At 69.0% G+C, this 112,606-nt stretch carries 101 protein-coding genes; 57 read left to right on the top strand and 44 right to left on the bottom strand.

Features of this window, described 5'->3' with window-relative positions; all coding sequences use genetic code 11:
• Window positions 1-74: 74 nt before the first annotated feature.
• The 4 genes from ttcA (at window position 75) to SYV04_RS36820 (ending at window position 4,276) form a co-directional block, all read left to right on the top strand.
• Complete coding sequence (gene ttcA, locus SYV04_RS36835) at window positions 75-917, top strand: tRNA 2-thiocytidine(32) synthetase TtcA (protein ID WP_321550725.1); 843 nt, start codon at window positions 75-77, stop codon at window positions 915-917.
• A complete protein-coding gene (locus SYV04_RS36830) occupies window positions 896-1,726 on the top strand; it encodes a tellurite resistance TerB family protein (RefSeq protein ID WP_321550724.1) in 831 nt (276 codons plus the stop codon). Before ttcA ends, SYV04_RS36830 begins: the two co-directional genes overlap by 22 nt.
• A 9-nt stretch (window positions 1,727-1,735) precedes the next feature.
• Window positions 1,736-2,560: a phosphate/phosphite/phosphonate ABC transporter substrate-binding protein gene (locus SYV04_RS36825; protein ID WP_321550723.1), complete on the top strand. Its 825-nt coding sequence runs from the start codon at window positions 1,736-1,738 to the stop codon at window positions 2,558-2,560.
• Between the two features lie 132 nt (window positions 2,561-2,692).
• Window positions 2,693-4,276, top strand: coding sequence for a methyl-accepting chemotaxis protein (locus SYV04_RS36820; RefSeq protein ID WP_321550722.1), 1,584 nt, complete (start codon window positions 2,693-2,695; stop codon window positions 4,274-4,276).
• Window positions 4,277-4,295: 19 nt separating this feature from the next.
• Here SYV04_RS36820 and SYV04_RS36815 read toward each other — a convergent pair whose 3' ends face one another.
• From SYV04_RS36815 to SYV04_RS36785, 7 genes are all read right to left on the bottom strand, one after another.
• Window positions 4,296-5,432, bottom strand: a complete 1,137-nt coding sequence (locus tag SYV04_RS36815; RefSeq protein ID WP_422724011.1) for a serine/threonine protein kinase — start codon at window positions 5,430-5,432, stop codon at window positions 4,296-4,298.
• A 129-nt stretch (window positions 5,433-5,561) separates the two neighbouring features.
• Window positions 5,562-8,564 (bottom strand): choice-of-anchor D domain-containing protein, encoded by a 3,003-nt coding sequence (locus SYV04_RS36810; RefSeq protein WP_321550822.1) that lies wholly within the window; start codon window positions 8,562-8,564, stop codon window positions 5,562-5,564.
• A gap of 222 nt (window positions 8,565-8,786) precedes the next feature.
• The gene (locus SYV04_RS36805; protein ID WP_321550720.1) at window positions 8,787-9,635 is read right to left on the bottom strand and encodes an alpha/beta fold hydrolase; all 849 of its coding nucleotides are present in this window, start codon (window positions 9,633-9,635) and stop codon (window positions 8,787-8,789) included.
• 42 nt (window positions 9,636-9,677) lie between these two features.
• On the bottom strand, window positions 9,678-11,591 hold the full coding sequence (locus tag SYV04_RS36800) for an AAA domain-containing protein (RefSeq protein ID WP_321550719.1): 1,914 nt from the start codon (window positions 11,589-11,591) through the stop codon (window positions 9,678-9,680).
• A gap of 62 nt (window positions 11,592-11,653) precedes the next feature.
• On the bottom strand, window positions 11,654-12,814 hold the full coding sequence (locus tag SYV04_RS36795; RefSeq protein ID WP_321550718.1) for a hypothetical protein: 1,161 nt from the start codon (window positions 12,812-12,814) through the stop codon (window positions 11,654-11,656).
• A 128-nt stretch (window positions 12,815-12,942) separates the two neighbouring features.
• Entirely contained in the window at window positions 12,943-14,223 is a 1,281-nt protein-coding gene (locus tag SYV04_RS36790) for a hypothetical protein (protein WP_321550717.1), read from the bottom strand.
• 10 nt (window positions 14,224-14,233) lie between these two features.
• Entirely contained in the window at window positions 14,234-16,876 is a 2,643-nt protein-coding gene (locus SYV04_RS36785) for a TonB family protein (RefSeq protein WP_321550716.1), read from the bottom strand.
• A 111-nt stretch (window positions 16,877-16,987) separates the two neighbouring features.
• Between SYV04_RS36785 and SYV04_RS36780 the strand changes: the two genes are divergently transcribed.
• Window positions 16,988-17,446, top strand: coding sequence for an ATP-binding protein (locus SYV04_RS36780; protein ID WP_321550715.1), 459 nt, complete (start codon window positions 16,988-16,990; stop codon window positions 17,444-17,446).
• Window positions 17,447-17,472: 26 nt separating this feature from the next.
• Here SYV04_RS36780 and SYV04_RS36775 read toward each other — a convergent pair whose 3' ends face one another.
• Window positions 17,473-18,831, bottom strand: a complete 1,359-nt coding sequence (locus SYV04_RS36775) for an ArnT family glycosyltransferase (RefSeq protein ID WP_321550714.1) — start codon at window positions 18,829-18,831, stop codon at window positions 17,473-17,475.
• 69 nt (window positions 18,832-18,900) lie between these two features.
• Entirely contained in the window at window positions 18,901-19,935 is a 1,035-nt protein-coding gene (locus SYV04_RS36770) for an alpha/beta hydrolase (RefSeq protein ID WP_321550713.1), read from the bottom strand.
• 180 nt (window positions 19,936-20,115) lie between these two features.
• Here SYV04_RS36770 and SYV04_RS36765 point away from each other — a divergent pair, with 180 nt between their 5' ends.
• Window positions 20,116-22,206, top strand: a complete 2,091-nt coding sequence (locus tag SYV04_RS36765; RefSeq protein WP_321550712.1) for a thioredoxin domain-containing protein — start codon at window positions 20,116-20,118, stop codon at window positions 22,204-22,206.
• A 2-nt stretch (window positions 22,207-22,208) separates the two neighbouring features.
• Here the strand turns inward: SYV04_RS36765 and SYV04_RS36760 are convergent, their stop codons facing one another.
• Window positions 22,209-23,123 (bottom strand): LysR substrate-binding domain-containing protein, encoded by a 915-nt coding sequence (locus SYV04_RS36760; protein WP_321550711.1) that lies wholly within the window; start codon window positions 23,121-23,123, stop codon window positions 22,209-22,211.
• A 513-nt stretch (window positions 23,124-23,636) separates the two neighbouring features.
• Here SYV04_RS36760 and SYV04_RS36755 point away from each other — a divergent pair.
• A complete protein-coding gene (locus tag SYV04_RS36755) occupies window positions 23,637-24,464 on the top strand; it encodes a metal-dependent hydrolase (protein WP_321550710.1) in 828 nt (275 codons plus the stop codon).
• A gap of 35 nt (window positions 24,465-24,499) precedes the next feature.
• Complete coding sequence (locus SYV04_RS36750) at window positions 24,500-25,972, top strand: DUF4241 domain-containing protein (RefSeq protein WP_321550709.1); 1,473 nt, start codon at window positions 24,500-24,502, stop codon at window positions 25,970-25,972.
• 33 nt (window positions 25,973-26,005) lie between these two features.
• Here the strand turns inward: SYV04_RS36750 and SYV04_RS36745 are convergent, their stop codons facing one another.
• Genes SYV04_RS36745 through SYV04_RS36735 form a run of 3 tightly spaced genes read right to left on the bottom strand, consistent with a single transcriptional unit; the run spans window position 26,006 to window position 29,032 of the window.
• Window positions 26,006-27,529 carry a transglutaminase-like domain-containing protein gene (locus SYV04_RS36745; protein WP_321550708.1) on the bottom strand — a complete coding sequence of 508 codons (1,524 nt, stop codon included), beginning with the start codon at window positions 27,527-27,529 and terminating at the stop codon, window positions 26,006-26,008.
• Between the two features lie 41 nt (window positions 27,530-27,570).
• Entirely contained in the window at window positions 27,571-27,933 is a 363-nt protein-coding gene (locus SYV04_RS36740; RefSeq protein WP_321550707.1) for a GNAT family N-acetyltransferase, read from the bottom strand.
• Window positions 27,908-29,032, bottom strand: a complete 1,125-nt coding sequence (locus tag SYV04_RS36735) for a D-alanine--D-alanine ligase family protein (RefSeq protein WP_321550706.1) — start codon at window positions 29,030-29,032, stop codon at window positions 27,908-27,910. Before SYV04_RS36735 ends, SYV04_RS36740 begins: the two co-directional genes overlap by 26 nt.
• Window positions 29,033-29,137: 105 nt before the next feature.
• Between SYV04_RS36735 and SYV04_RS36730 the strand changes: the two genes are divergently transcribed.
• Complete coding sequence (locus SYV04_RS36730; protein ID WP_321550705.1) at window positions 29,138-30,430, top strand: HD domain-containing protein; 1,293 nt, start codon at window positions 29,138-29,140, stop codon at window positions 30,428-30,430.
• The gene (locus SYV04_RS36725; protein WP_321550704.1) at window positions 30,427-31,941 is read left to right on the top strand and encodes an MBL fold metallo-hydrolase; all 1,515 of its coding nucleotides are present in this window, start codon (window positions 30,427-30,429) and stop codon (window positions 31,939-31,941) included. The genes SYV04_RS36730 and SYV04_RS36725 overlap by 4 nt, the downstream gene beginning before the upstream one ends.
• 15 nt (window positions 31,942-31,956) lie before the next feature.
• On the opposite strand, the gene SYV04_RS36720 is transcribed toward SYV04_RS36725, so the two are convergent.
• The 3 genes from SYV04_RS36720 to SYV04_RS36710 are packed head-to-tail and all read right to left on the bottom strand — an operon-like array spanning window position 31,957 to window position 32,745.
• The gene (locus SYV04_RS36720; RefSeq protein ID WP_321550703.1) at window positions 31,957-32,148 is read right to left on the bottom strand and encodes a hypothetical protein; all 192 of its coding nucleotides are present in this window, start codon (window positions 32,146-32,148) and stop codon (window positions 31,957-31,959) included.
• Window positions 32,149-32,154: 6 nt separating this feature from the next.
• Window positions 32,155-32,337, bottom strand: a complete 183-nt coding sequence (locus SYV04_RS36715; protein WP_321550702.1) for a hypothetical protein — start codon at window positions 32,335-32,337, stop codon at window positions 32,155-32,157.
• Window positions 32,338-32,388: 51 nt separating this feature from the next.
• The gene (locus tag SYV04_RS36710; protein ID WP_321550701.1) at window positions 32,389-32,745 is read right to left on the bottom strand and encodes a plasmid stabilization protein; all 357 of its coding nucleotides are present in this window, start codon (window positions 32,743-32,745) and stop codon (window positions 32,389-32,391) included.
• A 196-nt stretch (window positions 32,746-32,941) separates the two neighbouring features.
• Here SYV04_RS36710 and SYV04_RS36705 point away from each other — a divergent pair, with 196 nt between their 5' ends.
• Window positions 32,942-34,171 carry a cyclic nucleotide-binding domain-containing protein gene (locus SYV04_RS36705; protein WP_321550700.1) on the top strand — a complete coding sequence of 410 codons (1,230 nt, stop codon included), beginning with the start codon at window positions 32,942-32,944 and terminating at the stop codon, window positions 34,169-34,171.
• A 36-nt stretch (window positions 34,172-34,207) separates the two neighbouring features.
• On the opposite strand, the gene SYV04_RS36700 is transcribed toward SYV04_RS36705, so the two are convergent.
• A complete protein-coding gene (locus SYV04_RS36700; RefSeq protein WP_321550699.1) occupies window positions 34,208-34,888 on the bottom strand; it encodes a Crp/Fnr family transcriptional regulator in 681 nt (226 codons plus the stop codon).
• Window positions 34,889-35,027: 139 nt separating this feature from the next.
• Window positions 35,028-35,912: a LysR family transcriptional regulator gene (locus tag SYV04_RS36695; RefSeq protein WP_321550698.1), complete on the bottom strand. Its 885-nt coding sequence runs from the start codon at window positions 35,910-35,912 to the stop codon at window positions 35,028-35,030.
• A gap of 82 nt (window positions 35,913-35,994) precedes the next feature.
• Here SYV04_RS36695 and hppD point away from each other — a divergent pair, with 82 nt between their 5' ends.
• Window positions 35,995-37,050 (top strand): 4-hydroxyphenylpyruvate dioxygenase, encoded by a 1,056-nt coding sequence (gene hppD / locus SYV04_RS36690; RefSeq protein ID WP_321550697.1) that lies wholly within the window; start codon window positions 35,995-35,997, stop codon window positions 37,048-37,050.
• Window positions 37,051-37,069: 19 nt separating this feature from the next.
• Here hppD and SYV04_RS36685 read toward each other — a convergent pair whose 3' ends face one another.
• Entirely contained in the window at window positions 37,070-38,056 is a 987-nt protein-coding gene (locus SYV04_RS36685; protein ID WP_321550696.1) for a YeiH family protein, read from the bottom strand.
• Window positions 38,057-38,318: 262 nt separating this feature from the next.
• On the opposite strand from SYV04_RS36685, the gene SYV04_RS36680 reads away from it, so the two are divergent.
• A complete protein-coding gene (locus SYV04_RS36680; protein WP_321550695.1) occupies window positions 38,319-38,852 on the top strand; it encodes a cysteine dioxygenase family protein in 534 nt (177 codons plus the stop codon).
• A gap of 4 nt (window positions 38,853-38,856) precedes the next feature.
• Here SYV04_RS36680 and SYV04_RS36675 read toward each other — a convergent pair whose 3' ends face one another.
• From SYV04_RS36675 to SYV04_RS36635, 9 genes are all read right to left on the bottom strand, one after another.
• Entirely contained in the window at window positions 38,857-39,333 is a 477-nt protein-coding gene (locus SYV04_RS36675) for a hypothetical protein (RefSeq protein WP_321550694.1), read from the bottom strand.
• Window positions 39,334-39,338: 5 nt separating this feature from the next.
• Window positions 39,339-40,625: a PilW family protein gene (locus SYV04_RS36670; RefSeq protein ID WP_321550693.1), complete on the bottom strand. Its 1,287-nt coding sequence runs from the start codon at window positions 40,623-40,625 to the stop codon at window positions 39,339-39,341.
• 3 nt (window positions 40,626-40,628) lie between these two features.
• Window positions 40,629-41,186 carry a prepilin-type N-terminal cleavage/methylation domain-containing protein gene (locus SYV04_RS36665; protein ID WP_321550692.1) on the bottom strand — a complete coding sequence of 186 codons (558 nt, stop codon included), beginning with the start codon at window positions 41,184-41,186 and terminating at the stop codon, window positions 40,629-40,631.
• Window positions 41,187-41,200: 14 nt separating this feature from the next.
• Window positions 41,201-41,956 carry a pilus assembly FimT family protein gene (locus tag SYV04_RS36660; RefSeq protein ID WP_321550691.1) on the bottom strand — a complete coding sequence of 252 codons (756 nt, stop codon included), beginning with the start codon at window positions 41,954-41,956 and terminating at the stop codon, window positions 41,201-41,203.
• Between the two features lie 157 nt (window positions 41,957-42,113).
• Window positions 42,114-42,932, bottom strand: a complete 819-nt coding sequence (locus SYV04_RS36655) for a hypothetical protein (RefSeq protein WP_321550690.1) — start codon at window positions 42,930-42,932, stop codon at window positions 42,114-42,116.
• 44 nt (window positions 42,933-42,976) lie between these two features.
• A complete protein-coding gene (locus SYV04_RS36650; protein ID WP_321550689.1) occupies window positions 42,977-43,666 on the bottom strand; it encodes a hypothetical protein in 690 nt (229 codons plus the stop codon).
• An 85-nt stretch (window positions 43,667-43,751) separates the two neighbouring features.
• A complete protein-coding gene (locus SYV04_RS36645) occupies window positions 43,752-45,605 on the bottom strand; it encodes a cytochrome c/FTR1 family iron permease (RefSeq protein ID WP_321550688.1) in 1,854 nt (617 codons plus the stop codon).
• A 71-nt stretch (window positions 45,606-45,676) separates the two neighbouring features.
• The gene (locus SYV04_RS36640; RefSeq protein ID WP_321550687.1) at window positions 45,677-46,159 is read right to left on the bottom strand and encodes a dihydrofolate reductase; all 483 of its coding nucleotides are present in this window, start codon (window positions 46,157-46,159) and stop codon (window positions 45,677-45,679) included.
• Window positions 46,156-46,950: a thymidylate synthase gene (locus tag SYV04_RS36635; RefSeq protein WP_321550686.1), complete on the bottom strand. Its 795-nt coding sequence runs from the start codon at window positions 46,948-46,950 to the stop codon at window positions 46,156-46,158. Before SYV04_RS36635 ends, SYV04_RS36640 begins: the two co-directional genes overlap by 4 nt.
• A gap of 9 nt (window positions 46,951-46,959) precedes the next feature.
• Here SYV04_RS36635 and SYV04_RS36630 point away from each other — a divergent pair, with 9 nt between their 5' ends.
• From SYV04_RS36630 to SYV04_RS36620, 3 genes are read left to right on the top strand one after another with little or no spacing between them, the layout of a single operon-like run.
• The gene (locus tag SYV04_RS36630; protein WP_321550685.1) at window positions 46,960-47,520 is read left to right on the top strand and encodes a cob(I)yrinic acid a,c-diamide adenosyltransferase; all 561 of its coding nucleotides are present in this window, start codon (window positions 46,960-46,962) and stop codon (window positions 47,518-47,520) included.
• 37 nt (window positions 47,521-47,557) lie between these two features.
• The gene (queG, locus tag SYV04_RS36625) at window positions 47,558-48,577 is read left to right on the top strand and encodes a tRNA epoxyqueuosine(34) reductase QueG (protein WP_321550684.1); all 1,020 of its coding nucleotides are present in this window, start codon (window positions 47,558-47,560) and stop codon (window positions 48,575-48,577) included.
• 14 nt (window positions 48,578-48,591) lie between these two features.
• Complete coding sequence (locus SYV04_RS36620; protein WP_321550683.1) at window positions 48,592-49,653, top strand: alpha/beta hydrolase; 1,062 nt, start codon at window positions 48,592-48,594, stop codon at window positions 49,651-49,653.
• Window positions 49,654-49,656: 3 nt separating this feature from the next.
• Here the strand turns inward: SYV04_RS36620 and SYV04_RS36615 are convergent, their stop codons facing one another.
• Window positions 49,657-50,508: a sugar phosphate isomerase/epimerase family protein gene (locus SYV04_RS36615; RefSeq protein WP_321550682.1), complete on the bottom strand. Its 852-nt coding sequence runs from the start codon at window positions 50,506-50,508 to the stop codon at window positions 49,657-49,659.
• Between the two features lie 184 nt (window positions 50,509-50,692).
• Here SYV04_RS36615 and SYV04_RS36610 point away from each other — a divergent pair, with 184 nt between their 5' ends.
• From SYV04_RS36610 to SYV04_RS36600, 3 genes are all read left to right on the top strand, one after another.
• Window positions 50,693-50,890, top strand: a complete 198-nt coding sequence (locus tag SYV04_RS36610; protein ID WP_321550681.1) for a hypothetical protein — start codon at window positions 50,693-50,695, stop codon at window positions 50,888-50,890.
• A 94-nt stretch (window positions 50,891-50,984) separates the two neighbouring features.
• Window positions 50,985-52,037, top strand: coding sequence for an aldo/keto reductase (locus SYV04_RS36605; protein ID WP_321550680.1), 1,053 nt, complete (start codon window positions 50,985-50,987; stop codon window positions 52,035-52,037).
• 159 nt (window positions 52,038-52,196) lie between these two features.
• The gene (locus tag SYV04_RS36600; RefSeq protein WP_321550679.1) at window positions 52,197-53,312 is read left to right on the top strand and encodes a hypothetical protein; all 1,116 of its coding nucleotides are present in this window, start codon (window positions 52,197-52,199) and stop codon (window positions 53,310-53,312) included.
• A 23-nt stretch (window positions 53,313-53,335) separates the two neighbouring features.
• Here the strand turns inward: SYV04_RS36600 and SYV04_RS36595 are convergent, their stop codons facing one another.
• Entirely contained in the window at window positions 53,336-54,130 is a 795-nt protein-coding gene (locus SYV04_RS36595) for a hypothetical protein (RefSeq protein ID WP_321550678.1), read from the bottom strand.
• 85 nt (window positions 54,131-54,215) lie between these two features.
• On the opposite strand from SYV04_RS36595, the gene SYV04_RS36590 reads away from it, so the two are divergent.
• The 3 genes from SYV04_RS36590 (at window position 54,216) to rd (ending at window position 56,479) form a co-directional block, all read left to right on the top strand.
• Window positions 54,216-55,103: an MTAP family purine nucleoside phosphorylase gene (locus tag SYV04_RS36590; RefSeq protein ID WP_321550677.1), complete on the top strand. Its 888-nt coding sequence runs from the start codon at window positions 54,216-54,218 to the stop codon at window positions 55,101-55,103.
• Window positions 55,104-55,204: 101 nt separating this feature from the next.
• Complete coding sequence (locus tag SYV04_RS36585; protein ID WP_321550676.1) at window positions 55,205-56,248, top strand: YihY/virulence factor BrkB family protein; 1,044 nt, start codon at window positions 55,205-55,207, stop codon at window positions 56,246-56,248.
• A gap of 60 nt (window positions 56,249-56,308) precedes the next feature.
• Entirely contained in the window at window positions 56,309-56,479 is a 171-nt protein-coding gene (gene rd / locus SYV04_RS36580) for a rubredoxin (RefSeq protein WP_321550675.1), read from the top strand.
• Here rd and SYV04_RS36575 read toward each other — a convergent pair.
• The 3 genes from SYV04_RS36575 to SYV04_RS36565 all read right to left on the bottom strand — a co-directional run bounded on the left by SYV04_RS36575 (window position 56,476) and on the right by SYV04_RS36565 (window position 60,580).
• Window positions 56,476-58,125 carry a hypothetical protein gene (locus tag SYV04_RS36575; protein WP_321550674.1) on the bottom strand — a complete coding sequence of 550 codons (1,650 nt, stop codon included), beginning with the start codon at window positions 58,123-58,125 and terminating at the stop codon, window positions 56,476-56,478. The genes rd and SYV04_RS36575 overlap by 4 nt on opposite strands.
• An 86-nt stretch (window positions 58,126-58,211) precedes the next feature.
• Complete coding sequence (locus tag SYV04_RS36570; protein ID WP_321550673.1) at window positions 58,212-59,636, bottom strand: serine/threonine-protein kinase; 1,425 nt, start codon at window positions 59,634-59,636, stop codon at window positions 58,212-58,214.
• A 119-nt stretch (window positions 59,637-59,755) separates the two neighbouring features.
• The gene (locus SYV04_RS36565; protein WP_321550672.1) at window positions 59,756-60,580 is read right to left on the bottom strand and encodes a M48 family metallopeptidase; all 825 of its coding nucleotides are present in this window, start codon (window positions 60,578-60,580) and stop codon (window positions 59,756-59,758) included.
• A 252-nt stretch (window positions 60,581-60,832) separates the two neighbouring features.
• Here SYV04_RS36565 and ku point away from each other — a divergent pair, with 252 nt between their 5' ends.
• Window positions 60,833-61,789, top strand: coding sequence for a non-homologous end joining protein Ku (gene ku / locus SYV04_RS36560; RefSeq protein ID WP_321550671.1), 957 nt, complete (start codon window positions 60,833-60,835; stop codon window positions 61,787-61,789).
• Between the two features lie 105 nt (window positions 61,790-61,894).
• Window positions 61,895-63,319 (top strand): adenylate/guanylate cyclase domain-containing protein, encoded by a 1,425-nt coding sequence (locus SYV04_RS36555; RefSeq protein ID WP_321550670.1) that lies wholly within the window; start codon window positions 61,895-61,897, stop codon window positions 63,317-63,319.
• 86 nt (window positions 63,320-63,405) lie between these two features.
• Here the strand turns inward: SYV04_RS36555 and SYV04_RS36550 are convergent, their stop codons facing one another.
• Window positions 63,406-64,008 (bottom strand): superoxide dismutase, encoded by a 603-nt coding sequence (locus SYV04_RS36550; RefSeq protein ID WP_321550669.1) that lies wholly within the window; start codon window positions 64,006-64,008, stop codon window positions 63,406-63,408.
• A gap of 149 nt (window positions 64,009-64,157) precedes the next feature.
• Here SYV04_RS36550 and mutM point away from each other — a divergent pair, with 149 nt between their 5' ends.
• From mutM to SYV04_RS36505, 9 genes are all read left to right on the top strand, one after another.
• Window positions 64,158-65,006: a bifunctional DNA-formamidopyrimidine glycosylase/DNA-(apurinic or apyrimidinic site) lyase gene (gene mutM / locus SYV04_RS36545; protein WP_321550668.1), complete on the top strand. Its 849-nt coding sequence runs from the start codon at window positions 64,158-64,160 to the stop codon at window positions 65,004-65,006.
• A 108-nt stretch (window positions 65,007-65,114) separates the two neighbouring features.
• On the top strand, window positions 65,115-66,908 hold the full coding sequence (locus tag SYV04_RS36540) for a TIGR04551 family protein (RefSeq protein ID WP_321550667.1): 1,794 nt from the start codon (window positions 65,115-65,117) through the stop codon (window positions 66,906-66,908).
• 9 nt (window positions 66,909-66,917) lie between these two features.
• On the top strand, window positions 66,918-67,142 hold the full coding sequence (locus tag SYV04_RS36535; protein WP_321550666.1) for a hypothetical protein: 225 nt from the start codon (window positions 66,918-66,920) through the stop codon (window positions 67,140-67,142).
• Complete coding sequence (gene lysA / locus SYV04_RS36530; RefSeq protein ID WP_321550665.1) at window positions 67,139-68,386, top strand: diaminopimelate decarboxylase; 1,248 nt, start codon at window positions 67,139-67,141, stop codon at window positions 68,384-68,386. Before SYV04_RS36535 ends, lysA begins: the two co-directional genes overlap by 4 nt.
• A 16-nt stretch (window positions 68,387-68,402) precedes the next feature.
• Window positions 68,403-69,284, top strand: a complete 882-nt coding sequence (gene dapA, locus SYV04_RS36525; protein WP_321550664.1) for a 4-hydroxy-tetrahydrodipicolinate synthase — start codon at window positions 68,403-68,405, stop codon at window positions 69,282-69,284.
• 29 nt (window positions 69,285-69,313) lie between these two features.
• The gene (gene dapB, locus SYV04_RS36520) at window positions 69,314-70,126 is read left to right on the top strand and encodes a 4-hydroxy-tetrahydrodipicolinate reductase (protein WP_321550663.1); all 813 of its coding nucleotides are present in this window, start codon (window positions 69,314-69,316) and stop codon (window positions 70,124-70,126) included.
• Between the two features lies 1 nt (window position 70,127).
• Complete coding sequence (locus tag SYV04_RS36515) at window positions 70,128-70,898, top strand: fumarylacetoacetate hydrolase family protein (RefSeq protein ID WP_321550662.1); 771 nt, start codon at window positions 70,128-70,130, stop codon at window positions 70,896-70,898.
• Entirely contained in the window at window positions 70,895-71,422 is a 528-nt protein-coding gene (gene folK / locus SYV04_RS36510) for a 2-amino-4-hydroxy-6-hydroxymethyldihydropteridine diphosphokinase (protein WP_321550661.1), read from the top strand. The genes SYV04_RS36515 and folK overlap by 4 nt, the downstream gene beginning before the upstream one ends.
• Window positions 71,419-72,888, top strand: a complete 1,470-nt coding sequence (locus tag SYV04_RS36505) for a hypothetical protein (RefSeq protein ID WP_321550660.1) — start codon at window positions 71,419-71,421, stop codon at window positions 72,886-72,888. Before folK ends, SYV04_RS36505 begins: the two co-directional genes overlap by 4 nt.
• Window positions 72,889-72,901: 13 nt before the next feature.
• Here SYV04_RS36505 and SYV04_RS36500 read toward each other — a convergent pair whose 3' ends face one another.
• Complete coding sequence (locus SYV04_RS36500) at window positions 72,902-73,135, bottom strand: hypothetical protein (RefSeq protein WP_321550659.1); 234 nt, start codon at window positions 73,133-73,135, stop codon at window positions 72,902-72,904.
• 54 nt (window positions 73,136-73,189) lie between these two features.
• Here SYV04_RS36500 and SYV04_RS36495 point away from each other — a divergent pair, with 54 nt between their 5' ends.
• Window positions 73,190-73,747: a hypothetical protein gene (locus tag SYV04_RS36495; protein ID WP_321550658.1), complete on the top strand. Its 558-nt coding sequence runs from the start codon at window positions 73,190-73,192 to the stop codon at window positions 73,745-73,747.
• On the top strand, window positions 73,744-74,484 hold the full coding sequence (locus tag SYV04_RS36490; protein ID WP_321550657.1) for a hypothetical protein: 741 nt from the start codon (window positions 73,744-73,746) through the stop codon (window positions 74,482-74,484). Before SYV04_RS36495 ends, SYV04_RS36490 begins: the two co-directional genes overlap by 4 nt.
• Window positions 74,485-74,486: 2 nt before the next feature.
• Here the strand turns inward: SYV04_RS36490 and SYV04_RS36485 are convergent, their stop codons facing one another.
• A complete protein-coding gene (locus tag SYV04_RS36485; protein WP_321550656.1) occupies window positions 74,487-75,545 on the bottom strand; it encodes a KpsF/GutQ family sugar-phosphate isomerase in 1,059 nt (352 codons plus the stop codon).
• Window positions 75,546-75,689: 144 nt separating this feature from the next.
• Here SYV04_RS36485 and fsa point away from each other — a divergent pair, with 144 nt between their 5' ends.
• Entirely contained in the window at window positions 75,690-76,337 is a 648-nt protein-coding gene (fsa, locus tag SYV04_RS36480; protein ID WP_321550655.1) for a fructose-6-phosphate aldolase, read from the top strand.
• Window positions 76,338-76,426: 89 nt separating this feature from the next.
• Here the strand turns inward: fsa and SYV04_RS36475 are convergent, their stop codons facing one another.
• Window positions 76,427-78,634: an Ig-like domain-containing protein gene (locus SYV04_RS36475; protein ID WP_321550654.1), complete on the bottom strand. Its 2,208-nt coding sequence runs from the start codon at window positions 78,632-78,634 to the stop codon at window positions 76,427-76,429.
• Between the two features lie 108 nt (window positions 78,635-78,742).
• On the opposite strand from SYV04_RS36475, the gene SYV04_RS36470 reads away from it, so the two are divergent.
• The 3 genes from SYV04_RS36470 to SYV04_RS36460 all read left to right on the top strand — a co-directional run bounded on the left by SYV04_RS36470 (window position 78,743) and on the right by SYV04_RS36460 (window position 81,830).
• Complete coding sequence (locus SYV04_RS36470) at window positions 78,743-79,879, top strand: acyl-CoA dehydrogenase family protein (RefSeq protein WP_321550653.1); 1,137 nt, start codon at window positions 78,743-78,745, stop codon at window positions 79,877-79,879.
• A 151-nt stretch (window positions 79,880-80,030) separates the two neighbouring features.
• Entirely contained in the window at window positions 80,031-80,828 is a 798-nt protein-coding gene (locus SYV04_RS36465) for an electron transfer flavoprotein subunit beta/FixA family protein (protein WP_321550652.1), read from the top strand.
• Between the two features lie 36 nt (window positions 80,829-80,864).
• Window positions 80,865-81,830 carry an electron transfer flavoprotein subunit alpha/FixB family protein gene (locus SYV04_RS36460; RefSeq protein WP_321550651.1) on the top strand — a complete coding sequence of 322 codons (966 nt, stop codon included), beginning with the start codon at window positions 80,865-80,867 and terminating at the stop codon, window positions 81,828-81,830.
• Between the two features lie 69 nt (window positions 81,831-81,899).
• Here the strand turns inward: SYV04_RS36460 and SYV04_RS36455 are convergent, their stop codons facing one another.
• Window positions 81,900-82,454 carry a cytochrome c oxidase assembly factor Coa1 family protein gene (locus SYV04_RS36455; protein WP_321550650.1) on the bottom strand — a complete coding sequence of 185 codons (555 nt, stop codon included), beginning with the start codon at window positions 82,452-82,454 and terminating at the stop codon, window positions 81,900-81,902.
• A 213-nt stretch (window positions 82,455-82,667) separates the two neighbouring features.
• Here SYV04_RS36455 and SYV04_RS36450 point away from each other — a divergent pair, with 213 nt between their 5' ends.
• The 8 genes from SYV04_RS36450 (at window position 82,668) to SYV04_RS36415 (ending at window position 93,534) form a co-directional block, all read left to right on the top strand.
• Window positions 82,668-83,015, top strand: a complete 348-nt coding sequence (locus SYV04_RS36450; protein ID WP_321550649.1) for a PqqD family protein — start codon at window positions 82,668-82,670, stop codon at window positions 83,013-83,015.
• Between the two features lie 62 nt (window positions 83,016-83,077).
• Entirely contained in the window at window positions 83,078-88,903 is a 5,826-nt protein-coding gene (locus tag SYV04_RS36445; RefSeq protein WP_321550648.1) for an FG-GAP repeat domain-containing protein, read from the top strand.
• A 10-nt stretch (window positions 88,904-88,913) separates the two neighbouring features.
• Window positions 88,914-89,057: a hypothetical protein gene (locus tag SYV04_RS36440; protein ID WP_321550647.1), complete on the top strand. Its 144-nt coding sequence runs from the start codon at window positions 88,914-88,916 to the stop codon at window positions 89,055-89,057.
• 21 nt (window positions 89,058-89,078) lie between these two features.
• Window positions 89,079-89,849: a potassium transporter TrkH gene (locus SYV04_RS36435; protein ID WP_321550646.1), complete on the top strand. Its 771-nt coding sequence runs from the start codon at window positions 89,079-89,081 to the stop codon at window positions 89,847-89,849.
• Window positions 89,827-90,789 (top strand): GNAT family N-acetyltransferase, encoded by a 963-nt coding sequence (locus tag SYV04_RS36430; RefSeq protein ID WP_321550645.1) that lies wholly within the window; start codon window positions 89,827-89,829, stop codon window positions 90,787-90,789. The genes SYV04_RS36435 and SYV04_RS36430 overlap by 23 nt, the downstream gene beginning before the upstream one ends.
• Window positions 90,790-90,979: 190 nt before the next feature.
• Window positions 90,980-91,837: a DMT family transporter gene (locus SYV04_RS36425; RefSeq protein WP_321550644.1), complete on the top strand. Its 858-nt coding sequence runs from the start codon at window positions 90,980-90,982 to the stop codon at window positions 91,835-91,837.
• Between the two features lie 106 nt (window positions 91,838-91,943).
• On the top strand, window positions 91,944-92,921 hold the full coding sequence (locus tag SYV04_RS36420; RefSeq protein ID WP_321550643.1) for an MBL fold metallo-hydrolase: 978 nt from the start codon (window positions 91,944-91,946) through the stop codon (window positions 92,919-92,921).
• 1 nt (window position 92,922) lies between these two features.
• The gene (locus SYV04_RS36415; RefSeq protein WP_422724010.1) at window positions 92,923-93,534 is read left to right on the top strand and encodes an MOSC domain-containing protein; all 612 of its coding nucleotides are present in this window, start codon (window positions 92,923-92,925) and stop codon (window positions 93,532-93,534) included.
• 22 nt (window positions 93,535-93,556) lie between these two features.
• Here SYV04_RS36415 and SYV04_RS36410 read toward each other — a convergent pair whose 3' ends face one another.
• The 4 genes from SYV04_RS36410 to SYV04_RS36395 all read right to left on the bottom strand — a co-directional run bounded on the left by SYV04_RS36410 (window position 93,557) and on the right by SYV04_RS36395 (window position 97,223).
• On the bottom strand, window positions 93,557-94,948 hold the full coding sequence (locus SYV04_RS36410) for a serine/threonine protein kinase (RefSeq protein WP_321550641.1): 1,392 nt from the start codon (window positions 94,946-94,948) through the stop codon (window positions 93,557-93,559).
• A 113-nt stretch (window positions 94,949-95,061) separates the two neighbouring features.
• Complete coding sequence (locus SYV04_RS36405) at window positions 95,062-95,442, bottom strand: DUSAM domain-containing protein (RefSeq protein ID WP_321550640.1); 381 nt, start codon at window positions 95,440-95,442, stop codon at window positions 95,062-95,064.
• Between the two features lie 56 nt (window positions 95,443-95,498).
• Window positions 95,499-95,729 (bottom strand): hypothetical protein, encoded by a 231-nt coding sequence (locus SYV04_RS36400; RefSeq protein ID WP_321550639.1) that lies wholly within the window; start codon window positions 95,727-95,729, stop codon window positions 95,499-95,501.
• A 36-nt stretch (window positions 95,730-95,765) separates the two neighbouring features.
• Window positions 95,766-97,223: a pentapeptide repeat-containing protein gene (locus tag SYV04_RS36395; RefSeq protein ID WP_321550638.1), complete on the bottom strand. Its 1,458-nt coding sequence runs from the start codon at window positions 97,221-97,223 to the stop codon at window positions 95,766-95,768.
• Between the two features lie 44 nt (window positions 97,224-97,267).
• Here SYV04_RS36395 and SYV04_RS36390 point away from each other — a divergent pair, with 44 nt between their 5' ends.
• Both SYV04_RS36390 and SYV04_RS36385 read left to right on the top strand, forming a co-directional pair.
• Window positions 97,268-98,233, top strand: coding sequence for an RluA family pseudouridine synthase (locus tag SYV04_RS36390; protein WP_321550637.1), 966 nt, complete (start codon window positions 97,268-97,270; stop codon window positions 98,231-98,233).
• Entirely contained in the window at window positions 98,230-100,890 is a 2,661-nt protein-coding gene (locus SYV04_RS36385) for a penicillin-binding protein 1A (protein ID WP_321550636.1), read from the top strand. The genes SYV04_RS36390 and SYV04_RS36385 overlap by 4 nt, the downstream gene beginning before the upstream one ends.
• A 114-nt stretch (window positions 100,891-101,004) precedes the next feature.
• On the opposite strand, the gene SYV04_RS36380 is transcribed toward SYV04_RS36385, so the two are convergent.
• Window positions 101,005-102,888, bottom strand: a complete 1,884-nt coding sequence (locus SYV04_RS36380) for a sensor histidine kinase (protein ID WP_321550635.1) — start codon at window positions 102,886-102,888, stop codon at window positions 101,005-101,007.
• A 257-nt stretch (window positions 102,889-103,145) separates the two neighbouring features.
• On the opposite strand from SYV04_RS36380, the gene SYV04_RS36375 reads away from it, so the two are divergent.
• Window positions 103,146-103,553 carry a response regulator gene (locus tag SYV04_RS36375; protein WP_321550634.1) on the top strand — a complete coding sequence of 136 codons (408 nt, stop codon included), beginning with the start codon at window positions 103,146-103,148 and terminating at the stop codon, window positions 103,551-103,553.
• On the opposite strand, the gene SYV04_RS36370 is transcribed toward SYV04_RS36375, so the two are convergent.
• Entirely contained in the window at window positions 103,554-104,582 is a 1,029-nt protein-coding gene (locus SYV04_RS36370) for a histone deacetylase family protein (protein ID WP_321550633.1), read from the bottom strand.
• A 150-nt stretch (window positions 104,583-104,732) separates the two neighbouring features.
• On the opposite strand from SYV04_RS36370, the gene SYV04_RS36365 reads away from it, so the two are divergent.
• The 7 genes from SYV04_RS36365 to SYV04_RS43830 all read left to right on the top strand — a co-directional run.
• On the top strand, window positions 104,733-106,799 hold the full coding sequence (locus tag SYV04_RS36365) for a methyl-accepting chemotaxis protein (protein ID WP_321550632.1): 2,067 nt from the start codon (window positions 104,733-104,735) through the stop codon (window positions 106,797-106,799).
• Window positions 106,800-106,812: 13 nt separating this feature from the next.
• Window positions 106,813-108,141 (top strand): MFS transporter, encoded by a 1,329-nt coding sequence (locus SYV04_RS36360; RefSeq protein WP_321550631.1) that lies wholly within the window; start codon window positions 106,813-106,815, stop codon window positions 108,139-108,141.
• Between the two features lie 121 nt (window positions 108,142-108,262).
• Window positions 108,263-108,799, top strand: coding sequence for a twin-arginine translocase TatA/TatE family subunit (locus tag SYV04_RS36355; RefSeq protein WP_321550630.1), 537 nt, complete (start codon window positions 108,263-108,265; stop codon window positions 108,797-108,799).
• Window positions 108,800-108,834: 35 nt separating this feature from the next.
• Window positions 108,835-110,040 carry a twin-arginine translocase subunit TatC gene (gene tatC / locus SYV04_RS36350; RefSeq protein ID WP_321550821.1) on the top strand — a complete coding sequence of 402 codons (1,206 nt, stop codon included), beginning with the start codon at window positions 108,835-108,837 and terminating at the stop codon, window positions 110,038-110,040.
• A complete protein-coding gene (locus tag SYV04_RS36345) occupies window positions 110,037-111,167 on the top strand; it encodes a potassium channel family protein (protein WP_321550629.1) in 1,131 nt (376 codons plus the stop codon). Before tatC ends, SYV04_RS36345 begins: the two co-directional genes overlap by 4 nt.
• 60 nt (window positions 111,168-111,227) lie before the next feature.
• A complete protein-coding gene (locus tag SYV04_RS36340; RefSeq protein ID WP_321550628.1) occupies window positions 111,228-112,145 on the top strand; it encodes an MBL fold metallo-hydrolase in 918 nt (305 codons plus the stop codon).
• A 328-nt stretch (window positions 112,146-112,473) separates the two neighbouring features.
• Window positions 112,474-112,606: helix-turn-helix domain-containing protein (locus tag SYV04_RS43830; RefSeq protein WP_422724009.1), on the top strand; the 133-nt coding region annotated here is incomplete at its 3' end.

The following is a 112,606-nucleotide window of genomic DNA, read 5'->3' as shown; positions in this document are numbered from 1 at the left end:
TCAGGCAAGCTAGCGGACCAGGGAGGTTACGTGTGACGTGTTTTTTCCCCGGCCGTCGGTAGGATGGGCACGCCATGAGCGACATCCAACGGCTGGAAAAAAACCTGCTTGGTCATATGGGGAGGGCCATCGCGGACTACGGGCTCATCCAGGAGGGCGACCGCATCATGGTCGGGGTGTCAGGTGGCAAGGACTCCTACACCATGCTGCACCTGCTGCGGGAGCTGCAGCGGCGTGCCCCGGTGCGCTTCGAGCTGCTGGCGGTGAACCTGGACCAGGGTCACCCCGGCTTCCCCGCCGACAAGCTGGAGGGCTACTTCCAGAAGGAGGGCTACGCCTACAAGATGCTGAAGGAGGACACCTACAGCATCGTCCTGGAGAAGACGCCGCCGGGGAAGACGCAGTGCGCGGTCTGCTCGCGCATGCGCCGGGGCATCCTCTATACGGCCGCGGTGGAGCTGGGCTGCACCAAGATTGCCCTGGGCCACCACCGCGACGACCTCATCCACACCCTGCTGCTCAACCTCTTCTTCGCCGGCTCCATCAAGGCGATGCCGCCGCTGTTGCGCAGCGACGATGGGCGCAACACCGTCATCCGGCCGCTGTGCTACGCGCCGGAGAAGGACATCGCCCAGTTCGCCGAGCTCAAGCAGTTCCCCATCATCCCCTGCGACTTGTGCGGCTCGCAGGAGAACCTGCAGCGCAAGCGCATGCAGAAGCTGGTGGAGGACCTGGGCAAGGAAATTCCGAACGTGCGCCAGAGCCTGCTGTCGGCCATGGGCAACGTGAGGCCCAGCCACCTGCTGGATCGAAATCTCTTCGACTTCTTGTCTCCGGATGCGAAGGAAGAGGCCGCAACCCCCACCCCTCAACCCCCTGAAGGGAGCGCACGCGCATGGCTCGAGAGCAGGCAGTAAACGCCCGCAAGCAGCGCAACGCCGCACTGGTGGAGACGATGCTCCTGGCCGCCATGGCCGACGGCTCCGTGTCCGAGCTGGAGATGCAGACGCTCTTGCGCCGTGTCATCGAGCGCCCGGAGTTCGAGGGCACCAAGCCCGACGAGCTCAACGCCCTGGTGGAGTCCTGCGCCCGGCACCTGTCCGAGGCGAAGAACCTCCAGGAGATCCTCTCCTCGCTGCGCACGCGGCTGCCCAACCACAAGAACCGCATGTTGGCCTTCGGGCTGGCGGCGGCGGTGGCCTTCGCGGACCAGCGCGCCACGCGCGCGGAGCTGGGGCTGCTCAAGACGATCCAGGCCGCGCTCGGCATCTCCGAGGACGAGGTGGCGCAGATCATCGACATCATCGAGATGGGCGGCAGCCTGTCCGAGGCGCTGGGCGAGCCGCTGGAGCGCCTGTACGCCGAGGTGATGGTGCTGGTGAGCGCGGCGGACGGCAAGCTGAAGGAGGCCGAGGCGCGGGCGCTGGTGGAGAGCTTCGCGGCCGACCCGCTCTTCGAGAACGTGAGCCCGGAGCGGGCCCAGAGCTTCGTGAGCGAGTCGGTGGCGGCGCTGGCGACCGAGGGGCTGCCGCAGCGGCTCCAGGTGCTGGCGCACGGGCTGACCACGCACGCGCACCGGGTGAAGGCCTACCGGCTGGCCACCAAGATTGCCCATGCCTCTGGCCAGGCGAGCGTCGCCGAGCAGCGCATCCTGGACCTGTTGCAGGCGACTTTCGGCCTGGCGGACGACGAGGTGTCGCGCCTCGATCGGGGCGCGGGAGCCTAGGCGGGCGCTATGTCCGTGAACTCCCCCAACCCGACGCGCGCGGTCTTCCGCTTCGCCCTGCCGCCCTCGCTGGGCAGTGAGCGTGCGCGGGAGCGCGCCGAGCAGCTCGGCGCCTTCCTGCAGAACGCGCTGGGCAAGCCCGTGGAGGTGTCCGTGGCCTCCAGCTACGAGGTGCTCGCCAAGGAGCTGCTGTCCGGCAAGGCGGACGCGGCCTGGGCGCCTCCCTTCGTGTGCGCGCGCACCGAGGCCATGGGCGTGCGGGTGCTGGTACGCGGCGTGCGCCTGGGCATGTCCTCCTACCGGGCCGCGCTGGTGTGCCGCTCCGGCAAGGGGCTGACGCTGGAGCGCCTCAAGGGCGTCACCGCCGCCTGGGTGGACCGGGACGCCGTGGCGGGCTACCTGCTGCCCGTGGCGTACCTGAAGGCCCAGGGCGTGGAGCCCCCGCGCGCCTTCACCGCCCAGCACTTCACCGGCTCGTACCGGGGCGCGCTGGAGGCGGTGCTCGATGGCACGGCGGACGTGGCGGGCGTGTTCTGCCCTCCGGCCTCCACGGGCCTCACCTACACCGCGGGCGTGGAGAAGGTGTTGGGCAAGGGAGCGGGCGACAAGTTCGATCTCATCGCCTACACCGAGGAGGCCCCCAACGACGGCGTGCCGGTGTCGATGAACGTGGCGCCGCCAGTGGCCAAGGTGCTGGAGTCCACGTTCCTCGAGCTGGAGTCCTCGCCCGAGGGGCAGGCGCTGCTCAAGGACGTGTTCAGCGCCGATCGCTTCGAGCCCGCGCCGCGCATGGGCTACCGCGCCCTCTACCGCGTGGCGCTGGCCAGCCTCTAAGCCCTCCCGGGAGCCCGCCGCTCACGGGAAGGGCGGGCCGTTTGCTCCCAGCCCGCGCGCCGTTGCCGTAGAGTCGATGCGTACGCGGCTGGGCGCCAGCTCGGCGCTGCAAGCGCGGACGGTGGCTCGCGCATGAACACGGTCTCTCCCTCTCCCCCAGCGTTCCTGTCCCACCGTCCCATCGGCGCCAGGCTGGGCCTGGCGTTCGCGATGCTCGTCGCCATGCTGGCGGGCCTCGGGCTCTACTCGCTCGATGGGCTCGCCCGGCTCAACACCGCGCTGGGAGCGCTCGTCGCCGAGCGCTACCGGACCATCGAGCTCGTCAACGAGGCCATCCACGTCCACGATGAGAACGCGCGGCTCCTGCTCCAGCTGGCCATGATGGGGCCGCTCGGCAGCGGCGCGGAGGACATGCGCGCCCTGCGCGAGCGCATGAGCGAGAACAGCAAGCGGTTCGCCGAGATGCTGACGGAGCTCGAGGCGCGGATGGTCTCCGAGCAGGAGCGTGCCCTGTTCGCCATCGTCGCGGCGCGGCGCACGCCGTACCTGGAGAGCCGGCAGCAGGTGGGGGCCCTCCTGGCCCAGGGCAACGTCGCCGAGGCCATGGCCCTGCTGACCCGGGAGACGCTGCCGCGCCTTTCGGAGTACCGGCTTGCCTGGAAGGAGCTCATCGCCTTCGAGCACGACAGGATGAAGGCCACCGCCGCGGAGAGCGAGGCGCTGCACGCCGAGGCACGGGGCACCATCCTCGGCGTCATAGGCTTCGCCGTGCTGGTGGCGGTCCTGGTGGCGCTGGTCACCACCCGAGGCGTGACGGTCCCCATCGCGCGCGTGGTGGGACACGCCCGGCAGATCGCCGCCGGCAACCTGCGCGAGCGCATCCTCGTCACCCATGGCGATGAGACCGGCCAGTTGCAGCGCGCCATGCGGGAGATGTCCGAGCGCCTGTCGGGTGTGCTCGCCGAGGTGCGCGCGGGAGCCAATACCCTCTCGACGGGCAGCGAGCAGGTCTCCTTCGCCTCGCAGGCGCTCTCGCAAGGCACCAGCGAGCAGGCCGCCTCGGTGGAGGAGACGAGCGCCTACCTCCAGGAGATGAGCGCCACCTTGCTGCGCAACGCGGACCTCAGCCAGCAGACCGAGGAGGTCGCGCTGAGGACCGCGCGCGAGGTGGAGGAGGGCGGCCGGGCGGTGCAGGAGACGGTCTCGGCCATGCAGCGCATCGTCGAGCGCATCGCCATCATCGAGGAGCTGGCCTACCAGACGAACCTGCTCTCCCTGAACGCCTCCATCGAGGCGGCCCGGGCGGGGGAGCAGGGCCGGGGGTTCGCGGTCGTGGCCGGGGAGGTGCGCAAGCTCTCCGAGCGTGCCCGGGGCGCGGCCCGGGAGATCGTCTCGGAGGCCGGAGTGAGCATGCGGGTGGCGGAGCGGTCCGGGAAGGCCCTCACGGCGCTGCTGCCCTCCATCCGGCGGACCGTCGAGCTGGTCCAGCAGGTGAGCACCTCCTCGCGGGAGCAGAAGGGGAGCGTGGAGTACATCACCCGGGCGATGACGAGCGTGGACACGGTCACCCAGCGCAACTCCGCGGGCGCCGAGGAGCTGGCGGCCACGGCCGAGGAGCTGGCCCAGCAGGCGGAGTCGCTCCGGCAGGCCATCGCCTTCTTCGCGCTCGCGGAGGAGGAAGCCTCGACGCAGGCGCCCCGGTTGCTGGCGGCCTGAGTCGCGCTCGCGGGTGGGGCTACTTTTCGCCCTTGCCGCTCCGGGAGCTCTTCCGAGACCCGCTGGTGTCCTTGGAGGAGTCCGAGGAGGGGGCGACCTTGGGCGCCTTGGGAATCACCCCGGCCACCTTCGGGGCGGCGGGCGGGAGCGTCTGCTGCTTTTGCGCGGGCACCAGCGCCGTCGGCGGCAGGTCGTCCAGCAGCGGAGGCGGCTCCTTCGTCTTGCCGGGGCGGCTCATGTGGCGCGGGTCGTACGCGATGACCGTGGGCTCGTTGGAGAACTCCTCCTCCAGCTCCTCGGCGTACAGCTCGCGCATGAAGGCCGCCAGGTGCGCCGTGGTGCCGGGCAGCTGCTGCTTGAAGAGGAAGTCCTCGATGGCCAGCTGCAGGTCGCCCGCGGTGGCGAAGCGCTCGTCCCGGTTCTTCGCCAGCGCCTTGAGAATCACCGCGTCCATCGCCTTGGGGATGCTCTGCACCACCTCGGAGGGCGGAGTCACCTTGGCGGCCACCACCGCCTTGAGCGTGGCCAGCTCCGTCTCGCGCTTGAAGAGGCGCGTGTTGGTCAGCAGCTCGTAGAACACCGTGCCCAGGCCGAACACGTCCGAGCGGTGGTCCAGGGGCTCGCCCTTGGCCTGCTCCGGGGACATGTACGCGTGCTTGCCCTTGATCTGGCCCACCGTCGTCTGGCTGAACTTGTTGGCGGCCTTGGCCACGCCGAAGTCGATAATTTTCACGCTGCCGTTGAAGCCCACCAGCACGTTCTGCGGAGACACGTCCCGGTGGATCAGCGCCAGCTTGCGCCCGGAGGGGCTGCGCGCGTGGTGCGCGGCGTCCAGCCCGGCGGCGGCGTCGGCGATGACGCGGCACTTGAACGCCAGCGGCATCGCCCCCTTGCGTTGGATGGCCCGCTTGTTCACGTCGGCGATCGCCTCGCCGTGTACGTACTCCATGGCGATGTAGTAGGTGCCGTCCACCTCTCCCAGGTCGTAGATCTGGGCGATGTTCGGGTGGTTGAGGAGCGCGGCGATGCGCGCCTCGTCCAGGAACATCTGGATGAACTCATCATCCTCGGACAGGTGGGGCAGCAGCCGCTTGACGACCAGCAGCTTCTGGAAGCCCACGGGCCCCTTCTGCCGGGCGAGATAGACCTGGCCCATCCCGCCTGCAGCGAGCTTCTTCAGCAGCTCATAACGCCCGAAGGTCTCCACGTCCCCCGGACGATAGCCGCGTGAGGCCCAGGGGCGGAAGCCCGTCTGACGGGATTTCCAGCCCTGGGCCTCCGCCCCTCAGGGGGCAGGCGGGTTGCCACAGACGCTGCGGTAGCGGATCTGGATGTTCTGGCCCGTGGCGGGCACCGCGTTGGCCTGGAAGAGGATGGCGTTACGCGAAGCGTCGTACCGCCAGAGGGAAGGATCCACCGTGCGTCCCTGGACACGCACCGACATCTCCGAGCTGGTGGAGGGCGTGGCGGTGAGGGGGAAGTCGGCCTGCGGCTCCCCCGCGCGGCGGATCAGCTGGTCCAGGAAGGGCCGGTAGTCGCCGCGGCACACCGAGTCCACCGCGCCGCCCGTGGCCCGGGCCACCTCCGAGAAGCGCGTCCCCGTGCCGGCCGTGGCGCACCGGTTGTCGGTAGGCACCAGGGCGTAGAGCTGGGTGCGGTGGGACATGCCGGGCCCCTTCATGGCCTGGAGGAACTGGGTGTAGCTGTCGGCGGGGAAGCCCGAGTTGTCGTCCTCGTCGGCCACCACCACCACCGCCAGGCGCGCCGGAGTGCGGACCAGGCCCAGGTTGCCGTCGTTGGGCTGCGGGGTGCGCGGGTCGTCCTGGCTGTCCACCAGGGGCGAGGAGAGCGCCTGCCGGGTCGTCTCCAGGCCCTGCACCAGGTTGTGGCACAGGCCCACCTCCACATTGGACTGGAGCGTCTGGGCCGCGTCGGCCGTGGTGCCGCTCACCACGCGCTGGCGGCTGCCATCCAAGGGCAGCAGGCGCCCGGCATCCCCGTTCTGCGCGTCACACCCCTCCACCGCGCGCGGACTGAGGGCCGTGCTGGTGACACCCACGCGGACGTCCACGCCCTCGGTCCGGGCGTGCTCCAGCCAGCCGGGAATCGCCGAGCGCAGCCGCTGCTGGTAGGTGTTCATGGTGGTGGTGTTGGAGATGACGAAGAGCACGTCGAGCTGGCTGTCGGTGCCCTGGGTGAAGTTGTCGAGCTGGATGCCCTCGTGGTTGGTCTCCGCCAGCAGGGGCACCAGCAGCGGCGTGGGCTCGGTGTCGGCCTTCACGAACAGCGGGCTGAAGTGCTGGCCGAGCACGTCACGCGCGTAGGTCAGCTCCAGCTCGAAGCCCTCGCCGGGCGCCAGCGTGCGCGGCTGGTCCAGCGGTCGGGTCAGCGTGAACTGGTTGCTCGTGCCCGCGCCGATGCTCGCCTGGGTCACGGTGACCGGGTGCGGGCACTGGTTGGAGATGAGCGTGCGGCGCGGCGTGGCGGCGCAGTCGTACCGGATGGCGCCGAAGTCCACGAAGGAGGGCGCGGCGACGAGGCAGCTCGCCTGGGACACGCCCGTGAGCGGCAGCGTCACCGTGGGGTTGTCCGGGTTGTTCACCGTGAGCTTCAGCTCGCCCGCGTAGGTACCCGCGGTCGGCGGGCGGAAGGCCACCATGGCGCTGAAGGCCGTGTCGTAGGGCAGCACGCCGCCGGTGATGCGGCCACCGGGCATGAAGAAGGCCCCGCCCGCGTCATTGGAGATGTGGATGTCCTTCACGGCGCACTCGGCGCGCCCCGGGTTGCGCATGTAGAAGCCCAGCACCGCGCCCCGGCCCGGCGCCACGTTGCCGAAGTCCAGCGCCGGCTGCGGCCGCAGCTCGTAGACGCAGGGACCGCTGGCGCGCGCCCGGCCGGTGAGGAGGATGGTGCGCTCCGCGGAGAACGGCGCATCCGAGCGCAGCCGGAGCTGGACCTGGTGGCTGCCCTCCGCCTTGGGCTCGAAGTAGATCGTCAGCTCGAGCGAGTCCCCGCCCGGAGCGATGGCGATGCTGCCCGCTTCGAGCTGGGGCCAGGTGCCGCTCGTCCACGGATAGGTCTGCGTGCCTCGGGTGGGCACGTTCACGGCGAACTGGTCCTGGGCTCCGTCGGCGCGCAAGCCCAGCAGGTGCAGCTGCCCGGTGGTGCCGGCGTTGGAGATGCGGATGACCTTGGCCAGCTTGCCGCCCACGGGCACCTCGCCGAAGTCCAGCGACAGGGGCGTCACCGCGAGCGTGGGCTGACCGCCCCGCGCGTCCAGCATGACCTCCGACTGGCGCGTCCGGTCCGAGGCGTAGTTCAGCGTCAGCTGCGCGGTGGTGCGGTCCGCCTGGCGCGCTGCGAACTCCAGGTCCAGCTCCACCGCCTCGCCCGGCCCCACGGTCCGCCCGTCCACGCTGTTGAGGCTGTAGAACGACTGGGGATCCGAGGTGATGAGGTTGGCGATGGTCACCGGCCGCCAGGTGATGTTGCGCGCCCACGCCTGCGTGGCGCTCTTCTCGTGGACGGGGATGGGCTCGAAGGGCACCGGCGTCGGCTCGAACACGAAGGCGCTCGCCACCGAGTTACCCGCCAGCTCCGCCGTGGACGGGGTGCAGTCCTGGCAGGAGCGCACCTCCACGCGCGCCCCCATGCGCCCCAGGTCCTTCGGCAGGTACTTCGTATTCACCTGCTGGGTGCTGAAGGGCGGAACGGTGACGACGTCCGTGGTGAAGGGCTCGGCCTGATCGCCGCCCACCGCCACCGTGAGGGGCAGGTCCACCGGGTTGGTGATGGTGAGCGTCAGCGTGCGATCGCTCTCCACCTCCAGCGTCTCGAAGTCCAGCACCGGCGGGTAGATGCCCACCGGCGTCGGCGCGCCTGTGCCCCGCACCACCACCTGCTGCACGGCGCCGGAGTTGGCGTCCGTGCGCATGCGCACCTGCTCTTCGATGAGCCCCTCGCGCAGCGGGTGGAAGCGCACCTTCACCTGCTTGGACTCGCCCGGCATCACCCGGCTCTCACCCTCCACCAGCTCCACCTGGTACGAGGGGTTGTCACCCAGGCTCAGCGCATCCAGCGCGAAGAAGGGCACATAGCCGACGTTGCGGATGTGTACCTCCCGCTCACGCCACTCACCCACGGGTACCTCGCCGAAGTCGAGCTCCCCGGTGTCGACCATCGCGGCCGCGGCCACCGCACGGGTGTTTCCTGGCTCATGACAGGCCGCCACCATGGCGGCCAGCACTGCCAGACCGAGCACACGCCCCCAGACCCGCCCCTGACTCATCGTCATTCCCGCCCTTGTTCGTACCCGCGTCAGGCGACGCGGGCTCTCCCGGCCCGTTCCCTATCAAAGGGCGTACCAACGCCTGGCCCTGGGGGGGATCGCAGGGAATCAGAGGACGAAGATGTGGGTAACTGTCACCCACGGTAGCCCGAGACGGAACGATCTTGCCCAGCGGGGAGGAAGTCTTTTCCCCACCCGTGGGGGTGATCCGAACGTTTCGGCTCAGCGGATGAAGTGCTCCAGGGCACGCGCCACGGCCTCGGGCTGCTCCATGTGGACATGGTGACCACCGGACAGAGTGAGGGTCTTCGCGGGGCGCATGGCGGCCAGCCGGGCGCGGACCCGCGCGTCGTCCGCGGTCAGGCCGTTGCTGCCGGAGAGCAGCTGCACCGGGCTGGTGATGGCGGAGAGGATGGCCAGCCACTGGGCCTCATCGAAGCCGTGGCCGAAGCGGCGGCGGTGCAGCGGATCAAACCGGAAGACGTAGCCGCCCTCGGCGGGCTCGGTGCCGTAGCGGGCCAGGTGGAGCGAGGCGGCCTCTGTGAGGGAGGAGTTGTTCTCTCGAAGACGTGCCGCGGCCTCCTCCACGCTGGGGTAGGACTTGCGGCGGGGCGGACGCTGCGCATCGTCGAGGAAGCCGCGCAGGCGATCCAGCGCGCCGTCCGGGGAGCCGCCGGTGGGCCCCAAGCTCTCGATGAGGGTGACGCTCTTGATCCGCGCGGGGCGTGCGGCGGCGTAGGCGGTGGCGACATTGCCGCCCAGCGAGTGGCCGACCAGGTGCGCCTCGCTCAGGCCGAGCGTGTCCAGCGTGGACTCCACGTCCAGCAGGTAGTCGGCGAAGGTGTAGTTGCCGCCGAAGGGCACATGGGCGCTGCGGCCCATGCCGCGAAAGTCGATGAGCACGATGCGCCAGGTGTCCGGCAGGTGCTCCAGCACCCAGTCGAAGGTGTGCGAGTTGTCCAGCCAACCGTGCAGGAACAGGACGGCGGGAGTGCCGGACGGGTGGCGCTGGCGAACGTGCAGCTCGATACCTTGGGAGAGGACGATGAGGGGCTCGAAAGATGGGGGCACAAGGTCTCCTGGGCCCCCGCTTACCCTGTTCGGCACGCCGTGTCAGGTGGCGTCGGGCCACTCCCAGGCGGAGCGGTAGCCGCCGTCGGCCTGCGAGCCCTCGATGAAGCGCGAGTAGAAGGGGTTTCCGCTCAAGGTGGCCGAGTCGCCGACGACGAAGAGGTGCCGCCGGGCACGGGTGAGGGCCACGTTCATGCGGCGCAGGTCGGTGAGGAAGCCGAGCTGTCCCTCGCTGTTGGAGCGGGTGAGGGTGACGAGGATGGCGTCCTTCTCGCGGCCCTGGAAGGCGTCCACGGTGTCCACCTCCACCTCGGGAGAGAGCGCCTCCACGCGCTCGCGCAGGTGGAAGGCCTGCGCACTATAAGGAGTGATGACGGCCAGCTCGCGCGGAGAGAGGCCCGCGGCGAGCAGCGCCTTCACCCGGGCGAGGATCAGGTCCGCCTCGCCGGTGTTGAAGAGACTCCGGGAGTGCTCCTCCACCTGCTCCTCGAAGCCCTTGCCCGCGGTGTCCAGGAAGAGCACGGGCGGGGCATCCACCTCCGCGCCGGGGGTGAGCACCTCGGCCAGGGTGCGGTCGGCCACGCTGGGGTGGGCGCGCAGCTCGCCGCCGTACATCTCCCGCGAGGGGAACTCCATGATGCGGGTGTTCATCCGGTACTGCTCGCGCAGCATCCGTTTCACGCCCTCGCCGTGGTCCTGGAGCAGCCGCTCGAAGAGGCTCACCGCCAGGCCCGCCTTGGCCGCCTCCTGGGAGAGGATGGTGGGCGGCAGCTGCTTGGGGTCTCCGGCGAGCACCACCTTGGGCGCGCGCAGGAAGCCCAGCAGCGTGAGGGGCTCGGTGGCCTGGGTGGCCTCGTCGAGGAGGGCCAGGTCGAACGTCTCTCCGTGGAGCACGCCGGACTCGAGGCTCGCCAGGGTGACGCAGACCACCTGGGCGCGCTCGAGCACGGCGCGCACGGCCTTGCGCTCCAGCTTGCGCGCCTCGTCCATGAGCCCCTTGGCCTCGGTGGTGGAGGCGCGGGCATTGGAGAAGCGCTCGCGGCTGCGGCCCTGGGTGCGCTGGCGCCGCGCGTAGCCGAACAGGTCGAAGGCCTCGTCGAAGAGGTCGCGCGAGAGGATGCGGTCGGGGTGCTCCTCCACCACGATGTCCAGCGTGTGCTGTTGCAGCCGAGCGGCCACGCGCGCCGGGTGGCCCACGCGGATGGCGCGCAGGCCCTGGTTCAGACACAGCTCCAGCAGGTGGTCCACGGCGGCGTTGCTGGCGGCGGTACACAGCAGGCGCTCCCCGCGTGCCACGGCCTGGGCGGCGATCTCCGCAAGCACGGTGCTCTTGCCGGTGCCAGGGGGGCCGTGGACGAGGAAGAAGTCCTCGGCGGCCAGCGCGCGGGCCACCGCGTCGGCCTGCTCGGGGTTGAGCGGGCGGGTGGGCTCGAGCTCCTTGGGCTTGTCGAAGCGGGGCGGCTCGTTGCCGAGCAGCACCTCGCGCTTGCGGCGCTCGGCGCCCTTGTCGAGGGCCTTCACGCGCTCGAGCCCGGCGCGCACGCGCTCGTACGTCACGTCGTTGGGGACGACATCCAGGCGCAGCAGGCCCTCATTGAGGAACGGCGGCGGGGAGCGATCGAAGGCGAGCTGGAGCCGGGTCCGGGTGGCGCGGGAGATGAGGGCGCGGGAGGGCTCCTTCACCTCGGCGCGGCGAGGCATCACCGCCACCTGGTCGCCGTTGTGGAGGGGTACGGGGAAGGGGGCCCGGTCGGCGCGGGCGAGGGTGACGAGGATGCGCCCGCCCAGGCCGACCTCCTCCTCGACGCTCTCCAGGTCGAGGACGGAGAGCCCCTGCTCGGCGCGCTCTTTCAGGGTGAGGCTCTGGGCCAGCGCGGAGGAGCGGGCGCGCTCGGCGTCGCGCTCCAGGGACATGAGCCGGCCCAGCTGGTCGAAGAAGGAGACGTCACGAGGCATGGTGGCAGGTTATGCCAGACATGCCCGTGGCACGCTTGAACCGCGTGGCCCCGCGCACACGCTCAGTGCGCGGTGTCCGTCTTCCACTCGAGGATGACCCAACCCGAGGGGCTCATGTTCTCGCTCATGAAGGTGAACTGCTGGGGCCCGGAGGTGAGGTTCACCTCGCCCGCCGAGGTGCCCACGTAGTCATCGCCGCCCTCGATGAGGCTCCGGGCCGCGATGAAGGCGTTGTAGACCTTCACGATGATCTGCCCGTTCTCGTACTCCTTGCTCTGGATGAGCTTGAAGGCGCCATAGGCGTTGGTGAAGGCGTCCACGGTCAGCTTCACGTAGTCCTTGTCCGCCCGGATGCTGCAGCGGCCGTCATCGTCCTCCCAGAGGGAGACGACGTGGCCGGCGCCCACGGGCAACTGCGCCTGCTCCGCGGCCAGGAACGGCGCGGAGTAATTGTCGCCGTCCATGTTCCAGCGGTAGGGCTCGATGGCGCGGTCCTCGTCGGCGCAGACGATGGAGACACGGGGGTTGCTGTTCGCCCGCTCGACGTGGAGCTCGAACTCCGGGCTGCCCTTGGTCCAGGGCTCGTACTGGCCCGCGTTCGTGTGCAGGGAGTTGATCCACATGCCGGTCCAGGAGCCCGAAGTGGTGACCTCCGAGCGCGACCCATAGGCCAGGCCGTTCTCGTCGAAGCTCTCCGCGGGGACGATGACGAGCGTGGGCACCTCGGGAGGCGCCTTCAGGGACAAGGCCACGGGGCGGCCTTCCAGATCGACCCCGAGGGGAGTCTCGTGCTCCTCCCGCTGTGTGGCGATGATCAGCCCCGGTCCGCCATCCCAGCGCTCCCGGTGCGCGGCCACGGGCATGTAGAGCTCCGCCGGGCCGAGCTGGTGGAGCAGGCGCGAGAGGTCTTGTTCACTCCCGCGCGTGGCGAGCGCCATGCCTCTCATCAAGGAGGCTCCCGCGCCCCGCAGGAAGTTCTGGAGGTGCAACTTGCCCTCCTTCACGTCCGAGCGCGCCATCTCCTGGTGGATCAACGCCCGGAGCGAGGGGTCTCGCAGGGATTGGGCGAGGGTGCGCCCCAGCTCCCGGTAGGCGTTGGAGGCCGCGTCAGCGTTCAGCGCTTCACGGGAGGACGCAGCGGCAGGAGGCGCCGTGGACTCCTCTCGACCGCAAGACACCGCCAGGACTCCTGCCGCGAGACTTCCCAGCCATCGCTGCTTCATATGTGCCTCCTTGCGCTCCGCACGCGTGAGGCAACATGGAATCCAGTAGGTGTTGGGGCACCTGTGCCGGGCGTCCAGCACGTCGTTCCTCGGAGTGACGCTTGCTCCGCCCCGAGGGTGAAGCGCGCTCACTCGAACAGGGAGAGCTCCGCGAGGGAGTGCAGCGGCTTGCGCCTGCCCTCCGCGTCCAGGACATACAGGCGCACCTGGCGTACCGGCGCGGTGGGTGACAGGGGGACGTCGAGGAAGAGCGGCGCTCCGTTCAGGACGAGCGGACCATCCACAGGACTGTCCGCGGCCCACAGCAGGCCCTGGAAGGCGAAGGGGGCCAGGGGCTGCAGAATCCCCGAGCGAGGGACGGGGACGCTGGCCAGCCTGCTCCAGGCGCTTCCATTCGTGCTGCCCTCGATGATGAGTGTTTGCTGAGGAGAGGACGCCCCGTCGGTCTGAAGTCCCCGGATGACGGCGCGTGAGAGCCGGGTCGGCGTGGAGAGCAGAAGACCGAGCTCGGTGGACGCCTGCTCCGCTTCGTTCAGGCGGGTGGGAGTGAGCTGGCCATCGGTCCAGGGACAGGGGCCGGTCTTCCACCATTGTTGGCAGGTGGCGCCACGGCTGCGGGCGGAGCGCGTGCCGCCCGGGAGGGGGAGTCGTGCGCTGCGCCACTCCAGCCGGAAGTTGACCTGGCTGGTTCCACCCCACAGGGGCTCGAATCTCCACTCCCCCAGGGAGACGGCGCGCAGCTGCACCTCGGGGGCGGTGAAGTCTTCGAGCAGCCACGGGGAGGGTGTCCAGGAGTCGCGCACTCCCAGCTCCTGCCAGAGCACGGCCCCGCTACTGAGGAGCTGTAGGACAGGCTCGGGCGCGGTGGGCTCTGTCAGTTGGGAGTTCCCCGTCGAATCGAACAAGACAGGGAGCTTCGCGCTGGGCGGCTTGGGAGTCGCGGGAGGTGGAGGGGCGAAGGTGACCACCGGGCCCTTGCTGCCGCTGGCCACGGCGAGCTTCGCATCCCAGTGCCTCAGGACGGGCAGTTCCACGTCCTGGGCGCTGAAGGTGAAGGAGGCCAGGGCCAGCTGACCATCATTCGAGGAGGAGCAGACCCGAAACCGGTAGGTGCGGAAGTCCGTCGACACCTGCTCCTCGACGTCGCGCGCCAGCAGCTCCAGCGTGAACGTGCCATCGGCCGTCGTGGAGACGGTCCGGTACGGCATGAAGGGAGAGGGGGCCTCCTCGGCGGCGCTGGGGCCCTCCAGGTTTGGCCGGCGATCGAAGTGCAGGGACGCATCGGACAGCGGTGAGCCATCCACGTGCAGCGCCTGCCCGTACACGAAGACGGGCTGCTCGGGGTACTGCTCGCATCCGGCGACCAGAAGGGCAGGCAGCAAGGGCCAGCAACGCGTGAGCGGTGTCATGGCGTTCTCCTTAGTAAGAGGCCTTTACGCCGAGCATGGGAAGGATGACCGGCAGCCGCAGCGGCTTGCGCTCCAGCTGCGTGGTGCCATCCGCCAGTACGTTCCGCTGATAGTCGTAGGCGAGGACTTCCTGTTGGAGCGAGACGTTGAGGACGTCCAGGTAGGCGTCGAGCGTGAAGTCTTCCAAGGTCCAGCTCTTGGCGGCGCGCAGGTCGACGCGGACGAAGGGGGCCAGACGGGTGACGCGGTCGCGGTCCTCTCGAACCCAGATGGGCTGTCCTTGCGCGTCCCGGCCCTGACGGTGGGAGCGCGAGGTGATCTCCCCTGACTCCGGACGGCCCGTGTTGAAATGCACCACCGTGCCCAGCGTGTAGTTGTTGGCGAAGCGGAAGCTGAGCGCGGTGTTGAGGACGTGGGCCTGCTCGAAGGCGAAGGGGACACTGGCCTCTATCTGGTCCACCACCCGGTTCATGTCGTCGTGGCGGTTGATTCGCACCCAGCGCCGGCTTCGCAGGAAGCTATAGGAGACCCAGCCGAACCACTGGCGACCCAGCGTGCGGCGCGCCATCAGCTCGAAGCCATAGGCCAGGCCTCGGGCGCTCGGGTCGGGGAGCCCCACGCCTCGGCGGCGGTAGTTCTCCGCCACCTGACCCAGGTCGAGCTCCACCGTGCGCCACAGAGGGTTGAAGAACGCCTCCGTGCTCAGCTCCAGCACGTCCGACACCTTCCACTCGACGCCCCCAGCCACCTGCGCTCCCGCTTGCAGTCCGTAGCGCAGCGCGAGGGTGTCCATCACCGGCACATGCAGCAGCACGGTGGGCGGCTGATGGAACAGCCCGGCGCCCGCCTTGAGGGTGAGCGCCTCTGTGAGCGCGTGGCGCACCGCCAGCCGTGGCTCTACGGCCCAGTGGGTGAGGCCGGGCACCAGGTGGTAGGCGTCCGCGCGAAGGCCTGGCACCACCGACCAGCGGGGGCTCGGGCGCCAGTGGAACTCGACATGGGCGCCGCTCATCAGCGCGATCGTCGAGGGACGCTGGAGCGGATTGCTCGGGTCCATCTCCCGGGCGCCCGGCGGCAGCGCGGTGCCGAGGATGCTCAGCGCCGCCCGGCGGTGTTCCGCATCGGCTCCGAGGGTGAGGCCCAGCTCGGGGGTAAGCTGGCGTGTCCACCGGGCCCGGGCCGAGACACTCGCCTGTCGCAGCGCGAACTCGCCGACGCGCTGGGGGCCTTGCTCGCCCAGCAGGCCCATGTCGTCCAGGCCCAGGGTCAGGCCCAGCTCCGCCTCACCGCCGCCCAGCGGAGACTGGCCGCGCAGGTCCACCCGATGGAAGCGGGTAGCGAGGCCGCCTCCCTCGCTGGAAGGCGTGCTCGCATCCGGGCGGACTCCCAACCCATCGGAGCTGCCCAGGGCGAACAGGCGTACGCGGGCTGTCCCCACCTTCTGCTCCACCCGGGCCTGGTAGTCCCAGAAGTTGGCCCGTACGCGGCCGGCTCCCGGTTGTTGGAGGGTGTTGGCGACCGCCGAGAGCAACAGCGCCGAGTAGCTGATCCGCCCCGCCACGCTGACGCTGGTGCCGGTGGATGGGAAGGGTTGCTCGACGAAGACGCCGCTGTTGATCAGATCCGCGTAGGCGGTGGCGTGCAGCCGTTGCTCGCGGGGACGGCGGACATGGCCTTCCACTGCGCCCCCCAGCAGCCGCCCGTACCGGACGGAGGGCATCCCCGGGTGGAAGTCGAGCGACTCGATGAAGTCCGGATGCACCACGGCGGACCCCACCAGCAGGTGGTAGAGCATGGGGACGCGAATGCCATCGAGGAAGAAGCCCGTCGCCGCGGGCTGACTGCCGCGCACCACCGGATAGGAGGCGCCCGAGGCCAGGCTGCCCACCCCGGGCATCAACATCACCACGCGAAAGGGATCGCCCTGGGTGCCGGGGACTTCGCGCAGCTCCTGCTCGCGCAGGGTGATGCGAGAGACTTCCGTGCGCTCGCGTTCGTCCCGCACCACCGTCTCATAGGGGCTCAGCGTGAGCGGCTCCAGGCGGTAGATGACTTCCAGCTCCTGCCCTGTCTGGAGCGTCTCTCGGAAGGTCTGGGGCACGTGGCCGGCCGCGCGAACCTCGAGGGCGTGTACTCCCGGAGGGAGCTCCAGCGTGAAGAGCCCCTCCGCGTCCGTCTGGGTTGGCGACGGGCCGCCATCGACGAACAGGGCCGCGGTACTCAAGGGCCGACGTGTTCCTCGGGTCCGTACCGATCCTCTCAGTCGCACGAGCTCTGGAGGTGGGGCGGGAGGCTCGAAGCGATAGACGAACGGCAGGCGCACCGCGACGGGTTGTCCTCCCTGGGTCGCGGGGTTGAAGGACAGGTGCCGAGCCGCTTCCCGAGCAGCCTGAGCGAAGCGCTCATTCGTCGCGTCCACGACGGAGACCTGAGCCACCTGGCCGGTCTCATCCACCAGCAGCTCCAGGGAGACTTCACCGCTCTCGCCCTTCAAGTCGGAGGGGTAGGTGGCGGGAGAGTCAGATAGGAGACTCGGAGGGACCAGTGTTGCTTCGATGACTTTCGGATTGTCGGGAGGGTGAGAAGCGCCCTGGGTGTGTCCGTTCTCCAGAGGCCATAGCAGCGTCAGAAGCACCAGCCGAGAGAGCTTCATGGACGTGATCCCCTCTGTGATCGCGTTCAAACGGCGCGGCAATGTGGGCAGTCGCAGGTGGGGGTGCTACCTACCCAGCAGGAGGGCTCTGGCGCCTGCCATCCAACAACCATGGAACTCGTCCTCTTCATCGGTCTGCAGGGCTCCGGCAAGAGCAGCTTCTATCGAGAGCGCTTCGCCGATACGCACGTGTTGGTGAGCAAGGACCTGTGGCCCCACGCGCGCAAGCGGGATGCCCGCCAGCAGCGGCACATTTCCGAGGCGCTGGAGGCGGGCCGCTCGGTGGCGGTGGACAACACCAACCCCACGCCTGAGAGCCGTGCGCCGCTCATCGCCCTCGGCAAGGAGAAGGGCGCTCGCGTCGTGGGCTACGCCTTCGAGTCGCGCCTGGAAGACTGCCTCGCGCGCAATGCATTACGCGTCGGCAAGGCCCGGGTGCCCGAGGTGGGGATCTACGCCACGCGCAAGGTGCTCCGGTGGCCGAGCCTCGCCGAGGGCTTCGACGCGCTCTACTTCGTCCGCCTCACCCGGGAAGGGACCTTCCTCGTCACCGAATGGAGCGAGTCATGAACCCCGACGAGGTCGGGTAGGGCGACTCACTCGGAGAGCGCGTCCCGAAGTCTCCAGATGCGGAAGGTGTGGACCCGCCGGCCTCGGAAGTCCACGGGCAGCTCCACGGGGCCCTCCACGTCCTTGAACCGCCACGCCAGCTCCTCGGGCGGAGGCGGGCCCTCGGAGAACCAGAGGGCATCCATCCCCGGAATGATGATGGGCTTGGGCCACAAGTCGTATTGGCTCATGCGGCCAGGGCCCTCGGTGTCCACCACCACTCCCGCGTAACGGGCCGCCTGCGAGGCGAGCTGGTAGTTGGGCGCGTAGACGATGGCGAGGTCCCTCGAGTCGAAGGTGGGGAAGAGCCGCTGCGGATCCGCGAGCGCTGAGAGGGCGGACCAGCCATGGGTGCGCGAGAGCGGCACGTCCCGCTCGAAGCGCAGCAGCGGGAAGAGCAGGTGCGAGCCCACCGCCAGCACCACGGCCAATCCGCTGAAGGCCGCTGCCCGGAACCAGGCGGGCCGCATCCCCGCCACGCCCACGCAGGCCGCCACGTACGCCGCCGCGGGCCAGTTGGCCTCGCCGCGCGTGCGCACCGCCGCGTACCCGAAGAAGAGCAGCGGCACCACCGCCGCCGCGCGCAGGAGGAACTGCTCACGCGGGCCCCGAACCGCATACACCAGCGCCAGCGGCAGCAGCACGGGTCCACCGAGCGCGAGCTGGCCTCCGAGGAACTCTCCCAGGGACTTCAGCCCGCCCGTGCCTCCCAAGCCGTGCTTGAGCTGGAAGGCGAAGCCCACCCACTCCCGCTGGGCGTTCCACACCACCACCGGTAGGAAGAGCAGGACGCCCAGCAGCGCCGTCAGCCACGCGCCCTTGGGCAGCCGCCGCATGCGCACCGCCGTGGCGAGGAAGGCCAGCGCGAGCAGCACGGCCGGGTACTTCGACAGCAGCGCCAGCCCCGAGGCCAGGCCCGCCAGCACCCACTTCTCGCGCCACAGCGCCCATAGCGCCAGCGTCCAGAAGAGCAGCAGCGGCGTGTCCGGCAGGGCCCACACGCCGCAGAGAACGGCGGCGGGCACCACGCTCCATAGCGCCGCCGCGCGCCAGGCGGCCTCGCGGCTGCCGTGGACATCCCTCGCGAGTCCCCACACCGCGGCCACGGTGCCCAGGCCGCACAGCAGCGCCACGGGGCGGATGCCCAGCGCGGCGATGAGCCAGGCGATGAGCGGCGGGTGGTCGTAGTAGCCCCAGTCGAGGTGCCGCGACCACTGCCAGTAGTACGCCTCGTCGAAGTAGATGTCCGTGCCGAGCGCGAGCGCGAGCCGCGCCGCGACCCCTGCCCCGAGCAGGACGAGGCAGAGCTTCAGGCCAGGGGTAGGGGAAGAGAGGGGAACGGCCACGCCTCCGACAAAGCGCACCCGGAGCCCGTTGGCAATCGCCGTTTCAGCGGCGGTGCCGCATCCGCGCGCTCAAGGACCGAAGCGCCGGTCGAGCCACTCTTGCGCCACGGCGAACCACGTCTGGGCGTTGGTGTGCAGGTTCAGGTTGTGTCCAGCGCTGGGAATCACCCGCACCTCGAGCTGGGCCGCGGGCGGGAAGAAGTTGGGCTCGTTCGCGGCCGCGCTGCCGGGCTGTGAGCAGGTGGGCACGCCGCAGAACGTGGCGTCGTAGTCACCGACGACCGAGAGCACCGGCACGCTCAGCGAGGCGGAGGCGTTGAGCCCCTGTTGCTGGGTGAGCGTCTCCTCCAGCGTCATCGTCTCCTTGGTCTCGGCATCGGCGGCGATGACGGCGGCCTCGGCGCCTGGGGTCCAGTAGAACACGCCGCGGCCCAGGAGGTTCGTGGTGAGGTAGCCGAGTGGAATGGGCTGGCCGAAGAAGCGCAGGTCGAGCTGCGCGGGGTACATGGCGGCGGCGTTGAAGATCAGGCCATAGCCCGTGCCGTGGAGCATGCCGCTGGCGATGAGTCCATCCACCGCGCTGGAGCGGCTGGCGACGAGCATCCCGACGGCCGAGCCATACGAGTGGCCGACGAGGACGATCTTCGAGAAGGCCACGCCCGACAGCGAGCCATCCGCGAGCTTCTCGACGACCTGCTGAATGGTCCAGGCGTTGCTCTCCATGGTCACGGAGAGGGAAGAGGGGCGGCTGCTCTTGCCGATGCCGATGCGGTCCACGCTGAGGGTGACGTAGCCGGCGTCGGTCATCCAATGGACGTAGGAGTACACCTCGGGGCGGTAGGGGAAGTCCCAGTAGGTGCTGCCGTAGGTGTTGCCGGAGAGCAGCACCTGCACGGTGCGGTTCGCCGTGAGCTCGCCGCGCGCGCACAGCCATGCGGCGACATGCGAGGTGGCGGGCTGTCCGGCGGCCAGGGACACGGGGACGTCGTAGCGCTGGCAGACGCGCGGCGCTCTCGAGGGCTGCGCCTGGACGGAGAGGGGCACGGCGGCCAGGAGCGCGGCGAGGGAAAGGGCGTGGACCCAGGAGAATCGAGTGGCTTGCATGTGCGTCGAGGGGCAGGGGCTGCGTGAAGGCGCGCGTTCATTCAGCAACCGGCGGGGGGAGTCAATCCTTGGAACCTGAACGCACGGGGTGACTGCACGTGAACGCTCCACGCCGGGATTTATTGCAACTCCCAGTCCTTGCTTGCCCACACCGCCCGCGTCTTTCTATCTCTGCACTCCATGGCCTCCTCTTCGACGCCGTCTGGTCCGAGCAACCGCCTCGGCAAAGAGCCCTCGCCCTACCTGCGGCAGCACGCCCACAACCCCGTGGACTGGTACCCCTGGGGAGACGAGGCCCTCGCGCGGGCCCGGGCCGAGGACAAGCCCATCCTGCTCTCCGTGGGCTATTCGGCGTGCCACTGGTGCCACGTGATGGCGCACGAGTCCTTCGAGAACCCCGACATCGCGAAGTTGATGAACGACTGGTTCATCAACATCAAGGTGGACCGCGAGGAGCGGCCGGACCTCGATCAGATCTACCAGGGCGTGGTGCAGCTCATGAGTCAGGGCGGCGGCTGGCCCCTGACGGTGTTCCTCACGCCGGACCTGCGGCCCTTCTACGGGGGCACCTATTTCCCGCCGACGGACAAGTACGGCCGCCCCGGCTTCCCCCGGCTGCTGGAGGCGCTCCATGCCGCGTGGACCCACCAGCGGGAGCAGGTGCTGCAACAGGCGGAGTCCTTCCACGAAGGACTGGGGGAGCTGGCCGCCTACGGGCTGGACGCGCAGCCCGGGACGTTCACGGCGGCGGACATGGTGAAGATGGGCGAGGGGATGCTGCGCAACGTGGACACGATCCACGGGGGTTTCGGTGGCGCCCCCAAGTTCCCCAACCCCATGGACGTGTCCTTCATGCTGCGTGCGTGGCGGCGCGGCGGCCCCGTGGCGCTCAAGGACGCGGTGACGAAGACCCTGGAGAAGATGGCGCTGGGCGGCATCTACGACCAGCTCGGAGGCGGCTTCCACCGCTACTCGGTGGATGAGCGGTGGCTGGTGCCGCACTTCGAGAAGATGCTCTACGACAACGCCCAGCTCCTGCACCTGTACGCGGAGGCCGAGCAGGTGGAGTCCCGGCCGCTGTGGCGCAAGGTGGTGGAGGAGACGGTGGAGTACGTGCGGCGCGAGATGACGGACGCGCGCGGGGGCTTCTACGCCGCCCAGGACGCCGACAGCGAAGGAGAGGAGGGCAAGTTCTTCGTCTGGCGCCCGGAGGAGGTGAGCGCGCTGCTCCCGCCGGAGCAGGCCGAGCTGGTGCTGCGCCACTTCCGCATCACCCCGCAGGGGAACTTCGAGCACGGCACCACGGTGCTGGAGGTGGCCATCCCCTCGGCGCAGCTCGCCCAGGAGCGTGGGCTCACGGTGGAGGCGGTGGAGGGCCAGCTGGCCGCCGCTCGCAAGACGCTCTTCGAGGCGCGGGACAAGCGCGTGAAGCCGGGGCGGGACGACAAGCTGCTCGCGGGCTGGAACGGGCTGATGATTCGCGGGCTCTCGCTCGCCTCGCGGGTCTTCGGGCGTCCGGAGTGGGCCCAGCTCGCGGCGGGCGCGGCGGACTTCGTGCTCTCCCGCATGTGGGACGGGACGCGGCTGGTGCGCTCCTATGAGGAGAGCGGCGGGCGCATCGACGGCTTCCTGGAGGACTACGGGGACCTGGCCTCCGGGCTCACCGCGCTCTACCAGGCCACCTTCGAGGTGAAGTACCTGAAGGCCGCCGCCGCGCTGGTGGAGCGCGCGGTGACGCTCTTCTGGGACGCGGAGAAGCAGGCCTACCTCTCCGCGCCCAAGGGGCAGAAGGACCTGGTGGTGGCCACCTACTCCCTCTTCGACAACGCCTACCCCTCGGGAGCCTCCACGCTCACCGAGGCGCAGGTGGCGCTCGCCGCGCTCACCGGGGACAAGTCCCACCTGGAGCTGGCCGAGCGCTACCTGGCGCGCATGCGGCGGCCCATCGAGGAGAACCCCATGGGCTACGGCTACCTGGCCCTCGTCGCGGACTCGCTCCTCGATGGGGCCGCCGGCGTCACCTTCGCGGGTACGCGCGCACAGGTGACCCCGCTGCTTGCCTCCGCCAATCGTGTCTTCGCACCCACCTTCAGCTTCGGGTGGAAGGAGTCGGGCGTGGCGCCGCCTCCGCTCCTCCAGGAGCTCTTCGAGGGCCGGGAGCCGGTGGGAGGCCAGGGCACGGCCTACGTCTGCCGAGGCTTCGCCTGCGAGCGTCCCCTGACGGACGCGGAGGAGCTGGCGCGAAGGCTCCAGGCCCCCTCGCGCGGCTGAGCTTACCTCAGCGGGTCGATCACATTCGCCGTGAGCCGCGTGCGCAGGAACTTCACCACGGCGCGCACGCGCGAGGGCATGTCCCGCCCGGAGGGGAAGACGAGGGAGACCTCCAGGGCGGGAGCCGAGAACTCGGAGAGGATCTCCACGAGCCGGCCGGTGAGGAGATCCTCCCAGAGGTGGCAGCTCAGGTCCTGGATGATGCCCGCGCCCGCCACCGCGAGGGCCCGGTTCGCGCCGCTGTCGTCGATCTCGATTCGCGACTTCTGCAGCTGGGTCTGCACCTCGCCATTCACCCGGAAGAACCACGGGTAGGGGCGCCGCGTCTGCTGGGACAGGTAGGTGATGAGGCGGTGCTGCTCCAACTCGGCGATGGAGCGCGGGGCGCCATACTGCTCCAGGTAGGCGGGCGAGGCGCACGTGCAGGTGCGCGACATGCCCAGCCGGTGGACGTTGAGGGTGGAGTCCTTGAGCGTGCCGAAGCGGACCGCCACGTCGACGCTCTGCTCCACGAGGTCCACGTACCGGTCGTTCAACCGGATATCGAGCGCGATGTCCGGGTAGGTGCGCTGGAACTCCGCCAGCAGCGGGATGACGATGGTGCGGCCAAAGGAAGTCGGCAGCTCCACGCGGATGCGGCCCCGCATCGAGCCCGCCTCTTCCAGGGCCTCGTCCTCCCCACGGGCCAGCTCCTCCAGCGCGGGCCGGCAGCGGGTGTAGTAGCGCGAGCCCGCGTCCGTCATGTGTACCGCGCGGGTGGTCCGCGTGAACAAGCGCGTGGACAGCCGCTGCTCGAGCCGGGTGATGGCCTTGCTCACCGCCGCCGTGGTGAGTCCCAGCCGACGCGCCGCGGCCGTGAAACCCCCCGCGTCCGCCACCGCGACGAAGACGACCACATCGTCCAGTTTGCTCAGCACGCCCGGGATTGTTAACGCAGCTTCAACACTCTGTCGAAGTTTGAGGGGGTGCCGGTGCTGGAATCCGGACCCTATCCTGGCCTCGCTTACGCAGCGGGTTCCTGGGGGGGCCCCCGCTGCAAGAGCAGCTCTCGGCGGCGGCACGATTCGTGATCGCGCCGGCATCCTGGTTGAGCGCCTCCGGGCGTTCCGCCGCCGAGAGAGGCTCTCTTTTCCTTCACTGCCAGAGTACTCAACCGGGGCCGGACACACCCTTCGCGAGCCCACTTCCCTCTGTCGGCGCAGTGCCTATCGTCTCGCCAGCGCCGACCTCGAGACACGCTGATCATTGTTGATTTCAAGGCAACATTGAATCGTTCGTGGCGTAGATGGTGGCACCCCCAACCATCCTCGTATTCTGGCCGCGTCGCTGAGAACGCTACGGGTGAGGGGGAACACATCATGACGGCTTCAAGCTTCGCGTCACCGCAGGCCCCGGTCGCTGGTTCGCAGTCCTCCGTTTACGTGCAGCCGATGTCTCGCTTCGAGCGCAGAGCGCTCGATCCATCCCACCTACGGCCCCGGCGTACGGCCTTCACCTTCCCCAGCTCCATTCCAAAGCACTGGCTGGCGGGCAGTCCTACCCAGTCCCACTTCTTCAATGCCATCAACCTCTTCGTGGTGTCCTTCGAGGAGTTCATGGTGCGCGTCATGCGCGACCGCCTGCCCGAGCTGAAGGAGGACACCGAGTTCTCCCGCCAGGTGCGCGGCTTCATGGGCCAGGAGGCCACCCACTCCTACGTGCATGAGAAGTTCCTGAACAACCTGAGAGAGCAGGGCTACCAGATCGAAGGCTATCTGAGCGCCTCGGAGCGCATCTTCACCCACTGGTTCGAGAAGGGGCTGGGGCAGCGGGTGAGCATGTCGATGATCGCCGGCTTCGAGCACCTCACGGCGCTGCTGGCGGAGATCGTCCTGGCGGATCAGATGATGAAGCCGGCCGAGCCCTTCATGGCCGAGCTCTGGGAGTGGCACGCCGCCGAGGAGATCGAACACAAGGAGATGGCGTTCGAGCTGCTGCGGCGCACGAGCCGCTCCTACCTGCTGCGGATGGCGGGGGTGCTGCTGGGGGGCGTGGTGGTGCTGGGCTTCATCGGCACGGGCATGGTGATGCTGCTGCGGCAGGACGGGGAGCTGTGGCGCAAGCGGACGTGGCGGGACTTCAAGGCGCTGCTGTTCGGCCCGAGCCGGATGGCGCTTCGTTCACTGGGCATCTTCCTGGAGTACTTCCGCCCGGGCTTCCACCCCAACCAGCGTGACAACTATTCGCTGGCCGAGAGCGTCTTCCAGCGCGCGAAGTAGGAAAGGGGTAGACTGGCCCGGCAGAGGTGCCTCCGATGGCTGTGCGCAGTACCGGGCCAGACCTGCTGTCCGCGTTCGAGAACGAGCGGGTCTTGCTCTCACGGGGCCGGCCGGTGGCTGTGTACACGCACCATGCGGGGACGCTGGTGCTCACCAGCGGCCGCATCGTGGTGTGCAACCCGCTCACCTTGCCGCCCCGGCCGCTGCCCGGCGCCCACCTGCTGGTGCTGCTTACCCTCAACCACCGGGAGCCGTTCTCTCGCGCCGTCCCTCCGGGGCGCTACCCCGTCCTCCTCAGTGTCATCCGCACCCGGCGCACGGGCTCCTCCGCCGCCCATGAGTCCATCGCCATGGCCATGGTCCGCTTCGAGGAGTCGCGGCCGGTGCGCTGGGAGCGGGCCACGCGCGGAGAGCCCGCCCGGGTGCTGCCGCCCCACCCGCGCCATGGCTATCGGGCCGAGCCGGACATCACCGCGTTCCTCGACGCGGACGTGGTGGAGCGCGTGCCGGACCGGAGCCGCCAGTTCGTCGACACCTTCACCGCGCACTCCTCGCCCATGTGGTCGAGCACCGCGCTGACGCTGGAGCCCAGGTCCGGCGCCAACATCATCGCCTTCTCGTCTCCCACCCCCGGCGCCGAGTCCCGGGCGCAGGGCGTCTCCACCTCGTGGTGGGGCCTGGGCGAGGACGGGCAGCCCGTCTGCCTCGTCACGGACTTCCTGGACCTGGACCTGTCGCGGCCCGCGCTGCCGGATGACGCCGAGGCGCGGCTGGGGCGCATCCGCGACCTGGTGCTGCAACTGCGCTACGGCGACGCGGAGATGCGGGGCCGGGCGCTGCGGGAGATCGGCGACTACGGGGGCGAGGCAGCCGAGGCCGTGGAGAGCGTGCTCGAGCGCATCCTCTCCACCGAGAGCGATGCGGCCGAGCGGGAGTACGCCGCCGCCGCCATCGCGCGCATCTGCGCCGAGGCCCCGGAGCAGGTGGAATTGCTGGCGCGGGCGCTGGCCGCTCCCGTGGGCACCGAGGCGCTGGCCGCGCTGCTGCGCGCGGTGGGCAGCATCGGCATCTGCCGTCAGGAGGCGCGCTTCTTCCATCCCATCGCCGAGCGCGTCCTTACCGTGCTCATCCAGCGGCTGGACGAGGGAGACCGGCACATCCAGAGCGGCATCAAGAGCTTCGTCTGGGACCTGGGAGCGCACCGGCCCGAGGCCTGGGATCTGCTCGTGCGGCTGCTGTCCACCGCGGACGTGGAGCTGCGCGTCGCGGCGGCATCGCGCCTGAGCCACTCGGAGTTCGCCACGCACCACGAGGCCGCGCTCGATGCGCTGGCCACCGTCATCATGGACGAGCTGTTGGAGCTGGAACTGCGCGTGGCGGCCGCCAGCTCCCTGCGCGCCTTCCCGAGGCTCTCGGTATCGGCGCGCACGGCGCTGTGGAACGCGGCCTCCAGCAAGCAGCCGCTGCTGGCCTGGTACGCCCGGGACATGCTGCGCCAGCGCAAGTGAGCGCCAGCGCGGGGCGTGCCCCGAGGTGACGGCTCAGCGCCCCGGCGTGGCCGAGGGCTTGTCCTTCACCTCCACCACCTTGAGCTGGCCGATGAGCGGGGTGATCTCCGCGTTGCCCTCCTGGCCCACGGCGAAGTGCGTGGCGTCCGCCACCGGCTGGTTGAAGGTGGGGTCCATCTGGGTCCACTCGCCCACGTAGGCCTCCACCCACTCGTGCCAGTAGAAGGCGGGCACCTTGTCCTCGTTCACCATGTAGACGACGCCGTCCACCCGCCGGGCGGGGATGCCCGCGGCGCGCAGCAGCGCCACCGCCAGCAGCGAGTGCTCGGTGCAGTCGCCCTTCATCTGCCGCAGCACGTCTGAGGCCCGGTCCGCGCTCGCCCCGTAGTCCTTCACCAGGTTCTTGGCGACCCACTCGTTGATCTTCCGGGCCGCCGCGTGCGCGTCCTTCTCCTTGCCCACCAGCTGCTTGGACAGCTTGATGATGTCCGCGTTGTCGCTCTCGACGATGATGGTCGCCTTGAGGTTGTCGCCGCCCTCGGGATCCGCCAGCGGCAGCGGCTTGAGGTGGGTCGGCTTGGGGAAGTCCGCCGACAGTGTCACCTCCACCTGCCCGTTCGGCATGCGCACGTACTTCTGCCGGTAGTTGTCCTTCTGGAACTTCTCCGGCAGCCCCGTCATCACCATCACCGCCCGGCCCGGAATGGCCCGCGCCTCGGTGGGCAACTGCCGGGGCAGGACGATGCGTGTGAGCCCGAACACCTCCACCACGTCCAGCCGCTTGGCGACGGCCTCCGACTCCGAGCGCGCCTTCATCGTCTGGCCGAAGTCCACCTCCACCATCTCGCCCTGCTCGGTCACGTAGGCCAGCACCGGCACCTTCTCCTTCTCGGAGATCGTCTGCGCCTTGCCCAGCCGCACCTTCACCCCGCGCACCATGCGCTCCTCGGCCGGCTCCACCGTGGTGGTGACCTTGTAGCTCGTCAGGTCCGTGCCGTCGGTGATGGTGCCCTCCACCGTGGCCTTGCGGAAGACGGCCACGCGCGCCTGGTCCGCGTCCTCCACCTTCTCGGGGCTCGCGGGCAGGGTGCGCAGCTCATCCGGCAGGCCCGGGCGCTTGCGCACCACGCGAAGGCCCTGGGGCGTGTTGGTGCCCTCCATGCGCTGGTCGCCGCCATCGCCGCGCTGCTCCACCACGAAGGACAGCAGCCGGCCGTTGGGCTTGGCCTCGTAGATGCGCTCCTCGCGGTGGACGCGCTCGGAGACCCGGGTGCCCACGGTGGCCTTGAAGACCAGCTCATTGATGCTCTTCACCTGGTCGGTGCGCCCGGGCACCAGGGCCAGGTCCGTGAAGAAGTAGCCGACCTTCTTGTCCATCAAGTACAGCCCCAGCCACTCGCCTCCCTTGGGGCGAGGGACCTTGAGGGCGTCGGAGACGGTGGCGGCTTTGGCGGCCGGGCGGGGAGCCCCCGCAGGGGCCTGGGCCAGCACCGGCGCCGCGCTCAGCAGCGCCACGGCCAGGCCCAACAGGGGGAGCAGGGGACGTGTGCGGGTCATCTCCCCCCTCTTAACGGATGTAGCGGCGTTTTGTTCGCGGATTAGAGCCGCTTGGCCAGGACGATGAGGTCATCCCCGACCTTGTAGAAATCCCGGAACCGGGACTCCTCGGTGTACTTCATCGAGGCGTAGAAGCCGCGGGTGGGGCCGTAGGCCTCCGTGGCGCTCGTCTCCACGCGGATGGCCCGCGCGGTGCGCCGCCGAAGGTCTCCCTCCATGCCGGCGATGAGCGAGGCGCCCACGCCCTGCCCGCGCACCGCCGGGTCCGAGGCGATCCAGTACAAGTCGTAGGTGCCCTCCGTCATCGGCGTGGGGCCGTAGCAGATGTAGCCCACGAGGGTGCCGCCGCGATCGGCGACGAGGATGGTGTAGTCCTTGTTATTCGGCGTGAGCGCGAGATCCACCAGCTCGATGGCGCACTCCACCTCTTCCGGCGAGAACGTTTCGATTCGGCGAATCAGTCCGGCGAGCGGCTCCCGGTCCTTTTTTTCGATGAGACGGATTTCCATGGGCTCTTTCGAGGGCAATCTCCACGAGTCGATTGGCCAGGGCGGGGTAGTCGATGCCGGCCGCGGCCGCGGCCTTGGCGAACCCCGCGCCCGGGTGGAGGTCGCAGTTGGGGTTGATGTCTATGACGTAAGGTATGCCCTCGGGCGACACGCGCAGGTCTACGCGCCCGTAGTCCAGGCAGTCCAGCGCGGAGAACGCGGCGAGTGCCGTGCTCACCAGCCTGGCCTCCAGGGCGGAGTCCTCCAACTGGCAGGCCACCGAGGTGCTGTCTCGGCACTCGGGAGAGTCCTCCTCCCACTTGGCCTTGTACGAGACGATGTTCGGCCGGTTCTCGAACGCCGGGCCAAAGCGAATCTCCGTGAGCGGCAGCGCGTTGCGCGGCGCGTTACCCAGCAGCGGGACGTAGATCTCCCGACCGGGGATGAACTGCTCGACGAGGGCGGGCTGGTGGAAGGTGCGCAGCACGGCCTCGGCGGCGCGCGCCAGCCCGGCCCGGTCATGCACCACCGAGTCGAAGTCCACGCCGACGCTGGCGTCCTCGCGCGCGGGCTTGACGATGAGGGGGTAGGGCAGGTCCACCGCCATCACGTCCTCGAGCTTCTCCACGACGGCGAAGGGCGGCGTGGAGACGCCTCGGGCGCGCAGCAGCTCCTTGGCTCGGGGCTTGTGTAGCGCCAAGCCCAGCGAGAGGGCGGGCGAGCCCGTGTAGGGCAGCCCCAGCATGTCCAGCAGGCAGGGAATCACCATCTCCCCGCGGCTGTCGGCGGCCAGCGACTCACAGAGGTTGATGACGAGGTCGGGCTGCATCCGCCGCAGCGTGTCCACGAAGTCCAGCTGCTCTCCCTCGACGGCCAGCGGCTCGGCGTGGGTGTCTCCCCGGGTGAGGGCCTCGGAGAGCGCGGAGGCGACTCGCATCACATCCTCGCGGGCCTCCCTTCCCGGATCGTCTTCAAGGAGGTCGTGATCGCGGTTGTGCAGGATGACGATGTGCATTCGTATTGGGGAGAAGGGTTAGCACGTCCCCCGGGCCGATCCCAGCCCAACCCAAGTGCGATTGGCTGCTCGCTGGGGGGTATCCAGGAGTATGGAAAGGGAACCATGCGGATTCGCGACCCCATCCACGGCACCATCCCCGTTAGCGACCCAGAGAAGGCGATCATTGACAGCCCGCAGTACCAACGGCTGCGCCATGTGCGGCAACTGGGCTTCGGGGACCTGGCCTTTCCGGGAGCGACCCACACGCGCCACGCCCACTCGCTGGGGGCCATGCATGTGGCCTCTCGGTTGTTTGGCGCGGTGGCCTCTCGCACGGTGCTGCCCGACGATGTCCAGTCCCGCTTCTGTGCGGCGGTCCGGCTGGCGGTGCTGTGCCACGACCTGGGCCACATGCCCCTGTCCCACGCCTCCGAGCGCATCGCCCCGTCGCGCGCGTCCCTGAAGCTGCCTGCCTGGCTGGACTCCACGGCCGAGGGGGCCCAGGCCACGCATGAGGACTTCACCGCGAAGATCCTCCTGGACAGCTCGCTGGCGCCGCTCATCGAAAAACACTTTGGGCCGCTAGGAATTCGGGGAGACGCGGTGGTGGGGCTGATTACCGGCGCCCGCCCGCCGAATGACCCGGGCTTCACGTACCAGGGCGTGGACTGGTCGCCGCTGTTGCGCGCCATCGTCTCCGGAGAGCTGGACGCGGACCGGATGGACTACCTGCTGCGCGACTCCTTCTATACGGGCGTGAACTATGGCCGGTACGACTTCGACTGGATCGTCTCGAACCTGAACCCGGCGGTGAAGGATGGGCGGGCCTACCTGGCGCTGAGCCGGGCGGCGGCGTTCGCCTTCGAGGACTTCCTGCTCAGCCGCTACCACATGTTCGTCTCGGTCTATTACCACCACACCTCGGTGAACTTCGACCACATGCTGCGGCGCTACTATGAGGAGGCGCCCGGCGAGTTCGAGATCCCCGCCGACCCCGAGGCGTTCCTGCTCTGCGACGACGCGGCGCTCTGGTACACGCTGCGCCGCTCGAAGAACCGGTGGGCGCAGCGCATCTCCCAGCGCAAGGGCTTCAAGCTGGTGGCCCAGTTCACCGAGCGCGACGCGGGCTATGACCTGGACGTGCTGCGCAGCGCGCTGGTGGCTGGCCAGTTCGAGCACTACGTCGTCGAGTCGGAAGGGGTGCTCTCCAAGTACGTCAAGGAGGGCGAGACAGGCCCCAGCCTCTTCATCCTCGACGTGTCCACCGGCCGGCTCACCGAGGTGGCGCGCTACACCCCGCTGTACCAGCGCTACAGCGGGGCGGTGCATCTGACGCGGGTGTACGTGCGGCCCGATCAGAGCGAAGCGGCGCGGGCCCTCATGACGAAGCTGCTGGGACAGGCGGTGGAGTCATGAGCGAGGCGCTTCCAGGGATGCCGCCCGCGCCGCCTCCGGCCGTGCCCCGGTTGGCGTCGGTGGTGGTGCTGTACCGGCGGGTGGGCCCGAACGTGGAGGTGTTCTGGGTGAAGCGGGAGAAGGCGCTGGCCTTCGCCGGCGGCTTCTACGCCTTTCCGGGCGGCAAGGTGGACAAGGCGGATGCGCAGGTGCCGATGCGCGGGGCGGAGGGTGAACAGGCCGCGCTGCGCGTGGCCGCAGCGCGCGAACTCTTCGAGGAGGCCGGGGTGCTGGTGGCCGAGGGCGCCGAGGCGCTCGGGCCCGAGCGGGTGAAGGAACTGCGCCGGGCGCTGCTGTCGGGGCAGCGGGGGTGGAAGGCGCTGCTGGACGAGGCAGGGCTGTCGCTGCGGGCGGAGGACTTCCACGAGGCGGGGCGGTGGATCACCCCTCCGTATATGCCGGTGCGCTTCGACACGTACTTCTACCTGGTGGAGGTGCCGCCCCACGCTCAGGCGGAGTTCTTGCCGGGCGAGCTGGCGGAGGCGACGTGGGTGGTGCCGGCGGAGGCGCTGGCGCGCTGGGAGCAGGGCACGGCGCTGCTGCACCCGCCCAACCTGCATGCGCTCCAGGTGCTCGGGCGATTCGACACGCGGGGGCAGGTGCTGGAGCGGCTGTGTGCGCCGCCCCACTGCCCGGACTTCCTCGCGACGATCATCGAGTTCCAGCAGGGCGTGCGGCTGGTGCCGATGGCGACGCCCACGCTGCCCCCCGCCACGCACACGAACACGTATGTGCTGGGCAACGGCGAACTGCTCATCATCGACCCGGGCGCGGAGGACTCCCTCGAGTGCGAGCGGCTGTTCGAGGTGCTGGACATCCTGAAGGCGGAGGGACGGCGCCCGGTGGCGGTCCTTCTCACCCACCACCACGGAGACCACATCGGCGGGGCGAAGCTGCTGAAGGATCGGCTGGGGCTTCCGCTGTGGTGCCATGCGCGCACGGCGGATCGGCTGGACGTGCCCGCCGAGCGAATCCTGGAGGATGGCGACGTGCTGGAGCTGGCGGGGACTCCGCCTCAGCGCTGGCGGGTGTTGCACACGCCGGGGCACGCGCGGGGACACGTCTGTCTGGTGGACGAGCGCAGCCACGCGGCGGTGGTGGGGGACATGGTGGCGGGCGTGGGCACCATCGTCATCGACCCGCCCGAGGGCAACATGCGCGACTACCTGACGCAGCTCGCGCGGCTGCGGGACTTGCCCGTGACCACGATCTACCCGGCTCACGGGGGCGCCATCCCGGATGGCCCGGGCAAGCTCCAGGAGTACATCCAGCACCGGGCCGCGCGCGAAGCACGCATCATGGAGGCGCTGCCCACCGAGGGCGCGACGGTGGCCCAGGTGGTGGAGGTGGCCTATGCGGACACCCCGGCCTTCCTGCACCCGGTGGCCGAGCGCAGCGCCCTGGCCACGCTGGAGAAGCTGGTGGAAGAGGGCCGCGCTCGGGTGGAGCACGGCCGCTACTTCCTCACCTGAGCCGCGACGCTCGCGTCAGCTCGACTTTCGCGAGCGGGTGCTCTTCTTTCGCGCCGTCTTGGGCCAGCCGCGCTGCATGTTCCGGTAGGCCTTCTTCGACACCGTGGACTTGCGCTTCGAGCGGGAAGTCCCCGCTCGCTTGCGGCGGTTGATGTTCTCCACGAGGCTGTTCTTGCGCTTGCCCGTACTCCGTTTCGCGGTGGCCATGCGGCGCTACTCCTTGTGGTCGCCGCGATCGCCCTGGCCCTTGCCGGCGTCGTGCTCGGCCTTGCGCTTCTGGTCTTGCGAGAGCGAGCGGCCCACGTCGTCCACTTCCTTGAAGCGCCCCTGGTCATCCCGGCGCACGTACCGCTTGTCACCCGGGGTCGGCTCGATGAGTTCTCGCTTGCTGGACATGATCAGGGCTCCTGGATCGTGGGTGGTGGGACAACGGGAACGAAGGAAGGGCTAACGTTTGCTCGTCTTGCGCTTGCGGCTCGCAGCGGCCCGTTTGGCCGCCACGCTGCGCTGCACGGACTTGCGCTTGCGTGTCACCGCGGCCTTCTTCGCCGCGCGCGAGCGCTGAGCCGTCGTCCGAGAGGCCATGCTGCGCTGGCCGCCGCGCCGCGACGCCTGGTGGGTCTCCGGTTTGCCGTACCCCGAGCCTCCGGGCTTCTCACCCCCGTGCGACTCGGCGTTCACCGTGGCCCAGGCGCGGCGTTTCGCCTCCTTCTCGCTCTTGCCGTGCTCCATGTAGCTGTCGGCGATGTGCTCGGCGCGCCGCTTCTGCTTGTCCGTGTATTTGCTCTTGTCTCCGCGAGGCATGCAGCCCTCCCTTGGAAGAAAGGTCTGCATTCGCGGGGCGCTTTCAAGCCTCGGAGGGCAGAGGGAGGAGCGAGCGCCGGATCCGCCATGTGAACGGCTTCACACCCGCGGTGTGACGACCCTCACAGCCCCCATTGCATCGAACAGGCACAGTGCATTCCAGACAGGCCCGAGAGGGGCCGCGAGGAGAACGACCATGGACGCACTGCGCGAGCACAAGAACAAGGCCGCCGAATTCTTCGCCAAGGGGGCGCTGGAGTCGGCCCTCTCCGAGTACCAGAAGGTCGTCCAGGAGGCGCCGGAAGACCTCTCCAGCCGGCAGAAGGTGGCCGAGTTGCTCCAGCGCCTGGGCCGCAAGAAGGAGTCCATCGCCACCTACGAGGCGCTGGCCGAGGCGTGGGCGCGGCAGGGCTGGCTGCTGCGCGCCATCGCCCTCTGCAAGGTCATCCTCCAGATCGAGCCGCGCCATAACCGGACGCAGCGGCTGCTGGCGGAGCTCCACGCCAAGCGGCTCGAGTCGTCGCCGCGGCTCGCCCCGGCTCCCAAGCCGGTCGAGAACGCTCCCGCCACGGGCAACATCAGCGGAGGGACCCTGCCGCGCATCCCCATCTTCTCGCAGCTCAGCGGAGAGGAACTGCTGTCGGTGATGGAGCGCCTGGAGCTGCGCGTCTTCCAGCCGAAGGAGACCATCATCCAGGAGGGGCAGTTGGGGGGCTCCATGTTCGCCATCGTGGAGGGCAGCGTGGAGGTCGTCCGCAAGTTGGAGACGGGCGGGGAGCGCACGCTGGCCTTCATGGGAGAAGGGGATCTGTTCGGCGAGATGGCGCTGCTGTCGGCGGGGCCTCGCCTGGCCAGCGTCCGGGCGAGCGAGCGCACGATGGTGCTGGAGCTTCCGCGGGAGCGGGTGGAGCAGCTCGTCACCCGTCACCCCTCGGTGGGGCAGGTGCTGCAGACCTTCCACCGTGAGCGGCTGCTGATCAACATGCTGCGCAGCAACCCGCTCTTCCGCGCCCTCACGCCCCTGCAGCGCGAGGCCCTGGCCCGCGACTTCCAGCTCTGCTCCGTGCCCGCGGGCAAGCCGCTCACCATGCAGGGCCAGTCGGCCTCGGCGCTCTACCTGCTGCTGCGGGGCACCTGCCGGGTGCTGCACGAGCACGAGGATGGCCGGGAGAGTGACTACCGGCCGCTGCGCGAGGGGGACGTGTTCGGGGAGATCTCCCTGATGCTGGGGGTGACCGCCACCGCCACCGTCACCACCGCCGAGCGCTGCACGCTGTTGCGGCTGGACCGGGAGGCCTGCGAGCGGCACATCCTCCACCAGCCCGGGCTGCGCGAGGCGCTCTCGCGCATGAGCCAGGAGCGCCTCCAGCGCACCGTGGAGATGACCAGTGGATTCTGGCTCGACGAGGGGGACCTCCGCATCTGAGGCAACGTCGAGCCGGAACTCGGGGCGGGGAGCGGGCTACTCCGCTTCCCGCCCGAGCTTTTCGGGCTGTACGAGGGTGATCTGCCCTCCTTCGTAGGAGAGAAGTCCCTCGCGGACATAGAAGCGCAGCCACTTGTTGGCGCTCTCGCGGGTGAGGCCGCAGAGGTTGGCCAGCTCGGACTGGGTAATCTTGTGGGGGATGACCACGCCCTCGCCGCTGGGCTTGCCCTGGTGCTCGGCCAGCTCGAGCAGGACGCGGACCAGGCGCGTGCGAGCGTCGAGGAAGGTCCGGTCATGCACCAGCTGGGTGACGCGCCGGACCAGATGGCTCAGGGCGGCCAGCAGGCCCTTGGTCACCTGGGGCCGCGCGTCCAGGAAGCGCTGGAAGTCCTCGCGCTGGAGGCTGAGCAGGTCGGACTCCTCGCGCGCGACGGCGTCCGTCGAGCGGGGCTCTCCGTCCAGCAGCGCCAGCTCGCCGAAGAAGTCGCCCCGGTCGAGCATCGTCAGGGTGACCTCCTTGCCATCATCCGAGCTGAGGCGGATGGCCACCTGCCCCTTGCGGATGATGAAGAGGGCGGTGCCAATGTCTCCCTGGTGGAAGATGACCTCGCCCTTGTCATAGCGACGCGGGCGGAGCAGGGCGGACAGGTGCTCCAGATCCTCGCCCTGCAGGTGCGCGAAGATGGGGATCTGCGTCAGAAGCTGCCCATACGACACGATTCGACCTCCATGACCTGCATGGGCAGGTCGTCCGCTCCATTCTGCACAGGGCTTGTGTTTTCGGGCCATGGCCAAGAGGCCATGAAAGTCGTCTGGTGAAAGGCTTAGCAGGCGTGCAAGCTTTTCATGTGAGGGTTCATGGCGAGGGGTCCACCCCGGTGAGTGCTTGCACCACACGGCTGGCCGCCCGCCCCAGCCGAACTCCCGCTCGGTGATGCAGGGAGGGGTGGAAGAGGTGCGTGGCGCCCCGAACGAGCTTCAGCGCCTTGAACTCTCCCCGGCGCTCCCGCGCCATCAGGTGCTCCGGGAGCCAGCCGTAGCCCAGCCCCTCGAGGATGGCGGCCTTCTTGGAGGCGAAGTCGTTGAGATGCACCGTGGAGCGGTCCTCCAGCGCACCGGTGCTCAGCTGCAGGCGCGGATCCGAGCCCCGCACGGTGAGTAGCAGGTGCTGGGCCAGCTCCTCATCCTTCAGCGGGCCCCGCATCCGCGCCAGGGGATGAGAGCGGTGGGCCACCAGCACGGCCTTCAGCTCCGTCAGCCGATAGGAGCGAAGGCCCGGCAGGGTGGGCGGTAGCAGCGACACCATCAAGTCCGCCTCCTCGCGCACGAATGCCGCCTCCACCCCGGTGAGGAACTCGGCCGAGACGTGAAAGCGTGTCCCCGCGCCCTCGGTGCGGAGCTGCTTCACTGCGCGTAGCACCGGCTCGGCGGGGAAAATGCCGTCGAAGATGACTCGCAGGGTGGGTTCCCAGCCGGTGCGGATCTCCGCGCACGCCGCTTCCAGCTCACGCTCTGCCGCCAGCAGCTTGCGGCAGTGCTCGAGCACCCGCTCCCCCGCCGCCGTCAGCCGGGTGCGGTATCCGCGCCGGTCCAGGAGCACCAGGTCGGTCTGCTCCTCCAGGGTGCGCAGCGCGTACAGCACCGCGGTGTGTCGCTTGTGGAGCGCCTGGGCCGCGGCCGCGAAGGTGCCATGGCGGGCGAGGGCATCCAGCGCACGGGCCTGCTCCAGGGTGAGGTTCATGGGGAGGATTGTGCAACGGACTGACAATGTCTGGCAGTCCTTTGTGCTTTCTTCCACCCAGGGTCGTCCCTACTTTGCGCGCATGATCCTCAACCCGGTCGGCCTGCAAGGCATCGACTTCATCGAATTCGTCTCCCCCGAGCCCGAGCGGCTCGACCGCCTCTTCCTCGCGTTCGGCTTCTCCCGGACGATGCACCACCCCGTCCGGCGCATCGACCTGTACGAGCAGGGCGACATCCGGCTGCTGCTCAACCGGGGGCGCACCTCCTTCGCCGAGGGGTTCTCCGCCCTGCACGGCCCCAGCATCTGCTCCATGGGCTGGCGCGTGCTCGATGGCGTGAAGGCCAAGGAGGCCGCGGTGGCCCGAGGGGCCCGCTCGCGCGGCGAAGGTGACCTCTTCTTCCGAGACGGCCAGCCGGTTCCCGCCGTCTACGGCATCGGCGAGAGCCTCATCTACCTGGTGGACGGGGCGAACGACGCTCAGCGCTGGGAGAAGCTGGGCTTCGTGACGCACCCCGAGCCCGCGCGCGTGCCCTCCAAGGGATTTACCGCCATCGACCACCTCACCAACAACGTGGAGAAGGGGACGATGGGGCGCTGGTCGGCCTTCTACAAGGACATCTTCGGCTTCACCGAGGTGCGCTACTTCGACATCCGCGGCGTGAAGACGGGGCTGACCTCCTACGCGCTGCGCTCGCCTTGCGGCACGTTTTGCATCCCCATCAACGAGGCGACCGAGAAGAAGAGCCAGATCAACGAGTACCTCGAGGAGTACAAGGGCCCGGGCGTCCAGCACCTGGCGTTCGTCACCACCGACATCCTCGGCTCGCTGCGCGCCCTGGAGGGCACCGACATCCAGATGCTGGACATGGATGACGAGTACTACCGCGAGGTCTTCGAGCGTGTGCCCGGAGTGACGGAGGACCGCGAGGAGATCCGCCGCCGCAACGTGCTGGTGGACGGGGACGAGGAGGGCTACCTGCTGCAGATCTTCACCCGCAACCTCATCGGTCCCATCTTCATCGAGATCATCCAGCGCAAGAACCACCTCTCGTTCGGCGAGGGGAACTTCGGCGCGCTCTTCCGCTCCATCGAGCGGGACCAGGCCAAGCGCGGCGTGTTCGACGAGCGGAGCTGAAGGGAACGGCAGGCGGCGGTCAGCGGGTCGGGTCCAGCAGTGGGCCCACGAGGGCCGCGAGCCCCAGAGAGCTGAGGCTGACCGCCACCGCCGCCGCCAGGCCCAACAGGAAGGGCGCCACACCGAGCACCCGGAACACGGACAGCCGCGTGGAGAGGCCCACCGCCGCCAGGGCCGTCGCCAGCAGCATCCCAGAGGTCTGCTCGCCCAGTTGATGGATGAGGCCCCTCCAGACATCCGGGGTCATGGAGCCAAAGGCGAGCCCCTGGGAGGCCAGCCCCGCCTCTCCCACGGAGCGGACGAGCGCGGCGGCGAGGAACCCCAGCACGAAGAGGGGAAACAGCTCCGAGAGGGGGGCGGCCCTGCCGCACTCCTTCGCGCTCATCCGCCGGTGGAGCAGCCCCAGCATGGGCACCACCGCGACGAGCAGCGCGTTGCGGGTGAGCTTGGTCACGGTGGCGATCTGCGCCGCGCCCGGTTGGCCGAACATCTCCTGATAGGAGAGCGCCGCCCCCATCACCTGAGAGGTGTCGTGGATGGCGGTGCCCAGGAACGCTCCCGCCGCGCCGGGGTGTGCCGCGAACAGCGCGTGCGCCACGAACGGGTACAGGAGCATGCCCACCAGGCCGAACAGCGTGACATTGGCCACCGTGTAGGCGACCTCTTGATCATCCGCTTGAAGCACGGGCGCCACCGCCAGCGTCGCCGTGATTCCGCAGATGCCCGTGGACGCCGCGGCGAGCAGGCCCAGGGTTCGACTCACCTTCAGGGCGCGGGCCAGCAACAGGCTGGCGCCGATGCCAATGCTCACCACGGCCACCACCACGGGAATGCCCAGGGCTCCCACCTTGAGCACATCGCCAATCGCCAGCTTCAGCCCGAGCAGGATGATTCCCAGCCGCAGCAGCTTCTTCATCGCGAAGGTCAACCCGGGGCAGAGCCAGGGGGCGCGAGCCAGTCCGGACAGGAGCAGCCCCAGGATGACCGACAGTGCAATGGCGGACACAGGACTGGCGCGGCCCTCGGGGGCGAGTCCCTGCCACTGCAAGAGCTGAGCACCGAGCAGCCGCGATGCGCCATGTGCCAGCAGGCTGACACACGCCGCGGCCAGGACTCCGGGAATGAGGGAGGGGACCTGTGACCAGCAGACTCCCAGCACTACCTTCTCCCAGGCTGCAGGCTCGGAGGAGTGAGTGGGGACGGGGGACACCTACCAACCTTCCTTGATCGGAGAGGGTGCTGGAGCCTACCCGAGCGGAGGACACCCCATGCTGGACACGTTCATCGACGAGATCGCGAGTGCTGCCCTGGCAACAGGAGAGCCAGAGTTCGTCACTCAACGGGTGCGCGAGGCCCTCACACCCTGGCTGGCCCAGGGACTCCCCGATACCTATGTCCAGCCCGCCGAGGGCTGTTACGCCCGGCACGTCATCCACTGTGATCCGCTGGAGCGCTTCTGCATCGTCAGCATCGTGTTGAGGCCTGGGCAGTCGACGCCCATCCACAACCACACGACGTGGGGCGTCATCGGTGTCGTCACCGGCCGTGAGCGGGAGGTGCGCTTCCGCCGCTCGGACACTGGCGGGCTGCAGGAGCTGGAGTCGCGCTTCAATGCGCCCGGGGACACGGCCGTGGTCATTCCTCCCCGGGACGTTCACCGCATCGAGGGGGCCTGTCCCGAGGGCAAGCCCACCGTCTCCATCCACATCTACGGTGGGAATGTCGATCGGGTGACACGCACCATCTTCGAGCAGAAGGGCGTCGAGTACGCGGGGCCGTGCGCCACCTCGTACCACGCGTGACGCGCTACAGGCCCACCTTGACGAGGAACTCGACCTCGCGCTCCGGGCTGCTCGGGTCGTCGGCGACTTCCTGGCACACGGCGGTGACGGCGTAGAACTTCACGGGCTGAGGGTTACCGGGCGTCTGGTCGATGGCCATGACGTTGATGTTGGCGTCCTGCACGGAGCTGGTCGTGTCGGTGACGGAGTTGACCGTCACGCGGCCGAAGTGACCGGTCGCCACGCGGGCGCCGTTCATCTGCTCATCGAAGGTGACCGTCTCCACGCTGGTGGCCGGAATCATGCGCATGCGGGAGATGAAGAGGTTGCGCGCCGCCTGGATGCACGAGGACATCTGGTCCTCCTGCGTCTGCATGAGGGAGGCGGCCCGCTCGGTGCCGGTGAAGGAGATGGCGCCCGCCACCAGCAGGGTGATGAGCACCACGACGACCATGGCCAACACCAGCGCCATGCCTCGGGGGTGGGGAGTGAGGCGTTTCATGGGGTTCAACCTCCGCCTACGGGTGTGCTGGAGAGGAACGAGACCGGGGGGAACTGCGCGTTCATCATCAGGTTCTTGGAGGTGATCGACTCGCGCAGCAGCACTCGGTAGAAGTGGCCGCCCGAGGGCGTGAAGTCGGGTGAGCCGGGCGTGCCCAGGTTCTCCAGCTGGCGCCAGGGCACCGTGCCATCCGGCAGCGGAGCTCCCTCCGTGGCCGTCAGCAGGTTGTCGCCCCGGATGTCCGGGTCGGCCACGGTGCTGCGCGCCACCACGGTCAGGCGTACCTGGCGGAGGTTGGCGGGGTGATCGGCCGTGCGCCGCGCATCGGTGAAGCGAATGGACGGGTCGAAGAACCAGTTGGCCCCCAGCGTGACGGGGTCGATGCGTTCCCACTGCTCGCCGTAGTAGGTGGGCGGCAGCATGGGCGACTCATTCACCCCCCGGATGAGCGGCGGGTTGTCGTTGTTGGAGTTGAGCAGGTACGCCACCTGGAACTGCTCGATGCCCTCGGCCACCGGAACGGAGTCGTTCTCGTCGATGACCGTGTCGCCCTGCACCTGGGTGTCGGTGGGCATGTCCAGCCCCTGGTTCATCATCAGATAGGGCGTCTTCTCGGGAGTGGCCGGGTCTCCGTCGGAGTCGAACGTCGCCACGTAGAAGGCGGCGCGCCGCACCTTCACCACCTGAGCACCGGGAGCGCTGAAGCAGGTGTCGCTGTCCAGCTTGTCCTGCTCGTGGAACAGCCGGCCCGGTCCGTGGATGGGGGAGTTGGGCGCGGCGGCGGGGAGCGTCGAATCCAACGGGATGGTGAACTCACCTTCGTTCCGGTAGGTCGCCACGGTGACGAAGGCGTGGTTGCGCGCCAGCGGGCAGAGCACCAGCAGGATCTGCCCCTGCCGCAGCGGCTCGCTCAGCGGCTGGGTGGCTGGCAGGGTGAGCTGGGTGGAGTTGGCCGACTGCACCGGGCGACGGAAGAGCGGGTCTCTCCAATGCACCACCACCGCGTCCGGGAAGCCGGGCGCGGCGCTGTCGCTCGCTACGTCATAGGAGTCGTAGGCGAGCACGGCGCGGTCCGGATTGACGCCATAGCCGGCGGTGCGAACGATGCGGCCCACGAAGGCCAGGGCCTGGCGCGCGTTGGCCTGGATGGCGCGGCGGCTGGCGTGCGCCTGGTACTGCCGGGCCTGGGAGATGAACGTCAGGCTGATGCCCAGCAGCACCACGGCGCCCACGGCGGCACCGATGAGCAACTCGACCAGGGTGAAGCCTCGAGAACGGAGAGAGGGACGCATGGCTCAGATCTCCAGGACTGCATCGGGGTCGAGGGTGACGGCGGCCGGGTCGTACTTCACGGTCCACACGGTGACCTGGCGGAAGCCTCCCGGCGTGGGGTAGCGCACCATGATGGCGATGCGGCGCGAGTCGAAGACGCCCGCCTGGCTGGGGTTCTCCACGCGCTGGGAGCGCCAGGTGACCTCGAAGAAGTCGCCGCCGCCCTCGGACTGGATGATGGCGTCGGCCGCCCCCAGCATCGGGCGCACTCCCGCGAGGGCGATGGCGTCCTCCAGTCTCCACAGCCCGTCGGGGACGGTGGGGTTACTGAAGTCCGCGTCGGTGGGCTGCAGGGACGTCGTGGGGAGGAAGATCGGGTGGTTGTAGGGCAGTCGCTCGAAGGAGTCGGCCACGTCGCGGGCGATCTTGCTCGCGAGGGTCTGGTGGCGGGCCAGGTTGTTCTGCTGGCTGGCCAGCACATTCATCTGCATGACGCCGACGACGCCGATGACGAAGACCGCCATGGCGGCCATGGCCTCGATGATGCTGAAGCCGCGAGGGGAGTGATGGGAAGGGCTCATGATGTGAGGGCCTCCTAGAAGACGCGCACCGCTCCGGCGGGCGCGGCGATGGTCAGCAGTCGAGGAGCGAAGCGGGACTCCTCGGGGGTGTTGGGCATGAGGGCGAGGGTGCCGCCGGTCTCCACGCCTCCTGTCTCGAGGCGCACGGTGCCGTCGGGGTTGAAGCGGATGACGCCGTAGGGTTGCGCGCCGCCGACACAGAAGGAGCAGCCACCCAGCAGCTCGCGCGTGGGCAGGTGGAGATCCACTGGAGTGAAGGACGGCGTGGTGAGCGGCGTGGTGTGGAACGGAGGAGGCAGCGGCCTCCGGAGACGGGGAGAGTCGAGGTCCAGGAAGGCGAGGCCTCCCGCGTCCATGCCCGCGCTGCCTCCCAGCGTCAGCCGGTCTCGCACGGTCGCAGGCGAGAGCTCGGAGGTGCCGTCCGGTCGAGTGCGCTGGAAGGCCAGCGCCGCCTCGGGGCCTTGGCTCAGGTCCAGCGCGTCCCACGCGATCGCTGGCTGTGCATCGGGGCGCTCCAGCAGGGTGATGCGGACGCGCCCATCAGCGGGCTGCTGCAGGACGAGATAGTGGGGGACGCCGCTGCGCAGGGCTTGGAGCTGCGCGGTGGAGAACAGGGCCGCCACGTCGAACACGGCGTTGTTCACTCGGGCACGACCCAGGCCGTAGACCCTGACAGTGAGGGCCAGCGTGGCCAGCACGGTGAGGATGACCACGGCGCTCATCAGCTCGATGAGCGTGAAGCCTCGACGAAGGGAAGAGTGGGGGAGCACGCGGAACCTCCTGCGATGCTCCCCAAGAGTGCAAACCCCGGCCCCACGCGAGGCCCGCGCAACTCAGCGGAACCACGAAATGTGGGAGTCGGACTCCTCGCAACCCGTGCTTCGCAAACTTTGCACCCCTCGCAAAGAGTGAAGGGGCGCGGAAGCCTCAGTCCGCGTGGACTGCCTGCCCCGCCGACGCGCCACCCGAACTCGCGGCGGCATCCGGCAGTCGGTCGATCTCACTGGCGGGGTAGGCCTTCGCCGCGTCCAGATAGCGCTGGGGCTGGATGCGCCGGCGGTCCCGCTTGCTGAGCCCCTCGGGGGTGATGAGCTGCGGCTCACCCTCGGCGGGGGCCGCCACCCTGAGCCCATCACAGAAGAGCCACTCGGTGCGGCCGTCGTTCGTCTCGCGCGCGAAGTACAGGTCCGCGTTGCCCACCGTGGGAAGGGGCGTACACCACGTCTGCCGCGCGGAGGCCTCGCGCGCGGGGGCCTCCTCCACCCACCGGCGCTGGGCCCTTCGCAGCTCGGCCGCGGCCAGCGCCGAGGGCGCCTCGCTCATCCGGGCCTTCACCTGCTCCAGCAGCTCCGTGCCTCGACGGGTGAGTTCCGGGAAGGCTCCCGTGCGGTGGAAGCCGCACTCGCCCAGGGCCTTCAAGTTCTGGCGGTGGATCTTCATCACCGGCTCCAGGGTCCGGGTGGCCTCCTGGAGCAGCCCGAGGTGCTGGGAGTGCTGGAGCGCCTCGGGGTTCGCCGCCTGCTCCGTGCCGGAGAGGAACCGCGCCAGCAGCCCGTTGACCGAGCTCAGCTCATCCGACAGCCAGCGCGGCTCCGTGTCACACAGGGGGACGCGGGCGCCCACGTAGTCCCGGTACTCGGCGCGCGCCATGCCCAGGGAATAGCTCTGAAGGGAAGCCGCCTGCCTCGCCGCGCACGCACCCAGCGAGGCACACAGGCTCACCAGCAAGAATCGAGAAGCGCTCATGGGCGCGAAGTCTAGCTTTTGTTTTGACCTCAAACAATCCGACTTCAGAACCTGCCCGAGAGGGAGCCGAGGAGGCCACCGCCCGGGGTGAAGCCGACGGCGGGGTGGAGCTGGAACCCTGTCTCGAAGCGCGCGGGCCTCGGCGCGGGCTGCTGGTAGGCGTGGGAGAGCTCGTAGCCGACCATGGCGCCCAACACCGGCCCGAAGGTCAGGCCGACCACCAGTGCGGCCTCGTTCTGGCTGGCCAGCCCTCCCGCGAGCCCCAGCCCCGCTCCCACGAGCGTGCCGAGGAACGTGGGCCAGTACTGACCCCGGCCGTCCATGAGCCTGCCGGCGCCATAGACGCCCAGCGGTACGCCGAAGGTGGCGCCCACGAGCCCCGAGACGAAAACGACACCGAGGCAGTCCAGGTCCTCGCAGGACGCCGAGAAGACGAGGCCTCCAAAGATTCCTCCCGCGATCGCCATGCCAGCGCCCACCGCGCCGCCGCCGATGAGCTCGAGCATGGCGCGCGAGGCGGAGAAGCTCTGTTTCAGTGGCCCATTGAGTTCGTACTCCCGAGGAATCAGCTCTCCCTCGGGCGGGCTCTCCTCGGGTTGCTCCGGGGCTGGCAGCAAGGGAGGAGGCGGGAGCGCCTCGGTGGGTGCCGGGGAGGGCTCACCCTCGGGCGCCTGGGCGAGTCCCACGCATGGCGCAAGCAGGGCGAGGCACAGCACGATACGTGTCAGGAGCATGCGCGGCAGCCTAGCGGCTTCCCCGAGGCGAGGTGGAGGGCCCAGGCCCGCGCGCGGAGGACCTGGGAGCGGTGCGCCTACGGGCTCAGCCCTGCGAGGAGGCTCCGGCCAGCCGCGCCGTGCGACCCTTGCGGAAGGCGAGGAAGGCCAGTGGCGCCAGCGCGAGCACCAGCTGCGGCGTGAGCGACACCGCGTCCGGGTAGACGCCCAGCATCTCCACGGTGACGAAGGGGATGGGCATCAGCGGCAGCAGGGCCACCTCTTGGAGCGCGTGCAGCCCCTTGCCCAGCAGCATGACGGCGGTGGCCACCAGCAGCACCGTGGACGCCTGGAAGAGCGTCTTCATGGGCAGCTTGTAGCCCACGCGGCGCACGAAGAGGACCATCGCCACCAGCGCCACGCCGCCCGCCAGCGAGCCCCACGCCACGCCCGAGGCCGAGTCGAGCGCCAGGCCCTGGAGGAACACCGCCGTCTCGAAGCTCTCGCGCAGCACCGCGGTGAAGGCGATGGCGAACAGGCCCAGCGTGCTGCCGCTGCCCAGCGCGCCCTGCATCTTCTGGCGCAGCTCGCCCATGAAGCGGCTCATGTTGGCGCGCGCATTCAGCCACAGCGCCGCGTACAGCAGCATCGCCACCGCCACCAGGGCCACCACGCCCTCCATCACCTCGCGGTTGGCGCCGGCCAGCAGGTGCCTCCCGAAGAAGAACGCCAGCGCGCCCACCACCAGCGCGGAGATCCACCCGGCGTGCACCACGCGCACCTGCTGGGTGGCCTCCATCTTCTTGAGCGCCGCCAGCAGCGCCGCGACGATGACGGTGGCCTCGAAGCCCTCGCGCAGGAGGATGAGGAAGGTGAGCCAGATGACGGACAGCATGCTCGCCGTGTTGCCGCTGCCCCGCCGCGCCTGGTCCAGCAGCGACAGCAGCTCGCGCCCCTCGTCCTGCAGGTGCGGGCTGTTGCGCTCGGCCGCCAGCCGCGACTGGAGGAACGACTGCTCCAGCTTCGTCACCAGCTGCGGATCCCTCGCGCGCAGCTTCACCTCCACCGGCTCCAGGCCCGTGAGGTACGCGTCCAGCAACGCGTTGCGAGCGCCCAGCATGTCGCCCGAGCCGCCCAGCCGCAGCGCCTCCTCCACCCGGGTGCGCGCCGCCATCAACGCGCGCTCCTCGTCCACGTCCGGCAACTTGCGGCGCAGGCACGCGATGTTCTGCTCGCCGTACTCGGCGGCCAATTCCGGGTCCGTGGCGGTGGCCAGGCGCTCCAGCGACACGCGCGGTGGGGTGCCCTCGCACGCGGGCTGGCGCAGGGTGAAGAGGAAGAAGGCCAGCGACCAGCGCTCATCCTCGGAGAGCGTGGGGAAGCCCGGCATCGCAGTGCCCGGCACCCCGAAGCTGGTGGTGTTGAAGGCCTTGTACGGCGTGAGCCCGGCCATGATGTCCGGATCATGGAAGTTGGCCGGCTGGGGCTCCATCGTCTGGGCGATGGTCACCTGGGCGCGGCCATCGGCGCCGTGGCAGGCGGTGCAGGACACCTTATAGAGCTCCTCGCCCCGGGTGAGGTTGGGCGGCTGGCGCGGGCTGCGCGACAGGCCCCCGGCGAGCACCAGGTCCTCCACGAGCGCGCCACAGTCGCGGCTGACGCCCTCGGGGTCCTTGCCCTCATCCACCCGGGCCTTCACCGCCTGGATGCGAGGCAGGAAGCCCTGGCCCGCCGAGCCCAGCTCGTTGGCCGCCACCACCGCCTCGGCGATGAAGCTCTTCTGCTCCGTCAGCTCGAACTCGGACTGGGACTCGACCGCGGCCGGGTAGTCGGCTTGCAGGTATTGGAGGATGCCCACCAGCCGGTGCCAGGTGCGCCCCTCGGACGCGGACTCATCGGCCCGAGCCGCCAGCGGCAGCGCGAGGAGCAGGGACAACAGGACGACACCGGTGCGGTTCACACCGGAGGTTCTAACAGCCTTGGCGGGGCGTTTCAATTTTGAGAATCAAAGTCAACAAAATCGCCCGGCCCTCACCGCTGGTAGGTGAGGAAGGCGTAGGGCAGGGCTTCCGGGCCCGAGGCGGGGTGGTGCTCCTGCTCGAGGAGTGTCCATTGGGACAGATCCACCTCGGGGAAGTAGGTGTCGCCCGGAAAGTCGCGCTCGATGCGGGTGAGATAGAGCCGGTCCAGCCGCCCCAGCGTCTGCGCGTAGAGCTCGGCGCCTCCGGCGATGAAGACCTCGTCGTCGGCCGGAGCCAGCGCGAGCGCCTCGTCCACCGAGTGAGCCACCTTCACGCCCGGAGGCGCGAAGTCGCGCTGGCGCGTCACCACGATGAAGGCGCGGCCCGGCAGCGGACGGCCGATGGACTCGTACGTCTTGCGGCCCATCACCAGGGTGTGCCCCATGGTCAGCCGCTTGAAGCGGGCGAGGTCCGCGGGCAGGCGCCAGGGCAGCTGGTTGTTGGCGCCAATCACCCGGTTGGCCGCCATGGCGACGATGGCCGACAGCCTCATACGGCCACGGGCGCCTTGATGGCGGGGTGCGGCTCGTAGGCCTCCAGCGTGAAGTCCTCGTAGCGGAAGGAGAACAGGTCCTTCACGTCCGGGTTGAGCTTCATGCGGGGCAGGGGGCGGGGCTCGCGGGCGAGCTGTGTCTGCGCCTGCTCCACGTGGTTCAAGTAGAGGTGCGCGTCACCCAGGGTGTGGATGAACTCGTGCGGGGTGAGCCCCGTCACCTGCGCCACCATCATCGTCAGCAGCGAGTAGGAGGCGATGTTGAAGGGCAGGCCCAGGAAGATGTCCGCGCTGCGCTGGTAGAGCTGGCAGGACAGGCGCCCGTCGGCCACGTAGAACTGGAAGAGCACGTGGCAGGGCGGCAGCTTCATGGCGGGCAGGTCCGCCACGTTCCACGCGCTGATGATGTGGCGCCGCGAGTCGGGGTTCTTGCGCAGGCCCTCGACGAGCTGGCGCATCTGGTCGATGGACTCGCCGTTGGGCGCGCTCCACGAGCGCCACTGGTGGCCGTAGACAGGCCCCAGGTTGCCTTGCGCGTCGGCCCACTCGTCCCAGATGGTGACGCCCTGGGCCTGGAGCGAGTACACGCTGGTGTCGCCCCGTAGCATCCACAGCAGCTCGTGGATGATGGACTTGAGGTGGAGCTTCTTGGTCGTCACCAGCGGGAAGCCCTGGGTGAGGTCGAACCGAAGCTGGTGGCCGAAGAGGCTGAGCGTGCCGGTGCCGGTCCGGTCACTTTTCTTCGTTCCATTCTTCAGAACGTGTTCGAGCAGCGCGAGGTAGGGTTTCATGGGGCTCGAATGAAGATCTACACGAAGACCGGCGACGCCGGTGAGACAGGATTGTTTGGCGGCGGGCGGGTTCCAAAAGACGACGAACGCGTCGACGCATACGGCGAGGTGGACGAGCTGAACGCGACGCTGGGCCTGGCGCGCAGCTTCGGGCTGCCCCAGGAGCTCGACGGGCTGCTCCAGCGGTTGCAGGACCAGTTGTTCACCGTGGGTGCGGTGATGGCCACGCCGCTGGACACCAAGGCCGCCGCGCACATCCCCCAGCTCAAGCCCGAGTGGTCCGAGGCCATGGAGAAGGCCATCGACGCGTTCGAGGGCGAACTGCCCAAGATGACACACTTCATCCTCCCCGGGGGCAGTCAGGCCTCCAGCGCGCTGCACCTGGCGCGCACGGTGTGTCGGAGGGCCGAGCGGCGCGTCGTCTCGCTGCTGCGCGAGGGGAAGGTCCCGGGGGAGGTGGGAGTTTTCCTCAATCGACTCTCGGATCTGCTCTTCGTCATGGCCCGGGTGGCCAACCACCGGGCGGGCGTCGCAGATGTGAAGTGGATACCGGAGAAGCCAGGAAAGTAGCTCCCCGAGGCGTGGGGAGCGCTAGAAGAGAAGTGCCGTGAACGTGCTGCCCACCGCCTATCTGCGCCAGCTCTCCGAGGCCGTCGGATTCGACCTCGTGGGCTTCGCTCGCGCCGAGCCCATTCCTCCCGAGTCGCTCTACTCGTGGATCGAGGCCGGCTACGCGGCGGACATGGACTGGATGAAGGAGCGGGCAGCCGAGCGCCTCGACGTCGCCCAACTGCTGCCCGGGGCAAAGACGGTGGTGGTCTTCGCCAACAACTACTACCGGAACGACGCGGAGACGAGCGACTCGCCCATTGCCCGGTACGCGCGCGGGCGCGACTACCACTCCACGCTGCGCGACCGGATGAAGGCCTTCCGCAAGGCGCTCAAGGAGACCTACCCGGGCATTGGAACGTACGGCAGCGTGGACAGTGGCCCGTTGATGGAGAAGGTATGGGCGGCGCGGGCGGGCCTGGGCTACGTGGGCAAGAACGGCTGCTTCATCACCGAGCGCTTCGGCTCGTGGGTGCTGCTGTCCACCGTGGTGCTCGACGCGGAGGTGGACGCGTACGCCGGCGGGCCCGCGACGGACCGGTGTGGGCCCTGTCGCAAGTGCCTGCTGTCCTGCCCCACGGGGGCGCTGGTGGGCAATGGGCGCGTGGATGCGCGGGCGTGTCTCTCGTACCAGACGATCGAGAACCGCGAGCGCGAGGTGCCCGAGTCCTTCCGCGTGGAGATGGACAACCTCGTCTTCGGCTGTGACATCTGCCAGGACGTGTGTCCCCTCAACCGCAAGCCCGTCTTCGCCGAGCACCCGCGCTTCGCGCCTCGGGCCGTCGCGGGCCTGGGGGTGATGGAGCTGGCGGGGCTCACCCCCGAGCAGTACAGGAAGTTCATCCCCGGCACGGCGCTGGCGCGCGCGCACTACGATGGGCTGCGCCGCAACGCCATCTACGCGATGGGCGCCGCCCGGGACGCGAGCGCCCGGCCCCTGCTGGAGAAACTCAGCGGGGACACGAGCGATCTGGTACGCAGCGCCGCGCACTGGGCGCTCCGGCAGCTCGCGCAGTAACCAAGGATTTCTCCATGCCGAAACGAAGTGGCAACGGCGACTCGGTCATCCGGGTCCACTACGACGCGGGCTGGGGCCGCCGCATCACCCTGCGTGGCAGCAAGCCGCCCCTGGCCTGGAGCACGGGGCTGGAGGCCACGTGGACGCAAGGCCACGTCTGGACCTACGTGTGGCCGAAGTCCTCGGGGGTACTGGAGTTCAAGCCGCTCCTGGATGACCGGGCCTGGTCCGTCGGTGGCAACTACCACCTCCGGGCGGGCTCCACGGTGGACGTGTACCCGTTCTTCGGTCCACCGGTGGGGACCCTGCACAAGGTGCATGACTTCCACTCGCCGCAGCTCGACAACCGGCGCACCCTCGTCATCTCGCTGCCGCCGAGCTACGAGGAGAACCCGCTCAAGCGCTACCCCGTGCTCTACATGCACGACGGCCAGAACGCCTTCGAGGACGCCACCTCCTTCACTGGGGTGTCGTGGGGCGCGGACCGGACGAGCCACTCGCTCGTCGCGCAGGGGCGCATGGACGAGGTCATCATCGTGGGCGTCTACAACACGGGCAACGCGCGCGTGTTCGAGTACACGCCGGGGCCTCCCAACGGCAGGATGGGAGGCGCGGATCTCTACGGGCGCTTCCTCATCGAGACCGTCAAGCCGTGGGTAGATGGGAACTACCGCACCCTGCCGGGCCGGGAGGACACCGCGCTGATGGGCTCGTCGCTGGGCGGACTGGTCTCCTTCTACCTGGGGAGGCGCCGCCCCGATGTCTTCTCGAAGGTGGCCTGCCTCTCCAGCTCGTTCATGTGGAACGGCTCGGAGCTCATCCGCGAGGTGGCGACATCGCCCGAGCGGGTGCCGGTGAAGTTCTATATCGATGCGGGCACCCGGAGGGATCCGCTGACGCCGACGCAGCACATGAAGGAGGCGCTGGAGTCGCGGGGCTACGTGCAGGGCAAGGACTTGTCCTACTACGAGCACAAGGGGGGACAGCACCACGAGTCCTCCTGGGCAGAGCGGGTGCATCGGCCCTTGAGCTACCTGTTCCCTTGGGAGAGCTCGGGCGGCCGCGCCACCGAATAGCGCTCAGCGCTCGCTCGCGAGGGTGGCGGCGACCTCGCCGGCCATCTGCTTCCAGGCCTCATAGGAGCGACGGAGGTGCTCCTCTGGGGGATCCACGAGCCCGAAGGTGTGCAGGAGCACGGGGCCGGTGTAGCCAGCGCGGATGAGCGGCAGCAGGTACGCGCTGCGCACATCGAGGTCGCCGCGGTCCAGGGGCTGGATGGTCGTGGACCAGCCGGGAGTGACCGTCTCCCGCGCCGCGCCGTGGATGCTCGCCAGCACGAGGTGGGGAGCGGCGGCGGCGATGACCTCGGCGAGCCGGTCGCGGTTGCCCGCCTTGAGTTCGTGGCAGAGGTGCAGGGACACCTTCAGCTCCGGGCGGCCGACTGCCTGGAGCAGGGCGACGGCTTCCTCGACGTTCTCGATCGCGTTGTCGTCATGCGGATACAGCACGACGCGGACCCCTCGCGCCGTGGCCATGGCGACGAGCTCGCGGACCGCCGTGACCATGGACTCATTGGGCCCGTGAGGCCCGCTCAGCATCAGCCACAGGTCGGTTCGTTGAGGCGCGAGGGTGGAGAGCATCGTGTCGACCTCTTCGCGGCTCCACGGCGTGTCGAACCGGAAGTCGTACAGCACCGCGAACAGCCGGAACCTGCCCTCGCGCACCGCGGGCGCAGTGGCGAACGCCTCGAAGGTCTCGACGCCAGGCCAGGTCAACGCCACGCCCTTGTAGCCGACCTCGTCGAGCAGCCCGATCTGCTCACTGGCCGGCCGTGACTCGAGCGTGAAGTTGAAGGCACCGAAGGGGTTCTCGAGCGACTCTGTTTTGGGCGCATGGGAACACCCGAGCAGCGTGGCGAGGAGCGTGACCACAAGACTCACGAGGCGGAAGGGGCCAGCCGCAGGACGGAGTGTCATCCATGGCAGCTTACAGATGCTCCCTACCCGAACAGCGCTCGAAGCGTGGGCTCCTCCATCACATCGGCGCTCAACCCGCCCATTCATTACAGACAGGACCGGTGGCAATGGAGCGGCCGGTCAAACCACGAGCAGGCACATGACCGCATGGAAGACCGAAACGGCTACCGTCGACTTCCGCGACCTCGACATCGCTGAGCTGGAAGGGGTCCGTGGTGGCTTTGCCAGCGAGGTTCTGTTGAACCCGCAACCGCTGCCGCCGAGGGCGATCAGCCTTCGCTCATTGTTTTCCTGGGTGGCGCTGAATCCGCAGCCGGAGCCACCGGGCATTCTATAGCGGGTGGTTGAAGAGGTCCCTGCCCCTGAAGAAGTGGTAGTGCTCCCGTGCCATTCGATCGCATGGAGCGATTCGGCAAGGAAGGCAGGAGATCGTGGAGTTCAGACTGCTGGGAGCTTCGGGGTTGAAGGTTCCCGTCCTGAGCCTCGGGACGGCGACCTTCGGTGGGACGAATGAGTTCTTTCGGGCTTGGGGCACCACCACGGTGCAGGAGGCCACGCGTCTCGTGGACATCTGCCTGGAGGCGGGCCTCAACCTGTTCGACACCGCCGATGTCTATTCGGAAGGGGTCGCCGAGGAGATCCTCGGCAAGGCCATCGCGGGGCGCCGCAACGAGGTGATGATTGCGACCAAGGCCACCTTCCGCACGGGGCGGGGGCACAACGATGTTGGCTCCTCGCGCTACCACCTGATCAAGGCCTGCGAGGCGAGCCTGCGCAGGCTCGGCACCGACCATGTCGAGCTCTACCAGCTCCACGGCTTCGACGCGATGACGCCGGTAGAGGAGACGCTGTACGCCTTGGAGCATCTCGTCCGGAGCGGCAAGGTCCTCTACATCGGCTGCTCGAACTTCTCGGGCTGGCATCTGATGAAGTCGCTGAGCCTGTCCGAGAAGTACGGACTGCCGCGCCATGTCGCGCATCAGGTCTACTACTCACTCGTGAACCGGGAGTTCGAGTGGGAGCTGATGCCGCTCGCGATCGACCAGAAGGTCGGCACGCTGGTGTGGAGCCCGCTCGCGGGAGGCCAGCTCTCCGGCAAGGTCCGGAGAGGCCAGCCGCTGCCGGCGAACAGCCGTGTCAGCGCTGGGGTGGGCGCTCCGGAAGTTCCCGAGGAGCACCTCTACAACGTGGTCGATACGCTCGCCGCGATCGCCCAGGAGACGGGCAAGACCGTGCCCCAGATCGCGATCAACTGGCTGCTGCAACAGCCCACCATCTCGAGCGTCGTCATCGGTGCGCGCAACGAGGAGCAGCTGAGGCAGAACTTGGGGGCGACTGGCTGGAACCTGACGGCCGAGCAGGTGGCGAAGCTCGACGCGGTGAGCGGTCGCACGCCGATCTACCCCTACTGGCACCAGTACGCGGTCAACGGTGACCGCAATCCGCCTCCGACGCAGTGGGCCGTCAAGCGCCGCACACCGTGACGTCAATGCCCTGCGGTGGCTGCGACTTTCGCAGTCCGCGCTGCGGTTTCCGCAGCGCGTTTCCACGCGTCATCGCCAGAAGAACGGAAGTTCTCTGGCGCGGAGGGCAGGCGCGAAGTTTGCTGTAGCTTGGGGCTTACTTGCGACCCGGGGGGGATCGTGCCTCGAGCCATCCATGCGGAGAACACCACGCGCTTGCCCGTCACGCGCGCTCACCTCACACTGGGCTTGGAGATCGAGGGCCTGCTCAACGTGTCCCGCACCTCGGGCACCATGAGCGAGAAGGCCGAGTACAACCCCAACAAGGGGTTCAGCTTCGGCATCCCCAAGCTCAAGTACGAGCTGGATCAGATCTTCGGAGCCGCCGCAAATGTCTCCTCGGCCACCGCAGAGGTCGTCACCGCGCCGTTCGCGGTGACCGGGATTGGCCTCAAGGAGTTGCTGCAGATCGTGAGGGAGGCGTACACGAAGGCGCCCAGCCAGATGACGTTCACCCCCTCCGCCGACTTCGGAGGGAGCTCCTGTCAGGGGCGCATCTCGAAGGTTTCGACCCATGGCTCCTGCCAGGCGAACATGACCATTCGCGCGGAGACGCTCTTTCAAGCTGACGCCAAGAAGGCGAAGGCGATCTGGTCCCAGCTCACCACCGACGAGGAGCTTCCGAAGATCCTCCCCCTGGTCGCGGCGGCCAACACCCTCGTCAACACCGTGGCGGAGGACAACACCGCGCCGCTCCACGCCTACTGGAACAGCCGGGTGCGGCTGAAGCTCTGGTTCTTTCAGTGGTTGTCGTTCCTCAGCTTCGAGGTGGCGGCGGAGTTGGACAAGCTCCCGGGCCTGGCGAAGGACTTCCATGGCTGCACCATCAAGGGGGCCATGGACCCACGCTCCAACGGCGTTCCGTACCTCGCGGCAACGACCTTATGCGGGCTCTACACCGCGTCCACGGGGGCTGTCGCCGCTCCGCTCGACACCGTCTACGACACCGCCATCACCGCGATCGCCACCTCCATCGGGGCGACGGAGGAAGCGGTTCGAGACCACTGGACCGACGATGCCGTCTACGAGCTGACGAGACCCGAGCCCCCCGCGACGGAGCGTCCGCTGAAGTCCAGCATCGTCAACAATAAGATCGCTCCCATCCTCGAGATGCGGCACAGGAACGCTCCGGTCAACGCCGCGATGAGCACGGCCATCCATGAGTCGATCCTGAGCGCCAACAAGATCTCGACCCAGGCGGCCGAAGTTCTCAAGGTGCTGAAGCCCCTCATCTGAGGCCCCACGCCCGGGAGCGGACTTCAGTCTCCGTTGGGGTCCCAGTCGGAGATGTCGTGCTTCGGCTCCGGAGGCAGCGACGGGCGCTCGGGGGCCTTGGGCTTGGGCTTGGGAGGCGGAGGCGGTGGGTCCTCGTCGAGCAGGGGATCCGACTCGCCGGAGGCGGCGACCGTGGGCTTCGGCGCGGGCTCGGGCTTCGCGGGAGCCTCGGGCTTGGGCTCGGAGGCCGCCACGGGAGCGGGCTTCGCCGGCTCCGGTGCCTTGACGGGCTCGGGCTCGGCGGCGCGGTAGACATCCCGGCGCACGGTCGGCTCCGCGGGCTCGCTCTTCGGAGGCGAAGCGGGCGTGGGCACTGGCGCCGCATCCTCCTCCTCGGAATCCGTGCTCGCGACGGGGGCCGCGGGCTTGGACTCCGCCGCGGGCTCGGAGGTGCGGTAGACGCCCCGGCGACCCCCCGTGTCAGAGGCGGCCGCCGCGGGCGCGCGCTCCTCCAGCGAGAGGTCCTCGCCGTCACTGGAGGAGTACCGGGTCGGCTCTGGGGGCGGCGGAGGCGCCGCGCTGGCCGGGTTGGCCTCGATGCCCAGGTCCCTCTGCTCCTGGAGCGCCAGGTGGCGCTCGCGGCACAGGTTGTACTTGCTGGTGCATTTGCCCACGCAGGCGTTGAGCTTGCTGTAGGCCCGCGAGTTGCTGCCGTACTCGACGGTGCAGTCCTCGCGGCAGGCGGTGTTGTCCTCCTTGCACGCGGCCAGGCCGCCCGAGCCCAGCGCGGTGGCAGGCCCGGCGAGGAGGAGGAGCATCAGAAGCGGCGGTACGCGCATGACAAATCGCGACGTTAGCAGCCTTTGGCCTCGCCTGGCGCGGGGGGCGCGCTATCGTCCTGCCCCAGCGTCATGGAGGACGCATATGGCAGGCATCCGGGTGGGCATCATTGGAGGTGCCGGGCTCGTGGAAGCCCTGGTCGGGCCTTCCAAGGCCGACCCCCACCTCATCGAGACACCGTTCGGCCCGCCGGCTGGCCCCCTCCTCACCCTGGAGCGGGACGGCATGTCGCTCGTGCTGCTGGCGCGCCATGGGTCCGGCCACCAGCTCAGCCCCACGCGCGTGCCCTACCGCGCCAACCTCTTTGCCCTCAAGGTGCTCGGGGTGACGCACGTGCTCGCCTGTGGCACCGCCGGCAGCCTGCGCGAGCACATCCAGCCCCGCCACCTCGTCATCCCTGATCAGGTCATCGACCGCACCTACCGCCGGCCCTGCACCTTCTATGACGACCTGGCCGTACACGTGGAGATGGCCTCCCCCTTCTGCGAGACGCTGCGGCAGGTGCTGATCCGGGCCTCCGAGGGGAACAACACGCAGGTCCACACGCAGGGCACCTATGTGTGCATGGAGGGGCCCGCGCTGAGCACCCGGGCCGAGAGCCTCATGTACCGCTCCTGGGGCGGAGACCTGGTCGGCATGACGGCCATGCCGGAGGCGAAGCTGGCGCGGGAGGCGGAGCTGCACTACGCGCTGGTGGTGCTGCCCACGGACTATGACGGCTGGCAGCCTCAGGGTGACGCCGAGCCGGAGGCGCTGGGGGCCGCGCTGCGCGAGACCCGCCTGGCCACCAGCGCCGATGGACTGGCCCTCATCCGCCGGGCCCTCTCTCGCATCGCCACGGTGCCGCAGGCGTGCCGCTGTGATTCCGCGCTGGCCGCGGGCATCTGGTCCGACCGGGGCCGCATTCCCAACGAGGTGCGCACCCGCCTGCGTCCGTTACTCGGGAAGTACCTGCCGCCCGAAGTCGTCTGATCGACATTCGAGGCGAGAGAGGCTCAGGGGGCTCGCTTGCCCGCCTGCTGCACCCTCTGGGGCCCATGCCCACCTTCCATCCCCCAGGGAGAGGAGGGTGGATGGGGTTTCCGAGGCTCAAGTACCTGACGTGGCGTGAGTTCGGCCGGCGCCTGGTGAAGGAGTTCCAGGAGGACACGGTCACCGACTGTGCCGCGCAGCTCTCGTACTACTTCCTCTTCTCCCTGTTCCCGCTGCTCTTCTTCCTCGTCACGCTGGTGGCTTATCTGCCCTTCGCGCCCGGGGCGGTCGAGTCCATGCTGGATCGGATCACCCCGCTGGTGCCGGGGGATGCCCTGGCGCTGGTGGACGAGCACCTGCGCTCGCTGGTGAACCAGCCTCGGCCCAAGCTGCTCACGGTGGGTCTCCTGGTGGCGCTGTGGTCGGCCTCGCGCGGGGTGGATGCGCTGCGCAAGGCGCTCAACCTCGCCTATGACGTGCCCGAGTCCCGGCCCATCTGGAAGACCCAGGGCGTGGCGATGCTGATGACGCTGGTGGGCACGCTGCTCATCCCCCTGTCCTTCACCATCTTCCTGCTGGGCGGCAAGGCGGGGGAGTGGATCGCCCACCGGCTGCAGCTCGTCGATGCCTTCCACTTCGTGTGGTCCTGGGCGCGCTGGCCCTTCACCGCCTCGCTGGTGATGCTGATGCTGGCGCTCTGCTACTACGTGCTGCCGGACGTGAAGCAGCGCTTCAAGTACATCACCCCGGGCTCGGTGATCGGCACGGGGCTGTGGCTCACGTGTACCTGGGGCTTCACGCAGTACGTGGAGCACTTCGGCAAGTACAACGTCACCTACGGCTCCATCGGCGGTGTGGTGGTGCTGCTGCTGTGGCTCTACATCACCGGCCTCATCTTCATCCTCGGTGGCGAGCTGAACGCCATCCTCGAGCACGCCTCGCGCGACGCGAGGGCCAAGGCGAAGGGGGCCCGGGCTCCCGGAGAGCCGCCGCCGCTCGAGCCGCCGCTCAAGACGCCGGGCGCGGCCAAGAGCGCCAGCAGCGCGGCCAAGACGCAGCGAGCCTTCTGGCGCTGGCGCCGCCGCGTGGCCCGGGGGCAGCCGCCCGAGGCTCCGTCCGAGCCTCCGAATCCCACCGTCCACTGAGTCGGGGGCGTGGTGTCACCGAGGCCTCCTGCCCGATACTGGGGGCAGCGAGGCCTCGACATGATGAAGCGCTACCAATGTGCCGTGTGTTTCCACATCTATGACCCAGCGGAAGGAGACCCCGCCTCGGGCATCGCGCCGGGGACCGCGTTCGAGGACCTCCCCGACACCTGGGTTTGCTCGGACTGCGGCGCCTCCAAGGCCGACTTCCAGCCCCTGGAGGAGGATTAGGCGGTCTTCGGCTTGGTGTCCTCGGGGGTCAGGATCGGCACCGCGCGCCAGAAGATCTCCAGCCGCTCGATGTCCTCATCATCGACCAGGGAGCGCAGCGCGTGGTGCAGGTGGGAGCCCTGCCCCAGGTCGAAGGGGGGCTCCAGGGGCTCCTCCGGTTCCTTGTCACCCTCGATGCCAGGCTTCGGTGCCGAGGGGGAGGGGGGCGCCGCGGGGCACTGCTCGTCCTGCGACTTCGGACCGAACTTCTGGAGGGCATAACGCCGGGCGGAGATGGCGCCACGAACGAAGAACTGTTCGCGCAGCAGCAGGGCGTTGGTTCGTCCGACACGCTCGATGAGCAGGGCTTGATCCTGCCAGTCGCAGATGCGCTGCAGGCTGTAGACGGTGTTGAAGAAGATGCGGGGCGTGGGGGTGAAGGCCAGGGCGTGGACCGAGTCGATCCGCTCCTCGGCCAGGCGCCGGGAGTCGTCCTCGCTCAGTCCATCGATGAGCGTCAGGTTCCCGGGCTGCGGAGCCGCGAGCCCTTCCATCCCCAGCAGGCTCGCGGCGCGGTTGGTCACCACCCGCATCAGCCGCTCGCCCAGCAGCGCCACCGCCACGCCGATGAGCAGCGCGCCCATGCGGCCGCGCAGGGGGTTGGGCTCCGGCGGAGGAGTGGTGGGGGCCGGGACTGTCTCTGGTGGGGGGGCGGAGGGGTCTTCCGCCGTCGCGGTGGCGGGGTTCTTCGCCAGGATGGACAGCTTGCCGTCGCTGCCCAGCGCCAGGGCGCCGAAGAACAGGGCGCAGACCGAGACGATCAGCAGCGTGCGAGAGGCCCAGGCCATCATCCGGGCGGTGGCGTCGTTGCTCGCGGAGCGGAAGAAGATCTGCCCCAGGTGCAGGGTGAAGGAGATGCTCGCCGCCGTCCCAACAGCCAGCGCCACGAGGTGGTTCATCTCGTTGTCCCTGCGGATGATGGTCACGGCGCAGGTGGCCACGATGGCGGAGGCCAGGAAGCCCAGGATGGCGCCGTGCCGGCCCATGCGCTGGATGGAGCCCTGCATGAGCTCGCGCTCGTAGTCCCAGTTCCGCTGGAGCTGCTCCGGCAGCTCGCTGTCGCGCAAGTCCTCCGAGAGGCGTGACTTGTCGACGGCGAAGGAGAACACCCCCCGTGCCGCGATGCGGCGCTCGATGAGCAGCGACACGCAGGCCGTCAGCACCGACGGCAGCGCGGTTAGCCCCACGAGCCCGAGGTGGAAGAAGTCGATCTCATCCGGGGCTGGCACGAGGCCTGCCTCCGCTCGGGAGGCGTCCACCATGACCCGATAGGCGACCGTGAGGACGATCACCAGCAACACGAAGAGAACGGGCCTCAGCAGGGTGGGGGCGATCTCCACCGTGGACTTGGCGAGATCCGTCCACTTCTTCCGGAGGTCTCCGCCAATCGCCCAGAGGGTGATGAAGCCGGTGAGCAGGCCCGCCAGGACGGCGATGGCGATCTTGTACCCGCTGCCCGTGTTCTGCCGGAACGGCTCCCCCATCTCACTGGAGAACAGGAACCAGGTGAGCACGATCAGCACGATGGTGACCATGCCGTTGAGCAGGGCCGCCAGCCAGAGCGGTACCTTGGACCACCTGCTGTTTGGGGGATTCGTCTCGCTCAAGGGCGCTCCCTCTGGCCGATGTCTTGCGCTCGTGGGAACGCTAGCACCGCGCGAGGGGGAGCCCTAGAAATCGGCCCCGGCAGCGATCAGGGGGGCGGCGGGTGCGACTTGGGCGGGTTCGACGTGGGCTCCCGAGGCGTGTTGTACGCGGGGTAGTAGCAGCCATCTCCCCACTGATACTCATCATCGGTGCAAGGAGGTTGCACATCCACGGCTCGGATCCAGCACCCGCCGTTGATGGCGAACTCCTGCTTCCCGCGTCGGCACTTGCCTGAGCCATCTGGCCGACGCTGTCCGGGCAGCGGCTTCTGGGGCAGGTCCAGGGTGATCATCGGCAAGACGCGTGCAAGCTCCTCCTTCCGTACGGGCGCGGTGAGGACTTCGTCGGCCAGCTCCGTGGTACCTCCATCCCTGGAGTCCATGACCTGGCTGTCGGCCGCTGCGACGGTAGGGGCCTCGGGCTCCTCCTCCGTAGGCTCGTGGATCGCCCACAGGGCGCCAAGCGCGAAGAGAAGCAGCACCGAGGCCAGGGCGTGCCGAGGCCTCCAGTTCCAGGGGCTGGGAGCGATGGGAGGCGCTTCGCGCACCTCTTCGAACAAGGGCAGATCCGCCCGAGGCCCGGCGTGCTCGGCCTCCTGCTCCAGCAAGGTCGCCAGCTCCCGGGCCGTACCCCTGTCCCTGGGGCGCACACACAGCATTCGTAAGATGAGCGCGTTGAGTTGGGGATCCACACGGAAGTTGAGCGCCAAGGGATCGCGCGGGCCGGGGCTCGGCGCGTACCAGACATACGAGGCACTCTTCGTGGGATCCGTGGAGGGAGGGTATTGCCCCGTCACGAGTCGGTAGGCGATGACTCCCAGCGCGAAGAGATCATCCTCTGGCTCAGCCGGGTATTGGGAGCTCGGCTCATCGACGAACTCGAACCAGAAGCTCCAGGCCTCGGGGCTGCGGTAGACGCCCGTGCCTGGAAGCAGGGGCTCCCACGCGGGCCGTGGCGCACCTACGTGTTGCCCCGCGCCAAAGTCCATCAGGAAGGCATGGCCATCCTCGCGCACCAGGATGTTGTCGCCCTTCACGTTTCGGTGGATGCAGCGGGCCGCGTGGGTGGCCTCCAGCGCTCGCGCCACCTGCGCCAGCACCCGCATGGCCTGACGGGAGGAGACACGCCGCGCCGCAGCCCATTCGTAGAGCGGTGCTCCCTCCACCCACTGCATGACGATGTACGGATAGTTGCGAGGGCCCTGTCGCCAGAGCCCGTGCGCGTGCAGCGCCGGCACGTGAGGGTGATGGAGGGCTGACAGCAGGGACACCTCTCGCTCGAAGCGTGGATCCTCGGGAGTGACCGCCAGCTTGATGGCCACGGGAGCGGCCTTCGCGTCCAGGGTGCTGACGGCTTTGTAGACCGTGCCGTGGGTGCCTCGACCGTGCCAGCCCACCACGCGCCAGTAGGCCAGCTGCGTGCCGGTGGGGATCGAGGCGGGGTGCAGCTCGGGTGCGTGCGGGGTGTCCATCCGTGGCCTTGGGGGAGGGGACAGGCTCCTCCCCCAACGGCCATCCTACCCCATGAGTAGGCGGCTTGCAGCACGCTCCCCGAGGTTACCCCCGGACGGAGGCGGTAGGCCGCACGCCGTTAGCGGCCGCCCAGCTTCTGCTTGATGGGGGCGATCCGATCGGCCCCCAGCTCCGTGCCGCGCAGCCCGTTCTGGGAGATATACCCCTCCAGGTGCTGCACGCGATCGGCGCTCGTGGGGTGCGTGCTCAGCCACTTCAGCACGCCCGGCGTGTTGCCCTCCTTCGCCTGCAGCTTCTGGAAGAAGGTCACCAGGCCCCGCGGATCGTAGTTCGCCGCCGTGGTGTAGCGCGCTCCGTACTCGTCCGCCTCGGTCTCCTCGCTGCGGCCGTGCGCCAGCATCGCGCCGCCGCCCACCAGCTGCGTGGCGATCTGCGCCGCCGTGCCCGGGTTCTTGCCCAGCGCCAGCTCGCTCAGCGCCTGGAGGCCGTAGGCGTTCACCATCGCCCGCGCCGAGTGCCGACCCACCACGTGGCCCGCCTCGTGTGCCAGCACGCCCGCCAGCTCCGCCTCGTTGTCCGAGGCCAGGATGAGCCCCGTGTACACGTACAGGTAGCCGCCCGGCGTGGCGAAGGCGTTCACCGTCTTCGGATCATTGATGACGTGGATCTTCCACTTCACGCCCTTGCGGTCCCGGTTGGCCGCCTGGAGGATGGGCAGCGCGACCCGGTTCACGTAGTCCACCACCGCCTGGTCCTGCACGTACTGGATCTTCTCCTTCTGCTCCAGCTCCTGCTTTACCTGCTGGCCGATCTGCTCCTCCTGCTCATCCGAGATGAACGTCTGCGCGATGGCCTTCTCCGCGCGGATGCGCTGCTTCGCGCAGCCCGTGCCGAAGCCCACCGCCAGGGTGATGCCCAGGAATAACGAGAGGATCCGCTGCATAGGAGTGTGTCTTCCTTTCATGACGCCGCGTGTTGAAGCGCCCGACTCGTAGTCGGGGGCTCGCCCGGCGGCAAGCCTCTGTTTTCGTCACCACGGCTGGGACGCGCGCTCGATGGCGGCTATGCAACGCTCGGTCGGGCCTGGCCCCCTGGTTGGGGCTCCACCGGGGAGCCCGGCCTTCCTTGTCGTCACCCCGCCTGGGATGGACCTTAGGAAGCGGCGCTCCGCGTACGGGCGCCGGGAGGCCAAGAGATGTCACGTTCCTGCTGGGTCGGCTCGCTGAGCTTTGGTCTGGTCCACCTGCCGGTGCGGCTCTACGCCGCGGTGGAGCCCAAGCAGGTGCAATTCCACCTGCTCCATGACGCGGACGGAGCGCGCGTCCAGCAGAAGCGCGTGTGCTCGGCCGACGGCGAGGAGGTGCCCTACGAGCACGTGGTGAAGGGCTACGAGCTGCGGCGCGGCCAGTACGTGGAGGTGACGCGCGGAGAGCTGGAGGCGTTCGACCCGAAGTCCAGCCGCACCATCGAGCTGGAGGACTTCGTGGAGCTGGGAGAGATCGACCCCATGTTCTACGCGGGCGCCTTCCACCTCGTGCCGGAGGTGGGGGCCGAGCGCCAGTACGGCCTGCTCGTCGAGGCGCTGCGCCGCTCGGGGAGGGTGGGCCTTGGGCGGCTGGTGATGCGCCACAAGGGGCACCTGTGCGTGGTGCGCCCCTACGGCCGCGGGCTGGCCCTGTCCACGCTGCACTACGCCGACGAGATGGTCTCCCAGGACACGCTGCCGGAGCTGGCCGTGGCGGGGCCTCGCCCCAACGAGCAGGAATTGCAGATGGTGCAGCGCCTCATCGAGTCGCAGTCCACCTCCTTCGAGCCGCGCCGCTACAACGACACCCACCGGGAGCGGCTGTTGTCCTTCCTGGAGCGGCGCGCCCGGGCCCAGTCGCGCATCGCCACCCCCGAGCCCTCCCGGGAGCAGGAGGCGTCGCCCGAGGAGCTCGAGGGCCGCGCCGAGGTCTTCCGCCGAATCGAGGAGGGCATCGCCGCGCTGCGCCAGGGGCTGCCCAAGCCCCATCAAGCGGGTCGGGCCCTTCCTTCTCAGGGCTCGCTGCGCTTCCGCCCCATGGCCGCCAAGGAGGCTCGGGAGCGACGGCAGGTAGACCCCGGGGCCGTGCGGTCTCGTCGGGGCAAGGGGGAACCGAAGCGCTCCTGATGGCCCCGGTCCCAGGGGGGCCTACCCCCAGCTTCCGGGCGCCTGCCTGGCTGCTGGGGGAACAGTCATGCGGCGCGGACAGGTGGCGATTACGATGGGCGCCCCATGTCCGTCGCGCTCGAAAACCGCCTTGAGGTGCTTCGCTCCTACCCCCGGTCCCGTCCCGAGACGATCGAACGCTTCGCGCGCTTTCTCGAGACCTCCTCCGAGGAGGCCCTCTTCCGGATGAGTCCCCTGCACTTCGCCGAGGAGCAGGGCGTCCCCGAGAATGAGGCCATCGACCTGTTCCTGCGTGCCACCCACGCCGGCATCCTGGAGTTCACCTGGGGCGTGCTGTGTCCCGGCTGTGCGTCCTTCCTCACCACGCCCTCCGCGCTGCGCTCGCTCCAGCGGACGCGTGACTGCCACATGTGCCGCGTCAGCATCGAGACGGGGGATGACAACATGGAGGTGGCCTTCAGCGTGGCTCCCTCCGTGCGCCGCATCCGCTTCCACCAGCCCGAGTTGCTGGACCTGCGCAAGGACCTGCTGTCGCTGATGTTCTCCCAGAGTCGCACCCTCCCGGAGGACATCCGCCGGCTCGTGGGCGACTCCGTGCTCGACTCGGCGACGCTTCCTCCCGGCGGCGTCCACCGCTTCAGCGCGAAGATGGAGCCAGGGCAGACCTACTTCCTGGCCGCGCCGCTGCATCACCTGTGGTGCGAGCTGGTGCCGACCCCGGAGTCCCGCACGAGCCACGTGGACGCGGAGCTGCTGGATGGCCGGCTGTTGCCGGGCGAGGTGCAGGTGCGGGAGGGCGAGGTCTCCGTGTCGCTCCACAACCGCAACTCCGCGCCGGTCCGGGTGGCGCTGCTGAAGTTCTGGGTCCCCCGGGCCGAGATGTCTTGCAGCGCCGAGACGGTGTCCACTCCCCCCCTGCGGCGCTACTTCAGCGGCAAGCGGCTGGTGACGCACCAGACCTTCCGCGAGCTGTTCCGCGCCGAGAGCATCCCCTCCGAGGGGGGCCTCGAGTTCAAGTCGCTCACGGTGCTCTTCACGGACCTGAAGGGCTCCACCGAGCTCTATGAGCGCATCGGCGACTTCCGCGCCTACGGGCTGGTGCGCGAGCACTTCGGCGTGCTGCGAGACATCATCGCCGAGCGCGGCGGCTCCATGGTGAAGACCATTGGAGACGCGGTGATGGCCAGCTTCGCCGAGCCCACCCCCGCGTTGGAGGCGGCCACCGCCATGACGCGCGAGGTGCGCCGCGTCAGCCGCGAGGGCGTGAAGCTCCAGCTCAAGGTGGGCCTGCACTCCGGCCCCTGCATCGCCGTGGAGCTCAACGAGCGGCTGGACTACTTCGGCCAGACGGTGAACCTGGCCGCCCGGGTGCAGGGCGTGGCCAGCGCGGACGAGATCGCCATCACCGAGCCGGTGTACGGGGCTCCAGGTGCCCAGGACATCATCCGCGCCGCGGCGCTGAGCGCCACGCGTGAGCGGGCCCTGCTCAAGGGCGTGGAAGGGGAGACGACCGTCTACCGGCTGCGCTGAGCCTGAGTGAACAAAACACAGCGGCGGGAAGGCCCCGGAGAGAGGCCCGCCCGCCGCGCTTGCTTCGTGGGACTTCGCGCCCCGGACTACTTCTTCAGCCGGGCCTCGGCCGCGTCGTAGTCGATGTTGGAGAAGTAGGCGTCCACGTACTTGGCGCGCTCGTTGGCCTTGTAGTCCGGCACGAAGGCGTGCTCCCACGCGTCCAGGACGATGATGGGCATGTAGCCGGCGATGTTGTTCGTCTCGTGCAGGGTGATCCAGTGGTTGGACAGCCACCCGGTGCGCGGATCCTGGAACGTCACCGCCCAGCCGATGCCCGGCATGGTCGCGATGGCGCGGAAGTCCGCCAGCCACGTCTCGAAGGAGCCGAAGCTCTCCTCCATCGCCTTCTTCAGGTTCGCCGGCGCGGTGCCACCGCTGCCACCCGGCTTCAGGTTGCCGAAGTAGTACTCGTGCAGGACCATGCCGTTGTACTCGAAGCCCAACCGGCGGGTCATCTCCGCGTAAGCCGGGTTGGTGCCCGCCGCCTCACCCTTGGCGGCCAGCCCCGCGAGCGTCTCGGTCAGCTTGTTGGTCCGGTTGACGTAGCCCTCGTACAGCTTGAAATGCACCTCGAGCACCGCGTCGCTGATGCCCTTGAGCCCCTTGAGGTGTCCGAACTGCATCGGCGTGTACTTCTTGTCGGCCATACGGCCTCCCGTGCTGGAGTGAGATGAGATGAGGGCGCCTTCTTTAAAAGAAGTGCCCGCGTTTGGCGCGCTCAACTTCTCGCGGGTGTACGCGCCCCAACAAGTAAGAAATGCACGGCCGCCGCCCACGGTGGTATGTGGCGCGATCGATGCCTGAGCTCCCTGAGGTAGAGATCGCCAGACGCAACCTGGCACGTTGGTTTCAGGACCACCGCGTGCTAAGGGCCGAGGCGGACGCCACCCGTGTCTTCCGGGGGGCCCGGCGCGCGAAGTTCTCCGAGCTGACGGGGCGCGTCGAGGCGCTGGATCGCAAGGGCAAATACCTGCTGCTCACCTTCGAGGGAGGGCGTGGGCTGCTGGCCCACCTGGGCATGACGGGCAAGTTCGTCCGGCGCCCGGAGGGGCACGTGGAGCCCTACAGCCGCGCCCGCTTCCACCTGGATGATGGCTTCGTCATCCACCTGAGGGACCCCCGCCTCTTCGGGCGCATGGAGCCCGCTCCCGCCGAGCGCCTGCGCCAGCTGGAGGCCGTGAAGCTCCTGGGGAGGGACCCGCTGGTGGACGGGCTCACCGCGGAGCAGTTGAAGGAGGAGGTGGGGAGTTCGCGGCAGGACATCAAGGTGGCGCTGATGGACCAGGAGCGCATCGCCGGCCTGGGCAACATCTACGCCGCCGAGGCGCTCTTCCGCGCGGGTATTCACCCAGCGCGAAAGCCCTCCACCCTCAAGCCCGCGGAGTGGGAGGCCCTCACCCAGGCCATCCACGAGACGTTCGCCACCGCCCTGGCGGAAGAGCAGGGCGAGGAGCCCATCTATCTGGAGGAGCGCACCTCGGAGAACCCGTTCCTGGTGTACGGGCGGGCCGGAGGCCCCTGCTCCAAGTGCGGCGCTCGGGTGGAATCCTTCCCCCAGGGGGGCCGTACCACCCACTCCTGTCCGAAGTGTCAACCCAAGGGGGGCAGGGTCCGGAAGCGCTCCACGCCCCCGCCCAGGCGTTGACCGCTGGGAAGGCTTGGTGTGGTTGACGTTGACACCCCTCCCCCCCGTGGCTTAACTCGCCCGCCCTCTTGACTCTGCCGCCCCGTGCGGTCCCGGAGAAACGTGCCCATGTCCCACGTCCTGCTGGCGGCGCTGCTCGTCGCCTCCGCCACGGCCACCGCCCAGACGTCCCCGGCGACGCCGGTGCCCGAGAGCGGGACGCCCGCGTCCGCCCAGCCCGCAACCCCTTCGCCGGCCCCTGCCGCCGCTGCCCCCGCCGCCGAGCTCACTCCGGAGATGCAGGCCGAGCTGGAGCGCCGCCTGGAGCAGGCCAAGCAGGAGATGCGCGAGGAGATCCGCGCCCAGATGGCCACCCAGTCCCTGTCCTCCGACTGGCAGCAGGAGTGGACGGAGGAGCGGCGCAAGCTGGAGCTGTTCACCCTGGACGGCTACCTGCGCCTGCGGCCCAACCTCTATTACAAGTTCGACCTGGGCAAGCCGCTGGGCACCGAGCTGTTCCCGCGCTCGCCGCGCGCGGCCTCGGACAACACCCAGGCGGGCGCCAACATGCGCGTGCGCATGGAGCCTACCTTCAACGTCTCCGAGGAGGTGCGCCTCAAGCTGCAGGTGGACCTGCTGGACAACATCCTGCTGGGCTCCACCCCGGGCGGCGGCGAGAACGACGTCTTCACCATCTTCTCCGAGAGCCAGGACCCGCCCACCTCGGCCGTCAACGCCCTGAAGGACTCCATCTCCCTGAAGCGCGCCTACGGCGAGGTGAGCACCCCAGTCGGTATCCTGCGCTTCGGCCGCATGGGCAGCCACTGGGGCCTGGGCATGCTGCGCAATGACGGCAACTGCCTGGACTGCGACTTCGGCGACAACGTGGACCGCGTGCAGTTCGTCACCGAGCCCTTCACCGGCTTCTACGTGACGCCGATGATCGACTTCAACTCGGAGGGCGTCTCCGGCGGGCCGCACGGCCAGGTGGGCGAGCCGGTGGACCTGTCCCAGTCGGACGACAGCCACAGCTACGTGCTGGCCATCGCCCGGCGCGATACGGACCAGCAGGCCCGGGCCAAGCTGGAGAACAACCTGGGCGTGCTCAACTACGGCCTGCACTTCACCTACCGCACGCAGCGCTGGGACGTGACGAACGCGGACCCGGCCTCTCCGGCCTTCGTGCCCCGGGACGCCACGCTGTACGTGCCGGACCTGTGGCTGCGCTACGAGGAGCGCCTGTTCCGCGTGGAGGTGGAGCTCGCCGCGGTGTACGGCACCATCGGCAACCGGGCGCTGGCGGCGGGGGACGCGAACGACCCGACGCGCAACCAGTCGCTGCGCGTGCTGCAGTTCGGCGGCGTGGCGCAGGCGGAGTACAAGCTGCTCAACGGCAACCTGAACCTGGGCATGGAGGTGGGCGTCGCCTCGGGTGACAAGGCGTCGGGCTTCGGCAACTACTCGCGCCAGGTGCAGAACGAGGACGGCTCCACCACGCTCCAGGGCGCCCAGTACGCCTGCGGCGTGGGCGGCTGCAGCGACAACGCCATCCGCAACTTCCGCTTCAACCGCGCCTTCCGTCCGGACCTCATCCTCTGGCGCGAGCTGATCGGCACCGTCACCGACGCCGTCTACGTGAAGCCCTCGGCGAAGTACTCGCTGGCGGATGGCTTCGACCTGTTCGGCGCCCTCATCTACTCGCAGGCGCTCTATGCCGAGTCCACCCCGTCCACCTCCAGCACCGCGCTGGGCGTGGAGGTGGACGTGGGCGCCCGCTACGAGACGGAGGACGGGTTCGTCGCCGGGCTCTCCTGGGGCATCTTCTTCCCCATGAGCGGCCTGCAGCAGCCTCCGGACGCCATCAACCGCCCGGACTTCGAGACGGCGCAGGCGCTGCGCGGCACGCTCGGCATCCGCTTCTAGGCCGCGCGCATGCTCCGCCTCTCTCGCGGCCTCGTCGTGCTCACGGGGCTGCTGCTCCTGGGGGTGGCCTGTGGCATCAAGGGCCCCCCTCGTCCGCCGGAGCCTCCGCCGCCTCCCCCCTCGGAGACCGCGCCGCAGCCGCCGCCCCCGGCGGAGCCGCGCCCGCCGCTGGAGCCTCCGCGCAACCCTCACGAGCCCGCTGCCCCGGGCTCCTCGCCGGACGCAGGACTGTGAACCACTTCAACTACCGGCGTGGCGCGCTGCACGCGGAAGACGTTCCGCTGGCCGCCATCGCCGACGCGGTGGGCACGCCCACCTACGTGTACTCCGCCGCCACGCTCACCCGGCACTTCCAGGTGGTGACGGAGGCCTTCTCGGCGTACTCGCGCCCGCACCTCATCTGCTACTCGGTGAAGGCCAACAGCACCCTGGCGGTGCTGCGGCTGTTCGCCGAGCAGGGCAGTGGCTTCGACATCGTCTCCGGTGGCGAGCTGGCCCGCGTGCGGCAGGCTGGCGGGGACGTGGCGAAGGCGGTGTTCGCCGGGGTGGGCAAGACGCCCGAGGAGATGGAGCAGGCGCTGGACGCCGGCATCCTCATGTTCAACGTGGAGAGCGCCGAGGAGCTGGAGGTGCTCGACGCGGTGGGCCGCCGGCTCAAGCGCCGCGCCCCGTTCGCACTGCGCGTCAACCCGGACGTGGACGCGCGCACCCACCGGTACATCGCCACGGGCCTGAAGACGTCCAAGTTCGGCGTGCCCTTCGAGGAGGCGGTGGCCCTCTACGCCCGCGCCCGGAAGATGAAGGGCCTGAAGGCGGTGGGCCTGGACTGCCACATCGGCTCGCAGCTCACCCAGGCCTCGCCCATGCGCGCGGCGCTCTCCAAGGTGGCGGGGCTCTACAGCGAGCTGCGCGAGCAGGGCCATCCGCTGGAGTACCTGGACATCGGCGGCGGCCTGGGAATCACCTACGCGGACGAGACTCCGCCCTCGCCCCAGGAGTACGCGAGCACCGTGCTCAAGGCGGTGGAGGGTACCGGCGCCACCCTCATCCTCGAGCCGGGGCGGGTGCTGGTGGGCAACGCCGGGGTGCTGCTCACCCGGGTGCTGTACCGCAAGCAGACGCCCACCAAGCAGTTCGTGGTGGTGGACGTGGGGATGAACGATCTCATCCGCCCGGCGCTCTACGAGGCGCACCACGCCCTGCAGCCCGTGGTGAAGCGGCGGGGCAAGGCCGTCGAGGTGGACGTGGTGGGGCCGGTGTGCGAGTCCAGCGACGTGCTGGCCCGGGCGCGCCCGCTGGTGCTGCCGGGGCAGGGCGAGCTGTACGCGGTGATGAGCGCCGGGGCTTACGGGATGAGCATGGCTTCCAATTACAACTCGCGTGCCCGGCCGGCCGAGGTGATGGTTAACGGGGAGGCGTGGCGGGTGGTGCGCGAGCGGGAGAAGCCCGAGGATCTCTGGCGCGGCGAGCGGGCCTGAACGTATAAGCGGCGCCATGAAGACCTTCGAAGGCTCCATGACGGCGCTTGCCACCCCCTTCCGGGATGGGAAGCTCGACGAAGAGGCCTACCGAGCGCTCATCGAGCGGCAGATCGCCGGCGGCACGAGTGTGATTCTGCCCATCGGCACCACGGGTGAAGCGGTGACGCTGACGGCGGAGGAGCGCGCCCGCACGGTGAAGGTGGCGGTGGAGGCGGCGCGCGGACGGGTCTCCGTGGTGGCGGGGGCGGGCTCCAACAGCACGGCGGAGACGATCGAGTCGATGAAGGCCGTGCGCGAGCAGGGCGCGGACGGCGCGCTCATCGTCACGCCCTACTACAACAAGCCCACGCAGTCGGGCCTGCTGCAGCACTACCGGGCCCTTGCCCGCGCGCACCCTGGCTTTCCGATCATCGCCTACAACGTCCCAGGTCGCACGGGCGTGGACCTGCTGCCCGAGACGTTGATGTGGATGGCGGACATCCCCGAGGTGGTGGCCCTCAAGGAGGCCACGGGGAACATGGCTCGCGCGGTGGACCTGGTGGAGAAGTGCGGCGAGCGCATTACGCTGCTGTCGGGAGATGACTTCACGGTGCTGCCCTTCATCGCCTGCGGCGGCAAGGGCGTGGTGTCGGTGTCCGCCAACGTGGCGCCGCGGATGATGGCGGACCTGGTGGCGACGGCGCGGGCGGGAGAGCTGGCCAAGGCGCGCGAGCTCCAGGTGCGGATGAACAACCTGCACCGGCTGCTCTTCATCGAGTCCAACCCCATCCCGGTGAAGTGGGCGCTGCACCTGATGGGCGTCTTCGGCCCGGAGATCCGCCTGCCGATGACGCCGATGACGGAGCCAAACGCGGCGCGGCTCCGGGAGGAGCTGTCGCACCTGAACCTGCTGTGAGCAAGCCCCCTCCGCCGAGGAATCCTTCGATGCTGCGTACAGTCATCACCGGTGTCACCGGCCGCATGGGCGGCACGCTGCTGCGGCTTGCGCGCGCCACCTCGGGGTTCTCCGTCGTGGGCGCCACGGTACGGCCCGGCAGCCCCTCGGTGGGGCAGGACGCGGCGGTGGCCGCGCGCCAGGGCGAGCCGATGGGGCTGGTGGTGGTGGATGAGCTGGATCGGGCGCTCGAGGCGGACGCGCAGGTGGTCATCGACTTCACCGGCGCGGAGGCGAGCGTTCACCACGCGCGGCTGTGCGCGATGCGTGGGGTGCCGATGGTGATCGGCTCCACGGGCTTCACTTCGCAGGCGCGCGAGGTGGTGGCCGCGTGCGCTCGCTCCATTCCGGTGGTGCTCGCGCCCAACACCTCGGTGGGCGTCAACGTCGTCATCCAGGTGGCCTCGGAGCTGGCGCGGGTGTTGGGCGAGGGCTTCGACGTGGAGGTGCTGGAGGCGCACCACCGGATGAAGAAGGATGCGCCCTCCGGCACCGCGCTGCGGCTGGCGGAGGTGCTCGCCTCAGCGCTGGGGCGCACGAAGGAAGACTTCGTGCTGGCGCGGGAGGGGGCGGTGGGGGCGCGCACGCAGAAGGAGATCGGCGTGCAGGCGCTTCGCGGCGGTGATGTGGTGGGTGAGCACACCGTCTACTTCTTCGGCGAGGGCGAGCGTGTGGAGCTCACCCACCGGGCCACCAGCCGGGATCAGTTCGCCAAGGGGGCGCTCCGGGCGGCGGGCTGGGTGGTGGCGCAGCGCCCGGGGCTCTACGACATGGCCGACGTGCTCGGCTTCAAGAGGACGTGAAATGAGCGCTACACGCTACTGCCGCTTCTTCCACGAGGGCCGCGCGCAGCACGGCCGCATCGAAGGCAATGAAGTCGTCGTGCTCAACGCCGCGCCGTGGGCGGGTGGCAAGGAGACGGGGCTGCGACGCGCGCTGAGCCTGGTCAGCCTGATGGTGCCCTCCGAGGCCTCGAAGGTGGTGTGCATCGGGCAGAACTACCGCAAGCACGCCGAGGAGATGGGCAAGCCGGTGCCGCCCGAGCCCCTCATCTTCATGAAGCCCTCCACCGCGCTCAACGCGCCGCGCTCGCCCATCCGTATCCCCAAGGCGAGTCAGGAGGTGCATTACGAGGCGGAGCTGGGGCTCGTCATCGGCGAGCGCCTGAAGAACGTGGACGAGGCCACCGCCGCGCGCGCCATCTGGGGGCTCACCTGCATCAACGACGTGACGGCGCGCGACATCCAGCGCCGCGAGGTGCAGCACACCCGCGCCAAGAGCTACGACACCTTCGCCTGCGCCGGGCCGTGGGCCGTGACGGGGCTGTCTCCGGCGGACCTGCGGATTCTCTGCCGCGTCAATGGCGAGGTGCGACAGGACAGCCGCACCTCCGACATGATCTTCGGGCCGGCGGCGCTGGTATCCTTCATCTCCCACATCATGACGCTCCTGCCTGGGGACCTGATAAGCACGGGTACCCCCTCCGGGGTGGGGAAGCTGGCGGCCGGGGATACGGTGGAAGTGGAGATCGAGGGAATCGGAACCCTGGCCAATCCGGTTGAGATGGAGCCGTGAGCGCCAACGTCTACGTCGGTCTGGGATCCAACGAGGGAGACCGCGAGGGCCACCTCGTGGCCGCCCTTCAAGCGCTGTCGCGCATCGACGCGGTGGCCGTGCTGCGCTGTTCCTCTTTATTCGATAGCGCGCCGGTGGGTCCTTCCCAGCCGCGCTACCTCAACGCCGTGGTGGCCCTGGACTGTGGCCTGCCTCCGCAGCGGCTGCTGACCATCCTCCAGCGCATCGAGCAGGACCTGGGCCGCCAGCGCTCGGGAGTGCGGTGGGGGCCTCGGCCCATCGATCTGGACATTCTTCTCTGGGATGGCGAAGTGGTGGCGGATGCCAACCTCCAGGTGCCGCACCTGGAACTGCACAAGCGCCGCTTCGCCCTCGAGCCGCTGGTGGAGCTCGCCCCGGAACTGCAACACCCAGTCTTGCGCGTGACGGTGAAGGAGCTGCTCTCCCACCTCGCCCCGCAGGACGTCCGCAGGCTCGTGGCCACCCAATGGCCGGAGGCGAGCCCCCTGGTGACCGAGTCATGACCCTCTCCCTGGCCTTCGCGACCGCGGCCCTGCTTGCCGCGCAGCCCTCCAACCTTCCTCCCAACCACCCGCCTGTTCCTCCAGGGACCCAGGCTTCGCCCGCGTTGCCTGGCGCCTCGAACGGCATGCCCGAAGGGCACCCGCCGATGACGGGCTCGGGGGCGGGCTCGAATGGCCTGCCCGAGGGCCATCCCCCCATGACGGGGAGCGAGGGGGCCACGCCCTCCGAGACGGGGGCGATGCCGCAGGGGCACCCGCCCATGTCCGGGACGGGGAGGGCGCCGCCCACCGCCGAGGAGCTGCTCAAGCAGCTCGACTCCACGGAGGGACTGCGCAAGCGGGACAAGACGTTCGAGATCGCCTCCTCGCTGGGCAAGCTCTACTACACCAACGGCCGGACGGCGGACGCGGTGCCGTACTTCCTCCAGGCGGAGGAGAAGGCGATCGCCACGCGCAAGCTGTACCTCGAGCAGCGCAAGAAGCTGGGCAAGCAGGCCGTGCCGACCGCGGAGGAGGCCGGCTGCGGCTTCACCCCGGAGACGGCGGTGGAGGCGATGGGGAAGGTGGCCGAGGAGCGCGCGAAGAAGGGTGACACCGCGGGCGCGGTGGCTTGCGCGCGAGCGGCGCTGGAGCCGGTGCTGGACGTGGAGCTGCTGCGTGGCAATGCGCTCTACCTGACGGGCGACACGGAGGGCGCGCTGCTGGTGTACGGGCGAGTGCTGGAGGTGGCGCCAACGAACGAGGAGGCGCTCTTCTCGCGCTCGGCGGTGCTGTACGAGACGAAGGGCGAGGACGTGAAGGCTCTGCAGGCGGCGCACGACGGCTTCGAGGCGCTGCTGGCGGTGCATCCGGACTCGCCTCGGGCGGGGCTGGCGCGGCAGCTGAGCCAGTTCGCCGAGGAGACGGCGAAGGCGGGCGGACGGGAGAAGTGGAAGCTGGCGCGCGCGGAGGAGCGGCGCATCCGTCGTTCCCAGCCGATGGCGGCCGGTGGGCCGGCCGGCATGGGTGGGCCCATGGCGGGAGCGACGGGACAGCCGGCGGGAGGCACGGGCAAGGATGGGATGCCGGTGCTGACGCAGGAGATGATCGACGCCGTCGAGAACACCGAGCGCACGCCCGAGCTGGAAGCGGGGCTGGCGAAGCTTGTGGAAGAGGGCGAGGAGCACCTGGCGCGCGGGCGCTATGAGGATGCGCTGGGGGTGTACCGGCGCGTGGTGCCCTTCCAGCCGAACAACGGCCGGGCGAAGGCGGGCATGGCGTGGGCGATGGTGGGGCTGGGGCGGCCGATGGGCGATCGCATCTGGGGCGTGGCGGTGAACTCGGACGCGGCGGCGGTGGAGAAGCTGGGCGACACGTTGCAGGCCAAGGGCGACGCGAAGGGCGCCAAGGCGCTGTGGGCGAAGCTGCTGTCCACGGTGCCAGACTATCCGAACAAGGCGGCGCTGCAGGCGAAGGCGGGCCAGTAGTCGGGCCCACTTTCTAGCTCAAGAGCCAGAACGCCGCCGGAGACAGGCGGCTCTCTACGAGGGCCAGGGCGTCCTGGGCGCCCAGGAGGACTACGGCGTCGGCCTCGGCCTCGCGGTAGTTCCGTCGGGCGGACTCCAGCACAGTCCACGCGGTGGGACTCCCGTCCAGCTCCGCGTACGCCTGCTGCACTGCAACCTCTGCCTCTTCCAGGCGCTGAGCCAGCGCCAAGTGCTTCATGGTGTCCATGAAGGAGGGCCACTGCACCCCGCGTGCCGAGGCATGCGGTGCTAGTCTCTGTGGATGCTCCATCTGCGCGCCCCAGGGTGGTTGCTGGTGCTCTGTCTGGTGGTCCTGCCCTCGGCCCACGCATCCGTGCCAGGCCTTGTTGTGTCGCAGGTGCAGGGCATCACGGACTCCGCGCGAGCGAAGGTGCTCGCGCACCTAGCGCGCGGCGAGCTCGTGGAAGCCATCCGGGCTTACGAGGTCGCCACGGGGCTCAAGGCGCCATTGTGGCTCTCGGGCCTCAAGACGGCTTTCGACACGAGCAAACAGGTGCCAGGGGCTTGCCAGGAGGTGGCGCGGAGCCTCCACGTTGCTTTCTCCCGCCTGGGCGGCAGGCCTGAATACGTGGAACTCACGACTCAGGTCTCGAACAGGCGGGTGTATGTCGACATCGTTTTTCGGCTGGAGAATGGCAAAGACGCACGTGTTGCGGACGCGGGGCTCCACGTCCTGGTCCGCATGAATGGGTTCGCCTACGACGCCTATACCGGTGCTGCGGGGCTTCCCTGGGCCGACTATCTGAGCCGGCTCGGCGCGTTTACTTCCATTGTCGAGAAGGTGGTGGAGTCCCCATGAGCCAGGAACCGTCACCTTCCGCGGCAAAGGCTCCACCGACCCTGGTTGAAGTGCTCCTGCGGATCCGCGACGACATGCGGACGCGCCAGGCACCACCGTATCTGTACATGGGCCTCCCGAACGCGGGGCGGCTCAGGTGCTTCATGGGTGGGTACTGGCGATGCACGTACCAGCTCGGAATGGATGAAGGGCAGGACCACCTGTTCGGACTCTGGCTCCGGGATGTGAAGAAGGCGTGGCCCGGGGAAGGCTGGGCGGCGGCATACCTGCGCGAGTGCGATGGCGACCACCTTCGTGCGGTCTCCAAGTTCCTCGACTTCGTGGCGGAGTTCCGCGACCTGGCACCGGAGGAACTCGCGGCCTTACCCTTGCATGGCGAGGAGCGCGGCCTCCTGGGCAAGCCGCCGTCGCTCCAGCCCACCCAGCCTCCCATGCCCACGTTGGACGAGTTGCTGGAAATCCGCCGCGGGGGCCGCATCCTCATGTACATCGGCGAGGCACGCGTGGAACTCATGGCCGGCTACATCGATGGCTACCGGCTATGCCTCTCCCTCGCGGGGCTGAAGGACCAGGAATACCCGCGTTTCGAGCACTGGCTTCAGGACACGGGCCGTGTCCCCCCGGGACATGCCTGGGAGGACTCGTTTCTCCACACAGCCCATGGCGACCATGAAGCCGCCATCCAGCAGTTCCTGGACGGTGCCGCCGAGTTCCGCGCCCTCGGTACGGCCAGCTGAGGCTACAGGAACCGCGCGGCCAGCAGGTCCTGCACGTCCAGCAGGCCCACGGCGCGGCCCTCGGCGTCCACCACCGGCAACTGGTCCACCCGGGCCTCGCGCATCTGCGCCGCGGCCGTGAGCACCAGCGTCTCCGGAGTCACGCACCGAGGCCTGCGGCCCATCACCTCGCGGATGGGCAGGGTGAAGTCCGTGCGCCCTTCCTCCACCAGTCGGCGCAAATCCCCGTCCGTGAAGATGCCCACCAGCCGCCCGGCCTTGTCCACCACGCTGGTGGCCCCCGGTCTGCCCGGCGTCTTCGTCATCACCCCCACCGCGTCGGACAACCGCGCGCTCTCGCGCACCACCGGGTTGGCCGAGCCCGTGCGCATCACCTCGAAGACACGCTGCACCGAGCGCCCGATCTTCCCGCCCGGGTGCAGCAGCGCGTACTCCTCCGTGCCGAAGCTTCGCGAGCGCATCAGCGTCATCGCCAGCGCATCCCCCAGCGCATGCAGCGCCGCCGTCGAGGCGGTGGGCACCAGCCCCATCGGGCACGCCTCCTCAATCCGCCCCATCCCCAGCACCACGTCCGCGCCACGCGCCAGCGCGCTCTCCGGCTCCCCCGTGAGGGCAATCACCGGCGTCCCCAGCCGCCGGAACGAGGGCAGCAGCCGCAGCAGCTCCTCCGTGGCGCCGCTGTTGGACAGCGCGAGGATGACATCCCCCCGGCTTACCCGCCCCAGGTCCCCATGCACCGCCTCGGCGGGGTGGAGGAACACCGAGCGGATGCCCGTGGAGGCCAGCGTCGCCGACAGCTTCTGGCCGATCAGCCCCGCCTTGCCCATGCCCGTCACCACCACCTGCCCCTGGCAACCACGCAGCAGAGCGAGCGCCCGCAGGAACGACTCCCCCAGCCGCAGCCCCAGAATGGCCCGCGCCTCGGCCTCGAGCACCCCCTGGGCATAAGCGAGGCTGGCCGTGGCTTCCTCTGGAAGAGGCGGCGCGGAGACGGCCGCGTCACGGCCGGGCAGGGCACGGAGGCGGGGCTTCTTGGCGGTGGAGCGGGGGGCGCGGGCCATGGATCGCCGCTCTTCTACCTTCGGAACGCCGCGGGCCGCTACCCTTGACCCGGTGCGGAGCATCGACTACGCGCTCGCACGCCCGGTCCTCTGGCCGGAAACGTTCACCCTGCTCGCGCAGGTTTTCCCACAAGAGGGGACAACATGAAGTTCTTCATCGACACGGCGGACATCGGAGAAATCCGCAAGGCGTATGAGATGGGGTGCGTGGACGGCGTCACCACCAACCCCTCGCTGCTGGCCAAGGTGGGCCGCGGCCTGGAGGAGACCATTCGGGAGATCTGCTCCATCGTGGATGGACCGGTGAGCGCCGAGTGCGTCTCGCTGGAGGCCCCCGAGCTCATCAAGGAGGGCCGCACCCTGGCGAAGATCCACGACAACGTCGTGGTGAAGATCCCCATGGGCACCGAGGGCATGAAGGCCGTCAAGGCGCTCACTGCCGAGGGCATCCGCACCAACGTGACGCTGGTGTTCTCCGCCAACCAGGCCCTGCTGTGCGCCAAGGCGGGCGCCACCTACGTCTCCCCGTTCGTGGGCCGGCTGGACGACATCTCCCAGGACGGCATGGAGCTCATCGCCCACATCATCGAGATCTACGGCAACTACGACTTCACCACCCAGGTGCTGGTGGCCAGCGTGCGCAACCCCATCCATGTGCTCCAGGCGGCGCGCATGGGCGCCGACGTGGCCACGCTGCCCTTCAGCGTCATCAACCAGCTGGCCCAGCACCCGCTCACCGACATCGGCATCAAGAAGTTCCTGGCCGACTGGGAGAAGGTGCCCAAGAAGTAGCCTTCCGCGGCACTGGGTTGAAAAAGAGACGGCCACCGCACTCGAACCGGAGCGCGGTGGCCGTCGTGCTTTCAGGCGTTACCGGGACGCTACTGGATGCCGCCCGTGGTGGCCGAGAACGTCGTGACGTTGAGCACCGTGGTGCCCAGCGTGACGGTGTCGTTCTGGCACCCCGTGGTGTCACCCGCGGTGGCGCCCTTGATCTCCGCGTCGCTCACGTAGCCGTTGCCCCAGTCGGTGAACAGCACCTTCCAGGAGCAGATGGCCGAGCTGGCGGTGCATGCCGTCTGGTCGGCGGAGTTGAGCAAGCGCCGCTCCATGCCGAAGCCGTACCCATCCAGCAGGCCGCTGTTGAGCACGCGCACGGCGCCCTTGCTGGCGGTGTGGCTGGCGGTGAAGGCGGTACCCTGGGCCTGCGGCCGGTTGAAGAAGTCGTCGCCGTAGTACATCTTCACGTAGGTCAGCCCGCCCTTCGGCACGCCGCCCGTGCAGGGTTCCGCGAACTGGGCAGGCGTGATGTAGACGTGGCCCGCCAGGTTCCCAGCGGGACGGCCCGTGTACAGCATGCGCGTCTCGGTCCAGATGCTCGTGTCGTTGTTCCACGTGCCGTCAGGGCCGTTCCACCGACCGTCAGCGGGCGCCTCGTCGATGTACGTCTCGCCCGAGTCCCAGATGCCGTTGTCGTTGCTGTCCACGAACGGCTCGCCCTGGTCGATGAACTGCTCGCCCGAGTCGCGCACGCCGTTGCTGTTGCTGTCGGAGAACCACTCCTCGCCGCGGGTGTAGGCGATGATGGTGACCAGACCGTCACGCGGGTTGGCGGTGAGCTGGCCGTAGGGGCCTCGGGGCTCCGCGTCGCGCGGGAAGGGCGACTGGTTGGGGGCCGCGTCGAGCGGGGGCACGTCCACGGGGAAGAAGGTACCGCCGGTGGTGTTGAAGCGCACGGTGCCGGTGCCCTCGTCCGCGTTGTTGCCCGTGGGCGAATAGGCCTTGGTCGCCACCGAGTTCTCGATGTTGCCGGCCTCGACCTTGAAGTTCACCGTGGTGCCGGTGCCCACCGGGTTGTTGTACCGGTCCACCACCTTCACCTTGCAGTTGATGTTGTAGGCCGCCGGCGGGTTGGCCGAGGCATACACGCCGATGTTCACCAGATCGCACGCCAGGCTGAAGCCCTGGTTGGCGACCTTGGCGCCACGGATACCGATGTTGGCGCTGTCCACCTGCACGCGGTTGGTGATGGCCACCGCCTTCACGACGATGGCGCCGATGACGGGGCCCGCCGACACGGTGGCCGTGGCGATGCCCTGCGAGTTGGTGATGGCCGAGGGCGACACAGTGGTGCCCGTGGGGGCGTTGGGAATGGTGAAGGTGACGGACACGCCGGGCGCCGGGTTGCCGGTGGAGTCCACCACCTTGAAGGAGACCTGGGCCTGCTCGTTGAAGCCCGAGCCGTTGACGCCCATGATGGTGCAGGCCTGCCCACCGCACGTGGTGCCGGTGTAGGTGATTTGCTGGATGTTGGTGATCTTCACCGGCACCGTGGCCTGGGCGCCCGAGGTGGTGTGGCGAGCGCGCACGTTGGTGGTGCCCGCGACGCCGTTCTCCACCAGTCGAACCACCGCTTGGCCCGAAGCGTTCGTCTGCGCCTGCACCGACAGCTCGGGGGGGTCGTTCGAAGTCACCTGGAGCCCACCCACCGAGGTGTCGAAGGTGATGAGCTCGTTGGCGCGCGGGCCACCATCCGTCTGGGTGAGCGACGCGGTGATCTCCGCGAAGTCACCCACGTTGGTGAAGAGGGTGGCCTTGGAGGTCGTCACCGTCAGGCGCACGCCACCGTCGCCCGTGCCCGTGCCGCCGTCCGTGATGGGGGTGGTGCCGCCGTCCGTGGTGCCACCGTCGGTCGTCGAGCTTCCGCTGACGACCAGCGTGACGCTGGTGGTGGTCTCGCCCCAGGTGCCGTCGATGCGCACATTGCCGGTACACTTGGGGTCCACCTTGTTGCAGGTGAAGCTGGTGCTCGCCTTGCCTTCGACCAGGTCCAGCTGCTCCTCCAAGGAGCCGTTGCCCAGCGCGCCCGCGAGCGCCTTCAGGGTGACTTTGCCCGTGCCCTTGAGCCCATCCGCCTTCGTCGCGGTGATCTCGATCAGGCTGGCCTCCCCCTGGTTGTTGATCTGCCGGGGAGTCGCGGTGATGAAGAGTTCATCCTCGGTGTCGACCGGGTCGCCGCCGTTGCAGGCGACTACCGCGCCTATCGCCATCGCCAGGGCGGCGCAGACGCGCCAAATCGGACGTTGCATAATCTCGGAACTCCTGATGAAGAAAGTAGGTCGACAGTATTTTCGACCGTGGCGCCCTTCGTCAAAACGCCAACACCTCTTTTTCTCTTCGAATTATCCGAGGAATGCATGGACTTCCAGCTTACGGACTCACAGCGCGCACTCCAGGAGACTGCCCGTAAATACGCCCGCGAGGTGGTGCGCCCCAAGTCCGCCCACTACGACGAGACGGCAGAATTCCCGAAGGACTTGATCGCCATCGCCCATGAGCTGGGGCTGATCAACATGGCCATCCCCCAGGAGTGCGGAGGGCTGGGGTTGTCCCACCTGGATCAGGTCATCGCCTGCGAGGAGCTGAGCTGGGGCGATGCCTCGGTGGCCACCACCATCGTGGCCAATGACCTGGCCAACCTGCCCATCATCCTGGCCGGCACCCCGGAGCAGAAGCAGCGGCTGCTGGGGCACTTCGGCGAGCGGCTGAAGTTCGCCTCGTTCTGCCTCACCGAGCCGGGAGCGGGCTCGGACGTGGCGGGCATGAGCACCACGGCGCGCCGCGAGGGCGACCACTACGTGCTCAACGGCTCCAAGTGCTTCATCACCAACGGCGGCTACGCCGAGCAGTTCACGGTGTTCGCCACGGTGGACAAGGCGAAGAAGCACAAGGGCGTCACCTGCTTCGTGGTGGAGGGCCGGCCGCAGGGGCTCTCCGTGGGCAAGAAGGAGAACAAGATGGGCCAGCGCGCCAGCAACACGGTGACGCTGAACTTCGACGAGGTGCGCGTCCCGGTGGCCAACCGCATCGGCGAGGAGGGCCAGGGCTTCGCCATCGCCATGGAGACGCTGGACAACAGCCGCCCGCTCACCGCCATGTTCTCGGTGGGCATCGCCCGCGCCGCGCTCGAGCACAGCCTGGAGTACAGCGCCCAGCGCCAGACGTTCGGCAAGGCCATCCGCGAGCACCAGGGCGTGCAGTTCCTCCTGGCCGACATGGCCATGAGCATCCAGGCGGCGCGCCTGCTCACCTACCAGAGCGCGTGGTTGCTGGATGAGGGCCAGAAGAACACCCTGGTCTCCAGCTACGCCAAGTGCTTCGCCGCCGACATGGCCATGAAGGTGACCACCGACGCCGTGCAGGTGTACGGCGGCTACGGCTACATGAAGGACTACCCCGTCGAGAAGCTGATGCGCGACGCCAAGCTCATCCAGATCTACGAGGGAACCAGCCAGGTCCAGCGCATGGTCATCGCCAAGGAACTGTTCAGGTAGAAAAGTAAATCTGCTCTCCCCCGCGATTTCCCGTTGCCCGGGGGGGAGGCGGATGCGTATTACTCCAGCCCGTTCGCGCACCGCGTCAGCACAGGTGCGTCTACGACTGATTCTCGAATCAAAGAGGCTCTGGCCCAGGAGAAGGACCGCCGTGAAGATCCTCGTCACCGCCAAGCGCGTGGAAGATCCCGAGTCGAAGATCAAGGTCAAGCCGGACGGTACCGGCATCGTCCAGGAGGGGCTGAAGTACAAGATCAACCCCTTCGACGAGATTGCTGTCGAGGAGGGCCTGCGACTGGTCGCCAAGCACACCGGCGAGGTGGTGGTGGTGTCCATCGGCGGCAAGGAGGTGCAGGAGCAGCTGCGCCACGCGCTGGCCATGGGCGCCACCCGCGCCGTGTGGGTGAACCACACCGGAGCGCTGGACCAGCTGGGCATCGCCGGGCTGCTCCAGAAGGTGGTGGAGAAGGAGAAGCCGGACATGGTCGTCCTGGGCAAGCAGTCCATCGACGACGACCAGAACCAGGTGGGCCAGTACCTGGCCGAGTTCCTGGGCTGGAGCCAGGCCACGTTCGCCTCCAAGGTGGAGTCGCTGGAGAGCGAGCAGGAGAAGAACAAGGTGCCCGCGCTGCAGGTGGGCGCCGACGGCAAGACGGTGCGCGTGGTGCGCGAGGTGGACAACGGGCTGGCCACGCTGGAGTGTGCGCTGCCCGCGGTCGTCACCACGGACCTGCGCCTGAACCTGCCGCGCTACGCGAGCCTGCCCGGCATCATGAAGGCCAAGAGCAAGCCCATCGAGGAGCTGACGCCGCAGAAGCTGGGCGTGGACGTCACCCCCAAGATTCAGGTGGTGAAGATGTCCTCTCCTCCTCCGCGCAAGGCCGGCATCAAGGTGCCGGACGTGGCGGGCCTGGTGGACAAGCTGCGCAACGAGGCCAAGGTCGTCTAGGCCGCCTTTCAACTCTTCGCGAGACTGGAGTTCTCCATGCCGATCGTTCTCATCGTCGCCGAGCAGCAGCCGGACGGGAACCTGCGCAAGGCCACCCTCAACGCCATCTCCGCGGGCCGTACGCTGGCGGAGAAGGCGGGGGCCGAGCTGCACCTGGCCCTGCTTTCGAAGGATCCTTCCAAGGTAGCCGAGGAGCTCAAGGGCTACGGCGTCAAGGCAGTACACACCGCCGCCGCGCCGGAGCTCGAGCACTACCTGGCCGAGGTGTACACGCCCGCCATCGCCGGCCTGGCGCAGGAGCTGAAGGCCGACTACGTGGGCATGGCGTCCACGGCCATGGGCAAGGACCTGATGCCGCGCGTGGCCGCGCGCCTGAAGGCCGCCATGGCCACCGACGTGATGGCCTTCAATGGCAGCGGCGCGGACGTCACGTTCACGCGCCCCATGTGGGCCGGCAACGTGTTCGCCGAGGTGAAGCTCACCACGCCGGTGAAGGTGTTCTCCCTGCGCGCCACCGAGTTCACGGCGGCCCAGGGGGGCCAGGCTGCCGCCGAGGTGAAGACCTTCACCCCGAAGCTCGAGCCGTCCAAGACGAAGTTCGTCGACTTCAAGGAAGTGAAGAGCGCTCGCCCCGAGCTGACCGAGGCGCGCGTGGTGGTCTCCGGCGGTCGCGGCACCAAGGGCGACTTCAAGGAGATCGAGGCCCTGGCCGACGAGCTGGGCGCCGCGGTGGGCGCCTCGCGCGCGGTGTGCGACGCGGGTTGGGTGCCCAATGATCTGCAGGTGGGCCAGACGGGCAAGGTGGTCGCTCCGCAGCTCTACATCGCGGCGGGCATCAGCGGCGCCATCCAGCACCTGGCGGGCATGAAGAGCTCGAAGACCATCGTCGCCATCAACAAGGATCCGGAGGCTCCCATCTTCCAGGTGGCCGACTACGGGCTGGTGGCGGACCTCTTCAAGGTGCTGCCCGAGCTGCGGCAGGCCCTGCACAGCCTGAAGTAGGGCAGGGCGGAAGCAAGCGGAGGGGCGGAGGCGGGCCAGCGGCTCGCGCCGCCCCTCTGTCGTTGCGGGCTACAGGTTGATGTCGTTCGGGCGCTCCTCACCGGTCTCTTCGATGTGCGGCGCGTCACCGACTCCCGGTGGAGGAGGCGGCGGGGGCGGGGCGTCCGGTGTGGGGGGCGCCAGCTCCCGGGGCGTTCCGCCGCCCACCCGGTCGCGCAGATCGATGGGCTCGCGGCCTGGCACCTCCACCTGGAGCATGGAGTAGTCCCACTCCTCGCCCTGCTTGGTGGCCTCGATGCGCAGCACGCCGTCCTCCTTGGGGCCATCCAGGGGGATGGCGAGCTCGGCGCTGCTCCGGCCATTCATGGAGTTCACCGCGCCGCTGGGCATGCCGGTGGTGATGGGAGTTCCCAGCACCGCCTGCACCTCGTCGTCCGTGGTGGCGATGTTGACCGCCTGCTCATACGCCATGTTGTTCTTCACGGCGGAGAACGCCACGCCGAAGATGAGGGCGCCCAGGCACCCGCAGCTGGCCAGCACGCCCAGGCAGCCCACGGGCACGGCCCACTTCCAGTTGCGGCTCCACCAGCTCGGCTGCGGCGCCAGGTTGCCTTCCGGCGTCATGATCGACCCTCCCGGTCTGCTCCCGCCCCACGCGTGGGGGAGCGGCCCCGTCATAGCGGTTCCCCGAAAAGCCCCCAAATCCTTGTTCGAGCAGCAGGCAGGGCAGGGGGGCCGTGTGCTGGCCCGACTCGGGGGGAGCGGGTAGCATGGCCGCATCCTCCATGGGGCCAGGTGGGCTCATGGACCGGGGGGCGGGGCCTCCGGGAGACGGCCGTGGCTGCACTCCTACCCAAAAAGCTGCTGAAGCGACTCTCGGGCGCGGGGCGGGACGTGCTGCGCGCGGTGCCACGGCTCCACCCGGAGGCGGGGCTGGAGCGGGTACGCGGCGCGCTCGTGGCGGCCAGTCCGGATGATCAGGTGCATACCTTCGAGGATGAACGCGGACAGGTGTCCGAGGTGGCCGAGCGCATCCTGGAGCTGGTGGACGGGCGGCGGACGGTGGCCGACATCGTGTCGGTGCTCTGTGACGAGTTCGAAGTGGAGCCGGAGGCGTGCCGTGCCGACACGGTGGCCTTCGTGAAGCTCCTCGTGGAGAAGAAGGTGCTGGTGCTCGGTCCGTGAGGGCCGGGGTCTGGTACCGCGAATGGCGAGGCCGCCGGAGCCCGCCGAGAGGTGAGTGACACATGCGCCGTGCGGTATGGCAGTGGCTGCTGATGAGCTTCGCGCTGGTATGGGGCGCCTCCGGGTGCAACTGCGGCACGCCTCCCGTCGAGTCGGCGCTGGAGGTGGACTTCGCGCGGCCCACGGACGGGCAACGGCTGGCGCTGGTGGACGACGCGGATCCGGCCACGGATGGCTTCCAATACGACGTGGAGGCGGTGGCGCGGGACACGGCGGACCGTCCGGTGACGATCGCCAGCGCGAAGCTGGAACTGCGCGCGCCCTCCGAGCAGGTGTGGCGGGCGGGGCCCGAGGGCATCATCGACGGAGCCGTGGTGCGCTTCCCGGGGGCGCTGCTGCTGGCGCGCACCAACGTGCTGCAGGTGACGGTGGAGGAGGCGGGCAGCCGGCGCACGGCCACCCGGCGCATCAGCGTGACGGTGTCCACGGAGGCGCCCACGGTGGACCTGACGCAGCCGGCCGAGGGCCAGGTGCTGCGCGAGTCGGACGACGCGGATCCGGGCACGGCGGGCTACCAGCTGCGCTTCACGGTGAAGAGCACGGGGCTGGCGGGCAAGACGGGCACGCTCTACTGCGAGCAGGCGTGCGGCGTGCCGGCCACGGACTTCACGGTGAACAGCAGCGGGGTGACGCAGCTGTCGGTGACGCTGGGGCAGGCGGCGTGCGAGTCCGAGCGGGCGGCGTGCTACGCGGTGGTGCGCACCGGGGAGCAGTCGGTGACGTCCACCAAGCGCAACATCCTGTTGGACACGGTGGCGCCGCAGGTGGAGGTGGCCGGGCCGTTCGCGCCCGTGGCCTCCACGACGTTCCGGGTGGAGGCCACCGTGGGCTGCATTGATTCCGGCATGACCGCCACGCTGTCGCGGCCGAACGCTCCGGACCTGTCCACGCAAGTGGTGGCCGGGAGCGTGTCCTTCCCCACGGTGACGGTGCCGGTGGATGGGGAGTACCTCTACACGCTGCGCGTGGCGGATGAGGGCGGCAACGTCACCACGCGGGAGATTCCCGTCACGGTCGCGAGCGCCGCGCCCTCGCTGACCCTGCTCGTCGCCGGGAGCGTCACCTCGGACGGGAGTCCCCAGGCAGAAGGGATCCAGATCCCTGTGAGCGTCCAGGTGGACACCCTGCCCGTGGGCACGGAGGTGCGGTTGTTCACCTCGGTGACGGGCCAGTTCGGGCGCCCCCAGCGTGTGGCGACGGTGCAGGCCGGCACCCACCGCGTGGCGTCCTTCACGGCGAACCTGGCCGAGGGCGTCAACACCGTGCAGGCCTGCGTGAGCAACGCCGCGGGCATCGAGCAGTGCGCGGTGGAGTCCGTCACGGTCTCCACGGGCCGGCCGCTCTGTCGCATCATCTCCCCCGTGGATGGCGCGCTCACCCGCGCCACGTCGACGCAGGTCCGGGTGGAGTCGGGCAACGGCCCCATCTCCGTGGTGGCGCGCGATGCCAGCGGCACTCCGAGAGGCCAGGCCAGCGGGACGGCAGCTTCCGGCTCGGGCCAGCTGGCGCTCTCCCTCCCGGGAGATGGCGAATACACCCTGGTCGCCACCTGTCCGGGGAGCAACGCCACGAGCCAGGCGCTGTCGCTGGGCGTGGACACCACCGCGCCCGCGCTGTCCTTCAACGTGCGCGGGCTGCCCGCGGGGCAGACCACCCTGGGCTCGGGACTGAACGACACCTCGTTGAGCCCGGGCATGCAGATCGCCCTCGAGGTGGCCACCGAGCCGCGTGCCTCGGTGACGGCCACGGGGTGCGGCATGACGGCGGGCGTGACGGGCCAGGCCGACGCCAGCGGCGCGCTGGTGCTGCGCGATGTCTCCGTTCCGTCCCGTGGCACGTGTGAGCTGCGGCTGGTGTCCACCGACCCCGCGGGCAATACCACCCCGCAGACCCAGACGCTGACGCTGGCCTTCGCGGGTGGGGAGCTGCGCTTCATCTCCCCCGAGGCGGAGCGCTACCTGGGCGCCTCGGACGGAGTGATGGCGACGCCGGGCGCGGGGCTTACCGTGGCCGTGCGCCTGGCGGTGACGCCCACGGTTGCGGGAACGCTGCGGCTGCTGCGCGGGACGACCGAGATCGCCTCCGTGCCGGTGGCGCTCTCCGACACGGAGAAGACGTTCACGGGCGTGGTGCTTGAGGAGGGCGCCAACGTGCTCCGGGCCGAGCTCATCGGACCGGGAGGCATCGTGGCCTGCGCCACGGTGCTGTTGCTGGTGGATACCCTGCCGGGGAACATCGTCCTGGAGATCCCCGCGCCTCCGCCCGCGCCCGCTCCGGTCTACATCGTCAGCACGGACGTGACGCCGGGCCGGGAGGGCATCCAGTACCAGCTCCGCTACAGCGCCCCGGGGCGATCGCCGAACGCGGTGGTGGACCTCTGCACGGATGTGGCGCTCACGCCGGGCGCGGCGCCGTGCCGAGATGGCTCGGGGTGGTTCACCCTGGCCTCGAACGTGCCGGCCTTCAGCCCCGAGTTCACCTATCCGGACGGTCGCTACACCCTGAAGGCCGTGCTCGATGATGGGGCCATCTCCGTCTCCGAGGAGGTCCCCATCTGGGTGGACAGCGTCGAGCCGGTGGTGCGTGCCGTGGAGCTGCTCGGCGACACCAACGGCGACAAGCGCCTGAACGCCGTGGAGCTCCCCACGGGCGCGCCGCAGCTGCGCATCGCCGTGGATGGCCTGGAGCCCGGACGCTCGGTGCAGGTGCGCAACGCCAGCAACCTGGGGGTCATCTACGGGCAGGCCACCGTCACCGACGGCCAGGCCACCGTCTCGCTCTCGTCCCTGCCGACGGGCATCGCGGCGGACTACGCGCTCGTCGTGACCGTGACGGACGCGGCGGGCAACGCCAACCGCATCGCCAACCCCACCGCGTTCTACCCGCTCAATACGGCGGCCTTCTTCTCGTTCCGCCTGGATCGCGTGGCGCCCTCGCTCGTGGTGAGCGCTCCCACCCGGAACGTGCTGGGCATCGCCGATGACGGCTCCAGTGCCCCGGGCTTCCAGCTGCGCGTCACCGTCAACACCGACACGGACGTCGGGGCGGGCGGCGTGCGCATGGAGCTGACGCCGTCGGGGGGCGCGGTGGACCTGACGCCCACGTCTCTCGCCGCCACGCATGAGTACACCCTGCCATCCTCGGGCAAGGTGACGTACACGCTGACGATCACCGCCACGGACACCTCGGGCAACCGCAGCGCGCAGGTGCTCCAATCCATCACCGTGGACCTGGAGGCGCCGGTGGTGGACCTGGTCACGCCAATGGCGGGCACCCTCTACACCAACGCCAGCATCCCCGTTCGCGTGGATGTCGGCTCCGACGACGTGGGCTCGGTCCGGATCTTCACCCAGGTGGATGGGGGCAGTCAGACCATCGTCGGAGATCTGCCGGTGTCTTCGGGTGTGGCGCAGGGCACCCTCAACTTCCCCACCGGCGTGCAGACGGTCTCGGTCGAGGCGACGGACACCGCCGGCAACACCGCGAGAGACCTGGCCGCTGGCGTGGACGTGCGCCTCCCTTGCCCCATCACGCTCACCACGCCGTCCGCCGCGGTGGTGACGCTGCTGTCCCGTGACGATCGGGACCCGGCGACCCCGGGGCTGCAGTACCGCCTGATCGGGAGCACCCCGGCCTGCGGCGGACGCACGGTGAGCCTCTACCGTGGCGGTTCCAGCACGCCCGAGGCCACCACCACCGCGGATGCGACGACGGGCGACTTCTTCTTCGACGTGACGTTGAGCGACGGCGAGCACACGGTGCTCACCATCGAGGTCTTCAGCAGCTCTGGCGCGCCCACTACCGTGTCCGTGGATGTGACGGTGGACATCACCCCACCGCTCATCACCTCCGTCTCTCCCTCGCCGACGACGCTCTACTTCGTGGCGAGCACCAACGTCTTCCTGCTCCCGACGCCCGCGCCCGACCGGGTGGTGGACGCGGCGCCGGGAGGGGACGCCAACGCGACGTTCACCCTCACGGTGATCCAGGCGGTGGGCAGCAAGGTGCAGGCCTTCTATCGGGGCAGCGCCGTCTCCTCGGAGTTCAGCGTGACCACGGACCCGCAGACGCTGGAGGTCCCGGTGACGTTGCCGCAGGACACGGTGGGCACGCTGGAGTTGCGCGTGCAAGACGTGTCCGGGAACGTGACGAGCCACAGCGTGGCGGCCACCGTGGATGTGGTGCCGCCCGCGACTCCCACCGTGACGCGCACGCTGGTTGCGGGCCAGGAGCGAACCGCGAGGGTGGAGGTGACGTGGACGGCCAGCGGCGACGATGGAACCTCGGGCGTGCCCGTGGGCTACGACTTGCGGTGGACGACCAATGCCCTGCTCCAGAATGGCATCCAGGACACGGCCGCCTTCTTCGGTACGAAGGTGCGGCAGGAGACGGGCAACCTGCTGCCGGCTGGCACCACGCGCTACACGCTGACGGTGCCTCCCCTGGCGCGCTACTCCATCCAGGTCCGGCCGCGCGACGAGGTGGGGAACTACGCGCCCTTCGTGGCGGAGACGGCGCAGGAGGTCCTCAGTAACTTCTGGACCTCGCTCACGCTGACCAACCCGGGCGCGGCGGGCAACAACTTCGGCCTCTACATCAACTCGCGCGGCGACCTGAACGCGGATGGTTTCGATGACCTGGTGGTCGCCGCCGCGTCGAGTGTCCCTGGGACGGCCCACATCTATTACGGCAAGAGCAACCCGACGGCGGCCAATCCGCCGCTCCGTCAGGATCTCACGCTGCCGGAGACGGGCTCCCAGTTCTATGGGGCGGACTTCGACGTGGGTGATGCGGGCAATCCCACGGCGGACGTGGTCCAGGATCTGCTGCTGGGGGTGCGCGGCTATGCGACCAACAGTGGCCGGGCCTTCCTGTACTTCGGCCGCAAGAACACCACCGTCGACACCACGGGGCCCATCGAGTTCCGCGGCCCCGCGGGCGCCACGCTGGGTGGCACCGTGAAGATGATCGGCGACATCACCGGCGATGGACTGCAGGAGCTGGCCCTCAGCGCGCATACCGAGAACCCGCCCAAGGTCTACATCTTCTACGGGCGCTCCCCGAGCGCCTGGCGGGCCCTGGGCACCGGCTGCAGCGCCACTGCCCCGTGCGTCGTCACGACGAGCAGCGCGGACAAGGTCATCACCGGGCCGGCCAACACGCCCGTCGTGAACTTCTTCGGGCGCAACCGTGGCTATACCCGACTGGGAGACATCACCGGGGATGGCGTCGAGGACTTCACCCTTCCGCACTCGTTCGAGCGGATCAACAACCTCTACGTGTACTCCGGCAGCACCGTCCGCTCGGCGAATCCGCCCACGCTGGCGGATGCGCTGCAGGTGCTGCATCAGGGCCCGAACACCGGCGGCAGTCTGCCCACGAGCTTCGGCACGGAGGCGGTGGGCGGAGTGAATCTGGCGGGAGGGCCGAGGCTGGACCTCGTGGTGAGCCAGGCGCTGCTCAACAAGGTCTACGTGTTCCGCGATGGAGGCCCGTCGGGTTTCACCACGGCGCCCTTGGAGATCCTGGGTGGAAGTCGCCTGGGCAACGCCCTGGCGCAAGGCGATCTCAACGGGGACGGCCGGCCGGATCTCGCGATCGGCCAGAACCTCAGCGCGGGAGGCTCCGCGTTCGTCTTCTACAACCGAGGCATCCCGGGAGAGGAGTTCGACACGATGCAGGAGAACGGCTTCTCACAGTCCAAGGTGGAGTCCGCCAGCTCGCTTGGCATCACCCTGACCATCCTGGACTTCAACGGGGACGGGAAGCCCGACCTGGCGGCCGGAGATAGTCAATCGAACCCGGCCCGTGTCATGGTGTACTATTGAGCCTGGACCCATGACGACGCCCGCACAGCCGGTGAAGGCTGAGAAGAAGAAGAAGAAGGTCTACAGCCCGCCGCAGGTGCGCTCGGAGCGGATCCTCGTGCCGGACCTCTTCACCCCGAGCAACTGCGTCCCGGATCCCGAGTTCGGCTGCTGAGGGAGACGGGAGGGGGAGCGGATGCGGCGTCTGCGCTTCGGTGACTGGAGCGTGGAGGTGGATGCGCAGCTTCTGACCCTGGCGGGCGAGCGGTGTACGCTCGCCCCCTTCCTGTCCTCCGCGGAGTCGGCGTCCCGCCTGGTGCTGCGAGCGGAACCAGTGCCCGAGGGCCAGGGCGCTCCGCTGGATCCACGCTACCCCCAGGGAACGCGCTTCCAGGTAGACGGGGACGTGGTGCGCGTGGAGCCTCCCAAGGGCGAGCTGGATACGGAGCTGGCCCTGCGGGTGGGGATGCAGCTCGCCACGCTTCGGCAGGGAGGCCTGCTCTTGCACGCGGGAGGCGTGGCCTTCGGTGAGCGCGGGGTGGTGGCCATCGGTCCGAGCGGGGCGGGCAAGTCCACCTTCACCCGGCTGTGTACCCAGGCCGCCGGGGCCCAGGTGCTCTCGGACGAGGTGCTGGCCCTGTACCCGGAGGGGCGGGTGGAGGGCAGCCCCTTCTGCTCGGATCTGGATCTGCCCTCCACGCGTGCCCGCGCACCGCTGACAGCGGTGTTGTTGCTCCACAAAGGAACCGAGGAGCGGCTGGAGGAGGTCTCCCCTCGGGAGGCTCTCACGGTGATGCTGGGGCAGGTGTTCCGGCCGCTGCCGGGCGAGGGCTCGCCCCGGGAGGTGCTCCGGCGCCTGGCGCACATCGTCGAGCAGACCACGGTCCGCCGCTTCGTCTTCCGCAAAGATGAGGCCGCGGCGGGCTTCGTGCGAGACTGGCTCGATGGCAGGCAGATCGCCCGCTGACCTCACGGTTCTCCTCGAGTCCACGCCTCCCGGACGCCAGATCTGGCTGAGGGGAGCGGGGCGGAGCCTGTACCCGCTGCTGCGCAGTGGAGACTCGGTGCGGGTGCTGCGCTGCGAGTCGGAGGAGCTGGCCCGGGGCGACGTGGCGCTCGTGCGGGTAGGGCGGCGGCTGGTGGCGCACGTGGTCACCTCCACCGAGCCGGTGGTGACGGCCTCGCTGCTGGGGGTGCAGGACCCGACGGGCGTGGTGCTGGGCCGCATCACCGCGCTTCGCCGGGGGCGGTGGATGCTCCCGCTGCCCCGGCTGATTCGGCCCACGCTCTTCCTGGGGCATCGGCTGTTGGCCCAGGTGTGGTCGCGGCCCAAGGGTCGCGAGGCCCTTCGTGGGCTGCGGGACTTCACCGTGTCGGGCTGGTCTCGGCCGCTGCGGAGGCGGTGGTTGGGCCAGCTGGAGATCCGCCTGCTGAGGGCGGAGGATCTCGACGCGCTGCTGGTCTTCGCCGGAGAGCGGCTGCTGGTGCCCTCGGGCTTCCTGCGCATGCAGCTCTTGCGGCGCTGGTCGCGGGAGGACCCGGAGGGCGCGGCGGTGGGGGCGTTCGACCAGCGAGGGCGGATGTGCGGCTTCGCCTGGCTGGACAACTACCGCGAGGAGGGGCTGGCGCTGGACGGGTTGTGGGTGCGCTCGCTGGTGGTGGCGCCCCGGGCGCGGCGCATGGGGGTGGCCTACCAGATCATCTGCTGCCTGGTGGAAGCGGCTCGGGCGCAGGGAGCAGACCGGCTCTTCGCGGACATCGACGATGACAACGTGGCCTCCCTGCGGACGTTCCGGAGGGCGGGGTTCCGGTCCTCCACGCCCGAGCTCACCCAGCGCGTCAACGAGGAGTGGAAGGTCGCGGGAGGCGTCAAGCCCCTGGTGGTCCTGGAGCGCACGCTGATTTGACGCGATGGGGATTGCGCGAGTGGGCCCGGTGCGCCAAAAGCCCGCGTCGTTCGGTGTCGATTTCGCTGGGGCAGAACATGACGCGGGAGTTCAGCCATGGAGAGGTGCTGGGCATCGCCATCCTCGGTGTGACGTTCTCCTTCCTCCCATGACGGAGCGGCGGGCCCGTCTCCAGGCGGATGGAGTGTTGGTGGCGCTCACGATCCTGTGGGGCGTCGCCTTCGTGGTGGTGAAGGACGCGCTGGGCCACGGGGACCCGTTCACGTTCCTGGCGCTGCGCTTCGGCGTGGGAGCGGCGGTGCTGAGCGCGATGGCGCGGCGTCGGATGTTCGAGCCGAGCCATCTGCGGCGGGGGACGGTGCTGGGCGTCTTCCTCTTCGCGGGCTTCGCCTTCCAGACGGTGGGGCTGGCGACGACCACGCCCTCGCGCTCGGCGTTCATCACCGGGCTGTATGTGCTGTTCGTGCCACTGGTGCTGCTGGTGCTGTTCCGGCGGGTGCCGCGCGTCTCGTCGCTGCTGGGGGTGGTGCTCTCGGCGGTGGGGCTCTACTTCCTCACGCGCCCGGAGGTGGGCTCCACCGAGGGGCTCTCCCGGGGAGACGGGCTCACCCTGGCGGGAGCGATGGCGTACGCCGTCCACGTCGTCCTCACGGAGCGCTATGCGCCGAAGGAGGGGGTGGTGGCGTTGGTGGCGGTGCAGTTGTGGGTGGTGTCGTTGGGAGCGGTGTTGTTCCTGCCCTTCGTGGAGGCGCGGGTGGCGTGGACGCCGGCCTTCGTGGGGGCAGTGCTCTTCTGCGGGGTAATGGCCAGCGCCGTGGCCATCGGGTTGCAGACATGGGCGCAGGCGCGCACCTCGGCCGTGCGCGCGGTGATCATCTACTCGCTGGAGGCGGTGTTCACGGCGGTGGCCTCGGTGGCGCTGGGGTACGAGACGCTAGGGGTGCGCGAGTGGGTGGGAGGTAGCCTCATCGTCCTGAGCGTGCTGGTCTCGGAGCTGAGCGCGGCCGTGTGGGACTGGCGGCGGGCGCGACAGGAGACCCAGGCGTAGGACAGGCTCCTCGCCTGCTGGGGAATCGAACTGGCGGGCCCTGATGGGTGGTTCGCCAGATCGAGGACGCAACGGGTCAGGAGGCGCGCTATACCGAGGCGAGCGCATGAGCGTCGAGCTGAGGCGAAATGGACTGCACCTGACGGGGACGCCGCTGTCGCTGGACGCGACGCGCAAGACGCCCTTGTCCTTCGTCAGCCACGGCCACTCGGACCATATCGCCCGGCATGAGAGCACCATCGCGACGGCGGCGACGCTGCGCTTCATGGCGCACCGACTGGGCAAGGTGAACGCGCCGCTGGCGGTGCCGTACAACCAGCTCTTCGAACTGGGCCCGCTGATGCTCGAGCTGCTGCCGGCGGGACACATCCTGGGCAGCGCGCAGCTCCGGGTGATTCGCGGAGATGGCCGGCGCATCGTCTATACCGGGGACCTGAACGTGGTGCCCTCGCTGACGGCGGAGCCCACGCAGGTGGCGGAGTGCGACGTGCTCGTCATCGAGGCCACGTTCGGGCATCCGCGCTACCGCTTCCCTCCTCGGGAGGAGGTATTCGGGGCGGTCGAGGCCTGGGTGCGCCAGCAGCAGGAGCGCGACACGGTGCCGGTGCTGCTGGGCTACGCGCTGGGCAAGAGCCAGGAGGCGATGAAGCACCTGGCGGGCCGTGGCTTCGAGCTGGTGGCGCACGAGTCCATCTTCGAGATGGCGCAGCTCTACACCGAGCTGGGAGTACACATCGAGCGGCTGCGGTGCTTCGACGGGACGGTGAAGCCGGGCGAGGTGCTCTTCTTCCCGCCGCACCTGTCACGCACGGGCGGGCTGACGGGGATCTGGCCTCGGGCGACGGCGGTGCTGACGGGCTGGGCGTTGGATGCGGGGGCGGCGTACCGGTACGGGGCCCAGGTGGCCTTCCCGGTGTCGGACCACGCGGACTGTCCCTCGCTGGTGAAGTACGTGAAGGCGACGGGGGCGCGCGAGGTGCTGACGCACTACGGCTTCAAGGCGGAGCTGGCGCAGGTGCTGCGGGATGAAGGCATCGACGCGCGGCCGCTGGGAAGCAAGCCGCAACAGCTCGCGCTCTTCTGAGGTGGCGCCATTGGGTACGCACCTGACGGGCCGCTCCGTGCGCGTGTTGATCGGCCCCGAGCCGAAGAACCTGATCACCCGGGACATGCCGGAGGTGAAGGTATCCTTCGAGGGCTTCGTGGGAGACCGGCACGCGGGGCTGACGCGGAAGGCGGACGTGCGCACGCCCCGGTTTCCGCGAGGCGCGCTGGTGCGCAACACGCGACAGGTCTCCATCGTGTCGACCGAGGAATTGGCGCTGATCGCCGAGGCGCTGGGTGTGCCACAGGTGCTGGCGGCGTGGTTGGGGGCGAACCTGGAACTCGCGGGAGTGCCTCGGCTGACGCAGTTGCCACCGGGAACGCGGCTCGTCTTTCCGGAGGACGCGACGCTGGTGGTGGAGGGCGAGAACGAGCCCTGCCGCAAGGTGGGGAGAACCGTGGAGTCCCACCACCCGGAGCAGCCAGGCTTGGCGAACCGCTTCGTGAAGGCGGCGCACGAGCGGCGTGGGCTGGTGAGCTGGGTGGAGCGCCCGGGCGTCATCCGTCCAGGAGATCGGGTGAAGGTAGAGCTACCGCCAGCGGTTGCCTACTCGATGCCCGCAGTGGCGGATCCAGCCGTCTCGAAGCCCTGAATCTTCTTCTTGGAGAGTGGCTTCAAGGGTGCTCCGAGGTGTTGGACTTGGGCCCATCAAAAGCAGCGACGACGCAGAGGGTGCCCCACTCGAAGCCCTCGTTCCCACAAGGTGGCTTGATGTCTAGCCGGACCCAGCAAGCGCCATGAATCTCCACCTCCGAGCGAGGCCGGCATGGAGGCTTGCGTTGGCCTGGGAAAGGCTTGGTTGGCATCGGCAGGCCGATGGCGTAGGTGGGCACCCCAGCGCTCGGGAGCGCAGCCGTCGAAGCGTAGACCTCCCCCACTCCCGCGTCCGCGAGGCCCGTCAGGCGCTCTTCAGGAGCACCTGCGTTCTGCGCCTCTTCTTCCTCGGCATGCGCTAGCTCCATGGTTTTGGGTGGCTGTGGGGGAGTGGCTACCATCCACACCACCAGTGCCAGTGAGGCGGCGATTGCGGAACTACCGACCCAGGAGAGCCAGACGGGGACCGTGAGATGTGAGCGCGGACCTGGTCGGGAGGTCTTCTGCGTTTGCATCATGCTGGGACGTTTCGTGAGAGGCGCTGCCCCGGAGTTGATCGCTGCCTGCTCCAGAGCCTGGGCCAACTCTGCTGCCGTGCCTCGCTCTTCACTCTTCTCCGAGAGCATCCGGAAAATGAGCCGCTCAAGTTCCGGAGTCACCGTGGCCAACTCTCTTGGTGGCAGAAAACGCGAGGGCTCGGCCGAGGAGGTGTCCGGATTGGTGAGAGGGCCAGGGTAGGTACCTGTTACCAAGCGATAAGCCGTCACCCCCAGTGCGTACAGGTCATCGGCCGGCTGAGAGATGTAGTGCGCCTCTGGGGTGCGGCGAAATTGGCGCCGGAAGCGCAGCAACTCAGGGCTGCGGTAAACCTCGGTACCCGGGGGAATGACGGTATCGGTGAGCGGACGCGCCCCCACATGCCAGGCGGCTCCCAGATCCACCAGTACGGCTTGGCCCTCGGAGTTCACCAGTACGTTGTCGCCCTTGACGTCCCGATGCACGCCCCTGATGCGGTGAAGCTCCGCTAGAGCGTGCGCCACGTGGGCCAGGGCTCGTGCTGCGGAGGCATTGCTGAGTCCCTGCGAATTCCGCCAAGCGTACAGAGGCAGGCCTTCCACCCACTGCATGACGAGGTAGGGGTAGCTCTGCCCATCCGGCGAGAGCCATTCCCCTTTGTCCAACAGCCTGGGCAAGTGTGGCGAGCGGGCAGAGTCCAGCAACTTCGCCTCCCGCTCGAAACGCGCATCCATGGGCTCACGGGCGAGCTTCAGCGCGGCCACGGTGGCAGGCTCAGCAGTGAGCTGCGCGCGGAAGACAACGCCGAAGCTCCCACGTCCTGCGCGATCGATAAGCTTCCATTGGCCGAGCATTTCGCCAGGGAGAGGAGAGCGAGGGCCAGCGGTTTTCGTCATGGAGGCGTCCAATCAGGTGAGCAGTCCGGCACCCTACCTTGCACGGTGGTCTGACTGCCAGCACCAGCCCCGACCCGAGTGTCGTCTCGCGGGATTGCTACGCCCGGTGTCAGCTACGACAGCTTGTTGAGCTTGGCGAGTTCACCCTCGGCAATCTCGCGATAGTGCGGGACCACCTCGACGGTGAGCACGTGTCGCATCTCCTGACGAGCCCCCTTGAGATCCCCGGCATCCTGGAACTCATGCATCCGGAAGAGCGCATCGCCGATGCGATTCGAGCCCTCGCGGATCCGCTCTCGAATCTTTCGGAGCAAAGCGGTCGCACTTTCCACGGTAGCGAGGGCCTCTTCCGCTTCGGCGACGCTGATGGCCACTGTTGGAGCCGAGCGCAGCAGAAGAGCGCGCACGTCCTCTGTGAGTGCGAAGGCTTGTCCCTGCTGGACTCGGGTGTCCAGCACCCGAATCTCATGCCACTCGCCTTCCTCGTGCTCCATGCTCGCGCCTGCTCTTTGCGTGACCTACACGTGCGCTAACGGGCTCGGGTCCTCGCTCACTTGGGCCCGGGATAGTTGGACCACAGCGCGTACGCGACCACGATCCACACGGGCAGCAGGAGGAGGAACGGGACGATCGTGGCGCGGGAGAACCAGCGGAAGAAATGTCCGCTGGAAGCCCGATACACCAGATTCACCAGCACGAGCAGCACCCCATAGGGAACCGCGCTCGCGAGCCACAGCGCCAGCGCGGTCACCATGAAGACAAGGACAACGAAGGCATCCATGCGCATCCCGCCTTCGTCGCTACGCCGGAGGTCCGCTCACTCCGGCGACTGGACGATGAGCTTCTCCTTGCCGCACACGTCGCAGCGCAGGTGGACGAACAGGTCGTCCTCGCTCTCCTCGGGCACCTCGCCCTCGGGCACGCCCAGCTCCGCCTTGCCCAGCGCCGGCACCTTCGCCGGGATGTCCTCCGCCTTCAGCGCCTGGACGTACGTCATCTCCCGGTCGTGGCACTCGCGCGTCTCGGGGCCCGTGAGCCACTGCGGCTCCATGCCCTCCGGCAGCCGGCTCACCAGCTCCAGGTTCGTCACCGTCTCCGCCAGGTACGCCAGTCGCCGCAGCCGCGCCTCGTCCGGCAGCGCCGCGAACACCTGGAAGCCCTCGAACAGCGCGTTGCGGTCCTCGCCTGTCGCCAGCTGCGCCAGCTCCATCGCCGCCTCGGCCGACTCCAGCGCCTCGTCCCAGTTGTTCTCCGGCGTGAAGCCCGCCTCCAACAGCGCCGTGTAGAGCTGCGTGGCCGACAGCCGCCGCCGCGCCTCCTGCAGGTGCTCCACCACCTCGTGCGTCAGCCGCAGCTCCAGCAGCGCCCCCGTCACCCGCGGGTCGATCGCGCCCGTGAGGTCATCCACCTCCACCTCGGCCCGCAGCGCGTCCTTGAGCACCTTGGCCGCCGAGAACCGGAACTGCGGCAGCACCCCCACCTCGCGCAGGTACATGGCCGCCACCGCCGCGTCCTTGCTCCCCATCCGCAGCGCCTTCTGCGCCCGCTCCACCGCGCCCGGGTCCGCCGACGGCTTCTTGTTCTCCAGCCGCGACTTCACTGCCTCGCGGTACATCGCCTCCAGCGAGGAGCCCGGCGGCAGGCGCTGCGGCACCAGCGGCCTCAGCCCTGGCACATCCAGCACCCACGGCGGCGGCGCCGCCAGGCGCTTCAGCACCCGGAAGAACAGCGCCCCGGGCGGGTCCTGCGGCTTGAAGGGCGGCAGCTCCTCGGCGGCTGGGCCCAACACCGCCGTGGCAGCCGCGCCCAGCGCCTTCTCCCGCTGCTCGCGCGTGAAGGCTGTAATCCCCTGGGCGGGCGGCGGCGGGGGAGGAGGTGCCTCCTCGCCATCCAGGCCCACCACCCGGTCCATGTCCACGTCCTCCATCTCCACGTCGTCCAGCCCCTTGGCGCCCGTGAAGTCGCAGCGCAGGAGCTTCAGCTTCTCGAACGTGGCCCCCTCGAGGTTGGCGCCTCGGAAGTCACAGTCCTGAAGCCGCCCCCCGTGGAAGTAGGCGTTGGACAGGTCCGTGTCCCGGAAGTTGATTTTCGAAAGGTCGCAACGCTCCCACTCCGAGCCGACAAGCCCCAGGCCCGACAGGTCCGCGTTGGCGGAGAACAGCTGCGTGAAGGTGGCGCCGGTGTGGTCGGTCGCTACCTGGCCGGCCTTGCGGAGCTTGTTCCACTCGGCGGAACCATTCTGAAGAAGCTTCTCGATACTGGGTGCCTTCGGCATGGACCGGCAATTATTCGTGTGGTCTGGTCCCGCGCCAAGAACAAATGATCGAGTACCGAATCGAAGAGGACAGTGTGGGGATGCGGCTGGACAAGTACCTCCGCAAGCGCTTGGCCTCCATGCCCACCAGTCACCTCTTCAAGATGATCCGGGTGAAGAAGGTCCGCGTGAACGGCAAGCGCGCTCAGCCCGAGCAGCTCCTGGCCGCCGGAGACGTCATCACCATCCGCGGGGACGAGAAGCAGCTGCTCGGCCCCTCCCCGGACGGCCCGCGTCCCCCGCCTCCTCCGCCTCCGGTGGACCCCAGCGAGCTGGTCGTCCTCCTGGAGGACGAGTGGATGATGGCCGTGGACAAGCCCAGCGGCATGGCCGTCCACACCGGCAGCGGCATTACCGGCGGCACCCTGGTGGACTACGTGCGCGCCTACCTGGGCCCCAAGGCCGTCCGGAACGACTTCACCGCCTCGCCCGCCCACCGCCTGGACCGGGAGACCTCCGGCGTCATCCTCGTGGCCAAGCGCCGCCCGGCGATGGTCCACTTCACGGAAGTTTTCACCCACAGTAAAGCCCGCAAGCGCTACATCACCCTGGTGAAGGGGAAGATGTCCAAGGATTCGGGGGTCATCGACCTCCCCCTGTCGGAGCACCAGCAGACGGCCGAGTCCAAGGCCCGTCGAGGGGTGAACATGCAGGAGGCGCTCACCCGCTGGAAGGTCATCCGGCAATCGAGCGAGGTGGCGCTCCTCTCCTGCACCATCGAGACCGGGCGCACTCATCAGATAAGAAGGCATCTGGCCGCGGTAGGCCACCCTGTTGCCGGGGATAGGAAGTATGGCGACTTTGCGTTCAACCGAGACGTGCGGGCTCGGTGGGGCTTGAAACGTTTGTTCCTGCACGCCGAGCGCATCGAATTTCCGCACCCCCAACACGGCGGGAAGGTCGCGGTGGAGGCGCGGTTGCCTCCAGAGCTGAAGGACATACTCAAAAGAGCTGCGCTGGAACCGTCATGAGCACACCTGATCCGAAGAACCTCGATCGCAGCCGCGCCAAGCTCGTCCTTGATGGGGTGAAGAAGGGCCGTTGGTGGCTCTTCCCCCTGAAGCTCATGTGCTGGCTGGCCCTCACGGGCGCCACCGCGGGCGCGGTGGGCCTGGTGGGGGTGTACTACATCTACTCCCCCGGGCTGCCGGCCATCCCCAAGGTGGACGAGTACTGGCCGCCCATCGTCACCGAGGTCTACACCGACGACGCGGTGCTGGCCGGCGAGTTCTACAACCAGCGGCGCAAGGTGGTGCCCTATGAGCGCATCCCCAAGCGGTTGGTGCAGGCCTTCATCGCCAGCGAGGACTCGAGCTTCTTCGACCACATGGGCGTGGACGTGCTGGGCACCGCGCGCGCGGGCTTCAAGACCATCGGCTCGAAGCTGGGGCTGCGCAGCGGCGGCATCCAGGGTGGCTCGACGCTGACGCAGCAGACGGCGAAGGCGGTGCTCATCGGCGCCGAGGGCTACAAGGAGGCCACCGCCAAGACGCTCACGCGCAAGATTCGCGAGGCCATCCTCGCCCGGCGCCTGGAGGAGGCGCTGACGAAGGAGGAGATCCTCTACCTCTACCTGAACAACGTCTTCCTCGGGCACCACAGCTACGGGGTGCAGAGCGCGGCGGAGAACTACTACCGCAAGGACGTGCGGGACCTGACGCTGGGGGAGATGACGCTGATCGCCGGCCTGCCACAGGCGCCCAGCCGCTACTCGCCCTTCCTCAAGCCGGAGGCGGCCAAGAGGCGCCGCTCGTACGTGCTGCGCCGCATGCTGGTGGAGGGGATGATTACCCAGGCCGAGCACGACACGGCCAACGCCGAGCCGGTGAAGGTGTACCCGGTGGAGGACGTGTTCCACGAGTTCGCTCCGTACTTCGTGGAGCAGGCCCGCCGCGACATCGTCGACCGCTACGGCAACCCGGCGCTGCTGGAGCAGGGCCTCAAGGTGTTCACCACCATGGACAGCGAGCGGCAGCGCGCCGCGCAGGAGGCGGTGCTCAACGGCCTGCTGGAGCTGGACAAGCGCCAGGGCTGGCGCGGCCCGCTGATGAACCTGGACACGGACGAGAAGCGCCAGGAGTTCATCTCCCGCGGCAAGAAGGCCATGGGCGACGAGAAGCTCCAGCTGGGCCGGCTCTACGTGGCGCTGGTGACGAAGCTCGACGAGAATGGCCAGGGCGCCGACATCCAGGTGGGGCCGCACGCCGCGCGGCTGCCGCTCTTGGGCATGCGCTGGGCGCGCAAGGTCAACCCCGAGTCCTACTACTCGCCGGGAGCGATGATCTCCACGGTGAAGCGGGCCATCGCGGTGGGCGACCTCATCGTCGTGCGCCACGTGAAGAAGAAGGACCTCACGGACGACAAGGAGCAGTGGGACAAGAAGCTCGCCTCGGAGATCCCCGATGACGAGGAGCCGCCCGCCGCCGAGGGCGCCGTCGTCCCCGCCAGCGCGCAGACGGCGGATCTGGCCAAGCCGACCCAGACGGGGCCGAAGCTTTTCCGGCTGGAGCAGCTGCCCGAGCCGCAGAGCGCACTCGTCTCCATCGATCCCCACCGCCAGTACCTGACGGCCATGGTGGGCGGCTACGACTTCGACGACAACGAGTTCAACCGGGCCTTCCAGGCGTGCCGCCAGCCGGGCAGCTCCTACAAGCCGCTGGTGTACGCGGCCGCCATCGAGAAGCTGAACTGGACGCCGGCCACCGTCATCGTCGACTCGCCCATCGTCGAGCACGATCCGGACAACAAGGTGTCCTGGAAGCCGGAGAACTACACCTCGGAGTTCCAGGGCGACGTGCTCTTGCGCACCGCGCTCGTCAACTCCATGAACATCCCCGCGGTGAAGACGTTCGGGGCGGTGGGCACCAAGAACATGTCCGAGTGGGCGCTGAAGCTCGGCATCTCCACGCCGATGAACATGGACTTCTCGGCCGCGCTGGGCTCCTCGTGCGTCTACCCCATGGAGCTGGCGCAGGTGTACGCCACTTTCAACCGCTACGGACGCAAGAAGCCCACCTACTTCATTCGCAAGATCGAAGACCGCTGGGGCCGCACGCTGGAGGACCACACGGCGTTCGACGACCCGTGGGCGCCGCTGCAGGACCGGGTGGCCGCGGGCTACGCGCGCCTCTTCGAGCCGGGTGAGCAGGTGATGAGCCCCGAGACGGGCTTCATCATCACCAACCTGATGCGCGGCGTGGTGCTGGAGGGTACGGGTGGTCCGGCCCAGCGCCTGGGCAAGCCGGCGGCGGGCAAGACGGGCACCACCAACGACTCGTTCGACACCTGGTTCGCCGCCTTCACGCGCGACCTGGTGACGGTGTCGTGGGTGGGCTACGACCTGAACCCGCACCCGCTCAACCGCTACGAGACGGGCGGTCGCGCCTCGCTGCCCATCTGGCTGGAGTACATGAAGAAGGCGCTCGCGGGCCGCCCGCAGCCGGAGTTCTACCCCTGGTCCACCATGCAGCTGGTGCGCCTGACCATCGACGAGAAGACGGGGAAGATCGCCTCCAGCAGCAGCCGCGACAAGGAGGTCATGTACTTCAAGAAGGGGACGGAGCCGAAGGAGGCCACCCCCGAGAAGGGCCAGATCGACGAGCGCGAGTTCCTCATGGGGCAGCAGTAGCCCCTGCTTCCCGTGGCGCTCAGCGCAGCCTGCGCGCCACGGGGTCGAAGAGCCGGTCCGGCAGGTTGCGCACCATCCGCATCGCGGTGGACATGGGCTAGGGGAGGGACTGCGTCAAGCCTCGGGTGAGGCCAGCGGCAGGTTCACCTCGAAGGTGGCGCCCTGGCCCGGCTCGCTGGCGGCGCGGATGGTGCCGCCGAACGCCTCCACCAGGTGGCGCGTGAGGTAGAGCCCCAGCCCCAGCCCGCCGAAGTGCTCGGCGGACACCGCCCGCTCGAAGCGGTCGAAGATGCGCGGCAGGTGCTCGGGGGAGATGCCGATGCCCTCGTCCTTCACCACGAGCCGCGCGCCCGTGGGGCTGCGCTCGGCGCGGATGTGGATGGGTCGGCCCACGCCATACTTGAGCGCGTTGCTGAGCAGGCTGCTCACCACCTGCTCCAGGCGAATGCGGTCCCAGCGCCCCACGACGGGCTCCTCGGCGCGCACCTCCAGCTCGGTGCTCGTGCGCAGGGCCTGCGCGGCGAAGCGGCCGATGACCTCGCGCACCAACGCCGAGAGGTCCACGAACTCCAGGTTCAGCTCCAGCCGGCCCGCCTCGAGGCGCGAGACATCCAACAGGCTCTCCACCAGCGTGGACAGCCGCTTGCTCTGACGCTGGAGCGCGGCCACGTGCTCGCGCAGGCGCGTGGGGTTCACGATGGCGCCGCCCCGGTCCAGCTCCCGGCGCAGGCTCTGCAGCCGCAGGGCCAGCGGGGTGAGCGGCGTCTTCAGCTCGTGCGAGGCGACGGCGAGGAACTCATCTCGCAGCCGCACGGCCTCCTGCGAGGCGCGGTAGAGCAGCGCGTTGTCCACGGCCAGGGCGGCGCGGTCGGCCAGCTCCATGGCCAGGTGCAGGTCCGCCTTGCGGTAGCGCCGGTGCGAGCCGGTATACGCGAAGGTGATGGCGCCCAGCGTGCGTCCCCGCGCCTGCAAGGGGGCGACGAGGTACGACTCGAGCTCCAGGGTGCGCAGCGTGCGCAGGTGCTCCGTGTCCCTTGCGGCCAGGGGCAGCTTCGCGTCCGGCACCTCACCGCGCAGCTCGGGCCGGCCGCTGCGGATGACCTTGCCAGGGCCGAAGGAGTCCTCCAGGCGCGAGGGCCAGCGGTGCTCGAGCTCCCAGGCCACGGCCGCCTTCTCCGGCGCGCGGTGCGCCACCGCCAGCCGGCGAATGCTTCCGTCCTCCTCGAGGATGTCCACCGTACACAGGTCCGCCACCGTGGGCACCGCCAGGCGCGCCACCCGGTCCAGCGTCACGCGGTAGTCCAGCGAGGCCGCGAGCGCCTGGCTCGCCCGGGAGAGGAACCGCGCCCGGCGCTCGGCGCGCTGGGCCTTGCGCCTCATGCGCGCGGAGTCGATGGCGGCGACGAGGCGCCGTGCCAGCTCCTCGGCTATCTCCAAGTCCTCGGTCCGGTACGGGGGCAGGGGCTCGCTTCGGGCCAGCAGCATCAGCCCCAGCACGCGCCCGCGGCTCGACAGCGGCACCACCAACAGCGAGCGGGGCTGGTGCTCCTCCAGCCGCGCGAGGTGCTCGGGCAACGAGCCCACCATTCGGCGGACCTCCAGCGGGTAGTCCACGAAGAGCCGCGACAGGCCCGTGTGCAGCACCTCGTGGATGGGGCTGCATGCGGTGTCGGGGCGATAGTGGCCCGGCACGGCGCGCAGGTGGGCCTCGCTCTCCGCGTTGCGATGGACCGCCACCACGCGGTGCAACTGCCCATCGGCCCGGATGAGGTCCAACAGGCCAAAGGTGGCCAGCTCGTAGGAGGTGGCCGCGCGAAGGGCCTTCTGCAACCGGAGGCGGAGGCTGCCCCGTCGGACGGAGAGCAGGCGGCCAACCCGGGAGAGCAGCTGCAAGGCCTCGTTGGCCTGCAGCTCACGCCTGCGGAGAGGACGCCCCTCGGGGGCAGCCGGTGTGTCCTGGCGCGGCGCCTCGTTGTGCGGGTCCTGGGTGGGGTCCATGGTGAGGGGTGGGAATCTCCGTAAGTGTCTGTCCCAACGGCGATGGCCGCTCTCATTGAGGTAAGTCCTGGGATGCCAATGTGCCGTCGCTGTTCCCCAGGGCATGGGGCGAGCAAGAGGACCGCTCATGCCACACGAGAGATATTCCCAAGGTGGACCCAGGGAGCCTGGCTACCTGGTGTCCACCCGGTGAAACCGTCGGTCAGTGGCGCCTCCCCGACTTCATCAGCACCGTGAAGAGGAGGGAGGAGAGGGAGATGAATCATCCAAGCTGCCTGCTGGTCATCGATGACGACCATGACATCCTCCTCTCCCTGCAGGATGCGCTCGAGATGGAGGGTTACCACGTTGCCACCGCGCGGACTGGCCGCGAGGGACTGGAGCGCCTGGACAGCGGGCTGCGCCCGGACCTCATTCTGCTCGATCTCATGATGCCGGACGTGAGCGGGTGGGCCTTCCGGGCCCGCCAGCGCGCGGATCCCGCGCTCGATGCCATTCCGGTGGTCGTCGTCTCCGGGCAGGGCTTGAGCACGCACGATGTCGCCGAGCTCGGGGTGGCTGGGTACCTGCCGAAGCCGTTGGACCTCGATTCCCTGCTGAGCACCGTGGCGCGCTTTGCGCCACCCCCCGCGCCGCCGGAATCGGCGGGGCTCTCGTCCTGGTAGTCAGAGCGCGGGCCAGTAGGGCCGCAGGGCCTCGCGGCTCAGCGCGAGCGCGTGCATCGCGTCCGAACTGGTCTCGCCGGTGGGGAAGGAGTCGCGCCGCCCCGCCAGCACCTCGATACAGGCATGCACGGACTGGGAGAGCCCCTCCAGGGAATAGCCCCCCTCCAGGAGCAGTACCAGGCGGCCTCCGCACAGGCTGTCGGCCAGCGCCTTCATCGCCGAGCACATCGCCGCGAAGCCGCGCTCGCTGAGCAGCATTCCTCCAATCGGGTCATGCCGGTGGGGATCGAAGCCCGCGGAGACCAGCACGAGCTGGGGCCGGAACGCGTCCGCGATGGGCAGGAACAGCTCCTGGAAGAGGGCCCCATAATCCGCGTCCGAGGCGCCACCCGGCAGGCCGCAGTTGATGGTGAAGCCCTCGCCCGCGCCGACGCCCACTTCGTGCGGCGCTCCCGTGCCCGGGTAGTAGGGGTATTGGTGGACGGATTGGTAGAGCACGTCCCGGCGCTCCCAGAAGGCCGCCTGGGTGCCGTTGCCGTGGTGGACGTCCCAGTCCAGCACCAGCACCCGCTCGGCGCCGTGCCGGCGTGCCGCCTCGGCGGCGATGGCCACGTTGTTGAAGAAGCAGAAGCCCATGGCTCGCCCGGGCTCGGCGTGGTGGCCCGGAGGACGCACCAGCGCGAACGCGTTGCTCGCCCGGCCCGACATCACCTCCTCCACCGCCTGCACCGCGGCCCCCGCGGCCAGCACCGCCGCGTCATAGGTGTCCGGGGAGGCCTGGGTGTCCGGGTCGATCTCCGCGCGCTCTCCGGCCAGCCCCAGCAGGTACTTTCGCAGCTCGGGGGTGTGGACCGAGGCCAGCTCCTGCTCCGTGGCCGAGCGCGGCTGGCCCACCTGCGTGCCCGCCACCGGCTTGCGCGCCAGCACCGAGAGGATGCTCCGCAACCGGGCCGGGCTCTCCGGATGCTGCCTGCCGGGTTCGTGCTTGAGGAAGAGGGGATCGGTCAAAAGTAGGGTGGGAGGCGTCATACCAGGTAGGTTCCAAGGGCAGGGTAGGGCCAGGCCTACGCTCCCAGTGCCCCAGAATCCACGGGGTTCCGGGATTCTTCCAGCCCCGCTGCGCGAACGGCCTTCCCGTTCCTTGCCCTTTGTTCGATTCCCTCCGTAGATTGCGGAGCCTTGGCTCGTCGCTTCCAGAAATACGGTCTTCGTGGAGTCCTCTTCGGGTACTTCGCCCTGGCTCAGGCCATTCTGTTCCTGGCGCTCTTTCTGGCGGTGCCGGACACGGTGAGGGGGTTGTTGGAGGAGCGGCTCGTCGAGCACGGCCGGGCCAAGGCCCAGGAGATCGCCCGCCTCATGGGCGCCCAGGAGCAGGAGCTGGTGCCGGGGGCTCCCCTGCGCGCGACGCTCAACAGCCTGCTGGAGGGCGATCGGGACTTCGCCTTCGCCTCGGTGCTGGGCACGGATCGCCAGCCCCTCGGCTCCACCACCCGAGCGCCGGCGACGCTCAAGGAGCTGTTGGAGCAGTACCAGCAGGCCGGCTCGCCGGCGGAGTTCAAGCCGAGCGCGGGGAGCTGGCTGCTCGTCGAGGTGATCCGCAACCGGGACGACAAGGAGCTGGGCTGGGTCGTGGTGGGGATGAACTCCACCTCCATCCAGGAGGCCGTCGGCACGGTGCGCCGGACGCTGGCGCTCATCTTCGTGATTGGTCTCGCGGTCTTCATGCTGCTCTTCTTCCTCATCTCGCGGGCGCTCATCCTCCAGCCGCTGGAGGCGATGATGTCGATGGCGCGCCGGCTGGCGGAGTCGGACCTGACGGGCCGCGTGGAGGTGGGCACCCAGGACGAGCTGGGCAAGCTGGCCGAGGCCCTCAACCGAATCGCCCTGAGCTGGCGGGAGACGCTGGGCCGGGTGCGCGGCGTGTCCGAGAGCCTGGCTGGCGTGATTGAGCAGATCTCCCGTACGGGCACCACGGTGTCCTCGGGCGCCTCCACCATCCAGTCGCGGGTGGAGGAGACCTCCTCCTCCATGGTGGAGATGCTGGCGAGCCTGCGAGGCATCGCCGAGAACGTGGAGGTGCTCTACCAGAGCGCCGAGCAGAGCAGCTCCTCCATCATGGAGATGGCGGCCACCAACGACGAGGTGGCCGAGAACGTGCAGTCCATGGCGGGCAGCGTGGAGGAGACCACCAGCGCCATCGAGGAGATGTCCTTCTCCATCCGCGAAGTGGCCACCAACATCTCGGCGCTGTCGGCCTCCACGGAGGAGACCTCTTCGTCCATCAAGAAGATGGACTCCTCCATCGGACAGGTGGAGACCAACGCCAACGAGACGGCGCGCCTGTCCGAGCAGGTGTCCGAGGACGCGCAGTCGGGCGTGGAGTCGCTGCAGAAGACGCTCACCGGCATCGACCGCATCAAGGACACCAGCCGCTCCGCCGCTGGTGTCATCGAGAGCCTGGGCAAGCGCATCTCGGACATCGGCAACATCCTCAACGTCATCGACGACGTGGCCGAGCAGACGAACCTCTTGGCGCTCAACGCCGCCATCATCGCCGCGCAGGCGGGCGAGCACGGCAAGGGCTTCGCGGTGGTGGCCGACGAGATCAAGGACCTGGCCGAGCGCACGGGCGCCTCCACCAAGGAGATCGCCGACCTCATCCGCAGCATCCAGGAGGAGAGCCGCAACGCGGTGGCGGTGATGAACCAGGGCGTGCGCAACGTGGAGGAGGGCGTGCAGCTGGGCCGCGAGGCCGAAGGGGCGCTGTGGAAGATCAACGACAGCGCGCAGAAGGCCACGCAGATGGTGAAGGCGATTGCCCGGGCCACGGTGGAGCAGGCGCGCGGCAGCCGGCAGGTGACGGGCGCCATCCAGCGGATTTCAGAGACGGTGCAGATGATCTCCAAGGCCTCCAACGAGCAGGCCAAGGGCAGTGATCAGATCATCAAGAGCGCCGAGCGGATGAAGGCCATCACCGCGCACGTGCAGCGCAGCAGCCAGGAGCAGACGCAGGGCAGCAAGCAGATCACCCGCTCCATCGAGAGCATCAACGAGATGGTCACCCACCTCAACCGCGCCCAGAAGGAGCAGACGATGGGCAGCGAGCAGGTGCTCAAGGCGGTGGACACCATCAAGGGCGTCTCCGAGCACCAGACCCGATCGGTGCGGCAGCTGGAGGAGGCCATCGATCATTTGCAGAAGCAGGCGGAGGTGTTGCGCGCCGAGGTGCGCCGCTTCCGCGTCTGAAGGGGTTCCCACCATGTCGTCCCCTCCCGCTGTCTCCGAGCGCGCCGTCATCTTCCTGATCGGGGCGGTCCAGTTCGTTAACATCCTCGACTTCGTGATGGTGATGCCGCTGGGCCCCTTCTTCGCGGAGGGGCTGCAGATCGACTCGGCGCACATCGGCTACGTGGCGGGCAGCTACACGGCGGCGGCGAGCGTGGCGGGGCTGGTGGGTGGCTACTTCCTGGACCGCTTCGATCGGCGCAAGGCGCTGGCCGTCTCCATGCTGGGGCTGGTGCTGGCCACGGCGGCGGGAGGCCTGGCCTCGGGGCTGTCGACGATGGTCCTGGCCCGGGTAATGGCCGGCATCTTCGGTGGGCCGGCCACTTCGCTGTCGCTGGCCATCATCGCGGACATCATCCCCGCGGAGCGGCGCGGCAAGGCGATGGGGGCGGTGATGGGCTCCTTCTCGGTGGCGCAGGTGGTGGGGTTGCCGCTCTCGCTCCAGGCGGCCAACCTGGCCGGGTGGAGGGCCCCTTTCCTGGGCGTCGCGGCCATGGGGGTGTTGGTGGTGCTGGGCGCCATCTTCTTCCTGCCGCCCATGCGCGGGCACCTGGAGCAAGGGGCACGCCCGGGGCACAAGGTGGGCACCCTGGAGCTGCTGGGCCGCAGGGACGTGCAGCTGTCCTATGTGATGTCGGCGTTCGTGATGATGAGTGGCTTCGTGCTCATCCCCAACATCCCCACCCACCTCGTGCAGAACCTGGGCTACCCGCGCCACGAGCTGTGGGTGCTCTATTTCGTCGGTGGCTTCGTGAGCTTCGCGACGCTGCGGCTGGCGGGCCGGTGGGTAGATAAGTATGGCTCGTTCCGGGTGGGCTCCATCGGCGTGTTCGGCTCGGTGGCGATGACGTACCTGGGCTTCGTCAACTACCCCCAATGGCTGCCCATCTACGCGCTCTTCATGGGCTTCATGATGTCGATGGGGCTGCGCAACGTGGCCTACAACACGCTCACCTCTCGGGTGCCGGAGAACGCGGTGCGCGCGCGCTTCCTCTCGCTGCAGTCGGCCATCTCCCACATGGCCTCGGCGCTGGGCTCGGCGGCCATCGCTCCGCTGATGCTGACGAACCTGCCGGACGGAAGGCTGGGGGGGGTCGCCGAGGTCGCCTGGGTCTCCATCGTCCTGACACTGCTGGTGCCGCTGATGCTCTACATCGTCGAGCGTCGGGTCCGGAGCCGTGTCCCGTCGGCCCAGGCCGTCCAGACGGCCGAGGCGGCCGCCAAGGCGGCGGTGGCCCAGGTTCCGGCGCCGACGCCCGCGGGGACGGCGCCCCTGCCGTCCCAGTCGAATTCTCAGCGTTAGCAAGCGGGCGTCCTGGCGCATCTCCGCCCGTTGGGGGAGGCGCTAGGAGTAGGCTCTGGGTTGCACCCGACGTCCCATGGCGCGATAACCCCTAGCCAGCCTTCCGCGGAGCCGTCCGTACATGTTCAACATCGGCGCAGGCGAGATGATCTTCATCCTGGTGGCCGCGCTGCTCATCCTTGGGCCGCAGCGGCTGCCCGAGCTGGCGCGCGGCATCGGCAAGTTCCTGCGCGAGTTCCGGCGGCAGACGGATGAAGTTCGCTCGGTGGTGACGCGCGAGTTCTACCAGATGGACCAGGAGTTCCAGCGCGAGCCACCCCGGCCCGTGCCCGCTCCGGTACCTCCGGTGGAGCACCCCGCGATGTCCGCCTCCGAGCCGGCCGCGCTTCCTCCGCCCGCGCACGTGCCAGCCCACCTGGAAGGTGGGAATTACGCCCACATGATGCCTCCTCCGGAGGTGCTTCCCGCGGTGGAGGCTGCTCCCGCCGTGGAGCCGCAGTCGCTGGGGGCCACGGTGGCGGCGGTGGCCGCGCAGGGCGAGCCGGTCGCGCCGCAGGAGAGCGCTCCGGCGGAAACCTCGGGTGAGCAGGAGGAGGCCGTGCCTCGCTTTGCTCCCATTCCGGGCACGGTGGCCCGTAACGCGCCGAAGCAGGGCTAGCCTTGGCACTTCCGAAATTCGATCCTGAAATGCGCATGTCGCTGGCGGAGCACCTCACGGAGCTCCGCTCGCGCCTCCTCAAATGCACCCTGGCGGTGATCGGCCTGGGGACGATCTCCCTCATCTTCGCCAAGCCGATCTTCGGGCTGTTGATGCGGCCGGTGCTGGAGGCGCTGCCGCCGGAGGGGCGGGCGCTCATCTACACCTCGGGCATCGAAGAGCTGAACGTGCTGATGAAGGTGGGCGTGTACTGCGGCATCTTCCTCACCACGCCCGTCATCCTCATGCAGCTGTGGGGCTTCGTCTCGCCGGGGCTGTACCCGGAAGAGAAGCGCATGGCGGGGCCCTTCGTGGCGGCGGGCACGCTGTCGTTCCTGATCGGCGCGCTGTTCTGTTACTTCGTGGTGCTGCCCTCGATGTTCAAGTTCCTCCTGAACGAGGAGGAGACGCTGGCGCTGGAGTCGCGGCTGGACACGGGGCGGCTGCGGGCGGAGGACGCGCTGCGCTTCCTGCGAATCGGAGACGCGGAGCGGGCGGGGCAGCTGGCCAAGGGGGCGAGCGAAACGCTGCGGGCGGAGGGCGAGGGGCAGGCGCGGGAGCTCGAGGTGGTGCCCGCCGAGAGCGTGGAGATGACGGGGCGGCTGGCGGGGCTGGGGCAGCTGCTGGATGCGGCGGCGGACGGCTTCGGGGTGTCCTCGCGGGTGGTGCTGCGGCAGGCGGTGGAGAAGCGGGTGGAGGCGGTGGAGGCGGTGGGCCGCAAGGACTACGCGGTGTCGGCGGTGGCGATGGACGAGGCGGCGAGCCTGCTGGCGGGTGTGGCGCCCACGCGGGCCGAGGAGCTGGCCGGGCTGTGGAAGCTGGAGAAGGAGCTGGCGGCGGGCAAGGCGCGCTACGAGGCGCTGCGGTGGACGCGGCCCATGCTGTCGATGAACGAGCAGCTCTCGCTGGTGCTGCTGTTGATCCTCGCCTTCGGCGTCATCTTCGAGCTGCCGCTGGTGATGGCGCTGTTGGGGGTGGTGGGGGTGGTGCGCAGCAAGTGGCTGTTCAAGTACCAGCGCCATGCGTTCGTGGTGTGCCTCATCGCCGCGGCGGTGCTGACGCCGACGGGTGACGTGGTGAACCTGTCGCTGATGGCGGGGCCGATGCTGCTCTGCTACGAGCTGGGCGTGCTGGCGGTGTGGCTGATCGAGCGGCGGAGGGCGCGCCAGGAGGCGGCCGCGGGCATCGCCCCGACGCCATGATGCACACGCACACGTCACCGCTACGGCCTTCGCCGCGCCGACGCCTGGCGATCAACCTCCGGTACTTCTGGGCGTTGCTGCGGCGCTTCCGGACGACGCTGATGCTGACGGCGGTGCTCTTCCTGGGGGCACCGCCGTTGTTCCAATGGCGGTGTGAGGTGCCGGGAGGAGAGCCGGTGCCGGCGGGCAAGGCGCTGCAGCACGTGTACTTCCTGTTGTTCGGGCAGCCCTCGCTGGACTGCTCGAACGATTGGATGGGCATCGCGCTGAACATGCTGATTCCGCCGGTGGGCATCGCGCTGGTGGTGGACGGCGTGGTGCGCTTTGCCTACCTGTTCTTCGCCAAGCACAAGAGCGACAAGGAGTGGATCGAGGTGATCGCCGAGACGCTGAAGGGGCACGTCATAGTCTGTGGGGCGGGGCGGGTGGGCTACCGGGTGGTGGACCAGCTCCGGGCGATGGGCAAGGACGTGGTGGTGGTGGAGAAGCGGGAGGACGGGGCGTTCGTGGGGGTGCTGCGAGACGAGCAGGTGCCGCTGCTGATCGACGACATCCGCAGCCCGCAGTGCCTGCCGCGCACGAACGTGAAGGCGGCGTCGGCGATCGTCTGTGCGACGGACGATGACCTGGCGAACCTGAACATCGCGCTGGACGCGCGGCGGTTCAACCCGAGCATCCGGGTGGTGATTCGCCTGTTCGACGACGACCTGGTGGCGAAGGTGCGAGACACGTTCAAGGCGGAGGCGCTGTCGAGCTCCTCGCTGGCGGCGCCGGCGATGGCGCTGGCGGCGTTGGATCCGCGAATCGTCCACTCGTTCCGGATTGGCCGGCACCTGATGGTGGTGTCGGTGTTCGAGGCGCGGACGGGGCTACCGGGCACGAGCATCTCCGAGGTGCGGGACCGGTTCGGGGCGCTGACGTTGGCGTTGAGGCGGGGGGACACGGAGAAGCTGCACCCGAGCGGGGACGAGCGGATGCAGACGGGGGACCTGGTGACGATGCAGGCCGAGTACTCGGACTACCGGCGGCTGCGAGCGTTCACGGGAGAGGCGCAGCCGCCGATCTGGTCGGACAACGAGACGGCCTTCCAACTGCCCGCGGATTCGAAGCGGACGGGCACGGACTGAACGGGTTGTCGGCTGGAGGCGGGAGCGCATAAGAAGTGCGGCCTCTCAGGAGACCGCACCATGCGTCGCATTGCATCCGTTCTGCTGTTCACGCTCATGACGGGTTGTGCCACCACTCGGAGTCCGGAGGGTGCGCAAGTCACGCTGACCTCTCGCGCGGACGCACGGGTGGGGACATACGTGTCCTCGCCGTGGGGGTTCAGCACGTCGTCGTACTGGATCGAGGGCCCGGAGGGGCTGATCCTGATCGACACCCAGTTCCTGCCCTCGGCGGCGGAGGAGTTCGTGAACTGGGCGGAGCAGATGACGGGGAAGAAGGCGCAGCTGGCGATCGTGCTGCACCCGAATCCGGACAAGTTCAACGGGACGGACGTGCTGCGCAAGCGAGGCATCCGGGTGGTGACGAGCGAGCAGGTGCGGGCGGCGATTCCGCACGTGCATGAGATCCGCACGAAGGCGTTCGCGGAGCGCTACAAGCCGGACTACCCGACGGAGGTGCCATTGCCGGACAGCTTCGGAGCGGCGACGACGGAGCTGAGCGCGGGGGGCGTGACGGTGAAGGCGCACGTGATGGGGGCGGGGTGCAGCGAGGCGCACGTGGTGGTGGAGTACGAGGGGCACCTGTTCCCGGGGGACATGGTGGCGAACAACGCGCACAGCTGGCTGGAGATCGGCAAGACGGACGAGTGGCTGAAGCGGGTTGACGAGATGAAGGCGCTGAAGCCGAAGTACGTACACCCGGGGCGAGGCCCATCGGGCCGAGCGGGCTTGCTGGACCAGGAGCAGGCGTACCTGGAGCGGGTCATCGCGGAAGTGGCGGCGGAGAAGCCGCAGGGTGAGCCGACGGCGGAGGGGCTCGAGCGCATCAAGCAGAGGATCCTCGCGGCATATCCAGGACAGGGTTTCGACGTGTTCCTGAACATCGGCCTACCGGCAGAGTGGAAGCGGCAGGCGCAGGCCGCAGCCGCGACGAAGTAGCTCCCGGTGGAGAGCCCAGTTAGGAATGCCTGAGTCAAAGTCGGCCGTTAGCACTGGCGTGAGCAGAGCCTGATAAGAGCGAGAGCATGAAGGCAATGGAGCGCCGTTCTGCCGTCCAGGGAGTGCAAGTTGAAGGAGAAGGGGCCGGCGAGTTCGTCAGGCGAGTGCGGGCTGGGCACCTCCGGCCGACGGTGGGCGAGCGCATCGCGCAACCTATCGCAGTCGCGAGCCCAGGCCACTGGCAGCCGGTCCTTGATCGGCAGCCGGGTGCGCTATAGCGTCTCAGGAAAGTAATGTCCGCGCGGAAGAGCCAGGGTAGCTTGGCAGGATGCGAAGTCGAGGCTCGCCCGAAGAGTTGGAGCATCGGCGCTGGCTGGCCATCCAGCGCTTGGTGGAGGGATACGCTCCCGATGAGGTAGCGGAGTTCCTCGGTGTGGATGTTCGGTCCGTGCGCCGGTGGC

This window comes from Hyalangium ruber (assembly GCF_034259325.1).
Taxonomy (GTDB): domain Bacteria; phylum Myxococcota; class Myxococcia; order Myxococcales; family Myxococcaceae; genus Hyalangium_A; species Hyalangium_A rubrum.
This window is presented reverse-complemented; position numbering and strand designations above follow the sequence as displayed.

Excerpts from the sequence above, each read along its gene's own strand:
- ttcA (WP_321550725.1), top strand. The coding sequence starts at position 75 with ATGAGCGACATCCAACGGCTGGAAAAAAACCTGCTTGGTCATATGGGG.
- SYV04_RS36830 (WP_321550724.1), top strand. The coding sequence starts at position 896 with ATGGCTCGAGAGCAGGCAGTAAACGCCCGCAAGCAGCGCAACGCCGCA.
- SYV04_RS36825 (WP_321550723.1), top strand. The coding sequence starts at position 1,736 with ATGTCCGTGAACTCCCCCAACCCGACGCGCGCGGTCTTCCGCTTCGCC.
- SYV04_RS36820 (WP_321550722.1), top strand. The coding sequence starts at position 2,693 with ATGAACACGGTCTCTCCCTCTCCCCCAGCGTTCCTGTCCCACCGTCCC.
- SYV04_RS36815 (WP_422724011.1), bottom strand. The coding sequence starts at position 5,432 with ATGGGCCAGGTCTATCTCGCCCGGCAGAAGGGGCCCGTGGGCTTCCAG.
- SYV04_RS36810 (WP_321550822.1), bottom strand. The coding sequence starts at position 8,564 with ATGAGTCAGGGGCGGGTCTGGGGGCGTGTGCTCGGTCTGGCAGTGCTG.
- SYV04_RS36800 (WP_321550719.1), bottom strand. The coding sequence starts at position 11,591 with ATGCCTCGTGACGTCTCCTTCTTCGACCAGCTGGGCCGGCTCATGTCC.
- SYV04_RS36795 (WP_321550718.1), bottom strand. The coding sequence starts at position 12,814 with ATGAAGCAGCGATGGCTGGGAAGTCTCGCGGCAGGAGTCCTGGCGGTG.
- SYV04_RS36790 (WP_321550717.1), bottom strand. The coding sequence starts at position 14,223 with ATGACACCGCTCACGCGTTGCTGGCCCTTGCTGCCTGCCCTTCTGGTC.
- SYV04_RS36785 (WP_321550716.1), bottom strand. The coding sequence starts at position 16,876 with ATGAAGCTCTCTCGGCTGGTGCTTCTGACGCTGCTATGGCCTCTGGAG.
- SYV04_RS36780 (WP_321550715.1), top strand. The coding sequence starts at position 16,988 with ATGGAACTCGTCCTCTTCATCGGTCTGCAGGGCTCCGGCAAGAGCAGC.
- SYV04_RS36770 (WP_321550713.1), bottom strand. The coding sequence starts at position 19,935 with ATGCAAGCCACTCGATTCTCCTGGGTCCACGCCCTTTCCCTCGCCGCG.
- SYV04_RS36765 (WP_321550712.1), top strand. The coding sequence starts at position 20,116 with ATGGCCTCCTCTTCGACGCCGTCTGGTCCGAGCAACCGCCTCGGCAAA.
- SYV04_RS36755 (WP_321550710.1), top strand. The coding sequence starts at position 23,637 with ATGTCTCGCTTCGAGCGCAGAGCGCTCGATCCATCCCACCTACGGCCC.
- SYV04_RS36750 (WP_321550709.1), top strand. The coding sequence starts at position 24,500 with ATGGCTGTGCGCAGTACCGGGCCAGACCTGCTGTCCGCGTTCGAGAAC.
- SYV04_RS36745 (WP_321550708.1), bottom strand. The coding sequence starts at position 27,529 with ATGACCCGCACACGTCCCCTGCTCCCCCTGTTGGGCCTGGCCGTGGCG.
- SYV04_RS36735 (WP_321550706.1), bottom strand. The coding sequence starts at position 29,032 with ATGCACATCGTCATCCTGCACAACCGCGATCACGACCTCCTTGAAGAC.
- SYV04_RS36730 (WP_321550705.1), top strand. The coding sequence starts at position 29,138 with ATGCGGATTCGCGACCCCATCCACGGCACCATCCCCGTTAGCGACCCA.
- SYV04_RS36725 (WP_321550704.1), top strand. The coding sequence starts at position 30,427 with ATGAGCGAGGCGCTTCCAGGGATGCCGCCCGCGCCGCCTCCGGCCGTG.
- SYV04_RS36720 (WP_321550703.1), bottom strand. The coding sequence starts at position 32,148 with ATGGCCACCGCGAAACGGAGTACGGGCAAGCGCAAGAACAGCCTCGTG.
- SYV04_RS36715 (WP_321550702.1), bottom strand. The coding sequence starts at position 32,337 with ATGTCCAGCAAGCGAGAACTCATCGAGCCGACCCCGGGTGACAAGCGG.
- SYV04_RS36710 (WP_321550701.1), bottom strand. The coding sequence starts at position 32,745 with ATGCCTCGCGGAGACAAGAGCAAATACACGGACAAGCAGAAGCGGCGC.
- SYV04_RS36705 (WP_321550700.1), top strand. The coding sequence starts at position 32,942 with ATGGACGCACTGCGCGAGCACAAGAACAAGGCCGCCGAATTCTTCGCC.
- SYV04_RS36695 (WP_321550698.1), bottom strand. The coding sequence starts at position 35,912 with ATGAACCTCACCCTGGAGCAGGCCCGTGCGCTGGATGCCCTCGCCCGC.
- hppD (WP_321550697.1), top strand. The coding sequence starts at position 35,995 with ATGATCCTCAACCCGGTCGGCCTGCAAGGCATCGACTTCATCGAATTC.
- SYV04_RS36680 (WP_321550695.1), top strand. The coding sequence starts at position 38,319 with ATGCTGGACACGTTCATCGACGAGATCGCGAGTGCTGCCCTGGCAACA.
- SYV04_RS36675 (WP_321550694.1), bottom strand. The coding sequence starts at position 39,333 with ATGAAACGCCTCACTCCCCACCCCCGAGGCATGGCGCTGGTGTTGGCC.
- SYV04_RS36670 (WP_321550693.1), bottom strand. The coding sequence starts at position 40,625 with ATGCGTCCCTCTCTCCGTTCTCGAGGCTTCACCCTGGTCGAGTTGCTC.
- SYV04_RS36665 (WP_321550692.1), bottom strand. The coding sequence starts at position 41,186 with ATGAGCCCTTCCCATCACTCCCCTCGCGGCTTCAGCATCATCGAGGCC.
- SYV04_RS36655 (WP_321550690.1), bottom strand. The coding sequence starts at position 42,932 with ATGAGCGCTTCTCGATTCTTGCTGGTGAGCCTGTGTGCCTCGCTGGGT.
- SYV04_RS36650 (WP_321550689.1), bottom strand. The coding sequence starts at position 43,666 with ATGCTCCTGACACGTATCGTGCTGTGCCTCGCCCTGCTTGCGCCATGC.
- SYV04_RS36640 (WP_321550687.1), bottom strand. The coding sequence starts at position 46,159 with ATGAGGCTGTCGGCCATCGTCGCCATGGCGGCCAACCGGGTGATTGGC.
- SYV04_RS36635 (WP_321550686.1), bottom strand. The coding sequence starts at position 46,950 with ATGAAACCCTACCTCGCGCTGCTCGAACACGTTCTGAAGAATGGAACG.
- SYV04_RS36630 (WP_321550685.1), top strand. The coding sequence starts at position 46,960 with ATGAAGATCTACACGAAGACCGGCGACGCCGGTGAGACAGGATTGTTT.
- SYV04_RS36620 (WP_321550683.1), top strand. The coding sequence starts at position 48,592 with ATGCCGAAACGAAGTGGCAACGGCGACTCGGTCATCCGGGTCCACTAC.
- SYV04_RS36610 (WP_321550681.1), top strand. The coding sequence starts at position 50,693 with ATGACCGCATGGAAGACCGAAACGGCTACCGTCGACTTCCGCGACCTC.
- SYV04_RS36595 (WP_321550678.1), bottom strand. The coding sequence starts at position 54,130 with ATGCGCGTACCGCCGCTTCTGATGCTCCTCCTCCTCGCCGGGCCTGCC.
- SYV04_RS36590 (WP_321550677.1), top strand. The coding sequence starts at position 54,216 with ATGGCAGGCATCCGGGTGGGCATCATTGGAGGTGCCGGGCTCGTGGAA.
- SYV04_RS36585 (WP_321550676.1), top strand. The coding sequence starts at position 55,205 with ATGGGGTTTCCGAGGCTCAAGTACCTGACGTGGCGTGAGTTCGGCCGG.
- rd (WP_321550675.1), top strand. The coding sequence starts at position 56,309 with ATGATGAAGCGCTACCAATGTGCCGTGTGTTTCCACATCTATGACCCA.
- SYV04_RS36570 (WP_321550673.1), bottom strand. The coding sequence starts at position 59,636 with ATGGACACCCCGCACGCACCCGAGCTGCACCCCGCCTCGATCCCCACC.
- SYV04_RS36565 (WP_321550672.1), bottom strand. The coding sequence starts at position 60,580 with ATGCAGCGGATCCTCTCGTTATTCCTGGGCATCACCCTGGCGGTGGGC.
- ku (WP_321550671.1), top strand. The coding sequence starts at position 60,833 with ATGTCACGTTCCTGCTGGGTCGGCTCGCTGAGCTTTGGTCTGGTCCAC.
- SYV04_RS36555 (WP_321550670.1), top strand. The coding sequence starts at position 61,895 with ATGTCCGTCGCGCTCGAAAACCGCCTTGAGGTGCTTCGCTCCTACCCC.
- SYV04_RS36550 (WP_321550669.1), bottom strand. The coding sequence starts at position 64,008 with ATGGCCGACAAGAAGTACACGCCGATGCAGTTCGGACACCTCAAGGGG.
- mutM (WP_321550668.1), top strand. The coding sequence starts at position 64,158 with ATGCCTGAGCTCCCTGAGGTAGAGATCGCCAGACGCAACCTGGCACGT.
- SYV04_RS36540 (WP_321550667.1), top strand. The coding sequence starts at position 65,115 with ATGTCCCACGTCCTGCTGGCGGCGCTGCTCGTCGCCTCCGCCACGGCC.
- SYV04_RS36535 (WP_321550666.1), top strand. The coding sequence starts at position 66,918 with ATGCTCCGCCTCTCTCGCGGCCTCGTCGTGCTCACGGGGCTGCTGCTC.
- dapA (WP_321550664.1), top strand. The coding sequence starts at position 68,403 with ATGAAGACCTTCGAAGGCTCCATGACGGCGCTTGCCACCCCCTTCCGG.
- dapB (WP_321550663.1), top strand. The coding sequence starts at position 69,314 with ATGCTGCGTACAGTCATCACCGGTGTCACCGGCCGCATGGGCGGCACG.
- SYV04_RS36515 (WP_321550662.1), top strand. The coding sequence starts at position 70,128 with ATGAGCGCTACACGCTACTGCCGCTTCTTCCACGAGGGCCGCGCGCAG.
- SYV04_RS36505 (WP_321550660.1), top strand. The coding sequence starts at position 71,419 with ATGACCCTCTCCCTGGCCTTCGCGACCGCGGCCCTGCTTGCCGCGCAG.
- SYV04_RS36500 (WP_321550659.1), bottom strand. The coding sequence starts at position 73,135 with ATGGACACCATGAAGCACTTGGCGCTGGCTCAGCGCCTGGAAGAGGCA.
- SYV04_RS36495 (WP_321550658.1), top strand. The coding sequence starts at position 73,190 with ATGCTCCATCTGCGCGCCCCAGGGTGGTTGCTGGTGCTCTGTCTGGTG.
- SYV04_RS36490 (WP_321550657.1), top strand. The coding sequence starts at position 73,744 with ATGAGCCAGGAACCGTCACCTTCCGCGGCAAAGGCTCCACCGACCCTG.
- SYV04_RS36485 (WP_321550656.1), bottom strand. The coding sequence starts at position 75,545 with ATGGCCCGCGCCCCCCGCTCCACCGCCAAGAAGCCCCGCCTCCGTGCC.
- fsa (WP_321550655.1), top strand. The coding sequence starts at position 75,690 with ATGAAGTTCTTCATCGACACGGCGGACATCGGAGAAATCCGCAAGGCG.
- SYV04_RS36475 (WP_321550654.1), bottom strand. The coding sequence starts at position 78,634 with ATGCAACGTCCGATTTGGCGCGTCTGCGCCGCCCTGGCGATGGCGATA.
- SYV04_RS36470 (WP_321550653.1), top strand. The coding sequence starts at position 78,743 with ATGGACTTCCAGCTTACGGACTCACAGCGCGCACTCCAGGAGACTGCC.
- SYV04_RS36460 (WP_321550651.1), top strand. The coding sequence starts at position 80,865 with ATGCCGATCGTTCTCATCGTCGCCGAGCAGCAGCCGGACGGGAACCTG.
- SYV04_RS36455 (WP_321550650.1), bottom strand. The coding sequence starts at position 82,454 with ATGACGCCGGAAGGCAACCTGGCGCCGCAGCCGAGCTGGTGGAGCCGC.
- SYV04_RS36445 (WP_321550648.1), top strand. The coding sequence starts at position 83,078 with ATGCGCCGTGCGGTATGGCAGTGGCTGCTGATGAGCTTCGCGCTGGTA.
- SYV04_RS36440 (WP_321550647.1), top strand. The coding sequence starts at position 88,914 with ATGACGACGCCCGCACAGCCGGTGAAGGCTGAGAAGAAGAAGAAGAAG.
- SYV04_RS36435 (WP_321550646.1), top strand. The coding sequence starts at position 89,079 with ATGCGGCGTCTGCGCTTCGGTGACTGGAGCGTGGAGGTGGATGCGCAG.
- SYV04_RS36430 (WP_321550645.1), top strand. The coding sequence starts at position 89,827 with ATGGCAGGCAGATCGCCCGCTGACCTCACGGTTCTCCTCGAGTCCACG.
- SYV04_RS36420 (WP_321550643.1), top strand. The coding sequence starts at position 91,944 with ATGAGCGTCGAGCTGAGGCGAAATGGACTGCACCTGACGGGGACGCCG.
- SYV04_RS36410 (WP_321550641.1), bottom strand. The coding sequence starts at position 94,948 with ATGACGAAAACCGCTGGCCCTCGCTCTCCTCTCCCTGGCGAAATGCTC.
- SYV04_RS36405 (WP_321550640.1), bottom strand. The coding sequence starts at position 95,442 with ATGGAGCACGAGGAAGGCGAGTGGCATGAGATTCGGGTGCTGGACACC.
- SYV04_RS36400 (WP_321550639.1), bottom strand. The coding sequence starts at position 95,729 with ATGGATGCCTTCGTTGTCCTTGTCTTCATGGTGACCGCGCTGGCGCTG.
- SYV04_RS36395 (WP_321550638.1), bottom strand. The coding sequence starts at position 97,223 with ATGCCGAAGGCACCCAGTATCGAGAAGCTTCTTCAGAATGGTTCCGCC.
- SYV04_RS36390 (WP_321550637.1), top strand. The coding sequence starts at position 97,268 with ATGATCGAGTACCGAATCGAAGAGGACAGTGTGGGGATGCGGCTGGAC.
- SYV04_RS36385 (WP_321550636.1), top strand. The coding sequence starts at position 98,230 with ATGAGCACACCTGATCCGAAGAACCTCGATCGCAGCCGCGCCAAGCTC.
- SYV04_RS36380 (WP_321550635.1), bottom strand. The coding sequence starts at position 102,888 with ATGGACCCCACCCAGGACCCGCACAACGAGGCGCCGCGCCAGGACACA.
- SYV04_RS36375 (WP_321550634.1), top strand. The coding sequence starts at position 103,146 with ATGAATCATCCAAGCTGCCTGCTGGTCATCGATGACGACCATGACATC.
- SYV04_RS36370 (WP_321550633.1), bottom strand. The coding sequence starts at position 104,582 with ATGACGCCTCCCACCCTACTTTTGACCGATCCCCTCTTCCTCAAGCAC.
- SYV04_RS36360 (WP_321550631.1), top strand. The coding sequence starts at position 106,813 with ATGTCGTCCCCTCCCGCTGTCTCCGAGCGCGCCGTCATCTTCCTGATC.
- SYV04_RS36355 (WP_321550630.1), top strand. The coding sequence starts at position 108,263 with ATGTTCAACATCGGCGCAGGCGAGATGATCTTCATCCTGGTGGCCGCG.
- tatC (WP_321550821.1), top strand. The coding sequence starts at position 108,835 with ATGTCGCTGGCGGAGCACCTCACGGAGCTCCGCTCGCGCCTCCTCAAA.
- SYV04_RS36345 (WP_321550629.1), top strand. The coding sequence starts at position 110,037 with ATGATGCACACGCACACGTCACCGCTACGGCCTTCGCCGCGCCGACGC.
- SYV04_RS36340 (WP_321550628.1), top strand. The coding sequence starts at position 111,228 with ATGCGTCGCATTGCATCCGTTCTGCTGTTCACGCTCATGACGGGTTGT.